General features: G+C 56.2%; 104 protein-coding genes and 1 other RNA gene (1 of these 105 running past the window's edge). 96 read left to right on the top strand and 9 right to left on the bottom strand.

Going from position 1 to position 115,343, the window contains the following annotated elements; all coding sequences use genetic code 11:
- From DFP98_RS25945 to holA, 4 genes are all read left to right on the top strand, one after another.
- Window positions 1-2,508, top strand: partial view of a ComEC/Rec2 family competence protein gene (locus tag DFP98_RS25945; RefSeq protein ID WP_116063531.1) — the 3' portion only. 177 nt of this gene lie to the left of the window's left edge; the window shows 2,508 of its 2,685 coding nt (coding positions 178-2,685); its start codon lies off the left edge, out of view; its stop codon occupies window positions 2,506-2,508.
- A gap of 211 nt (window positions 2,509-2,719) precedes the next feature.
- The gene (locus DFP98_RS25940) at window positions 2,720-3,268 is read left to right on the top strand and encodes an RNA polymerase sigma factor (RefSeq protein WP_116063530.1); all 549 of its coding nucleotides are present in this window, start codon (window positions 2,720-2,722) and stop codon (window positions 3,266-3,268) included.
- Window positions 3,265-4,275 (top strand): anti-sigma factor family protein, encoded by a 1,011-nt coding sequence (locus DFP98_RS25935; RefSeq protein WP_116063529.1) that lies wholly within the window; start codon window positions 3,265-3,267, stop codon window positions 4,273-4,275. The genes DFP98_RS25940 and DFP98_RS25935 overlap by 4 nt, the downstream gene beginning before the upstream one ends.
- A gap of 258 nt (window positions 4,276-4,533) precedes the next feature.
- A complete protein-coding gene (gene holA, locus DFP98_RS25930; RefSeq protein ID WP_116063528.1) occupies window positions 4,534-5,565 on the top strand; it encodes a DNA polymerase III subunit delta in 1,032 nt (343 codons plus the stop codon).
- 165 nt (window positions 5,566-5,730) lie between these two features.
- Here the strand turns inward: holA and rpsT are convergent, their stop codons facing one another.
- Complete coding sequence (gene rpsT / locus DFP98_RS25925) at window positions 5,731-6,003, bottom strand: 30S ribosomal protein S20 (RefSeq protein ID WP_116063527.1); 273 nt, start codon at window positions 6,001-6,003, stop codon at window positions 5,731-5,733.
- A gap of 130 nt (window positions 6,004-6,133) precedes the next feature.
- On the opposite strand from rpsT, the gene gpr reads away from it, so the two are divergent.
- The 6 genes from gpr (at window position 6,134) to hemW (ending at window position 14,709) form a co-directional block, all read left to right on the top strand.
- A complete protein-coding gene (gene gpr / locus DFP98_RS25920; RefSeq protein WP_116063526.1) occupies window positions 6,134-7,138 on the top strand; it encodes a GPR endopeptidase in 1,005 nt (334 codons plus the stop codon).
- 347 nt (window positions 7,139-7,485) lie between these two features.
- On the top strand, window positions 7,486-8,730 hold the full coding sequence (locus DFP98_RS25915) for a stage II sporulation protein P (protein ID WP_116063525.1): 1,245 nt from the start codon (window positions 7,486-7,488) through the stop codon (window positions 8,728-8,730).
- Window positions 8,731-8,745: 15 nt separating this feature from the next.
- Window positions 8,746-9,141: a hypothetical protein gene (locus DFP98_RS25910; RefSeq protein ID WP_116063524.1), complete on the top strand. Its 396-nt coding sequence runs from the start codon at window positions 8,746-8,748 to the stop codon at window positions 9,139-9,141.
- A gap of 417 nt (window positions 9,142-9,558) precedes the next feature.
- The gene (locus DFP98_RS25905; protein WP_116063523.1) at window positions 9,559-11,523 is read left to right on the top strand and encodes an endonuclease MutS2; all 1,965 of its coding nucleotides are present in this window, start codon (window positions 9,559-9,561) and stop codon (window positions 11,521-11,523) included.
- Window positions 11,524-11,650: 127 nt separating this feature from the next.
- Window positions 11,651-13,468, top strand: a complete 1,818-nt coding sequence (gene lepA / locus DFP98_RS25900; RefSeq protein WP_116063522.1) for a translation elongation factor 4 — start codon at window positions 11,651-11,653, stop codon at window positions 13,466-13,468.
- Window positions 13,469-13,524: 56 nt separating this feature from the next.
- A complete protein-coding gene (gene hemW / locus DFP98_RS25895; protein ID WP_246016723.1) occupies window positions 13,525-14,709 on the top strand; it encodes a radical SAM family heme chaperone HemW in 1,185 nt (394 codons plus the stop codon).
- On the opposite strand, the gene DFP98_RS25890 is transcribed toward hemW, so the two are convergent.
- Window positions 14,649-15,260, bottom strand: a complete 612-nt coding sequence (locus tag DFP98_RS25890) for a DUF1572 family protein (protein ID WP_116063521.1) — start codon at window positions 15,258-15,260, stop codon at window positions 14,649-14,651. The genes hemW and DFP98_RS25890 overlap by 61 nt on opposite strands.
- A gap of 159 nt (window positions 15,261-15,419) precedes the next feature.
- Between DFP98_RS25890 and DFP98_RS25885 the strand changes: the two genes are divergently transcribed.
- The 11 genes from DFP98_RS25885 to mtaB all read left to right on the top strand — a co-directional run bounded on the left by DFP98_RS25885 (window position 15,420) and on the right by mtaB (window position 26,189).
- Window positions 15,420-15,926, top strand: a complete 507-nt coding sequence (locus tag DFP98_RS25885; RefSeq protein WP_116063520.1) for an N-acetyltransferase — start codon at window positions 15,420-15,422, stop codon at window positions 15,924-15,926.
- A gap of 133 nt (window positions 15,927-16,059) precedes the next feature.
- Window positions 16,060-17,085: a heat-inducible transcriptional repressor HrcA gene (gene hrcA, locus DFP98_RS25880; protein ID WP_116063519.1), complete on the top strand. Its 1,026-nt coding sequence runs from the start codon at window positions 16,060-16,062 to the stop codon at window positions 17,083-17,085.
- Window positions 17,086-17,137: 52 nt separating this feature from the next.
- On the top strand, window positions 17,138-17,722 hold the full coding sequence (gene grpE, locus DFP98_RS25875; protein WP_246016714.1) for a nucleotide exchange factor GrpE: 585 nt from the start codon (window positions 17,138-17,140) through the stop codon (window positions 17,720-17,722).
- 65 nt (window positions 17,723-17,787) lie between these two features.
- Window positions 17,788-19,635, top strand: a complete 1,848-nt coding sequence (gene dnaK / locus DFP98_RS25870) for a molecular chaperone DnaK (RefSeq protein WP_116063518.1) — start codon at window positions 17,788-17,790, stop codon at window positions 19,633-19,635.
- 91 nt (window positions 19,636-19,726) lie between these two features.
- Window positions 19,727-20,851 (top strand): molecular chaperone DnaJ, encoded by a 1,125-nt coding sequence (gene dnaJ, locus DFP98_RS25865; RefSeq protein ID WP_116063517.1) that lies wholly within the window; start codon window positions 19,727-19,729, stop codon window positions 20,849-20,851.
- Between the two features lie 199 nt (window positions 20,852-21,050).
- Window positions 21,051-21,194, top strand: coding sequence for a YfhD family protein (locus DFP98_RS25860; RefSeq protein WP_116063516.1), 144 nt, complete (start codon window positions 21,051-21,053; stop codon window positions 21,192-21,194).
- Window positions 21,195-21,199: 5 nt separating this feature from the next.
- On the top strand, window positions 21,200-21,481 hold the full coding sequence (locus DFP98_RS25855; protein WP_116063515.1) for a hypothetical protein: 282 nt from the start codon (window positions 21,200-21,202) through the stop codon (window positions 21,479-21,481).
- Between the two features lie 778 nt (window positions 21,482-22,259).
- Window positions 22,260-23,321 (top strand): 50S ribosomal protein L11 methyltransferase, encoded by a 1,062-nt coding sequence (locus tag DFP98_RS25850; RefSeq protein ID WP_116063514.1) that lies wholly within the window; start codon window positions 22,260-22,262, stop codon window positions 23,319-23,321.
- Window positions 23,318-23,980, top strand: coding sequence for a site-2 protease family protein (locus tag DFP98_RS25845; protein ID WP_116063513.1), 663 nt, complete (start codon window positions 23,318-23,320; stop codon window positions 23,978-23,980). Before DFP98_RS25850 ends, DFP98_RS25845 begins: the two co-directional genes overlap by 4 nt.
- Window positions 23,981-24,066: 86 nt before the next feature.
- Window positions 24,067-24,840, top strand: a complete 774-nt coding sequence (locus tag DFP98_RS25840) for a 16S rRNA (uracil(1498)-N(3))-methyltransferase (protein WP_116063512.1) — start codon at window positions 24,067-24,069, stop codon at window positions 24,838-24,840.
- A gap of 2 nt (window positions 24,841-24,842) precedes the next feature.
- Window positions 24,843-26,189 (top strand): tRNA (N(6)-L-threonylcarbamoyladenosine(37)-C(2))-methylthiotransferase MtaB, encoded by a 1,347-nt coding sequence (mtaB, locus tag DFP98_RS25835; protein ID WP_116063511.1) that lies wholly within the window; start codon window positions 24,843-24,845, stop codon window positions 26,187-26,189.
- Between the two features lie 119 nt (window positions 26,190-26,308).
- On the opposite strand, the gene DFP98_RS25830 is transcribed toward mtaB, so the two are convergent.
- A complete protein-coding gene (locus DFP98_RS25830; protein WP_116063510.1) occupies window positions 26,309-27,289 on the bottom strand; it encodes a Na/Pi cotransporter family protein in 981 nt (326 codons plus the stop codon).
- A gap of 69 nt (window positions 27,290-27,358) precedes the next feature.
- Here DFP98_RS25830 and DFP98_RS25825 point away from each other — a divergent pair, with 69 nt between their 5' ends.
- Window positions 27,359-28,756 (top strand): class I SAM-dependent rRNA methyltransferase, encoded by a 1,398-nt coding sequence (locus tag DFP98_RS25825; protein WP_116063509.1) that lies wholly within the window; start codon window positions 27,359-27,361, stop codon window positions 28,754-28,756.
- Between the two features lie 161 nt (window positions 28,757-28,917).
- Window positions 28,918-29,139 (top strand): hypothetical protein, encoded by a 222-nt coding sequence (locus DFP98_RS25820; RefSeq protein ID WP_116063508.1) that lies wholly within the window; start codon window positions 28,918-28,920, stop codon window positions 29,137-29,139.
- A 42-nt stretch (window positions 29,140-29,181) separates the two neighbouring features.
- Here the strand turns inward: DFP98_RS25820 and DFP98_RS25815 are convergent, their stop codons facing one another.
- Window positions 29,182-29,841 carry a universal stress protein gene (locus DFP98_RS25815; protein WP_116063571.1) on the bottom strand — a complete coding sequence of 220 codons (660 nt, stop codon included), beginning with the start codon at window positions 29,839-29,841 and terminating at the stop codon, window positions 29,182-29,184.
- Window positions 29,842-30,118: 277 nt separating this feature from the next.
- On the opposite strand from DFP98_RS25815, the gene DFP98_RS25810 reads away from it, so the two are divergent.
- The 37 genes from DFP98_RS25810 (at window position 30,119) to rnpB (ending at window position 69,347) form a co-directional block, all read left to right on the top strand.
- Window positions 30,119-32,512, top strand: coding sequence for a Na+/H+ antiporter subunit A (locus DFP98_RS25810; protein ID WP_116063507.1), 2,394 nt, complete (start codon window positions 30,119-30,121; stop codon window positions 32,510-32,512).
- On the top strand, window positions 32,509-32,931 hold the full coding sequence (locus DFP98_RS25805) for a Na(+)/H(+) antiporter subunit B (RefSeq protein ID WP_116063506.1): 423 nt from the start codon (window positions 32,509-32,511) through the stop codon (window positions 32,929-32,931). The genes DFP98_RS25810 and DFP98_RS25805 overlap by 4 nt, the downstream gene beginning before the upstream one ends.
- Window position 32,932: 1 nt before the next feature.
- On the top strand, window positions 32,933-33,271 hold the full coding sequence (locus DFP98_RS25800) for a Na(+)/H(+) antiporter subunit C (RefSeq protein WP_116063505.1): 339 nt from the start codon (window positions 32,933-32,935) through the stop codon (window positions 33,269-33,271).
- Complete coding sequence (locus tag DFP98_RS25795) at window positions 33,264-34,739, top strand: Na+/H+ antiporter subunit D (protein WP_116063504.1); 1,476 nt, start codon at window positions 33,264-33,266, stop codon at window positions 34,737-34,739. The genes DFP98_RS25800 and DFP98_RS25795 overlap by 8 nt, the downstream gene beginning before the upstream one ends.
- Window positions 34,736-35,209 carry a Na+/H+ antiporter subunit E gene (locus tag DFP98_RS25790; RefSeq protein ID WP_116063503.1) on the top strand — a complete coding sequence of 158 codons (474 nt, stop codon included), beginning with the start codon at window positions 34,736-34,738 and terminating at the stop codon, window positions 35,207-35,209. Before DFP98_RS25795 ends, DFP98_RS25790 begins: the two co-directional genes overlap by 4 nt.
- Complete coding sequence (locus DFP98_RS25785) at window positions 35,209-35,496, top strand: Na(+)/H(+) antiporter subunit F1 (protein ID WP_116063502.1); 288 nt, start codon at window positions 35,209-35,211, stop codon at window positions 35,494-35,496. The genes DFP98_RS25790 and DFP98_RS25785 overlap by 1 nt, the downstream gene beginning before the upstream one ends.
- Window positions 35,471-35,857 carry a monovalent cation/H(+) antiporter subunit G gene (gene mnhG / locus DFP98_RS25780; protein ID WP_246016712.1) on the top strand — a complete coding sequence of 129 codons (387 nt, stop codon included), beginning with the start codon at window positions 35,471-35,473 and terminating at the stop codon, window positions 35,855-35,857. The genes DFP98_RS25785 and mnhG overlap by 26 nt, the downstream gene beginning before the upstream one ends.
- A gap of 200 nt (window positions 35,858-36,057) precedes the next feature.
- Window positions 36,058-39,597, top strand: a complete 3,540-nt coding sequence (gene addB, locus DFP98_RS25775) for a helicase-exonuclease AddAB subunit AddB (RefSeq protein ID WP_116063501.1) — start codon at window positions 36,058-36,060, stop codon at window positions 39,595-39,597.
- The gene (gene addA / locus DFP98_RS25770) at window positions 39,594-43,508 is read left to right on the top strand and encodes a helicase-exonuclease AddAB subunit AddA (RefSeq protein WP_116063500.1); all 3,915 of its coding nucleotides are present in this window, start codon (window positions 39,594-39,596) and stop codon (window positions 43,506-43,508) included. The genes addB and addA overlap by 4 nt, the downstream gene beginning before the upstream one ends.
- Window positions 43,509-43,580: 72 nt before the next feature.
- Entirely contained in the window at window positions 43,581-44,219 is a 639-nt protein-coding gene (locus tag DFP98_RS25765) for a hypothetical protein (RefSeq protein ID WP_116063499.1), read from the top strand.
- Window positions 44,220-44,309: 90 nt separating this feature from the next.
- On the top strand, window positions 44,310-44,699 hold the full coding sequence (locus DFP98_RS25760; RefSeq protein WP_342772509.1) for a hypothetical protein: 390 nt from the start codon (window positions 44,310-44,312) through the stop codon (window positions 44,697-44,699).
- Window positions 44,700-44,822: 123 nt separating this feature from the next.
- The gene (locus tag DFP98_RS25755; protein ID WP_116063498.1) at window positions 44,823-45,173 is read left to right on the top strand and encodes a histidine triad nucleotide-binding protein; all 351 of its coding nucleotides are present in this window, start codon (window positions 44,823-44,825) and stop codon (window positions 45,171-45,173) included.
- A 154-nt stretch (window positions 45,174-45,327) separates the two neighbouring features.
- A complete protein-coding gene (gene rpsU / locus DFP98_RS25750) occupies window positions 45,328-45,501 on the top strand; it encodes a 30S ribosomal protein S21 (protein ID WP_094041673.1) in 174 nt (57 codons plus the stop codon).
- A 15-nt stretch (window positions 45,502-45,516) separates the two neighbouring features.
- The gene (locus tag DFP98_RS25745; RefSeq protein ID WP_116063497.1) at window positions 45,517-45,960 is read left to right on the top strand and encodes a GatB/YqeY domain-containing protein; all 444 of its coding nucleotides are present in this window, start codon (window positions 45,517-45,519) and stop codon (window positions 45,958-45,960) included.
- A 194-nt stretch (window positions 45,961-46,154) separates the two neighbouring features.
- On the top strand, window positions 46,155-47,573 hold the full coding sequence (locus tag DFP98_RS25740; RefSeq protein ID WP_246016710.1) for an NfeD family protein: 1,419 nt from the start codon (window positions 46,155-46,157) through the stop codon (window positions 47,571-47,573).
- A gap of 76 nt (window positions 47,574-47,649) precedes the next feature.
- On the top strand, window positions 47,650-48,648 hold the full coding sequence (floA, locus tag DFP98_RS25735) for a flotillin-like protein FloA (RefSeq protein ID WP_116063496.1): 999 nt from the start codon (window positions 47,650-47,652) through the stop codon (window positions 48,646-48,648).
- A 33-nt stretch (window positions 48,649-48,681) separates the two neighbouring features.
- Window positions 48,682-49,119, top strand: coding sequence for a hypothetical protein (locus DFP98_RS25730; protein ID WP_116063495.1), 438 nt, complete (start codon window positions 48,682-48,684; stop codon window positions 49,117-49,119).
- A 151-nt stretch (window positions 49,120-49,270) separates the two neighbouring features.
- Window positions 49,271-49,567, top strand: coding sequence for a sporulation protein YqfC (gene yqfC, locus DFP98_RS25725; RefSeq protein WP_116063494.1), 297 nt, complete (start codon window positions 49,271-49,273; stop codon window positions 49,565-49,567).
- Between the two features lie 130 nt (window positions 49,568-49,697).
- Window positions 49,698-50,876, top strand: coding sequence for a sporulation protein YqfD (gene yqfD / locus DFP98_RS25720; RefSeq protein ID WP_116063493.1), 1,179 nt, complete (start codon window positions 49,698-49,700; stop codon window positions 50,874-50,876).
- Between the two features lie 29 nt (window positions 50,877-50,905).
- Entirely contained in the window at window positions 50,906-51,871 is a 966-nt protein-coding gene (locus DFP98_RS25715) for a PhoH family protein (protein WP_181917947.1), read from the top strand.
- 27 nt (window positions 51,872-51,898) lie between these two features.
- Complete coding sequence (locus DFP98_RS25710; protein ID WP_116063492.1) at window positions 51,899-54,178, top strand: HD family phosphohydrolase; 2,280 nt, start codon at window positions 51,899-51,901, stop codon at window positions 54,176-54,178.
- A 3-nt stretch (window positions 54,179-54,181) separates the two neighbouring features.
- Entirely contained in the window at window positions 54,182-54,718 is a 537-nt protein-coding gene (gene ybeY, locus DFP98_RS25705; protein WP_116063491.1) for an rRNA maturation RNase YbeY, read from the top strand.
- A complete protein-coding gene (locus DFP98_RS25700) occupies window positions 54,715-55,092 on the top strand; it encodes a diacylglycerol kinase family protein (protein WP_116063490.1) in 378 nt (125 codons plus the stop codon). The genes ybeY and DFP98_RS25700 overlap by 4 nt, the downstream gene beginning before the upstream one ends.
- Window positions 55,093-55,139: 47 nt before the next feature.
- Window positions 55,140-55,586, top strand: a complete 447-nt coding sequence (locus tag DFP98_RS25695) for a cytidine deaminase (protein WP_116063489.1) — start codon at window positions 55,140-55,142, stop codon at window positions 55,584-55,586.
- 3 nt (window positions 55,587-55,589) lie between these two features.
- The gene (era, locus tag DFP98_RS25690; protein WP_116063488.1) at window positions 55,590-56,492 is read left to right on the top strand and encodes a GTPase Era; all 903 of its coding nucleotides are present in this window, start codon (window positions 55,590-55,592) and stop codon (window positions 56,490-56,492) included.
- Window positions 56,493-56,625: 133 nt separating this feature from the next.
- Window positions 56,626-56,775, top strand: a complete 150-nt coding sequence (locus DFP98_RS25685; protein ID WP_116063487.1) for a YqzL family protein — start codon at window positions 56,626-56,628, stop codon at window positions 56,773-56,775.
- Between the two features lie 6 nt (window positions 56,776-56,781).
- Complete coding sequence (gene recO / locus DFP98_RS25680; RefSeq protein WP_116063486.1) at window positions 56,782-57,630, top strand: DNA repair protein RecO; 849 nt, start codon at window positions 56,782-56,784, stop codon at window positions 57,628-57,630.
- Between the two features lie 365 nt (window positions 57,631-57,995).
- Complete coding sequence (gene glyQ / locus DFP98_RS25675) at window positions 57,996-58,883, top strand: glycine--tRNA ligase subunit alpha (RefSeq protein WP_116063485.1); 888 nt, start codon at window positions 57,996-57,998, stop codon at window positions 58,881-58,883.
- Window positions 58,876-60,957, top strand: a complete 2,082-nt coding sequence (gene glyS, locus DFP98_RS25670; protein ID WP_116063484.1) for a glycine--tRNA ligase subunit beta — start codon at window positions 58,876-58,878, stop codon at window positions 60,955-60,957. The genes glyQ and glyS overlap by 8 nt, the downstream gene beginning before the upstream one ends.
- 7 nt (window positions 60,958-60,964) lie before the next feature.
- Window positions 60,965-61,792, top strand: a complete 828-nt coding sequence (locus DFP98_RS25665) for a pyruvate, water dikinase regulatory protein (RefSeq protein ID WP_116063483.1) — start codon at window positions 60,965-60,967, stop codon at window positions 61,790-61,792.
- Window positions 61,793-62,004: 212 nt separating this feature from the next.
- Complete coding sequence (locus DFP98_RS25660) at window positions 62,005-62,475, top strand: YaiI/YqxD family protein (protein WP_116063482.1); 471 nt, start codon at window positions 62,005-62,007, stop codon at window positions 62,473-62,475.
- Between the two features lie 35 nt (window positions 62,476-62,510).
- On the top strand, window positions 62,511-64,337 hold the full coding sequence (gene dnaG / locus DFP98_RS25655; RefSeq protein ID WP_181917946.1) for a DNA primase: 1,827 nt from the start codon (window positions 62,511-62,513) through the stop codon (window positions 64,335-64,337).
- 33 nt (window positions 64,338-64,370) lie between these two features.
- Window positions 64,371-65,498, top strand: coding sequence for an RNA polymerase sigma factor RpoD (rpoD, locus tag DFP98_RS25650; RefSeq protein ID WP_094041653.1), 1,128 nt, complete (start codon window positions 64,371-64,373; stop codon window positions 65,496-65,498).
- 84 nt (window positions 65,499-65,582) lie between these two features.
- Window positions 65,583-66,416, top strand: a complete 834-nt coding sequence (locus DFP98_RS25645) for a hypothetical protein (RefSeq protein ID WP_116063480.1) — start codon at window positions 65,583-65,585, stop codon at window positions 66,414-66,416.
- Window positions 66,417-66,419: 3 nt separating this feature from the next.
- A complete protein-coding gene (locus tag DFP98_RS25640) occupies window positions 66,420-67,229 on the top strand; it encodes a tRNA (adenine(22)-N(1))-methyltransferase (protein ID WP_116063479.1) in 810 nt (269 codons plus the stop codon).
- The gene (locus DFP98_RS25635) at window positions 67,196-68,311 is read left to right on the top strand and encodes a Nif3-like dinuclear metal center hexameric protein (protein ID WP_116063478.1); all 1,116 of its coding nucleotides are present in this window, start codon (window positions 67,196-67,198) and stop codon (window positions 68,309-68,311) included. Before DFP98_RS25640 ends, DFP98_RS25635 begins: the two co-directional genes overlap by 34 nt.
- A gap of 622 nt (window positions 68,312-68,933) precedes the next feature.
- An RNA gene (gene rnpB / locus DFP98_RS25630) (RNase P RNA component class A) lies at window positions 68,934-69,347 on the top strand.
- Between the two features lie 217 nt (window positions 69,348-69,564).
- Here the strand turns inward: rnpB and DFP98_RS25625 are convergent.
- Window positions 69,565-71,451, bottom strand: coding sequence for a S8 family peptidase (locus DFP98_RS25625; RefSeq protein ID WP_116063477.1), 1,887 nt, complete (start codon window positions 71,449-71,451; stop codon window positions 69,565-69,567).
- 168 nt (window positions 71,452-71,619) lie between these two features.
- Here DFP98_RS25625 and DFP98_RS25620 point away from each other — a divergent pair, with 168 nt between their 5' ends.
- The 5 genes from DFP98_RS25620 (at window position 71,620) to thiI (ending at window position 75,692) form a co-directional block, all read left to right on the top strand.
- On the top strand, window positions 71,620-72,120 hold the full coding sequence (locus tag DFP98_RS25620; RefSeq protein ID WP_116063476.1) for a YpuI family protein: 501 nt from the start codon (window positions 71,620-71,622) through the stop codon (window positions 72,118-72,120).
- 80 nt (window positions 72,121-72,200) lie between these two features.
- On the top strand, window positions 72,201-72,407 hold the full coding sequence (locus tag DFP98_RS25615; RefSeq protein ID WP_116063475.1) for a DUF1540 domain-containing protein: 207 nt from the start codon (window positions 72,201-72,203) through the stop codon (window positions 72,405-72,407).
- A gap of 113 nt (window positions 72,408-72,520) precedes the next feature.
- Window positions 72,521-73,204, top strand: a complete 684-nt coding sequence (locus tag DFP98_RS25610; RefSeq protein WP_425455550.1) for a lytic transglycosylase domain-containing protein — start codon at window positions 72,521-72,523, stop codon at window positions 73,202-73,204.
- 77 nt (window positions 73,205-73,281) lie between these two features.
- Window positions 73,282-74,463 (top strand): cysteine desulfurase family protein, encoded by a 1,182-nt coding sequence (locus DFP98_RS25605; RefSeq protein WP_116063474.1) that lies wholly within the window; start codon window positions 73,282-73,284, stop codon window positions 74,461-74,463.
- On the top strand, window positions 74,460-75,692 hold the full coding sequence (gene thiI / locus DFP98_RS25600) for a tRNA uracil 4-sulfurtransferase ThiI (protein WP_116063473.1): 1,233 nt from the start codon (window positions 74,460-74,462) through the stop codon (window positions 75,690-75,692). The genes DFP98_RS25605 and thiI overlap by 4 nt, the downstream gene beginning before the upstream one ends.
- 27 nt (window positions 75,693-75,719) lie before the next feature.
- Here the strand turns inward: thiI and DFP98_RS25595 are convergent, their stop codons facing one another.
- Entirely contained in the window at window positions 75,720-76,469 is a 750-nt protein-coding gene (locus DFP98_RS25595; RefSeq protein ID WP_181917945.1) for a TerC family protein, read from the bottom strand.
- Between the two features lie 122 nt (window positions 76,470-76,591).
- Between DFP98_RS25595 and DFP98_RS25590 the strand changes: the two genes are divergently transcribed.
- From DFP98_RS25590 to DFP98_RS25565, 6 genes are all read left to right on the top strand, one after another.
- Window positions 76,592-77,266, top strand: coding sequence for a TerC family protein (locus tag DFP98_RS25590; protein ID WP_246016708.1), 675 nt, complete (start codon window positions 76,592-76,594; stop codon window positions 77,264-77,266).
- Window positions 77,267-77,407: 141 nt separating this feature from the next.
- Window positions 77,408-77,890: a hypothetical protein gene (locus DFP98_RS25585; RefSeq protein WP_116063472.1), complete on the top strand. Its 483-nt coding sequence runs from the start codon at window positions 77,408-77,410 to the stop codon at window positions 77,888-77,890.
- Between the two features lie 232 nt (window positions 77,891-78,122).
- Window positions 78,123-79,964 carry a translational GTPase TypA gene (typA, locus tag DFP98_RS25580; RefSeq protein ID WP_116063471.1) on the top strand — a complete coding sequence of 614 codons (1,842 nt, stop codon included), beginning with the start codon at window positions 78,123-78,125 and terminating at the stop codon, window positions 79,962-79,964.
- Window positions 79,965-79,998: 34 nt separating this feature from the next.
- Window positions 79,999-80,301, top strand: a complete 303-nt coding sequence (locus tag DFP98_RS25575; protein WP_116063470.1) for a YlaH-like family protein — start codon at window positions 79,999-80,001, stop codon at window positions 80,299-80,301.
- Between the two features lie 52 nt (window positions 80,302-80,353).
- Complete coding sequence (locus DFP98_RS25570) at window positions 80,354-80,671, top strand: hypothetical protein (protein WP_116063469.1); 318 nt, start codon at window positions 80,354-80,356, stop codon at window positions 80,669-80,671.
- Window position 80,672: 1 nt separating this feature from the next.
- On the top strand, window positions 80,673-81,803 hold the full coding sequence (locus DFP98_RS25565) for an LCP family protein (RefSeq protein WP_116063468.1): 1,131 nt from the start codon (window positions 80,673-80,675) through the stop codon (window positions 81,801-81,803).
- Window positions 81,804-82,009: 206 nt separating this feature from the next.
- Here the strand turns inward: DFP98_RS25565 and DFP98_RS25560 are convergent, their stop codons facing one another.
- Window positions 82,010-82,561, bottom strand: a complete 552-nt coding sequence (locus DFP98_RS25560) for a YhcN/YlaJ family sporulation lipoprotein (protein WP_209076466.1) — start codon at window positions 82,559-82,561, stop codon at window positions 82,010-82,012.
- Window positions 82,562-82,753: 192 nt separating this feature from the next.
- On the opposite strand from DFP98_RS25560, the gene DFP98_RS25555 reads away from it, so the two are divergent.
- A complete protein-coding gene (locus DFP98_RS25555; protein ID WP_116063467.1) occupies window positions 82,754-84,085 on the top strand; it encodes a PhoH family protein in 1,332 nt (443 codons plus the stop codon).
- 170 nt (window positions 84,086-84,255) lie between these two features.
- Window positions 84,256-85,575, top strand: a complete 1,320-nt coding sequence (locus DFP98_RS25550) for an extracellular solute-binding protein (protein ID WP_147310275.1) — start codon at window positions 84,256-84,258, stop codon at window positions 85,573-85,575.
- Window positions 85,576-85,581: 6 nt separating this feature from the next.
- On the opposite strand, the gene DFP98_RS25545 is transcribed toward DFP98_RS25550, so the two are convergent.
- Entirely contained in the window at window positions 85,582-86,667 is a 1,086-nt protein-coding gene (locus tag DFP98_RS25545; RefSeq protein WP_116063465.1) for a coiled-coil domain-containing protein, read from the bottom strand.
- A 78-nt stretch (window positions 86,668-86,745) separates the two neighbouring features.
- Between DFP98_RS25545 and DFP98_RS25540 the strand changes: the two genes are divergently transcribed.
- Window positions 86,746-87,930 (top strand): class I SAM-dependent methyltransferase, encoded by a 1,185-nt coding sequence (locus DFP98_RS25540; protein WP_116063464.1) that lies wholly within the window; start codon window positions 86,746-86,748, stop codon window positions 87,928-87,930.
- 83 nt (window positions 87,931-88,013) lie between these two features.
- Here the strand turns inward: DFP98_RS25540 and DFP98_RS25535 are convergent, their stop codons facing one another.
- The gene (locus tag DFP98_RS25535; RefSeq protein ID WP_116063463.1) at window positions 88,014-88,250 is read right to left on the bottom strand and encodes a DUF2626 family protein; all 237 of its coding nucleotides are present in this window, start codon (window positions 88,248-88,250) and stop codon (window positions 88,014-88,016) included.
- 305 nt (window positions 88,251-88,555) lie between these two features.
- On the opposite strand from DFP98_RS25535, the gene DFP98_RS25530 reads away from it, so the two are divergent.
- The 22 genes from DFP98_RS25530 to ftsZ all read left to right on the top strand — a co-directional run bounded on the left by DFP98_RS25530 (window position 88,556) and on the right by ftsZ (window position 115,218).
- Window positions 88,556-89,197 carry an RsfA family transcriptional regulator gene (locus DFP98_RS25530; RefSeq protein WP_116063462.1) on the top strand — a complete coding sequence of 214 codons (642 nt, stop codon included), beginning with the start codon at window positions 88,556-88,558 and terminating at the stop codon, window positions 89,195-89,197.
- Between the two features lie 116 nt (window positions 89,198-89,313).
- Window positions 89,314-90,231 (top strand): ketopantoate reductase family protein, encoded by a 918-nt coding sequence (locus DFP98_RS25525; protein WP_181917944.1) that lies wholly within the window; start codon window positions 89,314-89,316, stop codon window positions 90,229-90,231.
- 20 nt (window positions 90,232-90,251) lie between these two features.
- Window positions 90,252-90,647, top strand: a complete 396-nt coding sequence (locus DFP98_RS25520) for a DUF3397 domain-containing protein (protein ID WP_116063460.1) — start codon at window positions 90,252-90,254, stop codon at window positions 90,645-90,647.
- Window positions 90,648-90,809: 162 nt separating this feature from the next.
- On the top strand, window positions 90,810-92,450 hold the full coding sequence (bshC, locus tag DFP98_RS25515) for a bacillithiol biosynthesis cysteine-adding enzyme BshC (RefSeq protein ID WP_116063459.1): 1,641 nt from the start codon (window positions 90,810-90,812) through the stop codon (window positions 92,448-92,450).
- Between the two features lie 28 nt (window positions 92,451-92,478).
- On the top strand, window positions 92,479-93,741 hold the full coding sequence (locus DFP98_RS25510; protein ID WP_116063458.1) for an adenosylhomocysteinase: 1,263 nt from the start codon (window positions 92,479-92,481) through the stop codon (window positions 93,739-93,741).
- 299 nt (window positions 93,742-94,040) lie between these two features.
- Window positions 94,041-95,186, top strand: coding sequence for a DUF4349 domain-containing protein (locus DFP98_RS25505; protein WP_116063457.1), 1,146 nt, complete (start codon window positions 94,041-94,043; stop codon window positions 95,184-95,186).
- A gap of 138 nt (window positions 95,187-95,324) precedes the next feature.
- Window positions 95,325-95,762 carry a division/cell wall cluster transcriptional repressor MraZ gene (mraZ, locus tag DFP98_RS25500; protein ID WP_116063456.1) on the top strand — a complete coding sequence of 146 codons (438 nt, stop codon included), beginning with the start codon at window positions 95,325-95,327 and terminating at the stop codon, window positions 95,760-95,762.
- An 81-nt stretch (window positions 95,763-95,843) separates the two neighbouring features.
- Window positions 95,844-96,800 carry a 16S rRNA (cytosine(1402)-N(4))-methyltransferase RsmH gene (gene rsmH, locus DFP98_RS25495; protein WP_116063455.1) on the top strand — a complete coding sequence of 319 codons (957 nt, stop codon included), beginning with the start codon at window positions 95,844-95,846 and terminating at the stop codon, window positions 96,798-96,800.
- 63 nt (window positions 96,801-96,863) lie between these two features.
- On the top strand, window positions 96,864-97,271 hold the full coding sequence (gene ftsL2, locus DFP98_RS25490; protein WP_116063454.1) for a cell division protein FtsL: 408 nt from the start codon (window positions 96,864-96,866) through the stop codon (window positions 97,269-97,271).
- Between the two features lie 22 nt (window positions 97,272-97,293).
- On the top strand, window positions 97,294-99,636 hold the full coding sequence (locus DFP98_RS25485; RefSeq protein WP_246016706.1) for a penicillin-binding transpeptidase domain-containing protein: 2,343 nt from the start codon (window positions 97,294-97,296) through the stop codon (window positions 99,634-99,636).
- Between the two features lie 84 nt (window positions 99,637-99,720).
- Window positions 99,721-101,649 (top strand): stage V sporulation protein D, encoded by a 1,929-nt coding sequence (locus DFP98_RS25480; RefSeq protein WP_116063453.1) that lies wholly within the window; start codon window positions 99,721-99,723, stop codon window positions 101,647-101,649.
- 94 nt (window positions 101,650-101,743) lie between these two features.
- Window positions 101,744-103,231: a UDP-N-acetylmuramoyl-L-alanyl-D-glutamate--2,6-diaminopimelate ligase gene (locus DFP98_RS25475; protein ID WP_116063452.1), complete on the top strand. Its 1,488-nt coding sequence runs from the start codon at window positions 101,744-101,746 to the stop codon at window positions 103,229-103,231.
- Complete coding sequence (locus DFP98_RS25470) at window positions 103,228-104,643, top strand: UDP-N-acetylmuramoyl-tripeptide--D-alanyl-D-alanine ligase (protein ID WP_116063451.1); 1,416 nt, start codon at window positions 103,228-103,230, stop codon at window positions 104,641-104,643. Before DFP98_RS25475 ends, DFP98_RS25470 begins: the two co-directional genes overlap by 4 nt.
- A gap of 4 nt (window positions 104,644-104,647) precedes the next feature.
- Window positions 104,648-105,610, top strand: coding sequence for a phospho-N-acetylmuramoyl-pentapeptide-transferase (gene mraY, locus DFP98_RS25465; protein ID WP_116063450.1), 963 nt, complete (start codon window positions 104,648-104,650; stop codon window positions 105,608-105,610).
- A 16-nt stretch (window positions 105,611-105,626) separates the two neighbouring features.
- Window positions 105,627-107,072, top strand: coding sequence for a UDP-N-acetylmuramoyl-L-alanine--D-glutamate ligase (gene murD / locus DFP98_RS25460; protein WP_116063449.1), 1,446 nt, complete (start codon window positions 105,627-105,629; stop codon window positions 107,070-107,072).
- A gap of 45 nt (window positions 107,073-107,117) precedes the next feature.
- Complete coding sequence (gene spoVE / locus DFP98_RS25455) at window positions 107,118-108,215, top strand: stage V sporulation protein E (protein ID WP_116063448.1); 1,098 nt, start codon at window positions 107,118-107,120, stop codon at window positions 108,213-108,215.
- 5 nt (window positions 108,216-108,220) lie between these two features.
- Window positions 108,221-109,330, top strand: coding sequence for an undecaprenyldiphospho-muramoylpentapeptide beta-N-acetylglucosaminyltransferase (murG, locus tag DFP98_RS25450; protein WP_116063447.1), 1,110 nt, complete (start codon window positions 108,221-108,223; stop codon window positions 109,328-109,330).
- Between the two features lie 145 nt (window positions 109,331-109,475).
- A complete protein-coding gene (gene murB, locus DFP98_RS25445) occupies window positions 109,476-110,381 on the top strand; it encodes a UDP-N-acetylmuramate dehydrogenase (protein ID WP_116063446.1) in 906 nt (301 codons plus the stop codon).
- Window positions 110,382-110,397: 16 nt separating this feature from the next.
- A complete protein-coding gene (gene murA, locus DFP98_RS25440; RefSeq protein ID WP_116063445.1) occupies window positions 110,398-111,672 on the top strand; it encodes a UDP-N-acetylglucosamine 1-carboxyvinyltransferase in 1,275 nt (424 codons plus the stop codon).
- Between the two features lie 123 nt (window positions 111,673-111,795).
- Window positions 111,796-112,536, top strand: a complete 741-nt coding sequence (locus tag DFP98_RS25435) for a cell division protein FtsQ/DivIB (RefSeq protein ID WP_181917943.1) — start codon at window positions 111,796-111,798, stop codon at window positions 112,534-112,536.
- A gap of 234 nt (window positions 112,537-112,770) precedes the next feature.
- Window positions 112,771-114,021 (top strand): cell division protein FtsA, encoded by a 1,251-nt coding sequence (ftsA, locus tag DFP98_RS25430; protein WP_116063443.1) that lies wholly within the window; start codon window positions 112,771-112,773, stop codon window positions 114,019-114,021.
- A 51-nt stretch (window positions 114,022-114,072) separates the two neighbouring features.
- Window positions 114,073-115,218: a cell division protein FtsZ gene (gene ftsZ, locus DFP98_RS25425; RefSeq protein ID WP_116063442.1), complete on the top strand. Its 1,146-nt coding sequence runs from the start codon at window positions 114,073-114,075 to the stop codon at window positions 115,216-115,218.
- The last annotated feature ends 125 nt before the right edge of the window (window positions 115,219-115,343 follow it).

Below are 115,343 nucleotides of genomic sequence, written 5' to 3'. Positions count from 1 at the left end.
TTGGTGCTTGCTTATGGAGAGCGCGCGTGGACGGATCAGAGTTTTCTTCCGGACGTTCGAGTTGATAACGAGGTTGCGAAAAGCGGCGGAGCGGTCGAGCTTGCGGGCAGGCTCGTCTCCGTTGTGGAAGTGGACGGCGATTTGGCGACATTCAGATTAAAAGCTGCAACGATCAAAGGAGACGGGTTTGAGGAGAGACGAGTGAAACTGGAAGTCATCGTCCGAGTAAAGCTGGCCGCACTGTCGGAGCAGCAAACGGCAGCCGCATGGAAGCGGGGGGACAGCGTTCAAGTGTCCGGTATGATGGAGCTTCCCGGTGAGGCCGGCAATTTCGGAGCATTCGATTATCGCCGTTATCTAATGAAACAAGGCGTCTTCTGGCAGCTTTCCGTTAAAGGTGCCGATAGGGTCGAGATCGACAACGGGCCGCCTCCCCTCTGGATAAAGCCGCTGCGTCTGCTGGACGACGTGAGAGAACAGATCGGCAAACTGACTGATCGCCTATTTCCTAACGGGGATGCGGGATATATGAAGGGCCTGGTCGTTGGCATCCGCTCCGATCTTGATCCGATCCAGTTCGATCAATTCGCGCGGCTCGGGCTGACGCATATTCTCGCTATATCAGGGCTGCATGTAGCTGTTATTGTTTATTTGCTGCTGCAAATCGGCAGCTTGTTGAGACTGACTCGCGAACGGTCGCTTGAATTGACCATTGCGATGATGCCGGTTTACATGCTGCTGACAGGAGCGTCGCCGTCTGTCGTACGTGCCTGTCTGATGGCGATGATCGCGCTCACTCTAGCTCGACGCAACGCATTGAAGGACGGTCTTCATCTGCTGTTCGCCGCGGCGATGGTCATGCTGATCTGGAATCCGCTGCTGATCGAAGACGTCAGCTTTCAGCTGTCCTTTATCGTTACGGGGGGATTGATCTTGTTTGTGCCGGCGGTATCCGAGCTAATTTCGATTAATTGGGGCTGGCTGAAGGGAGCGATTTCCGTTACCGTGACGGCGCAAATCGTTTCCTTTCCGGTTTCGGTCTACTATTTCCACTCGATGCATTTGCTGTCTCTTCCGGCTAACTTTGCGTTAGTTCCTTTTATAAGCGTTATCGTAATGCCCTTGGGTATGGCCTCAATCGTATTAGGCGCGATCTGGTATCCGCTCGGAATATGGCCGGCTAAGCTGGCGACGCTGGGCAACGATTTGACGTTTGTGGCCGTGGACTGGCTAAGCGGTTTTTCCGGATGGAGGACGGTATGGCCGCAGCCCTCGCTGGCTTGGGTCGTATGCGCATACGCGCTAATGGGAGTTGCCCTTGCGGGGATGAGGCGCCGTTCTCGTCGACTTCGGGAGCGCGAGTGGTGGAGCGGGCAGGAGAGATTGTCGGAGGGGGAGGCAACTATACCGCTGGATCGTTCTTTGCCTGGCGCGAATCGCGCGGAAAAAGTCCGATCCTTGCTGAGGCGCGCCGGGTTTGGAGCGGCTCTCGCCGCATGGCTCGTATGGGGAGCGCAACCGGCCTGGCTGGACCGCGAAGCTCAAGTGTCTTTCCTTAACGTTGGGCAGGGCGACAGTATTCTTATTCGGACGGGCTACGGCAAGCATATTCTGATCGACGCGGGAGGAACGGTCAGCTTCCGTAAGCCCGGAGAGGAATGGCGGGAACGGAGCGATCCGTATGAGGTCGGAAGGAAACTGCTCGTTCCGCTGCTGCTTCGCAGAGGAGTCGGGCAGCTCGACGCGCTTGTGCTCACTCATATGGATGCGGACCATATCGGAGGCGCGAGTGCAGTGCTTGACAATATTCCAGTACGCGCGCTGCTGTTCAACGGTACGTTGAAAGATTCGCCCGGAGCTTTGGCGCTTATGCAAATGGCGGCAAACAAGAGCATTCCGGTCTACGGCGCTAATAAACCGGGCGAATGGCAGATCGATGCTTCCGCCGTCCTTCGAATTCTTTCCTCTGAGTCTAGGGACGCCGACTCTGACGCTTCGGTAGAGATTAGAGACGAACAGAATGACCGGAGTGTCGTTATTCTGGCAACGCTGTACGGACGTCGATTTCTGCTTCCCGGGGATTTAGAGGCGGGGGGAGAGATGGCGATCGTGGATGCGGAGTACGCTGCCCTAGGCAGTGCGATCGTAGATTCGGAGGGTGCCGACAACGGGAACTCGATCATGGAAGCGGGCCATGCCGCCGGGCAGAAGGCCGTAAACGCTCAAGGCCGTCGTCGTATCGCCATCGACGTGCTCAAAGCCGGTCATCACGGAAGCAAAACCTCGACGACCGGCTTGTGGGTCGATTACTGGAAGCCGAGGGAGACGGTCATTTCCGTCGGACGCAACAATTTTTACGGGCATCCGAGTCCGGCGGTGCTGCAGCGCCTTGAAAGCGCGGGAAGCCTGATCTGGAGAACCGATACCGACGGAGAGGTTCAGTATCGAATCTCTTCGGACGGAGCGATGCGGCGAAGAATGATGGTCTCCTCTGCACCCGAACGCTAGCTATCGAGCCCCGTGGGATCGCCTCCACCCTATTAGACCGATCGATTTGCACGCAAGTTCCATTTATCCAACATAAAACATTGTGACTTTCCACGCATTTTTGCTAGACTTAGAGAGTATGTATCATTATTTGCTGAAAATTTCCATTGAGGGATTGCAACCTTTATTCGGACGCTTGCGTCTGTAGAGGTGCAGGGGAGGAGGATCTTCTGTGGTGGAGCCGGCTCTGATCAAAGCCGCACAAGCGGGCGACCGGGAAGCTCTCGTTACGCTACTCCGCGAAATCGAGAATCAAGTGTATCGCACCGCCTATTATTTGCTGAATAACGAGCAGGATGCGCTTGATGCGTCGCAGGATGCGTTGATTCGAATATATACGAAAATCGGATCCTATGAGGAAAAGGCGCAGTTTCGCACCTGGGTGCAGCGAATCGTTACGAATATCTGCATCGACAAGTTTCGGCGCAAAAAGCCGTCCGTATCCATCGAGGAACACGAGATGGTTTTCCAGGCGGGGGATAACGTGGAGACTGAAGTGCTGTCCGCCTATGCCGCGGAAGAAATCAGAGAAGCCATCGGTAAACTTCCCGAGCACCATCGTACCGTTGTCGTTCTCAGGTATCTTCAAGATTTTTCTTATAACGAAATTGCCGATTCTTTGAATTTGCCGCTTAATACTGTTAAATCCTACTTATTTAGAGCCCGGCAGCAATTGCAAATTTTACTCCATGATTATCAGAAAGGTGGTGTCCGGGGATGAAATGCGAAGAGGTGATGGAACTCATGCAGCGCCACATTGACGGCGATCTGGAGCAGCATGAAATATCGCTCATGATGGATCATGCCGATCGCTGCTCGGACTGCGCCGCCATGCTGTCCAGGCTCCGCAAACTATCCAGCGAGCTTGAGCAGCTGCCACGCGTCGTGCCGAAGTTCAGCATCGTGGATTCGATTCTTCCGGAGCTTGAGCGACTCCATGCGGAGGGCGCGACATCCGGAGCGAACGAAGCTGCAGTTGATCCAGCCGCCGCATCGCCGGCGCCGACGTCTGCCCGTTCGCAACGGCCAAGCCGGAATTTTTATCGCAAAATATCGGGCGTCGTCGCCGCGGGGATTGTCGTAGGCTTTCTTCTATTCAGCTCTCCAGGAGAGTGGCTGAAGTCCGGAGGCAGTCAGGACCAAGCTGCAATGCCGGATTTGGCGTCGGCTCCGGAAGCGCGTCAGGAAGCGGCTTCCGCGCCGGAGGCCGGTTTATATTCCATGTCGGAAACGTCGGGCGGCGCACAGGCACAGGACCAGTACGGCGCCGAGATCCAGCCTAAGAGCATATCGCCCTCGTCCAAGGAAGATGTTCCGCAACCGTCGGCAGAGATGCGTAACAACAACATGTCGAACGATGAGGACGTTACGGGAGGCTCTGGGAATGTGCAAGATAAAGAGCCCGTGGAGGTTGAAGTGACACAGCGGCAAACCTTAACGGGAGAAGAAGATCCCGAGATGGCGGGGCTGGCGGCCATTCCTGCGGAACAGGCCGATTCCCCGGACGCCAAGTGGAAGGCCGTCTCCGTAACGGGAAGCGGGACGTTCGAGGTATACAAAATCGAGAACGGCGAATTGCTATACCACTCGGAGCCCAGAGAAGGCAGCATCGGTCAACTGACCTGGAACGAGGAAGGGACCGTGCTGAGCTTTACGGTGATCGATGCCGACGGCAATGCGACGGAATGGCAGTTCGACACGGAGACGTTAACGGAATCCCAAAAATAACGATCGGCTGCGCGGCTGTCACCCTTTAGGGTACGGCCGCGTATAGTATACGGTAGAAGCCGACGATCGTCTCCGGACTATCGTCACGCTCGTTCGCGCCGGTACCATGGGCCGGCCGGCGGACGTTGATATAGATGTCCGAGAACAAGGGGATCGCGCCTGCATAAGGCACGGTCCCCTTGTCTTGCGACGACGAGGTGTGAACTCCCGCGCCTTTGTAGTACAATGAGAGGAAACAAAGAAGCAAGGAGCGGCAGCATGGACGCCAAGCAAGCTTTTCGCACGATTAATCAGGGCCAGATTTCGTCGGTGTACGTTTGTTACGGAACCGAATCCTATATTATGAACGAATTTATCGAACGTCTGCAGGAGAAGCTCGTACAGCCGGAGCATAGGGAGATGGCGATCGTTCGCTTCGATACCGGGGAGACACCCGTCGATACGGTGATCGACGAGGCCGAGACGCTGCCGTTTCTCGTACCGAGCAAAATCGTGCTCGTACGGGATCAGGTTCTGTTCGCCGCGGGCAAGGAATCCGCCAAGATCGAGCATCGCCCCGAGCGGCTTATCGCTTATATGGAGCAGCCGTTAGAATCGACGGTGCTTGTTTTTACCGTGCCGCTGGAGAAGCTGGACGAACGCAAAAAAACGGTCAAGACGGCCAAGGCGAAAGATTGCGTCGTTCCGTTCGCCGCACTGCAGCCCGAAGAGCTTCTGCGCTGGATTGTCAAGCGGGCGGCTAGTCAAGGGCGCACAATGGAAGCTGACGCCGCAGACGAGCTTCTGCGCCGCGTAGGCACCGATATGCGCGCACTGGCGGCGGAGACGGACAAGCTGTGTCTGCATGCGGGACAGGGAGGGACAGTCTCATCCTCGGCGATCCGGGAGCTCGTGCCGATGGCGACGGAGCAGAATGTGTTTAAGCTGACGGAGCAGCTGGCCGCGCTCCGAACCGCTGAGGCGATCTCGCTGTATCACGAACTGCTGAAGCAGCGGGAGGAGCCGATTAAGCTAATGGCGCTGCTCGTCCGCCAATTCCGCAACATGCTCTACGTGAAGGAGCTGGGTGGCCAAGGCTACTCCTCGCAGCAGATGGCCTCCCAGATCGGCCTGCATCCGTATGCAGCGAAAATTACGGCCGAGCAGGCGCGCAAGTTCAGCATGGAGCGGTTGGCTGCGCTGCTCGGCGAGCTTGCGGATTTGGACTATGCGATGAAGTCGGGCAAAATCGATAAGACGCTGGGCCTCGAACTGTTTCTGCTGCGTACCGGTTCGCGTGGAGCGAGCTGAGTACCTTCCAATCTCTGCCTGATTGCCGTTGTTGCGTTCCACATCCGGACATAACATGAAATCAAACCAAAAAAGCCATCCTATAAGCAGGACAAACCTGCCGAGGATGGCTTCTTCATGGCTGCCGCCGAGGGGCGGCCGGCCGCATATGCGTCAGGCGCAGCCTTAAGCTTGCGCGGACAATGCGTTGAGCTTTTTGGCGAGACGGGACTTTTTGCGAGCGGCTGCATTTTTGTGAATGAGGCCTTTGGTTGCCGCTTTGTCCAGCTTCTTCTGAGCCGCGCCGTATGCTGCTTGAGCAGCGTTCACGTCCGTTCCAATTACCGCTGCGTCGGCTTGTTTAACAGCCGTACGAAGAGCGGATTTAGCCGAAGCATTGCGCAGGCGGCGAGCTTCGTTCGTTTTGGTACGTTTGATTGCGGATTTGATGTTTGGCATTCTTTTCACCTCCAGATCAAACAGAAAGTATTTCTCCACACAACTTGTAACATTCTATCATGCAAGGGGGTAAAAAGCAAGGCTGTTTTCCCACCACAATCCGCAAGCGAAAGGGGCTTCGATACACCCGATGGACAAGGATTTATCGATGTACAGCATACGTACCGATCTGGCGCTGGAAGCGAAGGAAATCGCCGCTCAAGGGCAGGAGACGCCCGATATTCCGGGCCTGTGGTCGGAGGCGGAGAGCAAGGACGGCATCACCGTTACCCGGATGGAAATCAAGGATAATCAAGCCGCGCAACGGATCGGCAAAATGGTTGGACACTACGTCACGCTGGAAGTGCCCGGAATGCGGCAAGGCGACACCGAGCTTCAGGATAAGGTGGCCACCTCGATGGCGAAGGAGTTCGAAGCTTTCCTGCAGCGAATCGGGGTGACCCCCAAGCATAGCGTGCTCGTCGTCGGGTTGGGCAACTGGAACGTTACGCCGGACGCCCTCGGACCGATCGTCGTGGAAAATATGATGGTAACGCGGCACTTTTTCGAGCTGATGCCGGACCAGGTAAGTCCGGGTTATCGGGCGGTCAGCGCCGTGGCGCCGGGGGTGCTGGGCACGACGGGCATCGAATCGAGCGACATCGTGCTGGGTATAGTGGAGAAGGCGAAGCCCGATCTGGTCATCGCCATTGACGCCCTTGCCTCCAAATCCCTTGAGCGGGTCAATACGACGATTCAGATTGCGGATACAGGCATTCACCCCGGCTCGGGCATCGGCAACAAGCGCAAAGGGTTGACCAAGGATATTCTCGGCGTGCCCTGCATCGGAATCGGCGTTCCGACCGTCGTGTACGCGTCGACAATTGTGAACAATACGATGGACATGGTGCTCGAGCATATGAAGCAGCATACGGACAACACCGATCCGATGTTCGGCATTTTCGGCAAGATGGCCGATAATGAACGGCTGCAGCTCGTGCGGGAGGTACTTCATCCGCTTGGTCACGATTTGCTCGTGACGCCCAAGGAGATCGACAAGTTTATCGAAGATATCGCCAATGTCATCGCCAGCGGGCTGAACGCCGCCCTTCACGAAGCTGTCGACACCGACAATGTGGCCGCTTATACGCACTGACAGCCAGAGGCTATCCCATAAGTAAAAAGAGTCGTACAAAAAGATGATCGTTTGAGAATGTTGCCGTGCATGTATCTCCTTCCGTTGCTATACGAGCCCGAAATGGGAATGGGTAAACCCGTTAAGAGGTAATTTCAGGAACGTATGAGGCAGTCTCCAGGAGATGCATGCACTTTTTCTGATCGATCATCTTGTACAACTCTGCTTAGGGGACAGCCTCTTCTCTTATTCTACCAGTCTCTATCAATCTCCCGGTTCTAGCATTCCCGGCTATCTCATAGGATAAGGTACCTGGGAAAAAAGAGAAGGCGTCTTCGCAAGACGAAGGCACCGGGAGGTAGAGCAACATGAAACGGATGAACGCAGCGACGGATTGGTCGCTTCTGCGCGCGAAGTGGCGCAAAATTCTGATCACGGGACGCGCTTTTATTTTGCTGAGTGCAAGCTCAATGGTGTTGTTTATTTTATTGGGACTCGGGGGCATGCTGCAAAACAAGCTCGCCGTCTCGCCGCTGCAATCGATGAAGGGTATGGCGGCTTCGTTGTCTGGACAATTTTTTCAATCGTTGATTGCAATGGAGTTGCCCCATATGGAAACTACGGCGGATTCGCCGTTCGAGAGCGGACGCATGGCCTCGTTCCTGCTGCGATTCATGACCGACATCAATCCCGACAATCCGAAGAGCTTGCTTTCATTGGAGCTTCCGGGCATGGACAGAGATCGCTCCGTGCTGCTTCGACCGGGCTCGGGAGTGCCGGAAGCGCCGGAGGATCACGGCCCGCTCGGAGAGGAAGAGCCGGACGGGGAGCATGGAGAGCCGGCCACCGATCCGCACGATCCCGACAATTTCCCGGAGACGGTTCCCGATCAGGAGCCCACGGCTTCTCCCCAGCCGACCGAGAGTAAGCCGCCGGAGGAAGGAGCGCCAACGACGGATGGGCGCAAAATCGCCTTCATCTACCATTCTCATAACCGCGAATCCTATTACCCGGAGCTTAAGAAAGGGACGAAGGATCCGAACTCGGGGAAAATCAACGTCACTTTGGTCGGCAAACGGCTTACTAGCCAGCTGGAAAAGCGCGGAATCGGAGCGGTTCACTCGCCGAAGGATTATCCGACCTCGATTCAGGGCTATAATTGGAATTATTCGTATAAATATTCTTTGCAGACCGTGCGTCAGGCGATGGCGGATAATGACAGCCTGCAATTTTTCTTCGACATCCACCGCGATTCGCAGAGGCGCTCGAAGACGACGGCGACGATCAAAGGCAAGGATTACGCTCAGGTGTACTTTATTATCGGACACCGCAATTCGAATTGGCGCGAGAACGAAGACTTCGCCAATCGCATTCACGAACGGCTGGAGAAGCAGTACCCGGGCTTGTCCAGAGGGGTGTGGGGCAAGACGGCGGCCAACGGCAACGGCGAATACAACCAATCCGTGTCTCCCGGCAGCGTCCTGATCGAGATTGGCGGCGTAGACAATACGCTTGAGGAGTGCTACCGCACCGCGGATGCGCTGGCGAAAATCATTGCGGAAATGTATTGGAACGACGAGAAGGCAATTAAAGCGGACAAGCCGCAAAAATAAAAGGAGGACGCCTGGATGCGCAGAGATTTTTTCAGATTGCTGATTTTGGCCGGAATTCTCGGATTCGCCGTTCTGTACGGCATGGAGCTGTCGTCCAAAGGGATCGAGAATGTCAAGGGCCCGTGGGAGACGGAGGGCGCGACGGTCGAGCAGCCTGTCGGCGACGAAGACTGGACGCTGCCCGTAAAGGAGCCTCGGCAAGGCGAGAAATCCCGGGAGCAAAGCACCCCGTCTTCGGCGGCCAATGAGGGACAGGCAGAGGGGGAAGACGGAGCACAGTCCGGCATCCCGCGAGCGGATCGCGAGCCGATCGTCGACCGGATGTCGGGCAGAACGGCCGAGGTGCTGCACGACCTGTCCCGCAACGGCATTCGCATGGTCGTTTCCTTGTTCGACAAAGTGCTCGGATAAAGCTTCGGCGCACGGGTTGACTCGGAACGGCCTGTAGACTATGATAAAAGTAATTCCGTTTCAAAGGGGAAATTTTAATGTTGGTATTGGTTCTGAACTGAATTATTCAATAGGTCGCTAACGGTCCAAACAAGAAGCAACGAGCCTTGAATGACGAAGGTTTGTTTGTTGACGGATGGCGCGTGCGACCGGGATAACCAGTGAGGAACCGGACAAGACCGCCCCTTCCGAAGCGAAGCTATCGGGGAGATCTGCCGTGCTCATCAGGGTACGGTTTTTTTGCGCGATTTTTCGGGTTTGCGCCCGTCGGATCGCGCGTCTCTCTTCGAGGCTTTCTCAGGCAGGCTGCGAGCTTGCGCCGTTGGCGCATGTCCTCGCGGCCTGCTTTTTTTATTTTCCTTACAGGAGGTTTAACCAATGAGACAGCATTCCTTGAACAAACTAGAGTATCCTCGCGCGATCGCCTCGCTCATGAATTACGCCGTGACTTATTTGGGGAAAAAGAGAATCGAGCGGTTGCAGCCGATGGCGGATATCGAGATCATACGGCGCAAGCTGGCGGAGACGGAGGAAGCGAGCCGACTGATGGCCAGAGGCGCCCATCCGCCCGTTCCTTCGTTGGAAGGGATGGAGACGCTGACGGCGCTGCTTGGCACGGGATATGTGCTGACCGAGCAGGACTTCGGCCATCTTGTCCAATTCGCGCGAAGCTGCGAGCAGCTTCAACAGTACTTGGCCGCCAAGAGGAGCGAGTTTCCATCGGTGGCCGGCTACGGTATGTCGATGCATAATCTTAAGCCGCTCAGGGAGTCGATCGAAGCTTGCGTCGACCGGGGGCGCATCGTCGATACGGCGAGTCCGGACCTGCATAAGATTCGGAAGAAAATCCGCGCCGCGGAGGAAAAGCTGCAAAAGAGGCTGGAAAGCCTGATGTCCAAGCTGGCGGACTGCTTGCAGGAGAAAATCGTCAGCCGAAGAGACGGTCGATTCGTGCTGCCTGTGAAGCGGGAGCACCGCAAACGCGTGCCGGGCGCGGTGCTGGACGAATCGGCAAGCGGCCAGACGATATTCGTCGAGCCGTCCGAGCTGGCCGGGCCGCAGATGGAGTTGAGCGAGCTGCGTTTTCAGGAGAGCCGCGAGGAGACGTTGGTGCTCGCCCGGTTGACTGGGGAAGCGGAGGCTTATGCGCAAGAGATGGCGGTTAATCTCGACGCTGTCGGATACTGCGATTTTCTGTTTGCGAAGGCGAAGTGGGGGCTGGCAATCGGAGGTGTCGCGCCGGAGGTGAACGGCAGCCGCGTACTGGATCTGAAGGAGGCTCGCCATCCGTTTCTGGCGACGAAGGCGGTGCCGCTTAACATTCGCGTCGGCGACGGCTACCGTGCGCTGTTGATCACGGGACCGAATACCGGCGGTAAAACGGTTGCGCTCAAGACCGCAGGGCTGCTCACGTTGATGGCGCAATCGGGGTTGCTTATCCCTGCGGCTGCAGGGAGCGCAATCGCTGTGTTCCAAGCAGTTGAAGTCGATATCGGAGACGGTCAAAGCCTGGAATCGTCGCTGAGCACGTTTTCCTCCCATCTGCGCAATGTCAACGACATTCTTGCTCATTCGGGGCCTTCGACGCTGGTGCTGCTGGACGAACTGGCGACCGGCACCGATCCGGGAGAAGGAGTCGGCCTTTCGATCGCCGTCCTGGAGGAGCTGTATCGGCGGGGCTGCATCATTATGGCGACGACGCATTTTAACGAGATTAAGGAATACGCGCGCATCGCGGAGGGCTTCCGCAACGCGCGAATGGCGTTTGACGAAGAGACGCTCAGCCCGCTGTACCGACTGGATATGGGGGAGGCCGGCAACAGCTACGCTTTCGTCATCGCCGCCAAACTGGGCATAGCGCCGACCGTGATTGAGAGGGCGCGGGAGATTGCCGAACGGTTGAAGGAGGGACGGAGCGAGACGACCGTTCCTGCAGCTAAGGAGAAGTCGTCAATTGTTCCCCCTTCCGGCAACGGCGCTCGCCACTCCTCGCGACATTCGCACCGGCATGCTAATAACCAGAAGAACTCGGAGCAGAACAAGCAGGAGCTTGCCGAACGCTGGTCCGTCGGAGACCTGGTGTTCATTCCGCATCTGCGCAAACCGGGCGTTATCTATCGATTGCCGGACGAACGCGGCAACCTGATCGTGCAGGTGCAGAAGGAGAAGATCAAGCTTAATCATAAACGGATTCGCAAATATATCGACAAGAAGCATTTGTACCCCGGCGAAGATTACGACCTGAACATCGTGTTCGACTCGGTCGAAAATCGCAAGAAGCGGCATCTGATGGGCAAGCGTCATGTAGACGGACTGACGATCGAGAACCCTTCGGAAGATTAGAGCGATTGCCGGCTTCGCAACCTCTGCGTCCCCGCTCCAGACGACTCATTGATGAGAGCGGCGGACGCTGTTATAATGAAGTGATCGTCATTTGACGTTATGGAACCGGCTGGAGGTACTCATTGGAATGGCAGAACTGTCTATCAAGCAAAGCCACATTCGCAATTTTTGCATTATCGCGCATATCGACCACGGCAAATCGACGCTGGCCGACCGCATTTTGGAATATACGGGCGCACTGACCTCCCGCGAAATGCAGGAGCAGGTGCTGGACTCGATGGATCTGGAGCGGGAGCGCGGCATTACGATTAAGATGACGGCCGTTCGGTTGCTGTATAAGGCCGACGACGGCGAAACCTACTTGCTCCATCTGATCGACACGCCGGGGCATGTCGACTTTACGTACGAGGTGTCGCGCAGCTTGGCTGCGTGCGAGGGCGCAATTCTCGTCGTTGACGCGGCGCAGGGCATCGAAGCCCAGACGCTGGCCAACGTTTACTTGGCGCTCGACAACAACCTGGAGATCGTCCCGGTCATCAATAAGATCGATCTGCCGAGCGCCGAACCGGATCGCGTCAAGCAGGAGATCGAGGACGTTATCGGACTCGATGCCAGCGACGCCGTACTTGCTTCCGCGAAGAACGGGATCGGCATCAGGGAAATTCTGGAGCAGGTCGTCAAGCAGGTTCCGCCTCCGCAAGGAGATCGCGACAAGCCGCTGAAGGCGCTTATTTTCGATTCCCATTATGATGCATATAAAGGTGTCGTCTGCTCCATTCGCGTCATCGACGGCACGATCAAGGCCGGCACGAGAATGAAGTTTATGGCGACGGGAGCGCAGTTCGATGTTGTCGAGGTAGGCACATTCATGCCGCGCCCGACGGCTGTAACCGAGCTTGGACCGGGAGACGTGGGCTTCGTCAGCGCTTCGATCAAGAACGTGAAGGATACGCGGGTCGGGGATACGATCACCGATGCCAAAAATCCGACCCCCGAGCCGCTTGCGGGCTACCGAAGCATTAACCCGATGGTGTTCTGCGGCATGTATCCGATCGATTCGACGGACTACAACGACTTGCGGGATGCGCTGGAGAAGCTGGAGCTGAACGACGCTTCGCTGCGTTACGAGCCGGAGTCCTCTCAGGCGCTCGGATTCGGCTACCGTTGCGGTTTCCTGGGGATGCTGCATATGGAGATCATTCAGGAGAGGATCGAGCGCGAGTTCAATATTCCGCTTATTACGACCGCTCCGAGCGTTATTTACCGGGTGACCTTCACGAACGGGGAAGTGCAGGAAATTTCCAACCCGGCCGACTATCCGGATTCCGCCAAAATCGATTTTGTCGAGGAACCTTACGTCAAGGCGTCGATTATCGTTCCGAACGACTACGTAGGCGCGATTATGGATTTGTGTCAGGGCAAACGCGGCGAGTTTATCGATATGCAGTATCTGGACACGAATCGCGTTACGATTCAATACAACGTACCGCTGGCTGAGATCGTCTACGATTTCTTTGACCAGCTTAAGTCGAGTACGAAGGGCTACGCTTCGTTTGACTACGAACTGATCGGCTATCGGCAGTCTTCCCTCGTCAAGATGGACATTTTGCTTAACGCCGAGAAGGTCGATGCGCTTTCGTTTATCGTGCATAGAGATCGCGCCTACAACCGCGGGCGAGTCATCTGCGAGAAGCTGAAGGATCTGATTCCGCGCCAGATGTTCGAGGTTCCGATCCAGGCCGCTGTCGGGCAGAAGATCGTTTCCCGCGAGACGATCAAGGCGATGCGCAAAAACGTGCTCGCCAAATGTTACGGCGGCGACATCTCGCGTAAGCGCAAGCTGCTCGACAAGCAGAAGGAAGGCAAGAAGCGGATGAAGCAGGTCGGCAACGTCGAAGTTCCGCAGGAAGCCTTCATGGCCGTACTGAAGCTGGACGATGATTAAAACAGGGAAGCGGGCTGCCGGCCCGCTTTTCTCGTTATACGAGGGGAACAACTAACATGACCGATTCCGAGAGGACGACGCCTATGCCGCCGCTGCATCGATGGACGCCGAGGGCGCTGTACATTCATATTCCTTTTTGCACGAACAAGTGTTTTTATTGCGATTTCAACTCTTATGTCGCCGCAGGTCAGCCGATCGACGCTTATTTGGACGCGTTGGAAAATGAAATGCGGCTGACGGTTGAGGCGCTGCCGCCAACGGCTATCGATACGGTATTCGTAGGCGGGGGAACTCCGACCGTGCTGACTCCGCCGCAGATGAGCCGATTTCTGGCGGCGGTGAAGCGGCATTTTCCGCTTGCGGACGATGTGGAGTTTACGATGGAAGCCAATCCGGGTACAACCGATATGGACAAGCTTGCGGCCATGCGCGAAGGCGGCGTGAACCGGATCAGCTTCGGCGCGCAGACATTCGACAACGCCCTCCTGGAGAGGATCGGTAGAATCCACGCCGCTCAGGACGTCGTGCAGAGTATCGCCAACGCCAAAGCGGCCGGGTTTACGAATCTGTCGATCGACCTGATGTTCGGACTGCCGAACCAGACGCTCGCGCAGCTTCAGGACAGCGTGAACAAGGCGCTGGAGCTTGATTTGCCGCACTATTCTCTTTACGGGCTGAAGGTGGAGGAAAATACGCTGTTTTACCGCCTGTACCAGCGGGATGAGCTGCCGCTGCCCGAGGAAGAGGAAGAGGTGGCGATGTACGAGTATTTAATCGAGCGATTAAGCGGGGCTGGCTATCGCCATTACGAGATCAGCAATTTCGCGAGGCCGGGCTTCGAAAGCAGACACAATACGGTGTACTGGCATAACGAGCCGTATTACGGACTCGGCGCAGGCGCTCATGGCTACGCTCTCGGGCAGCGTCATATCAATATTAAGGGTGTGCAGCCGTATATCGATGCGGCGGGGCGCGACTTGCCCCGATTGGAGCGCAGCAGTGTCAGCGCGGAGGAAGCGATGGGCGACTTCATGATGGTAGGCCTGCGGCTAAGAGAAGGCGTGACGCCGGCCGGCTTCGCCAAGCAGTTTGGCGGAGCCGGTCTGGAGGAAGTATTCGGACGAGAGCTGGCAAGGCTGGTCGATCAAGGTTTGCTGGAGCGGTCGGAGCATGATCAAGGCTACCGGCTGACATCGCGGGGCGTGCTGCTTGGCAACGAGGTGTTTGGAGCGTTCGTCTGACGCAGCAACATCTCCTCGTTGAACTTGGCCGATCGGCCTTTGGCGATGCTAAGCGTCTGCCATTCCGTCGATTTGTACGCCTTGGCGACATAGACAAGCTGGCCCACATGGTAGCCGTAATGGGAAATTTGCCGATGGATTGCCTGAAGGACGGTATGAGGCTGGCCGCGGATCGTCACCTCTAGCAGCAGATCCTCCGGCTTTAATCCGTTTAACGCATTGAACAGCACGGCCCATCCCTTCTCCCACACTTCTTGAAGCTGGGCAAGGCTGGAAATATCATCGACGAATTCATCGTCGCGGTTGCGCCCCGGCTTCTCGCCGTCCGCATGCGGGAAGTCGGTCCAACGCGAGACCATGTTGCCGGACATATGTTTGACGATGACGGAGATGCTATTGCTTTCCGGTTCCGGCTGCCAGTTCAAGCCATGCTCGTCAAGCTGGGCGATCGCCCGATCGCCTAGCTTTTTTTGTCCCTCAAAGTCGGATTTCGCTACTGCGAGAACGTGTGCGGCCAGATCCGAAATGAATGTGCCGGATTTGTGTTCCATCGCGGGAGACTTCCTTTCTATGAATAAGTGTAGTTGACCTAATCAGTATTGTAATCCATCGGAAGCCGCCTCGGAGAAAAAACTTGGAGAATTGTCTCTTGAGGGTTCTGTTCAGATGTTGTATATTTATACAATCATATTCAGTGGATGAGAGAAGGAATGGTTATGTCGGTCGTCTGCCGCTCAGCAGTGCCTGAGGACGTAGAGGCACTTTATGAACTTATAGAAGGATATGCCGCCAAAGGCATTATGCTGCCCAGATCAAGGGAGGCGCTTGCCCGTACAATCGACACGTTTATCGTCGCTTCCGACGATGAGCGGCTGATCGGTTGCGGCTCGTTGTGCCGACTCGGCAGCGATCTCGTGGAGATCCGTTCGCTTGGCATTGCGGACGGCTATAAGGGGCAGGGTATCGGAAGCAAGCTAGTGGACGCGTTAATCGCCGAAGCTAAGCTTCAGGGCATTCCTAAAGTTATGGCGCTCACCTATGAATCGGCATTTTTCCAGAAGAACGGCTTTCAGATCGTCGACAAGGAAATTTTCCCCGAGAAAGTATGGACGGATTGCGTCAATTGCCCGAAGCAGCATTGCTGCGACGAAATCGCCGTAGTACGGATCATTGAACCGGCGCAAGAGAACGAGCAGTTAAGTTTTGCCCAAATGTAAGCGAACATGCCAAATCGAGCGGGAACGTCCTTGACATGACGGCCCTCGATTTGGTATTTTTGTAGTAGCCTTTAGCACTCGTCGTAATTGAGTGCTAACGATAACGGAAAGCTACCTTAAGGAGGAGATACGGATGCTGAGTGAACGCCAACGCATGATCCTGAATGCGATTATTGACGATTATATCCGATCTGCGGAGCCGGTCGGTTCCCGCAGCATCTCCAAGCGCGGAGACGTATCCTTCAGCCCTGCGACCATTCGCAACGAGATGGCCGATCTGGAGGAGATGGGATTGCTTGAGCAGCCTCACACATCCGCTGGACGTATTCCTTCTATTAAGGGCTACCGTTATTATGTGGATCATCTCGTCACATTGGGAGCCATTAGAGACCGGGATGCGCGAGTGATCCGTTCCTTTTTCGCCGAGAAAATGACGCATTGGGAAGGCATTGTCGAGCATGCCGCAACGATTCTGTCCCAGATGACGAACTACACCTCGATCGTACTCGGGCCGGAGACGTTTAACACGGCATTGAAGCATTTTCAGATCATTCCGCTGACGGACAATTCCGCTGTCGCGATTATCGTGACGAACACCGGACATGTCGAGCATCGGACGATCTCGATCCCGGAAGGCATTTCGATGGATGATATGACTAAAATCGTCAATTTGCTCAACGACAAACTATCCGGAGTGCCGTTCTACAAAGTCAAGGCGGTTCTGCACAGCGAAGTCGCCAAGGAGCTTAGCCGTTACGTGGAGCGAGTCGAGGAGATTGTTGCGTTGCTTGAACAGACAATCGACGATAAGCAGGAGCCGAAAGTATTTTTGAGCGGCGCGTCCAACATGCTGACTCAACCTGAGTTCAAGGATGTTGACAAAGCGAAATCGATTCTCGGCATGCTGGAGGAAACTCCGCTGGTCATCCAGCTATTCCAATCGAATCCGGGAGGCATCCAGGTGAAGATCGGGACGGAAAATGCTCACGAGGCCATCAATCATTGCAGTCTGATTACCGCGACTTATTCCTTCGACGGACAGTCACTCGGCACGATCGGCATTTTGGGTCCAACCCGAATGGAGTACGCGAAAGTGATCGGCTTGCTCGATTATTTATCCAAGGATATCGCCCAGTTGATGTCCCGTTGGCATAAATAAAAGGTTGCATAGCCCCCGAAAACGGGAGGCACGGTAAGGAGGTGAATCGTACATGAGTACGAATGAAATGAAGGAGTCTGCAAACATGGATGAACGTCAGGAAGAGATTTTGGAACAGGAAGAAGTTATCGAAGCTAACGATTCGGCTGCTTCCGGCGAAGAAACGAAGGAACAGACAACCGGCGAGAGCGTGCGCATCGCCGAACTGGAGCGTTTGGCGGATGAACATCAAAATCGCTATTTGCGCGCACAGGCAGACTTCGATAACTTCCGCAGACGTACGCAAAAGGAGAAGGAAGAGCTGGCGCAGTACGCTTCGATGAAGCTGATTACGCAACTGCTGCCCGTTCTCGACAACTTCAACCGCGCGCTTCAAGCGGGCGAAGGAGCAGGCGGTACGGAATCTTTCGCCAAGGGCGTCGATATGATCTTCCGCCAGCTGTCTCAGGTGCTGGAAGCGGAAGGACTTAAGACGATGGAGGCCGAAGGCCAGCCGTTCGATCCGGAATTGCATCAGGCGATTATGCGGGTGGAGAGCGACGAGCACGAAGAAGGCACGGTCGTCGAAGTCGTTCAAACCGGTTATATGTTAAAAGATAAAGTAATACGCCCTGCGATGGTGAAAGTCAGCGGCTAAGCGCAGCTTTCTTCGGGCAAGAAGGAAGACGAAGCGCACTTATATTAAAGGAGGAACATCCAGTTATGAGCAAAGTTATCGGAATTGACCTCGGTACGACGAACTCGTGCGTCGCGGTCATGGAAGGCGGCGAAGCCGTCGTTATCCCTAACGCCGAAGGCAACCGCACAACGCCTTCCGTTGTCGGCTTCAAGAAAGACGGAGAGCGCGTCGTCGGTGAAACGGCGAAGCGTCAGGCTATTACGAACCCGGATCGCACAGTAAGTTCGATCAAGCGTCATATGGGCTCCACCCATAAAGAAACGATCGAAGACAAAACGTATTCCGCTCCGGAAATTTCCGCGATTATCCTGCAGAAGCTGAAAGCAGACGCAGAAGCATACTTAGGTCAAGCTGTAACGCAAGCGGTTATTACCGTCCCTGCATATTTTAACGATAGCCAGCGTCAAGCGACGAAGGATGCCGGCAACATTGCAGGCCTTGAAGTGCTGCGGATTGTCAACGAGCCTACCGCAGCAGCTCTTGCGTACGGCTTCGAGAAGCAAGAGGATCAAACGATTCTCGTATTCGACCTCGGCGGCGGTACGTTCGACGTCAGTATTTTGGAGCTGGGCGACGGCTTCTTCGAAGTTAAAGCGACGAGCGGAGACAACCATCTCGGCGGCGACGACTTCGACCAAGTGGTCATGGAATGGCTGTCCGGCGAATTCAAGAAAGAGCACGGCATTGATCTGCTGAAGGACAAATCCGCAGTACAGCGTCTGAAAGATGCGGCCGAGAAAGCGAAAAAAGAGCTGTCTGGCGTCGTTTCTACTACAATTTCGCTGCCGTTTATTACGGTAGTGGACGGAGTACCTCAGCACTTGGAGTTGAACCTGAGCCGTTCGAAGTTCGACGAATTGACGGCCAACCTGGTCGAGCGGACGATGGCGCCTACTCGTCAAGCGCTGTCGGATTCCGGATTGACTGCTTCGGATATTGATAAAGTCGTCTTGGTCGGCGGTTCCACGCGTATTCCCGCCGTTCAGGAAGCGATCAAGAAGCTGACGGGCAAAGAGCCGCACAAAGGCGTTAACCCGGACGAAGTCGTTGCTCTCGGCGCTGCCGTTCAAGCAGGCGTATTGACGGGCGAAGTTAAAGATGTCGTTCTTCTCGACGTCACTCCGCTGTCGCTCGGCATCGAAACAGCCGGCGGCGTGCTGACGAAGATGATCGATCGCAACACGACGATCCCTACGAGCAAATCGCAGGTATTCTCGACTTACGCCGACATGCAGACGCAAGTTGAAATCCACGTGCTGCAAGGCGAGCGCGCGATGGCCAAGGACAACAAGACGCTCGGTCGTTTCGCTCTGAGCGAAATCCCGCCAGCACCGCGCGGCGTGCCGCAAATCGAAGTCACCTTCGACATCGATGCCAACGGTATCGTTAACGTATCCGCTCTCGATAAGGGCACGGGTAAAACGCAAAAAATTACGATCACTTCCTCCGGCGGCTTGAGCAAGGAAGACATTGAACGCATGCAGAAGGAAGCTGAGCTGCACGCGGAAGAGGACAAAGCTCGTCGCGAGCTGGTCGAAGCGAAGAACAATGCGGATCAGTTGATCTACAGCGTCGACAAAACGATCAAGGATCTTGGCGACAAAGTCGATGCGGGAGAGATCGAGAAAGCGAATGCCGCGAAAGAGAAGTTGACAACGGCAGTCGCTTCCGATAACCTTGAACAGATCAAGCAAGCGACTGAAGAATTGACAGAGATTGTTCAGCAGCTTTCCGTCAAGCTTTATGAGCAGGCACAGCAAGCTCAGCCGGGTCAAGATGCAGGTGCGGACGCAGGCTCCGCGGGCTCCGGTCCAGCAAGAGAGAACGTTGTCGATGCCGACTATGAAGTCGTCGACGAAGATAAGAAATAATTCGAATTGCGCGCATACACGGAAAGTCAAAGTCGATTCCCCCAGCGATGCGGGATCGCTTTGACTTTCCTTCATGAGGAGGTGGAGAGAAGTGGCGGACAAAAGAGACTATTACGATGTTCTGGAGCTTTCCAAGAACGCCTCCGCGGACGATGTGAAGAAAGCTTATCGCAAGCTTGCTCGGCAGTACCATCCCGACGTTAACAAAGCGCCGGACGCCGAAACGAAGTTCAAGGAAGTGAAGGAAGCTTACGACGTGCTGAGCGACGATCAGGCGCGGGCGCGTTACGACCAGTTCGGCCACCAAGATCCGAACGCCGGATTTGGCGGAGCGGGCGGAGCCGATTTCGGCGGCGGCGGCTTCGGCGATATTTTCGATATGTTTTTCGGCGGTGGCGGAGGTCGGAGAGACCCGAATGCGCCGCAGCGGGGCAACGATCTCCAATATACGATGACAATCGAATTCAAGGAAGCGGTGTTTGGCAAAGAAACGGATATTACGATTCCCCGTACCGAATCGTGCGACACCTGCCACGGCAGCGGCGCCAAACCCGGCACGAAGCCGGAAACGTGTTCCGTCTGTCACGGCTCCGGTCAGCAGGAAGTGGCGCAGAATACCCCGTTCGGCCGCATAATGAACCGTCGGGCGTGCTCCGCTTGTGCGGGAAGAGGCAAAATCATCAAAGATCGCTGCGGCACTTGCTCCGGTAGCGGCCAAGTAAAGAAGCATCGCAAAATTCACGTGAAAATTCCCGCAGGCGTCGACGATGGCGCGCAATTGCGCGTTAGCGGCGAAGGGGAAGGCGGCATGCGCGGCGGCCCTGCGGGAGATCTGTATATCGTTCTTCGCGTCAAATCCCACGATTTCTTCGAACGGGAAGGCGACGACATTTTCTGCGAAATTCCGCTGACTTTCACACAAGCGGCGTTGGGAGACGAAATTGAAATCCCGACCTTGTCCGAGAAGGTCAAGCTGAAGATTCCGCCCGGAACTCAGACCGGAACTTATTTCCGTCTCAAGGGCAAAGGCGTTCCGAGGCTTCGCGGCTACGGTCAAGGAGATCAGCAGGTCAAGGTGACCATTGTCACTCCGACCAGCCTTAGCGAAGATCAGCGGGAGCTGTTGCGTGAATTTGCCTCCAAGAGCGGCGAAGCTACGCACGAGCAAAGCAAAAACATTTTCGAGCGAATGAAACGTGCAATCCTCGGAGAATAGCGGTAACGACGGCCGACCAGCCTTATGCTGGCGGTCGTTTTTTATTGCGTCGGCAGGCGAACCGCTATCAGTAACTACTCACCCAGCAGGCTTGGATGTCGCATTTATTTTGTATAAGAGCGAAGGTCAAGGAGAACCTATTGGAGGAATGTAAAGCGGATTCCTTCCGCGAAGCAACGGACAAGGAGGATGTTAACCTATGATCGAAAAACACGAACGCTTGCCGGTCGCAAGGGCGGAAGACGTCGAATTCTCGGAAGAATCCGCGGACCTGGAAGATAAGACAGCTCAGGAACGGGCGGAGGCGGCTGATAGGCGGGCTGTACAGGAGCGGGGAGAGTGAATTCAATGGACATGGAAACTTTGCAAGCCAGATTCGCGACCCAGGATCAGGCCGAGTCGGTCATCCGCAAGCTTTCCGCTCTTCGCAGCGACCGGTTTCGACTGGAGAGAGCGGACGCGCGAGACGGCGCTTCCTCCAGCGACCAACATTTAAACGCCGAATTTGGATCGGACCTCGGGAGCAGCGCTGTCGACGCCGCAGAGTTCACCCTATCCGCAATAGTTCCTAAAGTTGCCGCCGACCAAGCGCGCACCGTCATCCGCCAAGCGGGCGGCGAAATCTATTAATCGATCGAGCAGGGCGCATTCCGATGAGCGGTGTGCGCCCTTTCCCTTTCCTTTTCGTCGATATCCCCTCCGCTCAGAAATGGTAGTGTTTAAGTATGTCTCTCCCTCTCTACTTTGGCCATTATCCCCACTACTCAGAACAACGCTTGTACGCTTGGTAGGCTGATCTGCATCGCTATGGCCATTATCCCCACTGCTCAGAATGTTGGAACGTTGGTAGGGTGATTGGCAGTCCTATGGCCATTATCCCTTTTACTCAGGTAGTACATAGGAAAGTCGGGAAGCCACTGAACGAAGGGGATATCGGCAAATGGAGCTCGGGGAGAGCGATATCTGATCTGAAGGCAGGGTAAGCTGAGCGAATGGGATAATGGCTATAAGAAGCGGAGACGGTAGAGAGATTAGTGGAGGGCATACCTCAGAGTAGGATCAGAGTAGGAGGCTTGAACATAAAGAGTTCGGGTAGATAGGAAAAAGCAAATGCTGCACAGAGAGTTCTGAACGAAGGGGATACTGGTAAAAGGAGCTCGGAGAGGGCGGTGTCCGATCTGAAGGCAAGCAAGTTCAATGCGCTTGAGGTTAAGTGTAACAGGAAAACATAGCGAACTGAGAGAAAGGGATATTGGCGATAGAGGGCATGGAGAAGGGTTAATAGGGGATACGACTGAGCGAAGGGGATAGTGGAGATAAGGGGCAGGAAGAGGAGTTTGTTTTGCATCAGGTAAAACAGACCGTGTATAATGGGAATCATTGAGCAGTGATAAGGAGAGGAACGGATTTGCGCTGGCATGAATTAACCGTTTTGGCAACGGAATCGTCCCAAGAGATGGTGACGCACTATTTGACAGAGTTAGGGGCGGGAGGCGTATCGGTCGAGGAGGCCTGGTCGCCGGACAAGCCGAGGGATACGAAATACGGAGAGGTGTACGATACGCCGCTGAATGATATAAGACCGGGATATGCGCTGTATAAGGCCTACTTTTCCGAAGATTACGAGATGGAGCCGCTAGCGGCCGAGTTAAAGGCGTTGCTGGAGGGGCTGCCGGAATACGGATATGATGCCGGGGAATTCACGATTCATATCGGTTCGGTTCACGAGGACGATTGGGCGAACGCTTGGAAGCAGTTTTTCAAGCCGGTAGCCGTTACTGAGCGACTGGTCATCAAGCCGACCTGGGAAGAGTACGAGGCGAAGGAGGGCGAGCTCATTATTGAGCTGGACCCCGGAATGGCTTTCGGCACGGGGACGCACCCGACGACTACTCTATGTCTGAAAGCGCTGGAAAGCGCCATCGACGGAGGGGAGCGAATCATCGACGTCGGAACAGGCTCCGGCGTACTTGCCATCGGAGCGATGAAGCTGGGAGCGGCTAAAGTGCTTGCGCTTGATCTGGATCCGGTAGCGGTTAAATGCGCGAAGGAAAATATCGAGCTGAACCGTTACGAGAGAGATGTCGAGGTCAGGCTGAGCGATTTGCTCGGCGTACTGCGCGAAGGCGATGCCGACATCGGCAACACGTACAACGGCAGCACCGACAATGGCAGCACAGACAACGGTAACTCAGATAACGACAGCGTCCAGAGAGCGGCAGACGGAGTAAAGCCCCCCGTCGATCTTGTCGTCGCCAACATTCTCGCCGAAATTATTTTGCTGTTTATTGCCGATGTCATGGACGTGCTTAAACCGGGCGGTCTCTATATCGCGTCGGGTATATTTAAGAATAAGGAAGCGGCCGTCGAAGCCGGCCTGCTCGCTGCAGGCTTCGAAATCGTCGACGTGCTGAGACAGGAAGATTGGGTGGCATTTGTCGCCGGCAAGCCGAAAGGGGCGGTCGAGTGAATTTTTTCTGGTTTCCGCTTGAGCATCTGCCGGTCATTATCGTAATTATGCTGATCGCATTCAGCGTTCACGAATTCGCTCATGCCTGGACGGCGTGGAAGTTCGGAGACGATACGGCCTACCGCGAAGGACGCGTCACCTTGAATCCGCTGTCCCACCTCGATTGGATCGGGATGCTGTTTCTGGTCATCGCCGGCTTCGGCTGGGCGAAACCGGTGCCGGTACGCAGAAGCAGGTTTAAGAAGCCGCGCCAGATGAACATTATGGTCACGGCAGCGGGACCGATCAGCAATTTGCTGCTCGCATTTCTGTTGATGTTTATCTTTTATGCGCTGCTTAATCTTAAAGTATTCAATAATATGTCTCCGGACTTGTTCAACAATTTGCTGACCTTCATGAATTATTGGTTGAACATCAACCTGGCGTTGTTTCTGTTTAACCTGCTTCCGATACCGCCGCTGGACGGCTATCGCATCGTAGAAGAGTTTTTGCCGCTAAAGACGAGAATGATCATTCAGGAGAACAGCCAGTGGATTACGTTCGGCTTTCTGATCATTGTTTTTATTCCGCCGCTGCGCAACGCGACGATCGGACAATTAATGTATTTAAAATCGCCGATTATGGACGGGATGCAACGATTACTGAGCTTTCTCTTCTAATGCCGATATCTGACGGGTAGCGAAAATAGCCCGAAAGCGGTATGATGAAGGTTGGGAGTTTGAAGCGAGCGGGAGGCAAAGGTGAAATGCAGCGTTATTTCGTGCCGGAGGCGCAGATGAATGAGCGATCCGTCACGCTGGAGGGCGACGACGCCCGTCACGCGGCCGCCGTCATGCGGGCGAAGCCGGGAGACCGCTTCATTGCCTGCAACGGCCGCGGACGAGATGTCGTCGCACGGATCGACTCCGTGGATAAGCATACAGTCGCAGCGGATATTGTCGAGGAATTGACCGTATCCGCGGAGATGCGCTGGCGGGTTGACGTCGCCCAGAGTCTGCCTAAGGGAGACAAGCTGGAAACGGTCATTCAAAAAGGGACGGAAGCGGGGGCTTCGGCTTTTCTGCCGTTTCTGTCCCGCCGCACCGTCGTCCAGTACGACGAGCGCAAGGAAGCCAAGCGAATCGATCGCTGGCGCAAAATCGCCAAGGAGGCGGCGGAGCAAAGCCATCGCAGCGTTGTGCCGCGAATCGAAGCGGTCAGCACTTGGAGGTCTTTGCTGCAGCGCATAACCGAATACGATCTTGCGCTGCTCTGCTACGAGGAAGAGGGACGCGCCGGTATCGGATTAAAGGATGAGCTGGCTGCCTTTAAGAGCGGACGGGGGAGCGAAAATGCGGCCCCGAGCGTGCTTATCGTCGTTGGTCCCGAAGGCGGTTTCTCCCCGGAGGAAGCGGAAGCTGCGGTTGCCGCCGGGGCTCGGTTGATCGGCTTGGGCCGAAGAATATTGCGGACGGAGACGGCCGCGCTGTACGCGCTCGCTTGTCTTGCTTACGAGTCCGGAGAGTTAGGAGGAAATTAACGATGCCTAGCGTGGCATTTTATACCCTTGGCTGTAAAGTCAACTTTTACGATACCGAGGCGATCTGGCAGCTGTTCAAGAACGAAGGCTACGAGCAGGTCGACTTCGAGCAGACGGCGGACGTCTACTTAATCAATACGTGTACTGTGACGAACACGGGCGACAAGAAAAGCCGTCAAATTATTCGTCGCGCCGTGCGCCGCAATCCGGACGCCGTGATCGCGGTGACGGGCTGCTACGCCCAAACCTCGCCTGCAGAGATTATGGCGATACCGGGCGTCGATCTTGTCATCGGAACGCAGGATCGCGAGAAACTGATGACGTTTATTACGGACATTCAGAGCGATCGCAAGCCGGTGAACGCCGTGCGCAACATAATGAAGACGCGCGAGTTCGAAGAGCTCGACGTGCCGAACTTTACCGAGAAGACGCGCGCATTCCTGAAAATCCAGGAAGGCTGCAACAACTTCTGCACGTTCTGCATCATTCCTTGGTCGCGCGGACTGTCTCGCAGCCGCAAGCCGGACAGCGTGCTCGAACAGGCACGCCAGCTTGTCGCGGCCGGCTACAAGGAGATCGTACTGACCGGCATTCATACCGGCGGCTACGGCGACGATCTGGAAAACTATCGACTAGCCAATTTGCTTGCCGACCTCGATAAGATCGACGGCCTGGAGCGTATTCGCATCAGTTCGATCGAAGCGAGCCAGATCGACGAGAAAATGATCGCCATTCTGAACAGCTCGCAAAAAATGTGCCGACATCTGCACATTCCGCTGCAAGCGGGCGACGATGAAATATTGAAAAGAATGCGTCGCAAGTATACGACTGCAGAATATGCGGAAAAAATTAGCCTGATTCAGAAGGCTATGCCGGGTGTCGCCATCACGACCGACGTTATCGTCGGGTTTCCGGGGGAGACGCAGGAGCAGTTCGAGAACGGTTTCCGTTTTATGGAACAGATGAAGTTCGCGGAAATGCACGTATTCCCGTATTCGAAGCGTACGGGAACGCCTGCGGCAAGAATGGACGATCAGGTTGACGAGGAAGTGAAGCACGAGCGCGTGCATCAACTGATCGACCTGTCCGAGCGCATGCAGGCCGAATATAGCCGGGATTGGGTCGGACGCGTGCTTTACGTCATTCCGGAACGGGATGCCAAGGGCGAAGGCGACGGTACGGTCTCCGGCTATACGGACAACTATTTGCAGGTTGAGTTCACGGGAGATTCGTCCCTTATCGGCAAGCTGTGCCGCGTCCGGATTACCGAATCCGGCGTGAACGAATGTCGCGGGGAGTTGCTCGAAGTGGTGGATTCCGCATTCAGGCCGATGGCCGTGGAAGCTTGACCGTAGTCGGAATCGAAGATTTCACCGCAAGGCTGGCGCAGGCTCCGTCTTGCGGTGGAATCTTTTTGATGTACATACCCTCCCTTCGGAGTTAGGAACTTGCGAGCCTTGGTGCTTGTCTAGGTGGACGTCGGGTTGGGTGCTCCTTTTCTCCAAACAGGCAAATAAGCGATTGGCAGGGCGATCATGGAGCAGAGGACGTTAAAAATCGTCTGGGCATGGGCGATCTGCGCCGACGGGTCGCCCGGAGCAAGCCATGCGGCAGCGTTGTGAAGCGCGCCGATCAGAGGGAAGAACAGAGCGGCTCCGCCAACGTTCAGCACAAGCTGCGACAGTGCGACGAAGCGACCGCCCGAGCCCCCGCCTAGCGAAGCGACAAGCCCGGTGAAGCAAGTGCCGACATTGGCGCCGAGCACGATGGCGATGCCGGCTTCGGGGGAGATCGCTCCAGCGGCCGCCAGCCCCATGCACATGGCGACGACCGCAGAGCTGGAATGGACGAGCGCCGTGATGACGGCTCCGCCGAGTACGCCCCACATCAGGTTATCGTACGTATGGCGCATCAGCGTTTCGAAGTAGCCGTTTTCCCGCAGGGCGGGCCCGATGCTTTGCAGCAGTTTGAAGCCGACGAGCAGCAGCCCGAATCCCCCTGTCGCAACGGATACGTAGCGTAAACCGTTGATGCGTCGCGGAGCGGACGCAGCGTCGCGCATTTCGTTAAAGGCGAAGGAGACAAGCCAGCCGACGACGCCGAAGGCAAGGAAATAAACGCCGTAAGTATGAAGCTGCAGGCTCATCAGCTCGGTCGTAAAGCAGGTGCCGACGTTCGTTCCGAGGATGATGCCGAGACTTCGAGCCAAGTTGAGCCATCCGGCGTTGACGAACCCGATCGTCAGCACGGTGACGGCGGTGCTGCTCTGAAGCAGCGCGGATGCGGCCGTTCCGACGGCGAAGCCTCTAAGCGGCGTCGAAGTGGACTTGGACACCCAGGAGACGAGCCGATGGCCCGCCCACCGTTCCAAAGACGCTTCCATGACCTTCATACCGGACAGCAGTAGCGCGAACCCGAGCAAGGACGGGACGATGAAATGAGCAAACATGTTATGCACCCCCATTAAACCTATGCGGCAAGAGGACAAGTTTATGATCGGACAAGGAGTTGTTGGGCAGTGAGTAAACAAGCGGCAGTATGGTTAAATAAAAGTAGGAGGCCCCGTCTGGAAGAGGGACATCCGTGGATTTATTCGAACGAGATCGCAAAAACGGAAGGGGAGCCCTCTCCGGGACAACTGGTCGAGGTAAAAGATCATCGCGATCAATTGCTTGGAACCGGCTATTGGAACCCGGTTTCTCAGATTACCGTTCGACTCGTGGAATACGGACCTCTGGAGAAAATGGACGAAGCGTTTTTCCGGGAAAGATTCGAGCGTGCTCTTGCCCATCGTCGGCGTTTTGTCGGAGCGAACGAATCGTGCCGTCTCGTATTCGGAGAGGCGGATTTTCTGCCTGGGCTCGTCGTCGACCGCTTTGGCGGCGTACTGGTCATACAGGTGCTGACCCTTGGAATGGAGGTTGCGAAGGACGCTTGGCTGCCTGCGTTGGTTGAGGTGTTCAAGCCGCAAGGGGTATACGAACGCAGCGATGTGGGCGTACGCACGTTGGAGGGGCTGGAGGAGCGGACTGGCGTTCTATATGGCGAATGTCCGAAGCATGTGGAAATCGAGGAAAACGGGCTTCGCGTGCTCGTGGACATCGAAGATGGACAGAAAACCGGCTATTTCTTTGACCAGCGGGAAAATCGGGCGACTATTAAGCCTCTTATGCTCGGCTGGGGAGCTCGCAGCGGCGTCAAACTGGTGGAGACGGAGTCCGAGAACGGCGTCAAGCGCATGCAGCCGATCAACGAGAAGGGAAACCCCGTCACTTACCCGTACTGGGACGGAGCGACGGTGTTGGAATGTTTCGCGCATACGGGCAGCTTTACGCTGCATGCTTGCGCTTACGGAGCGAAGAAAGTGACCTGTCTCGACATTTCGGAGCATGCATTGGAGACGGCGCGCCATAATGTCGAAATCAACGGATTTTCGGACCGGGTTGAGTTCGTCACGGCCGATGCCTTTGAGTATTTGCGTCAACAGGTCGCTGCGCGGGACGAGCGGCAAGCCAGAGCGAACGTCAAAGTCAAATCCGCCGGGGCGAAGGTGGATACGTCCAAGCCGCTTGCCGTGACCGGACGAACTTGGGACGTGATCATCCTTGATCCTCCTGCTTTCGCGAAGACGAAACGCGCGGTCGATTCCGCTCGTCGCGGCTACAAGGATATTAATCTGCATGCGATGAAGCTGCTGAACGAAGGCGGATACCTGGTCACGGCCAGTTGTTCGTACCACGTTCGCTCTGAATTGTTTCTGGAGACGATTCAAGAGGCGGCCAAAGACGCAGGCAAAACGATCCGCCGCGTCGAATGGCGAGGGGCGGGCAAAGACCATCCTCACCTTGTCGGAGTAGAAGAGGGGCACTATTTGAAATTCGGCATTTTCGAGGTCCGCAGCCGCAAAGAACTGTAAATTCGCGCTTTTAACCGCATTCTTATGCGGCGTGCCGTAATTGTTAAGAAAATGTTAGTGAGATTGTTAGTAAACCTCGGATGAATTTACGTCGTTTCGGGAACATTTTTAACGCCTCCGTTCTATCCTTATGTAAGAAGCAATGAAACGGAGGGTTGAGCATGGTGCACGAAGTGATCCTATTCGGCAAGCGGGCGGTTCCGCTTGAGAACCGGGCTAAGACATCGAGCAGCCGAAATCGGTTTAATACGCGCATGCGGGCGATGGCCGACGATCTGGAATTCCGTCGTCGGTGGAAGCACGTTAGCTATATCGAACTATGGTCGGACGCGGCGATTTTCAAATATGATGACGGCACGAAGTGGTATATGAATATTTCATAATTAAAAAAGCCTTGTTCTCGCGCCGAGAGACAAGGCTTTTTATTATTCTTTCGCTCCTTCGTGCGAAGCGATCCGTTGGTCGAAATCCTTGGCGTAATCGTCCACGACTTGGACTTCCATCATGCAGTTGTTCACCATGAACTTGAAAACGCCGTTATTGAAGTCGGTGCCGACCTCTTTGTAGAAGATGCCCTCGTAGACGTCGCTCTGCGTATGATTAAAGCAGAGTCTATATCCTTCCCGGTCTTGCTTGAGGTAAGCGCGAATGCCTTTCTCAAAGAAACCGTCCTGATTCGCGAGCTCTCTGGAGACGGAAATGATATGGAGATCGACAAAAGGAATCTCGTTCAACAAGACGTTGATCAACGATCCTTTCGTAATCTCTTTCCAACGGCTTTGGGCAGTTTGTCCGATTACAAGCTGCGTAATGTTTTGTTTCCTGGCCACTTCTGCGATGACTTTGGCAACAGGACGGGATTCATTATATTTGACTATGAATTGTTCGGCTCCGTGTTCCTTTGCCAGCTCTTTCCATCTCTCGATAAAATGGATTTTCTCGATATCCAGTTCGTCTTCTGGAAGCGGATCTACGGTCAATACGTAGAGGGGACAGTCCAGCATGTTGGCAAGTTTGCCGCCTCTGCGGATCAATCGCTCTCCATTTGGGCCGTAATAGACGCAAACGAGTATGCTTTCATCCATTCTTCCGTTCTTCAATTTAACGATTCACCTCGTCTGAACTTTTAATGCGGGGTGATATCCGGGTTGTCAAGCCGTACCCGGACATTGAATACAGCGTACATTTTTTGTTTGGTTCTGTCAATGCGTTTAGTGTATACTGTTACTATTACGGTCACTGTTATTGTGACAGCCGTATTTCCGTGAATCAATCATGAGTTTGGGAGGATAATAAGGCAAAGGCTCATACGTTTTTAATGAGTCGTCTGCATACATCATCGTACAAGTGGGAGGTTCCAAGTTGTCGTTGTTGCATTTTGCTGTCCTGCTTCCTTTTCTGTACACCGTCTTCGTGCCGCTGTTTTTTAAGAAAGTGCCGCGCATTCATACGGGATGGTTCGTTCTTATCGTTCCTTTGTTGCTGTTTGTTTATTTTGCCGCTCATTTTCCGCTTCAGTCAGGCTCGACCCCGTTGTTTCAATCCTTTTCATGGATTCCCTCGCTAGGCATACGCTTCGATTTGCACTTAGACGGACTATCGATGTTGTTCGCTCTTATCATAACGGGCATCGGTTTTTTGGTCATTATCTATTCCATCTATTACATGTCCAAAGATCGAGAAGCGTTACATAACTTCTATATTTATTTACTTGTGTTTATGGGCGCGATGCTCGGAATCGTATTGTCCGATAATTTGATGGTGCTGTACGTCTTCTGGGAGGCGACGAGCGTATCGTCTTTCCTGTTGATCGCTTATTGGTACCAGAGAAAAAGATCCCGCTACGGCGCGCAAAAGGCGATGCTGATTACGGTAACGGGCGGATTCGCGATGCTGCTCGGCTTTTTGATGCTGGGCTCGGCGGCGGGAACATTCAGCATTCGCGAGATTATCGGCATGAAGGAAGCGATCGTGAACGATTCGTTGTTCATTCCCGCAATGCTGCTCGTCATGCTCGGCGCGTTCACGAAGTCGGCGCAATTTCCTTTCCATATTTGGCTTCCGGACGCGATGGAAGCACCTACCCCGATCAGCGCGTATTTGCACTCTGCAACGATGGTAAAAGCGGGCGTCTACTTGATCGCGCGCATGACCCCGGTGTTCGGGGGGCATATGAGCTGGTTCTGGATCATTACGATCGTCGGAATCGTCACCTTGTTCTGGGGCGCGTTCATGGCGATTCGTCAGTTCGACTTGAAGGCGCTGCTGGCGTACTCCACGATCAGCCAGCTCGGTTTGATCATGTCGCTACTGGGCATCGGGTCCTTGGCGCTGCACACGAATTATGAAGCGCAGGCGATGCTGTTCTCGGGCGCCATTCTGGCCGCCATCTTCCATCTGTTTAATCACTCCATCTTCAAGGGCTCGCTCTTTATGGTCGTCGGCATATTGGATCATGAGACGGGAACTCGCGATATCCGTAAGCTAGGCGGCCTGCTGAGCTTGATGCCGGTGTCGTTCTCGCTCACCATTATCGGCGGGCTGTCGATGGCCGGGCTTCCGCCGTTCAGCGGCTTCCTGAGCAAGGAGATGTTCTTTACGGGAGTGCTTACAGCCTATCGGCATATCGATCAGTGGGTCATCCTGCTGCCGATCGCCGCTTGGCTGGCCAGCGTGTTTACTTTCGTGTACTGTCTCGTTTTCGTGTTCAAGACGTTCACGGGAACCTACCGTCCGGAGCGCCTGGACAAGAAACCGCACGAAGCCCCATTCGGCATGCTGATCTCGCCGATCGTGCTGGCGACTCTGGTACTCGTCATTTTCTTCTTCCCGAACCTGATCTCTTACTCCTTGCTGGAGCCGGCGATGCGTTCGATCTTGCCGACTCTGCTGCAGCCGGGCGAGGTGTTCGAGGTTCATATCCAAGCGTGGCACGGCTTTAACGCAGAGCTGATCATGACAATCGGCATCGTCGTCATGGGGACGCTGCTGTACAAAACCTATAAGAAATGGTCGGACATCTACTACGAATTGCCGCGCAAATTCGATTTCAACCATTTGTACGACCAGGGATTAACGGGAGCGGAGCGGTGGTCCGGCCGGATTACGAACTCCTACATGAACGGTTATCTCCACAACTATCTCAGCTATATTTTCACGTTCGTGATTGTCGTCGTCGGAGGCTCGTTCGTGCTTCAACAGGCGTTCGCCATCGATCCTTCTACCAACGCGATCATCGAATGGCACGAGTACCTGCTGGCCGCATCCATTGCGGTATCCGCCGGATTCGTTCTGTTCGTCAATTCCAGATTGACGTCGATTATCGGAGTGGGCGCGGTAGGCTATCTGGTATCGCTGCTGTTCGTCATATTCCGGGCTCCGGACCTGGCGCTGACGCAGCTTGTCGTAGAGACGATTACGACCGCGCTGTTCCTGTTATGCTTCTACTTCCTGCCTAAGCTGAAAACCGAGATCGTTCGGGTTCGCGTGAAAATATCCAATCTGCTGATTTCCATCGGCGTCGGCACGGTATTTACTTTGGTCGGGATTTCGGCGCAAAGCACGAATCCGTTTAAGCCGATCTCGCATTTCTTCCTGAATTCGTATGAGCTTTCGGGGGCCCGCAATATGGTCAACTCGATTCTCGTCGACTTCCGCGCTTTCGATACGATGCTGGAAAGCGTCGTCCTGTTTACGGCGGGCATAGGCGTGTATACGCTGATCAAACTCCGCAAGTCAAGGGGGGAAAAGCGTTGAAATTCTCGGATCTGATTTTGCAGACGGCGGCCAAAGTGCTCGTGTTTATCATTATGACCTTTTCGATCTACATTCTTTTTGCAGGGCACCATAACCCCGGAGGGGGATTTATCGGCGGCTTGATCACCGCCTCGGCGCTTATGCTGCTTTATATCGCGTTCGACGCGGAAACGATCCAGGAGATTATTCCGGTGGATTTTAAGATCATCGGAGCGATCGGCGTGCTGATGGCTCTCTTGACCGGTATCAGCGCCGTCGTCGTGGATTCGGCTTTTCTGACCCAGGTGTACAAATACGTCGATCTGCCGCTTCTGGGCAAGACGGGCATCGGCACCGCCCTAGTATTCGATTTAGGCGTCTACTTGGCCGTAGTCGGCACAACGATGACGATTATTAGAAGCATTAGCGAGGACATGTAATATGGAAACTTTAATGACGATTACCGCAGGCGTACTGTTCACCGTCGGTACTTATCTCATGTTAAGCAAGACGCTTCTGCGCATTATTCTCGGAATGTCGTTGTTTACGCACGGCGTCCATATTATGCTCATGGCCATCAACGGACTAAAGCGCGGGGCGGCTCCGCTGCTAGGAGAAGAAGCGGAGAGCTATACCGACCCCGTCCCGCAAGCGCTTATTCTGACATCCATCGTAATCAGCTTTTCGCTTACCGCATTTTCGCTTGTGCTCGCTTACCGAACTTATAAGGAGCATGGCACGGACGATGTGGAGCAGTTAAGGGGACAAGATAATGAATAATCTGGCCGTGTTTCCGATCGTCACGCCATTGCTGTTCGGCGTGCTGATGTTTTTCGTTCGTTACCGCATACGGCTGCAGGTGGGTCTGGCTACCGTCGGGACGCTCGCAACGCTGGTCGTCTCTGCGTTGCTTGTGCGGACCGTATCCCGGGACGGCATTCTAGTGCTGCATGTGGGCGGCTGGGAAGCGCCCTACGGAATTCCGCTAGTCGTAGACATGCTGGCGGCTATCCTGATTACGATTACCTCTATCGTGACATTGGCCTGTCTGCTCTATGCCTATCATTCGCTTGACGACGGGCGCAAGCGTCATTACGCGTTCCCATTGATCATGATTTTGCTTTGCGGGGTTAACGGTTCTTTTCTAACGGGGGATATTTTTAATTTGTTCGTTTTCTTCGAGGTGATGCTGCTGTCCTCCTATGTGCTGCTCAGCTTGGGCGGAGGCAGAATTCAGCTGCGGGAGACGATCAAATATATCGTCATCAATATTGTCGCCTCCAGCCTGTTCGTCATCGCGATCGCTTATTTGTACTCGATTACGGGAACGCTCAATATGGCTCATATCGCGCAACGGGTCGCCGAGCTGGGGCAGGATGGACTGACGACGACGGTATCGCTGTTGTTTCTCACCGTATTCGGATTGAAGTCCGCGCTGTTTCTGTTTTTCTGGCTTCCGGGCTCCTACAGCGCGCCGCCGGCTCCCATCGCCGCTTTATTCGCCGCGCTGCTGACCAAAGTGGGCATTTATTGCATCATCCGTACGTTTACGCTGATTTTCCCCCACCAGCCTCAAATTACGCATGAAATTTTGATGTGGCTTGCAGCCTTAACGATGATTATGGGAGCTATGGGCGTAATCGCTTATTGGCGGATCAAGCAAATTCTCGCTTATAACGTGATCGTGTCAGTCGGCTTTATTTTGTTCGGAGTAGCTGTAGCTTCCGAGGCTGCGTTGAGCGGAGCCGTCTACTATTTGATTCACGATATGATCGCCAAAGCGTTGATCTTCATTCTAGGTGGAGCGATCATCAGCATCGCCGGCACGGATAAGCTGCGCGAAATCAGCGGACTGATCCACTTCCGTCCGGTTCTCGGCTGGCTGTTTTTCCTCTCCGCGCTGGCGCTCGCCGGAGTTCCGCCGCTCAGCGGCTTCGTAGGCAAAGTGATGATTCTTCAGGGCGGCGTTCAAGCGAAAGCGTTCGTGCTGGTCGGTCTTGGCTTGTTGTCGAGCCTGCTGGTGCTGTATTCGGTGATGAAGGTGTTTATCCATAGCTTCTGGGGAGAGACGCTTCTAAGCGAAGGAGAGGAGAAGTCGACAGGCAAGGGGGCGCTGCTCCCGAGCTTTCTTCTAGCCGCACTTGTCGTCGGCTTCGGGCTGGGAGCGGAGGAGATTATGTTCTACGTCCGCCAGGCCGTTGAACCGCTTGTCAATCCGGCCATCTACATCGAGGCGGTGCTATCATGACGATGCAAATTTTGCTCAATCTGCTGATCGCCGTAATATGGATGCTGCTCCACGATGTATGGAACACGCTAACGTTCACCATCGGTTTTATTCTTGGCTTCTTCATTATTTTTTGGTTCAGAAGATTTTTTCCGACCCCCTTCTACGGCAGGAAGCTGTGGGCGATTCTGAAGCTGATGTACTTGTTCGGGATTGATCTGATCCTCTCCAGCATTGTCGTGATTGGCCAGATCATTCGTCCCAGACTGAACATACAACCCGGTATTTTCAAGATGAGGACTAAGCTGAAAACGGATTGGGAGCTGGCCATGCTCGTCAACCTGTTGACGCTTACGCCGGGCTCGGTCGTGATGGAGATTGCCCCGGAGGAAGGCATATTGTACGTCCACGCTATGGATATGAAAATGAGCAACTCCGTTATTAAAACGAAAAACAAGCTGGAGGATGTTATTATCGAGGTGATGCGCTAATGTTCGATACGCTGCTCAAGTTGTCGATGCTTCTGCTTACAATATCTATCGTCATTGCCCTTTATCGCGTCATTAAGGGGCCTTCCTTATCCGATCGCATTCTGGCGCTCGATTCGATAGGCTATAACGTTATCGGGATCGTAGCCGTGTTATCGATTTTGCTCAATTCGCACGCCTATTTGGAGACGATTTTGTTGATCGGCATTTTGGCGTTTTTAAGTACTGTCGCGCTTTGCAAGTTTCTGGAAAGGGGAGTCGCCATTGAGCGCAGCAAAGGAAATCATTGAAACGATCGTGGTCGTCATGGTCATTATCGGAACGCTAATGAACACGCTCAGCTCGCTCGGCTTTATCCGGCTTCCCGACGTCTACAATCGCTCGCATGCCGCGACAAAAAGCATCACGCTGGGCATCCTGTTTATTTTGCTCGGGACGTTTATTCACTTTCTGTTCGTTGACGATTACTTCAGCGTACGGCTGCTGCTCGGCATCGTCTTCGTTTTTCTGACGGCCCCCGTGACCGGGCATTTGATCGTCAGATCCGCCTATCGGTTCGGCGTTAAGCTGTCGGATTCCAGCATCAAGGACGAACTGGCCGAAGACTTGGAGCGGGCGAAGAAGAAGGAAGCTCGGACGGAAGGGACTTAGGCTGGACTGAATTGGGTTGGGAGATTAGAGTAAACGCTGAGGGAGGCCTTGGCGTTTTTTTATTGCATGCCTTTTCGCGTCGGCTCCACACCTACCAATCTTATCCATGGCCTGCCCTATTACTATTCGTTTTCTCAAATATGTTACAATACTCAATAAGTTGAAGGTTAATCGGTTAGAGGAAAACGGAGGGGAAACGTATGACGTTGCGGCTGATTACGGGTCGCTCCGGAAGCGGGAAGACGAGACTGTGTCTGGACGAAATCAGAACCAGGCTGCAGGAGGCTCCGCTCGGAGCGCCGTTGATTCTGCTTGTGCCCGAGCAGGCGACTTTCCAGGCGGAGTATGCGATGGCGACGACGCCGGGGTTAAGCGGGTTTATGAGGATGCAGGTGTTAAGCTTTCGCAGGCTGGCGTTTCGCGTGATGCAGGAGACGGGCGGCTCGGCGGTCGTGCCGATTCACGATAACGGCAAAGCGATGCTCTTACATAAGGTGATGGAGGCAAGAAGAGAAAGTTTAAGATTATTTTGCGGCGGCAAGGGAGAGTCCGGGCTGATCGCCGGTATTACCGAGCTGCTGACGGAGATGAAGCGTTACGGCGTCGACAGCGAGAAGCTGTCCGGATATGCAGAAACCGCGACGCGCGCAACGGGCGGGGCTAAGGAAGGCGTGATGCTTGCGGACAAGCTGCACGACCTGGCGCTGATCTACGGCGATATGGAGCGGGAGCTGTCCGGTCATTGGTTGGACGGAGAAGATATGCTAGGCTGGCTTGCCCGGGGAGCGCATAGCTCCAATTTGCTGTCCGGCGCCGAAATTTGGCTCGACGGCTTTAATGGCTTTACGCCCGGCGAATTCGCGGTAATCGAAGCGCTGCTGGCTAAAGCGGAGCGGGTGAGCGTGGCGCTATGCGTCGACCGTCCTTATGGCGCGGGGGAGAGACCGGATGAGCTGGATCTGTTTCATCCGACGGCGGAGACTTCCGCACAGTTGTGCGAGTTGTCCCAGGCGGCAGGCGTCGCGCTGGAGACTCCGGTGGTGCTGGAGCCTGAAGTCGCCCCCCGTTTCCGCGAAAATGAGATGCTGGCTTTCCTCGAACGGAACTGGGACAACCGGAAACGATGGAGCGGCGATTCGTACCTGTTGCGATCGGAGCATCCGCGCTGCGGCTTGTCTTTGCATGAAGCCGCCAATCGCCGAACGGAAGTCGAGGCGGTCGCGCGCGACATGCTGCGCAGAGTGAGAGAGGAAGGCGCTCGCTGGCGGGAGATGGCCGTTTTCGTGCGCAATCTGAACGATTACGCCGATCTGCTGGAGGCGGCGCTGGACGATTACGGCATACCGCACTTTCTGGACGGCAAAGCGGGCGTCTCGCATCATCCGTTCGTGGAATTTGTGCGCTCGGCGCTTGAATGCGTGACAGGTGGCTGGCGGGCGGAGGCGGTATTCCGCTGCGCGAAAACGGATTTATTGGACACGCCGGAACGCAGGGTGACGCGCGACGAGGTGGACCGGCTGGAAAATTACGCGCTGGCCGCGGGGATCGACGGCTGGCGCTGGCATGCGGAGAAATCGTGGTTTCCGTTGTACGGCGGAGATATCGAGAACGAGTCCGAGCCCGGTTCCGCAGTCGAGCGCGAGATGCAAACGATGCTGGAAGTTCGCGACGCCTTGCTTAAGCCGCTGCTGGCGTTGGAAAAGCGGCTTAAAGCGGCCGGCTCGGTTCGCGAGCTGTGCGAAGCCGTGTATCTGTTTCTGGAAGAGACGGGGGCGGCGGATCGACTTGAAAGCTGGACGAAGGAGGACGAGCTCGCGGGAAGACCGGATCGGATGGCGGTTCATCGTCCGCTCTGGGACGGCGTCGTGTATTTGCTCGATCAACTGGTCGAGTTGATGGGGGAGCGGCCGCCGGAGCTTGAGCTGTTCGCAGGAATGGTCGATTCCGGGCTGGAGGAGCTGAAGCTGGGTGCTGTGCCGCCGTCGTTGGACGGCGTGCTGATCGGCAGTCCGGAGCGCACGAGATCGGATCGCGTCCGTATCGTTTATTTGCTCGGCGCCAGCGACGGCGTTCTGCCGATGCGCATTCCCGAGAACGGCCTGATCGCGGAAGAGGAGCGGGACAGGCTGGCGTCGGCGGGACTCAAGCTTGCGCCGGGTGCGCGCCGCAGGCTGCTCGACGAGGAGTTTCTGGCGTATTTGACGCTGACTACGCCGTCTCATCATCTGTGGATCAGCTATCCGATCGCCAACGAGGAAGGCCAGACGCTGCTTCCGTCGCAATGGATCGGCAAGCTGCGCAAGCGGTTCCCCGGCATTCCGGTGCAAGCCGTCGCAGCCGAGCCGCAGTCGGAGCAGCCGGAGAAGGAACAGCTGGCTTATGCGGCTCACCCGGGAAAAGCGATGACGCACCTGCTGAACCGGCTGCGAGGCTGGCGGCAGGGAGAGGCGATGGCGCCGGGCTGGTGGGCGGTCTATGACTGGCTGCTCAGCCGCGACGAATGGCAACCGCGGCTGCGTTCGCTTATCGGCTCCTTGAGCTACACGAACGAAGAGAAGCCGCTTTCGCCGGAGACGAGTCGTCTGCTGTATGGGGACAGGCTGCTGGCCAGCGTATCGCGGATGGAGCGGTTTATCGCTTGCCCGTTCCAGCATTTTGCCGTGCATGGGCTGCGTCTGCAGGAAAGGCGTCTATACCGGGTCGAATCGCCCGACATCGGGCAGCTGTTCCATGCCGCGCTGCGGCAGACGACCGAGAAGCTGTTTGCCGAAGGGCCGGCTGGAATGGATGCGGCCAAGTGGCAGAGCGAGGCGGCCGTCTCGGTGGACAAGCTGCTGCCGCGCGTTCAGTCGCAAATCTTGCTGTCCTCTCACCGACACCAAGTCATGGCGCGCAAGCTGCGAGACATTGTGACGAAGGCGTCTGCAATGCTGGGAGAGCATGCGACGTTATCTGCTTTTAAGCCGGTGGGGCTGGAGCTGAGCTTCGGACCGGACGGACTTTTGCCCGCGCTTTCGCTGCCGCTGGACGCAACGAGATGGATGGACATCGTCGGGAAGATCGACCGCGTGGATGCGGCCGAATCATCCGCAGGTCTGCTGCTGCGCATCCTGGACTACAAGTCGAGCGAGACGAAGCTGAAGCTGGACGAGGTGGCGCACGGGCTGTCGCTGCAGATGCTGACGTACCTCGACGTCGTCGTGACGCATGCTCCGCACTGGCTCGGTCGTCCCGCGAAGCCGGCGGGCGTGCTTTATTTTCACGTGCAGAATCCGTTGCTTAATTCAGCGAACGGCCTGTCTCCCGAGGAGGCCAAAAACGCCTTGTTTAAGCAGTATCGGATGCAGGGCTTGCTGCTCGCCGACGGCGAGTCGGTCAAGCTGATGGACGAAACATTGAGCGATTCGAGCAAGTCGGCCGTTGTGCCCGTCGAATTCAAGAAGGACGGCACGTTCTCGGCGCGCTCCCAGGTCGCGAGCGAGAACGAATGGGATGTGCTGCGAAGCTCGGTTCGCTCGCAAATTCGCCGCATCGGCAAACGGATCGCGGACGGGGACGTGGCAATTGCGCCTTACCGGATGGACAAGCGCAGCCCCTGCGCCTTCTGCGACTTTCGCCCCGTATGCCACTTCGACAGCCAGGTTGAGGGCAACGGGTACCACACATTAAGCAAGGCGACCGACCGGGAGCAGCTATGGAGACGGTTGGAGCTTGAAGCAAGGAGGGACGATCCGCTGTGAAGCAATGGCAACGATGGCCGGCCAAGCCGGCGGAAAGTCGCTGGACGGACGAACAGTGGGCGGCGATTGCGGCAGAGGGCTCGCATCTGCTCGTAGCTGCGGCGGCCGGATCGGGCAAAACGGCGGTGCTCGTGGAGAGGATCATTTCGCGGATCGCCGACGAGAACCGTCCGCTGGATGTGGACGCAATGCTCGTAGCGACATTCACGAAAGCGGCTGCGGCGGAGATGAAGGAGCGGATTCGACATGCGCTCGAGGACGCTCTCGAGAGCAGCCCGGACTCGAAGCATTTGCGCCGTCAGATCGCGCTGCTGCCCCGGGCTTCGGTGACGACGCTGCATTCGTTCTGCCTGGAGGTGGTGGAGCGTTACGCGCCGCTGATCGATCTTGATCCTGGCTTTCGCATGGCGAACGATACCGAGGCGGGACTGCTGCGAATGGATACGCTCGACGAACTGTTCGAGGAGCGTTATGCGGCCGAGGGAAGCGAAGGCGCGCTCGCTTCTCTCGCGGATCGGTTCGGAGGGGAACGCAACGACGAGCCGCTCCACCGGCTCGTACTTGAGCTGCACGAATTCGCAGGCAGCCATCCGTGGCCGGAGCATTGGCTGCGCGCGACGGCCGCGAGCTTCCGTGCAGCGGAGGCGGAGAAGCTGCTGGGCTCGCTCTGGGTCAAAAGCTTGCGCGACGACGCGATGCTGCTGCTCCACGGCACGCTGCAGCTGCTGAGGACCGCGCTGCGCGTCGCGCACGAGCCGGGCGGGCCGGAGCCTTACATTGAGACGCTGTTCGCCGATATCGACGGGCTGGAGCAAGCTGCTGCGGCGTTCGCGTCCGACTCGTGGGAGGCGTGGCAGGCGGCGGCGACCGGCATCCGGTTCGGACGGCTAAAGGCGTGCAAGGGCGACGATTACGATCCGTCGCTGATCGAGCGGGTAAAATCGCTGCGCGAATCGGCGAAGAAAGCGGTCGGCAAGCTGGCCGAGGAGTGGCTTGTCCGTTCGCTGGAGCAGTACGCCGAGGAGTTGCGCGGACTGGCGCCCGAGATGGAAGGCCTGGCCGAGCTGGCGATCCAGTTCGGCGATCGCTATGAGCAGGCGAAGCGGGCGAAGGGGCTGCTGGATTTCGGCGACCTGGAGCATTACGCGCTGCGCATTCTGCGCGACGCTGCCTCGACGCCCGAGCATAGTTCGCCCTCTCTCGCCGCGCTCGGCTTCCGCGACAGATTCGCGGAGATCTATCTTGACGAATACCAGGATACGAACGAGGTTCAAGAGGCGATCGTCTCCTTGATTGCCAGAAACGATCCAGGCAACGTGTTCATGGTCGGCGACGTCAAGCAGAGCATCTACCGGTTTCGGCTGGCAGAGCCGGGCTTGTTTCTCGAGAAGTATAAAACATACGCGTCTTACAGGCCGGAGATGACGGACGCCGGGTGCTTGGAGGGAGAGCCGGGGCTGCGCATCGATCTGGCGCGCAATTTCCGCAGCCGCAGGGAAATTCTAAACGCGGCGAACCATGTTTTTCGGCTCATTATGCAAGAGCCGGTCGGCGAGATGAATTATGACGAACAGGCCGAGCTGAAATATAGCGACGGCTACCCGGAAGCGGTGGAGGGAGAACGGAATCCGTATGCCGTCGAAATGATTTTGCTGGACAGAGCGGCTCCTTCCGCGGAGATAGTGGAGGAAACGACGCAGCTCGCAGCCGAGGCGGGGGGCTCGCAGGAGGACGCGCAGAATGCGGACGAGAGCGGCTCCGGGGAGCCGGAAGATCTGGAAGCGGCGCAGCTTGAAGCCAGATGCATCGCGGACGAGATTCGCAAGCTGATGGGCACAGGCGGCGAAGAGGGGCAGCGCCCGCCGTTCGCCGTGTACGACGGCAAGGCGAAGCTGCATCGTCCGGTGCAGTATCGGGATATCGTCATTTTGCTGCGGGCTGTCTCCTCGTTGGCCCCAACGATTATCGAGGAGCTGAAGGCGGCGGGCATTCCGGCTTATGCAGACCTGGCGACCGGATATTTCGCGGCGACGGAGGTCGATACGGTGCTGTCGCTGCTTGCCGTTATCGACAATCCGCGTCAGGACATTCCGCTCGCGGGCGTGCTGCGTTCGCCGATCGGCGGCTTAGGGGCCGAAGATTTGGCCCGCATCCGCCTGGCTCGCAGGCGAAGCTCGTTCTGGGAGGCGACGAACGAAGCGGCCCGAGACGGCGGGGGAGCTGCAGCCACGCTGGCTCCGGACGTTCGCAGCGCCTTGGCGGGTTTTCTGACCAAGCTGGGGGAGTGGCGCGATTTCGCCAGACGGGAGCCGCTGGGCGATCTGCTCTGGATGCTGTACAGGGAAACCGGCTACTACGATTTTGTCGGAGGATTGCCGGGCGGCGGCCAACGGCAGGCCAATCTGCGGGCGCTGGTCGATCGCGCGATCCAGTACGAGCGCTCCTCTCGGTTTCGCGGACTGTTCCGGTTCCTGCGGTTTTTGGGCCGGATGCGCGATACAGGCGCGGACCTGGGGGCGGCCCGGGCGCTCGGGGAGAGCGAGAACGTCGTTAGAATCGTCTCGATTCACCGAAGCAAAGGGCTTGAATTTCCCGTTGTGTTCGCAGCCGGGTTAGGCCGCAATTTCAATCGCAGAGACTTGAACGGAGCGTTCCTCAAGCATAAGAAGCTTGGCTTCGGCCCACGGGTGTTCGAGCGCGATAGCCGAATTACGTATCCGACGCTGCCGCAGCTCGCCATTCGCCGGAAGCTGGCGGCGGAGATGCTGGCGGAGGAAATGCGCGTGCTGTACGTGGCGCTCACCCGGCCGAAGGAGAAGCTGTTTCTGATCGGGACGAGCAAGGACGCGTCCAAGATGTGGGAGCAGTGGACGGAAACAGCCGCGATGGCCGAGGGCGGTCTGCCTCCGCATGCGGTTGCCGCAGCCGGCAAATATTTGGATTGGCTTGGGCCTGCGGCGGTGCTCGCCGCCGAGCGTACCGATCCGGCGAGCCGCTGGGTATTCCGAGTCGAGCCGTCCGCCGCTTATACGCTGCGCACGTCCGAGGCGAAGGAAGAGGCGCAGGACGATGGGCGTCTATGGAATGCCGTGGCGAACGCGGACCCGGTCGGTGCAGGCGGCACGGAACTGGCCGAACGGGTCGAACGCGTCCTGAATTGGCGTTATTCGCACGAGACTGCGTCGCAAGTCGCGGCGAAGACGTCGATTACGGCGCTTAAGCTCCGCCGGGAAGGGACTGCTCCGCACTCTGTACCGATACGGGCGGCGGCCGAGGAGGAAGTCGTATCCGAGGCGTGGCGGGAACGACTGGCGGAAGAAGAGGCGCTGTCGGCGACCGCTGCCACTTTCCGACTTCGCCGACCGCGGTTTATGTCCGCCAAGCAGCTGACGCCTGCGGAGCGGGGAACGGCTTACCATCTCGTCATGCAGCATTTGCCGCTCGAAGCAGACGTCTCCGCGGAGCGGATCGAAGCGATGCTGGACAAGCTGACGGAGAGGCGGATTTTGTCGGCGGAGCAGAGAGCGGGCATCGAAGCGGCTGCCGTAGCGGCGTTCTGCGGCACGCCGCTGTACGAAAGGATGCGACAGTCCGACCGCGTATGGCGCGAGGTTCCGTTCACTTGCGGACTTGACGTCGCTGCGGTCTATCCGGAAACGCTGGCGCCCGAAGCGGGAGAAACCGTCATTATTCAGGGGGTTGTCGACTGCCTGTTCGAAGAAGAAGAGGGGCTCGTGCTTGTGGATTACAAGACGGATGCGTTAAAGGGACTTGACGCCGCGGCTGCCGCGGAGAAGCACCGATTCCAGGTCGAACGCTACGCCGAAGCGGTGAGCGCAATCGCCGGCAGGCCGGTCAAGGAAACTTACGTGTACTTTTTCGATGGAGGGCATGTCGTGCGAGTCAGTTAACGTCGCTGTCAAGCAAGCGGATGTGTCGCCAGCGACGAACGAAGATCAAACAAGCTGCAGGAGGATTGCGTTATGCCGGCCGAAGCCGAAAACAAAATAAAGAGCCGCAGATCGCTCGTTATCGGAGCGATGCTGATTGCGATTGTCGTCTTAATGACATTGGTTATTCTAGGTTACTCAAAATATATGCTGGAAGAGCAGTCGCTCAAAACCGACCGAGGGCAGCGTCTAGCCGAGCGGTACGTCTACGCGCAGCTTTTCGCGGATCGCCTTCGCGACGGCTCTGAAGGGTTTCTCGTAGCGAAGACGGAGGCGGAGAAGGTTCGCGCCGCCAAGGAAATCGCCGAGGCAAGACTGGCGGGGGCGGAGGCGCTGGGCCTGTTTATAGAGGCCGAAAGCTCGGCGTCGGGGCTATCCCGCACTGAGGTATCCGAGGCGATTATGCTTGCGGCCAACGCGGTGATCGGAGGGGAAAGTCCTCTGGCGGCAATCGGCGAGAGCGGCGCCCCGCTGACGGACGCGGAAATTTCCTTTTTGACGAACGTTCGAGACGGAGCGGCAGTTATCGCGGATGCGTTGAACAAATTCCGCTCGCCTTCGGGCGAGGTGGGCTTCCGACAGATGGTGTCGCTGGGAGAGTGGAAGCCGCACGCTCTTGAAGCGTCCGCCAAACTGCGCGAGCTTGCATCCGCTTTGAACGGCCAAAACTGACGTCCAAGCCCATTTTGCTTATATTTATGAGCCATTCGCCTATGCGTGCATATGATGTTGGGGAAATAGGCGCCCAAGGAGAGAATGCTCATGGAAAAAACGAAACCGACGCCCCAGCCGACCCCGCAGCCTGCGCCGAAGCCGACGCAGGAGCATGCGGCGAAAGGACAGTACGCGGTCCATATGATGCCTCAGCCGACGGCTAAAAAAGTAACGAAACAGATGTGCCACTCCCACATGCATCGTTACGTCGAGGTGCAGGCCGTTGACGGCTGCTGCTACGACGGCATCGTGGAGCATGTCGACGACGAGTGGCTGTGCCTGGCCGTCCCGGGCTCCGTGGAGCCCATGCGCGGATTTTTCCCCTTCTATCCGCCATTCGGGGGAGGCTTTTATCCGTATCGTCCGCGCAGGTTTAATCGGCTGATTTTGCCGCTTGCGGGCTTGGCGGCGATCTCCCTGCTGCCGTACTATTGGTAAAGGGCAAGTCCGAGCGGCAAGGGGCCTGCGGCGATCGCCGCAGGCCCCTGCCTATTGGACGGCGAGGGGGCGTATGCGGTATGATGGGAGGCATATGCCAACTCGTTAAAGGGGTGCGTCCATTTGTCAGATTGCTTGTTTTGCAAAATCGTCGAAGGAACGATTCCTTCGCGCAAAGTGTACGAAGACGATCTTGTCTGCGCTTTTCACGATATTCAGCCGCAGGCGCCGGTCCATCTGCTTGTCATCCCCAAGAAGCACATCGCCACAATGAATGATTGCGAGCCTGAGGATCAGGCGCTGCTCGGCCATCTGCTATTATCCGCCAAGAAGATCGCCCAAGAGGCGGGACTCGAGGAGTCCGGCTACCGTCTGGTGAACAATTGCGGCCGCGATTCCGGGCAACTGGTATTCCATATTCATTGGCATATTCTCGGCGGCGAGACGCTCGGACCGTTGAACGTGCAGCAATAGCACCACGCTTATTAGGTTCGTTTTGAGCAAAGGAGAAACTTAACGTCGATCGATTCATATTTATTGCTCGGCTCAAGTTGACACTCCCTTTCCTCATCACATATAATATAGTTTGATAACCGTGTTGGGTCTGTTGCGGAGGGAGGGAAAACAGGTGGCCGAAACAAAAGTACGTAAAAATGAAACAATCGACGCTGCACTCCGCCGCTTCAAGCGTTCCATTGCCAAAGATGGCGTTCTCGCGGAAGTGAAGAAACGTAAGCACTACGAAAAGCCAAGCGTGAAGCGGAAGCTGAAATCCGAAGCTGCGCGCAAACGGAAGTACTAGGAGGAATCCGCACTCATGAATCTTGCGGAACGTTTGAACGATGACATGAAGCAGGCGATGAAGAGCGGGGACAAGTTTCGTCTCCAGACGATTCGCATGATTCGCGCATCGATCAAAAATCAAGAAATCGAGCTGCGCCGGCCGCTTGACGATAACGAGACGCTTAATATATTGAGCCGTGAACTCAAGCAACGACGCGATTCCCAGCTGGACTTTGAAAAAGGCGGCAGGGAAGATCTCGTAAGCAATGTCAGGGCAGAAATTGAGATCATCTCCGAATATCTACCGCGACAGCTTACAGAAGAAGAAATCAAAGCAATCGTTGTACAGACCATGCAAGAAACCGGTGCTTCTTCTAAAGCCGACCTCGGGAAATTGATGGGCGCGCTTATGCCCAAGGTGAAAGGCGTTGCGGACGGCAAAGTCGTTAACGCAATCGTCCAGCAATCTCTGCAATAATCCAGACATGACAGACAGGCACTCCCGCTATGGGGGTGCTTTTTGCGTTACTCTCGGTTAAGCTAAATGTATAAGTCCTTTTCGAAAAGGCACATGCGTAAACGATTTGATTTGGGCAGGAATGAAACGTAACGGTTGTCGAATCGTAATAAAGAGCATGTCGGAGTTGTTGCACAGAGGAGGAGGATGGTGAGATGGGCATGACGACATTACGGGATGCTTACAAGCGTTGGACGGCGCGAATCGGACGGTCTGCGCTGGCGCTGCTTGCCCTTATTCCGCTGCTGGGAGTCGCAACCGGTTTGGCCGGCGCTACAAGCGCGGAGCAATCGCCGTCGGCGGGCGCCGTATATGTGATTCCAGTCCAGCAGACCGTACAGAGCGGCTTGGCCGCATTTCTGGATCGAGCGCTTAATGAAGCGGAGGAAGCGAAAGCGTCGCTTGTCGTGCTCGACGTCGATACGCCCGGCGGCCGTCTGGATACGGCCGAGGAGATCGGCAAGCGCATTCGCGAAGCGTCCGTTCCGACGGTCGCGTTCGTTACGGGCAAGGCGGCTTCCGCCGGCGCTTACCTGAGCTTGAACGCCGGAGATATTGCGATGGCTCCGGGCTCGATGATCGGCGCCGCTATGATTGTGGATGGGGCCGGCAATGCGGTAGAAAATCCGAAATATATCTCGGCGTGGAGCGAGGAGATGCGTGCGGCGGCCGAAATTAACGGACGCAATCCGGACATCGCCATCGGGATGGTCGATCCGAATCGGGTCGTCGAAATGAAGGAAATCGGAGAGACGAGCAGGCAAGGACAAATTATTTCGCTAAGCGCGGAAAACGCGCTTAAGGTCGGTTACGCCGACAAGCTGGCAAACACGGTCGAGGAAGTGATCGCATGGAAAGGGCTGTCCGATCGCACCGTCGTCGAGATTAAGCCTTCGCTTGCGGAGAGGGTGTCGGAGTTTCTGACATCGCCTGGCATCAGTTTGCTGCTGCTTATTATCGGGCTTGCGGGCATCGTTATCGAACTGCTCGTGCCGGGATTCGGGGCACCCGGCATTACCGGCTTGGTCGCATTCGGGCTATATTTCTTCGGACAATCGATTGCAGGCTTCGCCGGAATGGAATCGCTGGTCGTGTTCCTGCTGGGTATCGGGCTGCTCGTGCTCGAGGTTTTCGTCCCGAGCTTCGGAATTTTGGGCATACTCGGTATTATATCGGTCATTGCCGGCATTACGATGGGCGCTTACGATACCGGCAACGCGCTGCGAAGCCTCGGAATCGCGGCTCTAGTGGCGGTGTTCGTCGTCGGTGTTGTCGTGTACATTTTCCGCAAGCGCGGCGTTTGGAACCGATTCATTCTGAAGGAGGAATTGACTTCCGATAGAGGCTTCGTATCCCAGCAACCGCGCGAACACTGGATCGGACAGACCGGAACGACCGTCTCACTGCTGCGGCCGTCGGGAATTGCGGAAATCGGCGGCCAGAGGGTGGATGTCATTACTTCCGGCGAATTTGTCGATCAGGGCAAGGCCGTTCAAGTGACATCGGTGGACGGGACTCGGATCGTCGTAAAGGAAATTCCGGGAAATGCGGCGAATTTAAATAAGGACGTCTGACGGAAGTCTCTATGCCGAGTTCAATATGACCGGTTTTCAGCTGTATGCTTTACAAATAAAAAGTCGGAGGTATGTTATGAGCGGCACGGATATTCAGCTTTTTGTCATTATTGCTCTTGTTGTGATCGGGGTATCGGTCTTTATGAGCTTTTTCCCGTTTATGCTGTGGATTTCAGCGCTTGCCGCCGGAGTTCGCATCAGCATCATTACGCTCGTGGCCATGCGGCTGCGGCGCGTCGTACCGAGCCGGATCGTCAATCCGCTGATCAAAGCATCGAAGGCCGGACTCGGTCTGCATATCAATCAATTGGAAAGTCACTACCTGGCGGGGGGCAACGTCGACCGCGTCGTCAACGCGCTGATCGCGGCTCAACGCGCCAATATTCCGCTTGTGTTCGAACGGGCAGCGGCGATCGACCTGGCCGGACGGGACGTGCTGCAAGCGGTGCAGATGAGCGTTAACCCGAAAGTTATTGAAACTCCTGTCGTATCCGCCGTAGCCAAAAACGGGATCGAAGTCAAAGTCCGCGCCAGAGTTACGGTGAGGGCGAATATTGATCGTCTCGTCGGCGGCGCCGGGGAAGAGACTGTGCTTGCTCGTGTTGCGGAGGGGATCGTCAGTACGAACGGCGCGTCGGAATCCCATAAAGACGTGCTTGAACACCCCGACCTGATCTCGAAGACGGTTCTGAGCAAAGGCTTGGATGCGGGAACGGCATTCGAAATTTTGTCCATCGACATCTCCGACGTGGACGTCGGCAAAAATATCGGCGCTCACCTGCAGACCGAGCAGGCCGAAGCCGACAAGCGCATCGCTCAGGCGAAGGCCGAGGAACGCCGCGCAATGGCCGTCGCCCATGAGCAGGAGATGAAGGCTCGCGTCGTCGAGATGCAGGCGAAGGTCGTCGAGGCGGAATCCGAGGTCCCGCTGGCGATGGCGGCTGCGCTGAAGTCCGGCAATCTCGGCGTCATGGATTACATGAACCTGAAAAACATCGAAGCGGATACGCAGATGAGAGGCTCTATCGGCGGTCAGAGCGATTTGCTTGGCGGAGACGGACCGAAGAAGTCGTAATAAGTCCGCGCCAAGCGGGAAGGAGGGAGCGCCTTGGAGCAGCTCGTAACGTTCCTGACCTCTAATATTCAGTTTGTGATCGTCATCGTCGGGATCCTTTACTTTTTGTTTTTCCGCAAGTCATCGCTTGAGAAGCGCGCGCCTAACCGGATGCCGGAATTCAGGGGAGAGGTCCACGGGCAGCCTGAGCGGCCGTCTCGTCCTCGTCCGCTGCCGGCGGAGGTTAGGCCGGATTTGGCTGCCGAACGGCCTCACAACGTCTCCTACGCGCCTCAGGAGTCCTATTCGGAGCCTGCCGGCGACGAACCGCAGGAATTCGTGAGCCCGCCCCTTCGTACAGCTGTGTCGAGGCGAGCGGAAGTCCAAGGAGCAGGCAAGGAAGGCGACTTGAGCAACCGGGATTTGGCCCGTGCGGTGCTCTGGTCGGAAATATTGGGCCGCCCGCGGGCCCGCAAGCCTTATCGGCGTTAACGGCGAAGTCGGCCAAAGGTCGATGCGCAGTCAGGAAGCTACGTGCTTCCGGCGTGCGCATCGGCCTTTTTTTGCGCTTGCGATTTTTGAACGACTTCATAAAGAGGGGCGTTAGCGCATATGTTTATCGTATAGGAGGGAGGACCGCCCAATGATGCGTGTAAGTCGAAAGCTGCGCAAATGGACCGCGACGATTCTCGATCTGCCGCAGGATGTCGCGCTGGACTTGCCGCGCATCACGATGATCGGGGGCCTTCAATTGACGGTGGAAAATCACCGGGGCATCCTTCACTTCTCTCCGGATACGCTCAGACTTGCAATGGACGGCGGGGAAATGGAGATAACGGGCCAAGATTTGGTCATCCGCAATATCAGGGCGGAGGAAGTGTTCGTGGAAGGAAGGATACTGGGCGTTCAACTGCATGTAAAAGGGAAACCGTCAGGCTGAACGTCGGAGAGACAGGCGTTTTGCCGTCTTGCGGCCCGGCCGGAGCGATCGGAACGCTCTCCGCCGCGGCGCGCGGGGCGGCGTCCGGTCGCTCGAAACTGGACAAGCTCTATGCGGGGAGGGAGCAATTATGAAGGGGAACTGGGTCGCGTATGCGCGCGGTTACGTATGGGTCAAGCTGATCGGAGAAGGGGCGGAACGATTCGTCAATGCGGCGGCGCAGGAGCGGATCGACCTGTGGAATATTTCGTTTTCGCCTGCCGGAGAGCTGACATGCGGGGTATCGATCCCCGATTTTTTTCGGATGCGTCCGCTGCTTAAGAAGAGCGGCTGCCGCACTCGAATTGTATCCAGGCACGGTCTGCCGTTCAAAATGGCCAGACTGTCGCGTCGTAAGACGTTCGCGGGAGGAATGCTCGCGTTTGTGCTTGCGCTGTTTGTGCTGTCCACATTAATCTGGGACGTGAAGGTGGAAGGAAATTCGGCGATCCCCGAGGAGCAAATTCGTCAGGCGGCGAGAGCGGAGGGCATTTACGGCTATCAATGGTCGTTCAGGCTCGCTAACGCAGCCTCCCTGTCGCAGCGTCTTGCTCTTCGCCTGCCCGAGGCGGCCTGGGTCGGCGTGGACAAGCGCGGAACGTCCATTACGATTACGGTCGTCGAATCGACGAAGCCGGAGGCCAAGGCGCTGGAAGGGCCGCGTCATCTCGTCGCCAAGACGGATGCGGTTATCACCCGCATCGTGGCGGAGAACGGCAGGCCGCAGGTGGAACGCAATGACAGGGTGCGCAAGGGCGACATTCTTATCTCCGGCGTGTTGGGCAACGAGACAAACAGCAAACACGTCGTGTCCAAGGGCAAGGTGATGGGGCTTGTCTGGCACGAATACCGGATTTCCTCCCCGCTGCAGTCGGCGACGAGAAATTTGACCGGCGAATCCACGGAGCGGAGCTACCTGATAATCGGAAACCGCGCTTTGCAGATTTCAGGATATGGCGCGCCTGCCTTCGAGCAATCGCAAATTCGTACAACGATCAAAAAAGCTCAGCTCTGGAACAAGATTTTGCCGTTCGGAACGATGAAGGAGCTTGAGCAGGAAGTCGTCGAAATCGGCAAGAAGCTTACTCCCGTCGAGGCGAAAGAGGTCGGATTGGCGCAAGCGAGAGCGGAATTGCTGGCGAAGGCGGGCAAAGATGCGACAATTAAAGCGGAAAACATTTTGCATGAACAAACCGAGAATGGTAAAGTGATGTTAACCGTTCTTTTTGAGGTGGAACAATCTATCGAGGTCGAACGTCCAATCTCGTAGCGGATAGAGTTTAGGGGGAATGAGTTTTTTTGACTGAACTGAAGCATTCGACGACAATCCCGCTCCAGAACGCGGCGGAGGGGCTGGCTCTGTTCGGCCCGCAGGACAAGTTTTTGCGCTTGATCGAGAAGGAGACCGTGTCGCTGATCCGATCCCGAGACGCGGAGATTTATATTGAAGGTCCCGAGGAAGAGGTCCGTTCCTTGCAGCAGCTGTTCGAGACGCTGATCCAACTCGTACAGAGCGGGCTGCAGCTTAGCGAACGCGACGTTCGCTACGCGCTCGAGCTGTCGCGCGAGATGAAAGCGGACGAGCTGCTCTCGTTGTTCAAGGGTGAGATTACGCATACTTTCCGCGGCAAGCCGATTGTTCCGAAGACGCTGGGACAGCGCCACTATGTGACGACGATCCGCAAGAAGGATATCGTGTTCGGCATCGGTCCCGCCGGTACGGGCAAGACTTATCTCGCCGTTATGTGCGCCATCGCGGCTTTGAAGGAAGGCCGGGTTAAGCGCATACTGCTCACTCGTCCGGCCGTCGAAGCAGGGGAAAATCTCGGATTTCTGCCCGGAGACCTGCAGGAGAAGGTAGACCCGTATCTAAGACCGCTGTACGACGCCCTTAACGACGCGCTTGGCGTCGAAGGAGTGGCCAAGGCGATGGAACGCGGCCAAATCGAAATCGCCCCGCTCGCCTACATGAGAGGGCGCACGCTGGACGATTCGTTCGTCATTTTGGACGAAGCGCAGAACACGACGCCCGAGCAGATGAAGATGTTTCTGACAAGGCTGGGCTTCGGCTCCCGGATGGTAATTACCGGCGACGTGACCCAGATCGATTTGCCGAAAGGCAAAAAGTCCGGGCTGATGGAGGCGGAGCGGATTCTTCGCGCCATCGAGGAGATCGGCATCGTGTATTTCACCGACCAGGACGTCGTCAGGCATGCGCTCGTGCAGAAAATCATATTGGCCTACAACGCGGACAGCGAACAATAAATAACCCTTAAGGGAGGGGAGTGCCGGATGAGTCGAAACAATAGCGGCCAGCCTAGCAATCCGCTTACCTTGTCCGGGGCAGCGGCAGGATGGAAGAACAGCGCGGCGATGCGCTGGCTCCTGCTTCTGCTTTTTGTGTTTTTGTTTTACTTCAGTCTGGCTCCGCGGATCGTTCCGGAGACGTACGACATTACGCTTAATGCCAAGGCGGATAAGGATATCCGCGCGCCGCGCCAAGAGGTTGACGAGAAGGCGACCTTGCAGGCGCAGGAGGATGCGGCGAACGGTGTGCCCGACATGTATTCGATCGTGCAGCTCAAGAACGAGGTGCTCGTGAACGAACTGTTCGCCAGAATCGAAGAACTGAACATGGACGACCAAATTACCGAAGCGGACCGTGTCGACATCTTCCGCCGGGTCATTCCGGAGCGGGTCGACCAGTACGTAGCCAGCTTCGTCATCTCCAGCCGCAATTCGGAGGCGTATTCGGCGGAACTGCTGGCCGAGATGCAGCGGGTCGTCGCCGCGCAGAAATACGCCATTCCAGAGGAAACCTATTACAAGATCCCGCGCATGTCGCCCGAACAGCTCCAAGAGATGCGCGGGGTAGCCCGCGACGTCGTGCGGAGGCTGACGATCGAGTCGCTCGCGAATGCAGAAACCGGCCGTACGAAGGTAGCCGAGCTCGTGAACGCCAGCTCCCTGTCGCTTAAGACGGAGCGGGAGATCGTACAGGAGCTGGCGCGGCTGGCGATTACGCCGAACAAGTTCTATGACAAGAAGGAAACCGAGACCGCGAGGATGAAAGCGAAGGAGAATACGCCTCAGGTCGTGATCAAGCAAGGAGATATCGTCGTCAAAAAAGGGCAGGTCATTTCGGAGGCGCTCTACGAGAAACTCGACGGAATGGGGCTGCTGCAGGAGCGCAAAAACTATTGGCCGCAGCTTGGCACGCTGCTGCTGTCCGTCATCCTGACGCTGGCATTGTACGTTTACGGCGAGTTAACGTCGGCGTCGACGATTCTGAGGAAGACGAACGCGCACTGGGTTATGCTGCTGCTGATCTTCGCTCTGAATCTTCTGTTCATGCACTTGGTCGCGCTGACGTACAGCGCGGATTGGCCGTTCGTCGGCTACCTGGCGCCGATCGCCATGGGCGGCATGCTCGTCACGCTGCTGCTGGACATGCATCTCGGCTTGGTCAGCTCGCTCCTGTTTACGCTGCTGGCCAGCGTTATTCTCAACGTTGAACAGAAGTTTATGTTTGATTTCCATTATGGTTTCGTAGCCGCCGTCGTTTCCTTTACGGCCGTGCTTGCGATCCATAAGGCGAGTCAGCGCTCGTCGATTCTGAAGGCGGGAATTATGGTCAGCCTGTTCGGCTCGGTCGCGGTGCTGGCGCTTATGCTGGTCAATCCGGAGCCAAGCCGTTCGGACTTGCTGCAATCCGTTATCTTTATGCTCGCGAGCGGACTGCTGACGGCGGTACTGGTAATCGGGCTGATGCCGTTCTTCGAAGTGACGTTCGGCATTTTGTCCGCACTGAAGCTGGTCGAGCTGTCCAATCCGAACCACCCGCTGCTGCGCAAGCTGCTGACCGAAACCCCGGGAACCTACCATCACAGCTTGATGGTCGGCAATTTGTCGGAGACGGCCGCCGAGGCGGTCGGAGCGAACGGATTGCTATGCCGCGTCGGCTCGTTCTACCACGATGTCGGCAAGACGAAGCGACCGCTTTATTTTATCGAAAACCAGAACGCTTCCGGCAATCCGCATGATAAGCTAGACCCGAAGGTGAGCGCCTCGATTATCGTCGCGCATGCCAGGGATGGGGCGGACATGCTGAAGGCCCACAAGCTGCCCAAGCCGATTCGCGACATTGCCGAGCAGCACCACGGCTCTACTTTCTTGAAATATTTTTACTATAAGGCGGTTAAACAAGCGCAGGAGCAGGGGAAGGAAATCGACTTTACCGAGGACGATTACCGCTATCCCGGACCTAAAGCGCAATCGAAGGAGGCGGCGATCGTCGGCATCGCCGACTGCGTGGAAGCCGCCGTTCGTTCGCTCAACCATCCGAAGGTGGAACAAATCGAAGAGATGATCGCCAAAATTATTAAAGATCGGCTGGACGATCATCAATTCAACGAATGCGATCTGACGATGAAAGAGCTCGACAAGATCGCTCAGACGCTTAAGGAAGCGGTCATCGGCATGTTCCATTCCCGGATCGAATATCCGGACGACAAACAGTTGAAGCAGGCGAAGGAAGCTACGGACGACGCCAGAGAAGCAAAGGAGAACTAGAGGATGACTTTAAGTCTGGAATGGCTCGACGAACGCGAAGACGGGGGCGGAGAGCGCGAAGAGAAATGGATCGATCTGCTGGAGAAGCTGCTGGTCATTGCCGGTCGCAAGGAGGAAGTCGAGCGGGGAATCGTCACGTTGACGCTGACGGACGACGAAGGCATTCGCGAGTTGAATCGCCAATACCGCGGATTGGACAAGCCGACGGACGTGCTCAGCTTCTCGCTGATCGAGGGCGAGCAGGCAGAGATTCGCTACGAGGATGAATACGAGTCCTCCGAGGAAGGGGAAGACGGCTGGGAGGACGAGGAGAAGGCGGGAGATCCGTTCTCGGATCTGCTCGGCGACATCGTCATCTCCGTTCCGCGAGCGGAAGCGCAGGCCGAAGAGTACGGACACAGCTTCGAGCGCGAACTGGGCTTCCTGTTCGTGCACGGGTTTCTGCATTTGCTCGGTTATGATCACGGCGACGAAGCCGAAGAGAAAGCGATGTTCTCCAAGCAGGAAGAGGTATTGCGGGAAGCGGGCCTCTTGCGATGAGCGGCTGGCGTTCGCGCGAAGCCCGAGCGTTTCGCAGCGCGTGGGCGGGCCTGATCGGGGCATTGCGGGACGAACGTCATATGCGATTTCATGCGGTTGCCGCTACAGTCGTCATTCTGTTGGGGCTCTGGCTGGAAGTCTCGCGTACGGATTGGCTGTGGCTGCTGCTTGCAATAGCCGGCGTCTGGTCGGCGGAGCTGTTCAACACCGCCATTGAACGGACGGTGGATCGAATCTCTACCGAGACGCATTCGCTGGCGCGGGCGGCCAAAGATTCGGCCGCGGGAGCGGTGCTCGTTATGGCCATATTCGCCCTTGCGGTGGGGCTGATCGTGCTTGGACCTCCTATGTGGCGAATGATTGTTCATGCCTAGCAAATCGCTAGAGGCAATAGCGCGGAAAATAATCGGAGGCTGGACATATGGAACTGGAAAGTGTAGGCGTTACCAAAGAAAGGCTTGTCGAAGAGGCTTCCAAAGCTCGCAGTAAAGCGTATGTGCCGTATTCGCGGTTCGCGGTCGGCGCCGTCGTCGTCGATGCGGACGGCAACCTGCATCACGGCTGCAATGTGGAGAATGCCGCTTACGGGCCGACGAACTGCGCGGAGCGAACCGCTCTGTTCCGGGCGATCGCGGACGGGCGGCAGGCCGGCGAATTCCGGGCCATCGCCGTCATCGGCGACACCGAGCAGCCGATCGCTCCCTGCGGCGTTTGCCGGCAGGTGCTGCTCGAGCTGTGCGAGCCGGATATGCCGGTATTGCTGGCCAACGTGCGCGGAGATACGAGGGTAACGACGGTAGCGGAATTGCTGCCGGGAGCGTTCTCGCCGCGCGATCTGAACAACCGAGAGGCTGTCGAAGGAGAGTAAGAGATGCAGAAGAAAGGCTTCAAATCGGGCTTCGTCGCCATCGTCGGACGTCCGAACGTCGGCAAGTCGACGCTGATGAACCAAGCGATCGGCCAGAAAATCGCGATCATGTCGGATAAGCCGCAGACGACGCGCAACAAAATCCACGGCGTCTATACGACGGACGACACGCAGATTGTTTTCCTTGATACGCCCGGCATCCATAAGCCGAACTCCAAGCTCGGCAACTATATGGTCAAGGCGGCGGAGGGCGCGCTGAACGAAGTGGATGCGATTTTGTTTCTGACCGACGTAACCGAACCGATCGGCGGCGGCGATCGCTACATTATGGAACAACTCAAGAAGGTCACAGATACGCCGGTGTTTCTCGTATTAAACAAAATCGATAAAATTCATCCGGAAGCGATGCTGCCGGTAATCGAAAAATTTCGCAAACAGATGGATTTTACGGAAATCGTACCGGTATCCGCCCTGCAGGGCAACAATGTGAATGCGCTGCTTGAGCAGGTTTCCAAGTATTTGAAGGAAGGCCCGATGTACTATCCGGCCGACCAGATTACCGACCACCCCGAGCAATTTGTCTGCGCCGAGCTCATTCGCGAGAAGTTGCTGCAGCTGACAAGGGAAGAGATTCCGCACTCGATCGCGGTAGAGATCGAAAGCATGAGCGTTGCGGACAACGGACTTGTAAACATTGGGGCCGTCATTTACGTCGAACGGGATTCGCAGAAGGGGATCATTATCGGCAAAAACGGCGGGCTGTTGAAAGAGGTAGGCAAGCTGGCCCGTCTCGATATGGAACGATTGCTCGGATCGAAAATTTTTCTCGAGCTGTGGGTTAAGGTCAATAAAGACTGGCGCAACCGCGAGTCGATATTGAAGACGCTTGGCTACAGAGAAGATTAAAGCGAGAGTAGAATAACCGCTATAAGGGTTTCGGAGCCACATGCATAAATGTGTCAGGCATACGACGGGGGCTCCCGTGACATCCTAATCCTCGAAGGTGCAGGTCATTTTCGCCCGGAGAGGATGAGGCGCGGTGCGGGATTTCACGTGGCACGTGTTTACGCAAACCGGCGATATCGAAGCTTATCTGCTTTATAAAGAAGTGCACAATCTCGGAGCTTCAGAACCCGGCGCGGGCGCCGGGCTCGAGGAAGGCGAGATCGACGTCGCGAACGAGGAATGAGAGCCGATGCTGTATCGGGCGGAAGGGATAGTCATTCGCAGCACCGATTACGGGGAAGGGAATAAAATCGTCACCCTGCTTACGCCGACTTTCGGCAAGCAGGGCATTGTCGTGCGCGGGGCGAAAAAATTAAAGAGTCGTTACGGCGCGTTGGCGCAGCTATTTACATACGGAGATTATTCGTATTATAAGAACGGTACGCTTGGCACATTGAATAGCGGGGAAATCATCGAATCGTTTCAGGAGCTGAGACAGGGGCTGGAAGGACCTGCCTACGCGGCTTATGCAGCGGAGTTGACCGATCGCGCCATCAACGACGACGAAGCCGCCGCCTACTTGTTCCACCAGTTGAAAGCCTGCCAGACGGCTTTGGTTGAAGGGAAAGATCCGCAAATTGTCGTCAAAGCCTACGAGATGAAGGTGTTTGCCGCGGCGGGCTACGCGCCGATGCTCGACGAATGCGTCAGCTGCGGCAGAACGGACGCGCCGTTTTATTTCAGCGCAGCCGGGGGCGGCGCGCTATGCCGGGCGTGCAAATCGCGAGATCCGGGCGCGCTTGAGCTGCAGGACGGCGTATGGAAGCTGATGCGCGTGTTTCTTGCGCTGGACATGCGCAGATTGGGGAGCATCGCGGTTAAGGAAAGCACCAAACAGCAGTTGCAGCTTGCGCTGCGCAGATGGATGGACACCCATCTGAACTTGAATCTGAAATCGCGAGGGTTTCTCGATCAGTTGGAGAAATACGGCGATCTGCTGGGCATGGCTCCAAACCCGGCACCGGTCGAGAGAAGAGCGGTGCCCCCTTCGGAAGAGGAATCCAAAGAGGCGGGAACGCGGGAGGACGGAGCCGTTTGACAGGTCGCTCCACAGTAGTTTAGAATGTTGTCATAGTTTATATTCTCTGCGAAGGAGAGAGTAGCCGAACTTTTTGCGGTCAATGCAGCGAGCCGGGGACGGTGCAAGCCCGGAGACGCAAGTCGGCGAAAGGCACTCTGGAGAGATCGGATTGCAAGAGGAGGGTTTTCCGGCACGATGCGCCACAAGGGCTTTTGGCCCCCAGCGTCGACAGGAAACCAAGTAGGGTGGAACCGCGGGAATGTTCAGCTCCCGTCCCTATGTCTGCCGTGGCGGACGTGGGACCGGAGTTTTTTTGCGCTTTTCGCGCCGGGATCCCAGTTCGGCTCGTTCTTGAACAGATCTGTCAAAAGGAGAGAACAAGGATGAATTTTCAGCAAATGACGCTAACGCTGCAGCAATTCTGGGGCGAACAAAACTGTATCGTCGTGCAGCCTTACGACACGGAGAAGGGCGCGGGGACGATGAACCCGATGACGTTCCTGCGGTCGATCGGCCCGGAGCCTTGGAACGTCGCGTACGTCGAGCCGTCCAGGCGTCCTGCCGACGGCCGCTATGGCGAGAACCCTAACCGGCTGTATCAGCATCATCAATTCCAGGTCATTATGAAGCCGTCTCCGGACAACATTCAAGAGCTGTATTTGGAGAGCCTGAAGCGGCTCGGCATAGATCCTCTGCACCACGACATTCGCTTCGTTGAGGATAACTGGGAGGCTCCGACGCTCGGCGCTTGGGGACTAGGCTGGGAAGTGTGGCTGGACGGAATGGAAGTGACCCAGTTTACTTACTTCCAGCAAGTAGGCGGCATCGATTGCCACCCGGTAGCGGTCGAAATCACGTACGGAATGGAACGGCTTGCTTCTTATATTCAAGATAAAGAAAACGTGTTCGATTTAGAGTGGGTCAACGGCGTGGCTTACGGCGACGTATTTAAGCAGCCCGAGTACGAGCATTCCAAATATACGTTCGAAGTGTCCGACGCTGCGATGCTGTTTCAGCTGTTCTCAACCTACGAGGCCGAAGCGAAGCGCGCGATGGCCGAGAATCTTGTTTTTCCGGCCTATGATTACGTGCTGAAGTGTTCGCATGCGTTTAACCTGTTGGACGCTCGCGGAGCGATCAGCGTTACCGAGCGAACCGGCTACATTACGAGAGTGCGGAATTTGGCCCGTCAGGTCGCGGCCACGTATTTGCAAGAGCGGGAGCGGCTTGAATTCCCGTTGCTGAAGAAAGGAGCGGCGAACAATGGCTAAGGACTTACTGCTGGAGATCGGAATGGAAGAAGTGCCTGCCCGCTTCGTGCGCGCGGCGATGGAGCAATTGCAGGACAAAACGGTCAAATGGCTGACCGACAGCCGGCTTGCCTACAGCGAAGTGAAAGCTTATGCGACGCCTCGTCGCCTGGCTGTGCTCGTAACGGGTTTGGCTGATAAGCAAGAGGATGTCACCGAAGACGTGAAGGGACCGTCCCGCAAAATCGCCTACGACGAGAACGGAGCGTGGAGCAAGCCGGCGCTTGGATTCGCGAGAAGCCAGGGGGCCGATCCTGACTCGCTGTTTATTCGCGAAGTTGCCGGAGTAGAGTACGTCTTCGCCACTAAGAGCAGTCTAGGTGTCGAGACGGCTTCGCTGTTGCCCGAAGCGCTGCCGTCGCTCGTAACTTCGCTCACCTTCCCGAAAAATATGAGATGGGGCGATCACGAGCTGCGCTACGTGCGTCCGATCCGCTGGCTCGTCGCGCTTCACGGCGACCGGGTCGTGCCGTTCGAAATCGCCGGAGTCGCTTCCGGCAATGTAACGCGTGGCCATCGCTTCCTTGGCAAGGAAGCCGTCGTTGCGGAGCCGTCCTCCTATGTCGAAGTTCTGCGTGCGGAACACGTCATTGTTGACGTCGGGGAGCGCCGTAAAGCAATCCTGACGGGGATCGAAAGCCTGGCGGAAGAACGGGGCTGGACGATCGGCATCAAGGACGACTTGCTCGAAGAGGTGTTGTTCCTCGTCGAGACGCCGTCCGCGCTAGCGGGTTCGTTCGATCCGAGCTTCCTGGACATTCCTCAGGAAGTGCTCATTACGTCAATGCGCGAACATCAGCGCTATTTCCCGGTATTCGACGGAGAAGGACGGCTGCTTCCGCATTTCGTAACGGTGCGTAACGGCGATCGAACATCGATCGACGTCGTGGCCAAAGGCAACGAGAAGGTGCTTAGAGCCCGTTTGTCCGATGCCAAGTTTTTCTATGAGGAAGACAAGAGGCTGGTCATCGCGGATGCGCTGGCCAAGCTTGAAAATATCGTATACCACGAAGAACTCGGCACGGTTGCGGACAAAGTTCGCCGCGTGCGCGCCGTTGCCGATCGCATCGCCGCTCAGCTGCGTCTTGAGCCTTCCGCAGCCGAGGATATCGCTCGGACGGCCGATATTTGCAAATTCGATCTCGTGTCTCAGATGGTGTACGAGTTCCCGGAGCTGCAAGGCATTATGGGCGAAGATTACGCCCGTCTTGCCGGAGAGCGCGAGACCGTCGCTCGGGCGATCAACGAACATTACTCGCCGCGCAACGCGGGCGACAAGCCGGCTGCTTCGCTCGTCGGCGCGGTCGTCGGCATCGCCGACAAGCTGGATACGATTGCCGGCTGCTTCTCCATCGGCATCATTCCGACCGGCTCTCAGGATCCTTACGCACTGCGCCGCCAGGCGGCCGGCATCGTCAATACGCTGCTGGCGCACGAGCTGGAAATTACGCTCGACGAGCTGTTCCGCATCGCCCTTAGCGTACTCGCAGAGAGAGGGCTGAAGCGCGAAGCTTCCGAGGTCACCAAGGATATGCAAGAGTTTTTCGTGCTCCGCGTGAAAAACGTGCTCTCTGAGCAAGCGATCCGCTACGACGTCGTCGATGCGGTGCTGGGGGCGGGAGCGGGCGACGTACGCCGCACAGTGCTGCGCGCCAGCGCCCTGCAGGCGGTGACAACCGACGAAGCGAAGGCGGATTTCCGGCCGGCTGTCGAAGCGTTCAACCGCGTTTGCAATTTGGCGGCCAAAGCCGATTCCAAACAAGTGGACGCCAACCTGTTCGCCGACGAGGCGGAAGGCAAGCTGTACGAGGCTTGGCAGGAGGCCCACGGCCAATTGGTAAAGGCGACGGTGGAGGCCGATTTGGAGGGAGCGCTGTCTGCGCTGTCTGAACTGAGCGGGCCGATTACGACCTTCTTCGATGCGGTTATGGTCATGGCGGAAGACGAAGCGCTACGCCGCAACCGGCTGGCCATATTGTCTCTTGTCGCCGACGATGTGAAACAATTCGCCGATTTCTCCAAATTGGCGGGATAGCCATTAAATGAAGAAGGGGGCTGATCTCGTGTTCCAGAGAAGCGTTACCGCTCACGTCGTGTCCGACTCGGCGGGAGATACGGGCGAATTGGCCGTGAGAGCGGCCGCGGCGCAATTTCACCCGTTGTCCGTCAACATTCGCCGCTCGGCGTTTATCCAGTCGCGGGAAAGCATCGATTCGGTGCTTGCAGCCGCCCAAGCGGATAAAGGCATTGTGCTGTACACGCTAGTCATCCCTTATCTTAGAGATCATATGGTCGAACAGGCCGCCCGCATGAAAATTGCAGCGATCGACCTGCTCGGACCGCTGATCGATCATCTGGAACGAGCGCTCGGACACGAGTCCAGACATGAGCCCGGACTCAACCATGTGCTCGACGAAGACTACTTCCGCAAAGTGGAGGCGGTGGAATTCGCGGTTCGTTACGACGATGCGCGCGACGTGTCCGGCATTCTCAAAGCGGACGTGGTGCTCGTGGGCGTGTCCCGAACCTCGAAGACGCCGTTGTCGATGGTGTTGGCGCACAAAATGTTCAAGGTGGCTAACGTTCCGCTTATTCCGGAGCTCGTCCCGCCGAAGGAGCTGTATTTGGCTTCGCCGAAGAAGGTGATCGGACTGACGATCAATCCGGATTCGTTGAACGCGATCCGCAAGGAGCGGCTAAAGGCGATCGGCTTGCCGGATTCCGCGCCGTATGCAACGTCCGAGCGCATCATGAAGGAGCTGGAACATGCCCGTCAGGTGATGAACAAGATCGGGTGCATCGTTATCGACGTCTCCAACAAAGCGGTCGAAGAAACGGCGAGCATTATCCTCGAGCATTTTCAACGGTAACGCCCGACGCCGAATGGCGGGCATTCGCAGCGAAGAGAACCGCGAGGTTCTCTTTTGCCGATTAAGTCGAATTTTAGAAATGATGTCGAATGTGAAGTTTCTTCGCGCGTATTTGGGAAAGCATAAAAAATACCGGGGCTTTGCAGGATTTTGATTCCCGTTAGCGTATATAATACTACGGCAAACTTTGGCTGAAACGCGTGGTGATGTCGATGATTGTCCCGCCCCGTCGGGTTGTGGTGGACGGCGACGCTTGTCCCGTCAAAGCCGAGATCGCCGTAGCCGTCAGGCAATGCGGCGCGACTGCGCTGCTCGTATCCAGTCATGCGCACGTTCTGAATCCCGAGCCCTCCGTCGAAGTCGTGACGGTTGACGCCGGAAACCAGTCGGCGGATCTGTATATTGCCAATGCGCTAAGGCGCGGAGATATTCTCGTTACCGCCGATTACGGTTTGGCCGCCTTGGGATTGGCCAGAGGCGCCTCCGTATTGACGCCGAGAGGCAAGATGATCCGGGAGTCCGATATCGAAGGACTGTTGGAGCAACGTCATTTCTCTGCTCGTTTGCGCCGTGGAGGCGTGCGCACGAAAGGCCCGAGTCCGTTTACGGCCGAGGATCGCGACCGCTTTCAACAAAAACTGACAGTTCTGCTGAAGGGGATGCAGGAGATTCCCGATATATAGCGAATTGTATTATGTGCTAGAAATCAGGTGGTATCATGAGTTACGGAATGATCCCTCAAGAGGTTATTGACGAAGTGCTGCGCCGTCATGAAATCTCGGAGACGGTGGGCAAGTACGTTCATCTAACCAAGAACGGCAAGTATTTGAAGGGGCTGTGCCCCTTTCATTCCGAGAAGACGCCTTCCTTTACGGTGACGCCGGAGAAGCAAATTTTCCATTGTTACGGCTGCGGGAAAGGCGGCAACGTGATCAAGTTCGTCATGGAGATGGAGGGAGAGTCGTTTCCCGAGGCTGTCAAGCTGCTGGCCGAAGAAGCCGGCATTCCCGTCACCTGGACAAGCTATTCTGCCGAAGACGCCTCTCCGGTGCAGAAGGAGAAGCGGATTCTGCAGGAAGCCCACGACTACAGCGCGAAGCTGTACCATTATCTTCTGCAGAACTTGGAGGTGGCGAAGCCTGCCAAAGCCTACTTGCAGTCGCGCGGCTTGGACGACGCCTTGATCGAGCAATTCGGAATCGGTTACGCTCCGCCGAGATGGGATACGTTGACCCAGGCGCTGGAACGCAAACAATTTCCGGCGAGCGAGATGGAGGCCGGGGGCTTGCTGTCCAAGCGTCAGGACGCCGAGGGGTATGTGGATCGGTTCCGCGATCGGATCATGTTTCCCATTCACGATGTTAGAGGGCAGACGATCGCGTTCGGGGGGCGACTGTTGTCGGACGGGCAGCCGAAGTACTTGAACTCGCCGGAGACGGCGCTGTTCAGCAAGAGCCGCACGCTGTATCGGCTGCACGAAGCGCGGTCAGCCATTCGCAAATCCGGACAGGTCGTTCTGCTGGAAGGATACATGGACGTGATCAAAGCCTGGTCCGCCGGCGTTCGCAACGGCGTGGCCACGATGGGAACCGCTCTGACCGCCGAGCATGCGGCTGTGCTGCGAAGATTCGCGGAGGAAGCGGTCATCTGCTACGACGGCGACGATGCCGGGCAAGCCGCGGCCCGCAAGAGCATTCCGCTGCTGGAAGAAGCCGGATTCCGGGTGCGGGTGTCCCTGCTTCCGAATCGGATGGATCCCGACGAATACGTGACGTCCTACGGGGCGGAAGCGTTCGTCAGAGAGATCATCGAAGGCGCTGTTTCAGCAGTCAAATTTCAGCTTATATATTTGAGGAAATCCCATATACTCCTAGAAGAAGATGGAAGGATTCGGTATTTGCGCGATGCGGTTCGGATCGTAGCCGTCCGGAACTCTCCGATGGAGCGCGAGCTTCTGCTCAAGGAGTTGGCTCAGGAGTTCGGGGTTGCCCTCGATACGCTGAAACAGGAATGCCTGGAGTACAGACAGCGGGAGAAATTGGAAAGCGCAAGGGATATTCCGGCCGGATCGTGGAATAATGTATGGAATGGAAACAACTTCGCATCCAAAACTCCGCCGTTAGGAGCCGCGCACGTGAACGCGGAACGCCAACTGCTCTCCTGGATGATGCAGGACAGAGATGCGGCTCATCTCGTCGAGCAGAAGCTGGGAGATCGTTTTCACGTGGAGGATCATGCGGCCTTGGCAGCTTATTTATATGCTTATTACGCTCAGAACAATGATCCTGACGTTGGCCGATTCGTAACGACGCTGCAGGACGACCGTCTGGAACGAATGGCCAGCGTAATCGCAATGATAGACGTTCCGTACGGCGAACGGGAGCTGGAAGATTGCATTCGAACGATCGGTCGAGCTTCGCAAGACCGGGAGTACGAGCGTTTGACCGAAGAGTTGAAGCGTGCGTCGCGGGAAGGCGATCAAGCGCGGGTACTACAATTGGGTATAGAGATTATCGCCCTGGAAAAGCAGCGCAAGATGTCGTAGCAGCGCGGTTTCCCGGGGAGGAGGGAGTCGGTAATGGCAAACGATCAACACACCGGACTGGAAACGGAATCGACACTGGAGCAGGTCAAAGCCCAGCTTATCGAACAAGGCAAGAAAAAATCTTCCTTGACCTATAAAGACATCATGGAGAAGCTGTCTCCATTCGATCAGGACCCCGAGCAAATCGACGAGTTCTTCGAGCAATTGGCCGATATCGGCATCGAGGTATCCAATGATCATGACGATATGGGACGTCACGGAGGCGACGAGGACGAGCGCGACGAATTTAATTTCGACGACGATCTGAGCTTGCCGCCCGGTATTAAGATCAACGATCCCGTTCGGATGTACTTGAAGGAAATCGGGCGCGTACCGCTGTTAGGAGCGGATGACGAAGTTGAACTCGCCAAGAAAATCGAGATCGGTGGTCCGGACGGAGAAGAAGCGAAGAAGCGGCTGGCTGAGGCCAATCTTCGTCTTGTCGTCAGCATCGCGAAGCGTTATGTCGGGCGGGGAATGCTGTTCCTGGATTTGATTCAAGAGGGAAATATGGGGCTGCTTAAAGCTGTAGAGAAATTCGACTACGATAAAGGCTTTAAGTTCAGTACCTATGCGACCTGGTGGATTCGGCAGGCGATTACCCGGGCGATCGCGGATCAGGCGAGAACGATCCGGATTCCGGTTCACATGGTGGAAACGATCAACAAGCTGATCCGAGTATCCCGTCAACTGCTTCAGGAGCTGGGCCGCGAGCCGACGCCGGAAGAAATTGCCGAGCAGATGGAGCTTAGCGTAGATAAAGTGCGGGAAATTATGAAAATCGCGCAAGAGCCGGTATCTCTGGAAACGCCGATCGGCGAAGAGGACGACTCTCACCTGGGTGATTTCATCGAAGATCAGGAGGCGCTTGCCCCAGCTGACGCCGCCGCTTACGAGCTCCTTAAGGAGCAGTTGGAGGACGTGCTGGATACGTTGACCGAGAGAGAAGAGAACGTGCTGCGTCTGCGCTTCGGATTGGACGACGGACGTACCCGTACGCTGGAAGAGGTCGGCAAGGTGTTCGGCGTTACGCGCGAACGGATTCGCCAGATCGAAGCCAAGGCGCTGCGCAAACTGCGTCATCCAAGCCGTAGTAAGAGATTGAAGGATTTTCTAGAATAAAGACACAATAAAATTTTTTGCAGAGACCTTGGCCGTTATGGTTGAAGGTCTTTTTGTTCAAACGGTACGAGGAGGCTTGCCGTCATGGCTGCTAATGAGGAAGAGAAACGCAACCTCATCGTGAAGGAAATCGAATCATGGCGCCGAGGCAAGCTGCTGCCGGAGCAGTACTGCGATTTTCTGCTAAATTTGTATTTGGAAGATTTGGACGATCGTCCGCGCGGCATAACCGGCGCTGTTATGAAGAAGATCGGGCAGGCATCGGGTAAAATGTGGTTTCTTTCTTTTGGAATTTTTGCCTTGATTTGCTTCGTCGTACTTCATTTTAGCGTGTTTCCTTTGCTATTGCAAATAGCGATTGCGCTTCTCGCGACGGCAGGATTTGTCTACGCGGGATTAAGGCAGCGTGAAAGCAGACCGGCGCGAGGCTACGCATGTCTCGGAGCGGCAATGGCATTCCTGCTCGGAAGCGGGCTGGCGATCGTTGGCCTGCAGTGGGGCTGGGCAAGCTCCGGTCTGCAATGGTTGCTCGGTCTGCTGGCCGTTATCTGGATCGGGGGCGGCATACGGCTGAGATTGGCTTTGCCGCAGTGGCTGGGATGGATGTCCGCTATCGCTTTATACGCTTTGCTCTTGGCCGAGCATGCGCCTGCTTCATCGGTATTCGAAGTGCAAATTTTCTGGATCCCCGCAGCGCTGCTGTTCTGTTGGTTAAGCTGGTTTTTGCATGTTCGACTGGCCTCGGCCGGCACGGCGATGTTTGCCGCGTCTCTCGTACTGTGGTTTATGCCGGAAATCTACTCGGCTCTGTACGGAGTTCGCCCGGAATGGATTCAAATCGAAATTTTGATTAAAATTTTAATCGCGGGTATTGGGATGTTCCGCCTGCGCAAACAATGGATGGAATGGGTTGCATAGAGAATGACGGAGATTAAAGATACAGGGGCGGAGCTAAAGCTGTCCCGCCGCCTGACTGCATTAGCGCAGCGGGTGCCACAGGGTGCTCGCTTCGCCGATATCGGGACGGATCACGCGCTGCTCCCGGTTTATTTGGCATTGGAAGGCCGTATCGGGTTTGCCGTAGCCGGCGATATCAACGCAGGGCCCGTGAATGCGGCTAAGCGGCAGGTGGCGGAAGCGGGGCTGGAGGAAGTCGTTTCCGTTCGCTTGGGCGACGGAATGGCCGTGCTTCGTCCCGGAGAAGTGGATACGGTAGCGATTGCCGGCATGGGCGGCAGTTTGATGGCCCGCATTTTGGAGCAGGCAGGAGAGAGCTTGCAGGGCGTGGAGACGCTGGTGCTCTCTCCTCACGTTGCCGAGGACGCGGTCAGACGCTGGTTGACCGCAAACCGGTTTGCGCTGGACGATGAAGCGCTGCTGGAAGAAGACGGAGTCATCTATACGCTGATGCGGGCAAAGCGCGTTTCCTCGCAAGAAGAAGCTCAATCAATCGAGGCTCGGTTGTATGACGAACGTTTGCTAGCGCCGTCGCTTGAGCGAATTTCGATGACGTTGCTGTACGAGATGGGGCCTCTTCTGCTGCGCAGCCCAGGCGAAGACTTTTTCCGCAAGTGGGAACAGGAAATCTCCAAGCGGGAGAGAGTCATTTTACAGCTTAACCATGCGGTTGCTCCCGAAGCTGCCGAGAAGGCGCGGGAATGGGAAGAGGATGTCAGGGAGATCAAGGAGGTGCTTGCATGTTTGCGCGCGGAGAAACGATCGTCCAACTGATGGAGCGGCTGGCTCCCAAGCATTATGCCGTTCCCGACGACAAAATTGGTTTACAGGTCGGCACGGTCGCGAAGGAAGTCAAGCGCGTGCTTGTGACGCTGGACATAACGCCTGAGGTGGTACGGGAGGCAGCGGAGCTCGGCGCCGAACTCATTATCGCGCACCATGCCGTCATCTACCGTCCGCTTGCGCATCTCCGCACGGATACGCCAGCGGGTGCGCTTGCAGCCAGCCTGCTGCGCAGCGATATTGCGGTCTACATTTCGCATACGAATCTCGATACGACGGAAGGCGGCATTAACGACTGGATGGCCGAAGCTTTGGAGCTTAACGGGCGCGACGTGCTGGAGGAGGTGCATACCGATCAGCTTTACAAGCTGGTCGTGTTTGTGCCGGAAACCCATCATGAGCAAGTGCGCAATGCGATTTTCGCGGCGGGCGGCGGATGGATCGGCAACTACAGTCATTGCAGCTTCAACATTGAAGGGACCGGCACGTTCCTTGCCCGCGAAGGAACCGATCCTTTTGTCGGCAAGCACGGACAGCTGACGGAAGCGAAGGAAATCCGGCTTGAAACGATCGTGCCGATGAGCGTGCGCAAAAAAGTCGTAGCGTCGATGTTGAAGGCTCATCCTTACGAGGAGGTTGCCTACGACCTGTACAGCAGCGATCTGAAGGGCCGCTCGTTTGGCCTCGGCAGAGTCGGCAAGCTGTCGGAGGCGGAGCCGCTGGATCAGTTCGCCGAGCGCGTGAAGCGGGCGCTGGACGTACCGTTCGTTCGCGTCGTCGGCGACGGGGCGAAGCCGATTCGCAAGGTGGCCGTGCTCGGCGGCTCGGGAGCGAGGTATATTCGCCATGCGATTTTTGCCGGCGCCGATGCGCTCGTAACCGGGGATATCGATTTCCATTCCGCGCAGGACGCGCTGGCGGCGGGGATTGCTATCGTCGATCCCGGCCATCATGCGGAGAAGATCATGAAGCCTAATGTGGCGGCATGGCTGTCCGAGCGACTGAAAGAGGCGGGCTATACTACCGAAGTGTTCGCGTCTCAAGTGGATACGGAGCCTTTCCGGCTCAAATAGATCGTTCTCTCGCATGGCTGAATGGAGAACGGCTAGCTGTGTTCGTGCAACGCTCGAAAACGTACAGTTTGCCGTTCTCTGCATGTTCGAAGCGGGGGCAGTCCACTTGATTCCACGTTTTTTCTATAAAGCGGTTTTTCCGCTTTATTTCCAGCTGCGGGGCCAAATCGGGGCAAATAAAGCGGATCTCCCGCTTTAAATTCGAAAATTTAGCTTTTCCCGAATTTTAAGACGGGGAATCCGCTCTATTTTTTTCAAAATGACCATTTTCCTGAATTTAAGGCGGCTTTTCCACTTTATCGCTTTTCGTCCAACTGGCGCATTTCGATGAAATATGGCGGGCCTCGACGCTCACAACTTTGGGAAAATTATTACAAGGTCGTTAGGGAATATTCGTTGTTGAAGGGTTTATATGGCATGGCGTCATTCGGAAGAGCTTAGCTAAGGTGACAGCTGGCATAATTCAGGACGTTATCATGATCCGCTGGTGCCATTCATTCTCTTAATCTCGGCAGATTGTTGGGCGATGTCCCTCCAAATAATTTTTTGGTGGACCAACGCAAGCCAATCATTTCCCTTGCGACAGCGGCCGATTCGCGTTATACTCTAGGTTACATGCCGGAAAGGTTGACAGACAATCGCTGGCGGCTTCGCGCCGCGAGAGGAAAGTCCGGGCTCCACAGGGCAGGATGCTGGATAACGTCCAGTCAGCGCGAGCTGAAGGATAGTGCCACAGAAATGGACCGCCGATGGCTGCTTAGGCAGATCAGGCAAGGATGGAACCGTGGTGTAAGAGACCACGAGGGACACTGGCGACTTTGTCCCTGGTAAACCCCATCTGGAGCAAGACCGAGGAGAACGCGGGGGCTTAGCGCCCCAGCCCTTGCCCGGGGTGCGTTCGGGTTGGTCGCTTGAGCCGTACAGCAATGTGCGGCCTAGAAAGATGATTGTCGCTTCAATCCGTGGGAGGATCGCCTTTGCGCGATCCGTTCTGACCACGAGAAGTACAGAACCCGGCTTACGGCAAGCTTTCCGGCTGCAAATAAGCCAAATAAAAGGCGATACAGGGCTATTTGAAGTCCTGCACCGCCTTTTTTTGTTTCACACATTATGTTTCAAAATTCCGCATCGGCAGCCCCGACTGACCGCGAAGTTTCACCAATAGTACCGTCACGCGCGCTTATCGGTTGCGCCCACTCCCGTGCCAAAAATTTGACTCGAGCGGTACAGAATTATGGCAAGTCCGTCTTGCTTCACTTCAATCCGTTTAATCGCTCCAGTTTTTCGCGAACTCGCGAAGGGAAGAGCTGCAGCGAGCCCTCGAAGCCCTGCGCGGATTGCAGGGCGGCCACAACGTCGATCTGACCGAAACCAAATTCGATGTCCCTGCCTGCCGGCCCCAAATCCTTGGCCGTTTTGCGAATCAACTCCATCACTTCTTCATTGCTCATGTCGGGATTGGCCGAACGGACGAGCGAGACGAGCGCGGCCACATGAGGGGACGCCATCGATGTGCCGGACAGAGCTGCGTAGCGGCTTCCGGGATAGGTGCTCGGAATGGAGGAGCCGGGAGCCGCAACATCGATGTAGTCGCCATAATTGGAATATTCGGCCCGGCTTTCGTCGGGATCGGTTGCGGCTACGGCGAGTACTTCGGGATAGGCCGCAGGGAAGCCGGGCCGATCCGTATTATCGTTGCCGCTAGCGGCCACCAGCACGACGCCTTTGTCGTGGGCATACTTAATCGCGTCATGCAGAAATTCTGCCTGGGCGTAGTTGCCCAAGCTCATATTGATGACATGCGCTCCGTTGTCCGTTGCCCATATGATTCCTTCCGCGACGGAATACGTGGAGCCAGCGCCGGTATCGTCCAGCACTTTGACTGGCATGATTTTCGTATACCAGGTCATCCCGGCTACACCTTCGTTATTGTTGACCTCAGCCGCGATAATGCCCGCTACGTGTGTGCCATGCCCGACATCATCGTTGGGATCGGCGGAAGGGTCGACGATATTGACGCCTTTTACTATTCGCCCCTTCAAGTCGGGATGGTCGGCCTGGACCCCGGTATCCAGCACCGCAACGACGATATCCGGATTGCCCTTGGCTAGTTTCCAGCCCGCCTCCGTGGCGATTTCGGGCAAATTCCATTGGTATTCCGAGTACAGCGTATCGTTGGGGATCAACGCCTCTTCCCCGGCATTGTCCTCCGCAGCCTTGACAGTCGTTTCCCTCGCATGAACCTCGTTGGTCAAATACAAATAATGCGGCTCGACAAATACAGGATTCCATTCGCGCTTGAAATAAGCTTTCAGTTCGCCGGTGTCATGCTTTTTGGAACGGAATACATAGATGCTCCTTGTCTGCTTAACGACAGTCAGATCGAGCTCCTTGCGCAGCTGCAGCAACTGCTTCTCCGTCAGCGGCTTACGGAATTTGACGACGACTTCGTCTATGGAGAAATGGCTGGCGTTCCCGTTGTCTTCTCCGTTGCGTACAGTTGTCTCCGCATTCGTACCTGGGACGACCGATTCGATACGATAGCGTCCTTCCGGAGGATACGGGATAAGCCGAAGGTTGCGGCGTTGATGCCGCTCGACCGCTTGGATTACTTCCGCCGAGACGACGGCTACGATGCTGTTTTTCTCCGAATGCTCGCCTATCGCGAAATAGCTTTTTTCCTTGGCCTGAAAAACCGGCGAAGAGAAGCTTCTCGATTTGCGAACGGCCGCCCGTGCTTGGGCCAAATAGGAGGAAGCTTCTTTGATCTCGCCGGCCTTCAGCTTGCCCGCCTTCGCCGCGCCGCCGCGATGTTTCCATTCGGCATATACGATTTCGGGATGTTTTTGCAGAAAGGCGCTCAACTCGCTCTGGTTGTTCGAAGGCGACCCCAGGCGGGACTGCGTCAGAAAAACGCGGAAATCTTTGGCGACCTGCGCTCGCGCAAGCCGTTCGGTCGCTTGCATGTCGTTTTTCATCGTCTGCAGTTTATAGGATGCTTCCGCCCGAGCGGGAGGAAGCGCGCTCGGAGGCGGCGCGGAATCGCGGCTTCCGCGATGAGTGAAGGACGGCAACAGCGGGATCGCGAGCAGAACTGCGGCGATGCCGAACGCGATGCCGGCCCAAGCATAACGGCGCATGGCGCACCTCTCCTTTAGGCTCCAAACGAAGGAGCCGGTTATGCTTGTTAGGATGAAGGGATAGCGCCAAAAATATACGGCTCATTTTGCCTTCTGCCAGTACCTTTCGCTGCGGATTTATGGTACGATAATGAAGGTTTTTCGCTCAAATGGAAAGGGGATCTATCCATGCCATCCACCAATCTTAAAGCGCTTGCCGAGTCCAGTCGGGAAAAGCTCAAAGAAGCCATCGATCCGATCGAGCAGTTTTTGAATCATCATGCGCTCGACCAGCTTGCCCAGAAGGACGATCCGGACAGCGTTGCTTTTTATTCCGGCATGTTATCGGATTTGCGTCACCTGCTCGTCTTCTCCGAAGTCGCATACGAGAAGCTTGGAGCCGTGCTGAGAAGACCCAACCTCGACAACGATTTGGCCGAACGGGCTTTGTACGAGGTTTATCATAACGGCGTTAATTCGTTTTTTTATCCGAAAAACGAATGCTATTCCGAAGACGGCCGTTACGCTTATACGGGACAGGATGCGATTCGCTTTCGGACGAAGCCGGTTCGCGCCGCGCGAGACATCATTTTGTCGATCTCCCGGGTTTACGAGGAGCTTCGCGACGATCTGTCTTATTACGAAAGCGATTATTTGACGAATCGCCGGATGCAAGGACAATTGAAATAACAATTTTGGCTGCAACCCCCGCCCCCTTGTCTGTATACCCCGCCTCCGCGGGCGAACAATAGACTTGGGGGTGATTATTTATGCCGAAAGACGTAGCCTGCAGCGTTAGCAATTGTTCATTCTGGAAAGAAGGCAACGCCTGCGGAGCCAGCGAAATTAAGATCGAGGTGGACGCACATTCCGATCGCCGCTGGAACGAGGAGTTTGCCGACGAATTCGAGGGCCATCGCGATCAAGCGGAGGATTCATCTGTCACCTGCTGTCTGACGTTCAAACCGAAGTCGTAAAATAGGTCTTGAGCAGCATGGGCCTCCGTCGGACAGGGACTGGTCGTACACCCGGGATTGTTGTACAATATCAACATCTGAATACAAAAATTGACTACCGGGAGCTAACCGACTTGAACATAACGACGGATCCTCGCCTGCTCAAGCAAATGCTGCTGACGCAATGGACTACGGAAATCAATCCGTTTGTCGGCAAATCCGCCAAGGGCGATACGGAACAAAGCCCGGGCGTATTCGATCTGCTGCTCAATCAATATTCGGCAAGCTCGTTGCAGAGCGACCCTTCCGATTCTTCGATCCTCAATCGACTTGATTCTTCATCCGCTTTATCGGCTTACCCGGTATATTGGGGCGGTGTGCTCGCGAACGTTGAAGGCTCGACTTCTGCATTCGACGAGTTGATCGTCGCCGCCGGACAGAAATATGGCGTGAGTCCGGCTTTGATTAAAGGAGTGATCCAATCGGAATCTTCTTTTAATCCGAGCGCCGTATCGTCGGCCGGAGCCAAAGGGCTCATGCAATTAATGGACGATACGGCAAGAGGGCTTGGCGTAACCGATTCGTTCGATCCGGCACAAAATGTGGACGGTGGAACGAGGTTCCTGTCCTACCTGCTGCGGAAATACGACGGCAATGTCGCTACGGCGCTGGCCGCGTATAACGCGGGGCCGGGGCGCGTAGACAGACTGGGTCTGGAGAACGATCGGGATGTCGAAGCGAATCTGCATTTGCTGCCTGAGGAGACGCAGGGCTATATCCGCAAGGTGTTGAACGCAACCGCCCAGTGGAGTGTCTAGAACGGCGGCTTGATGGAGCGAGACGGGACGGCTGCGGCCGTTGCCCGTCTTTTTAACTTTCCGAATGGAGAATACTTATGAATACTTATTACTTCGATCACTGCGCTTCCTCTCCCATGCCGCAGATGGTGATTGACACGATGAGCGAGCTAATGAAGCTGCATTACGCGAATCCGTCCTCCCTGCATCAATCGGGCGTGGACGCGATGAAGCTAGTGGATAGAGCGCGAGCGGGCGTGGCTGATAAAATGGGGGCAAAGCCGTCGGAGGTGCTGTTTACTTCGGGCGGAACGGAAAGCAACAATTTGGCGATTAAAGGGCTGCTGGGCAGAACGGCCAGATCGGCTAAGCATATCATCGTCTCCTCGATTGAACACGCTTCGGTATACGAGTGCGCCAAGCAACTGGAAGTCGAAGGCGCGGTCGAATTGACGGTGCTTCCCGTCGACTCCTCCGGTCAAGTCGATCCCAGGGATATCGTCGCGGCTATCCGGAAAGAGACCGCGATCGTTAGCGTCATGCATGTGAATAACGAAACGGGGACGATTCAACCGGTCGAAGAAATCGGCCGTCTTCTGCGCGACTATCCGCACATCCGGTTTCATGTGGACGGCGTGCAGGCGATCGGCAAATTGCCGTTCCGTTGGGAAGGCTCAGGCGTTGATCTGTATACGGGCTCGGCTCACAAGTTCGGCGGCCCCAAAGGCATAGGGTTCTTGCTGGTTCGAGAGGGGATCGAACTCGCTCCTTTGCTGAGCGGAGGCCATCAGGAACGCGGCATGCGCTCGGGAACGCTCAACGTACCGGCAATCGTCGCGATGTCCCAGGCGTTGCGGTTGACGATGGAAAAGCTGGAAATGCGGCGCGCGACGATGTACGGGTTGCGAAGAAGGCTGCTGGACATCGTCTCCGATATCCCCGAGCTTCATGTGAACGGGGTGTCCGAGCTCAACTCGGCTGCGGAGGCCAGGACAGCTCCGCATGTAGTGAATTTGTCTTATCCGGGGATGCGACCGGAGGTGGTCATCCATATGCTTGAACGCGAAGGGGTGTACGTCTCGACTCAATCGGCATGCTCCTCCAAGAGCTTGAAGCCGAGCCGCGTGCTGCTGGCGTTGGGACACGATGCGGGCCGCGCGTCGGGGAGCATAAGGATCAGCTTCGGGGACGAGCATACGATAAAAGATATCGAAGTACTTGGCGCAAAGCTGAAATCGGTCGTGGCCGGTTTGAAGTCGCTGGAGAGGATAGGAAAATGAACTACGAACTGGTGTTGGTGCGATTCGGGGAAATTGTCATTAAGGGACGCAATCGCAATCGATTCGAGACGATGCTGCTGACGCAAATCAGAATGGCGCTAAAGTCGTTCGACAAGCTCGAATTCGTCAGAAGCTACGCAAGGGTCTATATTCATTTGAACGGAGAGAGCTACGAGCGGGTTGCGGAACGACTGAAGGATATTTTCGGCATCATGAGCTTTAGTCCGGTTATCGGATCCGGGCTCGATCTGGGAGAGATTCGCGACAACTCGCTGCAATTGATCCGCCATTTAAGCGTTTCTCCGCAAACGTTCAAAGTATCGGTCAATCGAGGCTGGAAGCAATATCCTCACAATTCCATCGAAATGAACCACCTTGTGGGCTCCCATGTATTGCGCAATACGCCGGGGTTAAAAGTCGACGTCCGCCGCCCCGAGATCGAACTGAAGGTCGATATCCAGAAGGACATGGCTTACATTTACTGCGAAGTTGTGAAAGGGGCGGGCGGTTTCCCGCTCGGTATGAACGGCAAAGCGATGCTGCTGCTGTCCGGAGGCATCGACAGCCCCGTGGCCGGCTGGATGGCGATGCGCAAGGGACTCAAAATCGAGGCGGTCCATTTCCACAGCTATCCGTTCACGAGCGAGCAGGCCAAGGACAAGGTGGTGACGTTGGCCCAAAGATTGGCGTATTACGGCGGGAAAATCAAGCTGCATCTTGTGCCGTTCACCGAGGTTCAGACCAAGTTGGCGAAATCCGGCCACGATAGTCTGATCATTACCTTGATGCGCCGAAGCATGCTGCGGATCGCCGAACGACTTGCGGAGCAGAACGATGCGCTGGCCATCGTCACGGGCGACAGTCTCGGGCAAGTAGCTAGTCAAACGCTCGGCAGCATGAACGTCATTGGGCGGGCTTGCTCGCTGCCGCTGCTGCGGCCGCTCGTGATGATGGACAAGCAGGACATTATCGAGCATGCCGCGCAAATCGACACCTTCGAAACGTCGATTCTGCCTTTTGAAGACTGCTGCACGCTATTCGTGCCAAAATCTCCCGCGATCAATCCGAATCTGAATATCGTCGAGAAAGTCGAAGCGATGATGGGCAGCGAGCTCGAGCGACTGATCGACGAAGCCGTCCAGGGCACGGAGGTCGTCATTTTGAAAAATGGAGCGGACACCGAGGCCTCCGCCCAGGCGCAGGAGCGCAAAGAGGATGCCTGGTTTTAAAGATGTTCAAAAAGCCGAGAATCGCGATTAATGCGATTCCCGGCTTTTTTTGGCAACGAATACGGGCTTGCGTTTGTCGTCTCGCCGTTCGTTCCGGCGGGCTTTAACCGAATTCGTCCACCAGCCGGCGCATAGAACGAGCGCGATCAATACGGAAACGAATGCCCAGTAGATCACAGGATTGCGTTCGAAAAAGACCGCAAAGCGAGTCTCGTGCGCAATCATCTTGGACGCCGTATAAGCGAGCACGCCGGAGCCCAGATAGATAATCCAGGGGAATTTGTCGATCAGCTTAATGAACAGCGTGCTTCCCCACACGACGATCGGGATGCTGATCAGCAGCCCGAGCACGACGAGGAGAAAGTCACCATGCGCCGCGCCGGCGACGGCGATGACGTTGTCCAGTCCCATCGCCGCATCCGCGATCACAATCGTGCGTACCGCCGCCCACAGCGTCGTTCCGGCTTTGACCTCCTGATGCGAATCTTCCTGCACAAGCAGTTTATAAGCGATCCATAGCAGCAGTGCGCCGCCTGCGGCGAGGAGATACGGGATTTTCAACAGACTTACGACAAGCAAGGTGGCTGCGATACGAATCAATACGGCTCCGAGCATTCCCCAGACGACGGCCAGCTTCTGCTTATCCTTCGGCAGGCTTCTGGCCGCTAATCCGATCACGATGGCGTTGTCTCCGGCAAGCAGCAGATCGATGAATACGATCGTCAGCAGGAGAGACCAGAACTCCAGGCTCAGTACATCCCATCCGAAAATGACCATGATCGACTCCCTCCCTTGCGATTTCAAGCAGTTATACGAAGCTTCGGCGACATCGATTCAAAAAAATTACAATTCTAACCCTCTCGGCTTGTACATAAATTGGGCAAGAGGGGGTATACCGGATGAATATGATGGAATCCGCGCTCGTATTTCTAGAAATTGTGATGATCAATCTGCTGCTGAGCGGCGATAACGCCATTGTCATCGCCATGGCGGGGCGCAGGCTGCCGCCCGAGCAGAGACGTCGCGCCGTATGGTGGGGAGCCGCTGCCGCAATTTTTCTGCGCTGCGTGTTGACTCTTGGCGCCATTGCGCTGCTCAATGTCCCGTTTCTGCGGACGGTCGGGGCTGCGCTGCTGCTTATGATCGCCTATCAATTGCTCATGGACAATAAAGAAAAATCCGCTCATACGCAGGTCGCCAACTCGCTTGCGGGAGCCGTATGGACGATCGTGGTGGCCGATTTTGTCATGAGCTTGGACAACGTGCTGGCCGTCGCCGCCGTCGCCGACGGAGACACAGCGCTGCTCATTATCGGCATCGTGATGAGTATCCCGATTATTATCTGGGGCAGCTCGTTTATTATGCGTTTGTTGGACAAACTGCCCGGCTTGGTTTATTTGGGAGGCGGGCTGCTCGGCTACACTGCGGCGGAGATGGCAATGGGGGATCCGGGGTGGCAACCTTATCGCCATTTGCTTCCTGCCGATTCGGATAAGCTAATACCGCTAATGGCGGTTGCTTCGCTGCTCATTCTTGCCCTGTTCATGCGAAAGCGGGCGCAGCAGACGAGCTAGCGGCGGATGTACCGAATCTTTAGGGAAAATTTTGCTTTCATAAACTAGTTTTTTTCCCCGACTTCCATTAAACTAAAAGAAAAAGCCGTCATCTCCGTAATCCGGAATGCGAGCTGCAGAGAATGAAGTGGGGGAGCTACCGTGAACAGACAGTCCGCAGCAGTCGGAATCGGAGTCGTGGCTGTTGGGTTAATCATTTTGCTGGGAAAATTAGGTGTGTTCGCGTTTATCGGCTCTGTATTCTGGCCGTTGTTCGTGCTGATTCCGGGCGTATTGCTTCACGTTCTCTATTTCGGCCGGATCGTGCCTTCGATCGCGCTAATCCCGGCGGGCATTCTTACCGTCGTATCCATCGCGTTTATGATCGGCAACTGGTTTGGATGGTGGCGGATGAAATATTTATGGCCGATGTTTCCGCTGGCGATCGCAGTAGGGCTGTATGAATATTACATTTTCGGCTACGATCGTTCCAAGCAGCTATGGCTTGCTTCCATCGGACTGGCCGGCTTGTCGTTGCTGTTCTTCGTGATGTCATTGCTTTGGACATGGGGAATTTATCTCATTGCACTCGCTTTGATCGGCGTTGGAGCGTGGCTCGTCGTGCGTCGTCCCAAAATGTGGTGACGAAAGGCTTTTATTTGTGAGGCTGCAAGAAATAGTTTGGCTTTTTGGTGAACGTAGCGTATAATATAAGGGATGAGGACCAGTGGGCTTCTAGCCGACACTGCGTCAATCGTACCGGAATGGTTATTGACGTCGGCCATGTGTCGACGTTTTGTTTGTGATAAGGAGTACCTCGGAAGCCAAGCCCTCTGGGGACTTGAAGAGTCAAACAGAGACAACAAGGAGTGGAACTATGCATTCAAGAGACAAAATTCGCAACATCGCCATTATCGCCCACGTCGATCATGGCAAAACAACGCTGGTAGACCAATTGCTGCGTCAATCCGGCACTTTCCGCGAGAACGAGCAGCTTCAAGAGCGCGCGATGGATTCCAACGATATCGAGCGCGAACGCGGAATTACGATTTTGGCCAAAAACACGGCGGTTAACTATAAAGACACGTTGATCAATATCGTGGATACGCCTGGACACGCCGATTTTGGCGGCGAAGTCGAACGAATTATGAAGATGGTTGACGGCGTATTGCTTGTCGTCGACGCGTTCGAAGGCTGCATGCCGCAGACGAAGTTTGTTCTGCGCAAAGCGCTGCAGCAAGGTTTGACCCCTGTCGTCGTACTGAATAAGATCGACCGTCCGGCCGCTCGGCCTTCGGAGGTTATCGATGAAGTGCTGGAGCTGTTTATCGAACTGGAAGCTTCCGACGAGCAATTGGACTTCCCTGTCGTGTACGCGTCGGGCTTGAACGGCATCGCCGGCAATACGCCGGACAGCCTGCAGCAGACGATGGAGCCTCTTTACGAGATGATATTGGATCACATTCCGTCTCCGAAAGAAAATCCGGATGAGCCGCTGCAATTTCTCGTGACGCTGCTCGATTACAACGAATATTTGGGTCGGATCGCTATCGGGCGGGTTAACCGCGGACTCATTCGCCAAGGCCAAGTCGTAGCGGTCATCGATCGCGAAGGCGCGGTTAAGCAGGCCCGTATCGAGAAGTTGTTCGGCTTCCAAGGTCTCAAGCGGATCGAAGTGGAAGAGGCGGCAGCGGGCGACATCGTCGCTATCGCCGGTCTGAAAGAGATCAATATCGGCGAGACGATCGCCGATCCTAGCCAGCCCGAGGCGCTGCCTGTGCTTGCTATCGACGAGCCTACGCTGCAGATGACGTTCCTCGTCAACAACAGCCCATTCGTCGGACGCGAAGGCAAGTGGGTGACTTCCCGGAAGCTGCGCGAGCGTCTGTTTAAGGAAATCGAGACGGACGTCAGCTTAAAAGTCGACGAGACGGACAGTCCGGACTCGTTTGTCGTCAGCGGACGCGGCGAGTTGCATCTCGGCATTCTGATCGAGAACATGCGCCGCGAAGGCTTCGAGCTGCAAGTGTCCAAGCCGGAAGTTATTTTGAAGATGATCGACGGCGTGAAGAGCGAGCCGATCGAGCGGTTGCTTATCGACGTTCCCGAAGAAAGCATGGGAGCGGTTATGGAAAGTCTCGGAACGCGCAAAGCGGAAATGGTCAACATGATCAACAACGGCAACGGCCAAGTGCGTCTGGAGTTCCTCATCCCTGCGCGCGGATTGATCGGCTACCGCACGAACTTCCTGACGCTGACTCGCGGCTACGGTGTGATGAACCATGCGTTCGACAGCTACGGTCCGATGGTCGGCGGCCAAGTCGGCGGCAGACATCAAGGCGTGCTGATCGCCAGCGAGACGGGCAAATCGACCATGTACGGTATGTTATCCGTCGAAGACCGCGGCATTCTGTTCCTGGAGCCGGGCGAGGATGTATACGAGGGCATGATCGTAGGCGAGCATACCCGCGATAACGATATTATCGTCAACATCTGTAAGGAGAAGGCGGTCAACAATATCCGCACGGCCAACAAGGAAGATACGGTTAAGCTGAAATCGCCACGCCTGATGTCTCTTGAAGAAGCGCTGGAATATTTGAACGACGACGAGCTGTGCGAGATTACGCCGAAGAGCATTCGTCTCCGCAAGAAGGTTCTGAACAAGAGCGAGCGGGACAGAGCCGAGAAGCATCGTCGCATGGCCGAGGCAGGCGTGTAATCGCCGCAAACGCAACGCAAGGGGGATGTTATCCATGCAAACGTGGTTTCACGATCACCCGATTATTTCTTACTTTCTTATCGTCGCCTGTACGATCTATATTTTCAATACCGTCTTCAGAGTCGGGAAGCTCCCGATTCTGAAGGAAATCCTCGTTCATATCGTGCTGGCGATCGGTTGTCTGGTGCTGCTTCTGCTTCAGTTGGACAAGCTGCCGATCATTCAGTGCATGGCCGTCGCGGTCGGCATGATGATGCTGCTGCGACTGCGCCAGATGTACGACAAGCGTAAAAATTACCGCAAGAACAAGAATGGAGAGGCGCCGCGGGCAGGCTAGTCCGCGGCTGTCTGTTTATCCGGGGTAGCTGCACAGGAGAGGGGAAACCGCCGTGTCTTTGATGGACGCTTTATTTTATTGGCTGCAAATGAAGTGGATTGTCTCGGAACGCCCCGAGGACGATGCCGCCAAGGATACGCTTACTTTTTTTGCGCAAATTTTGTCGGAGGATCACCGGTTGACGTCGTTCGATGTCAGCTCGATCGACGAAGGCAAAGTGTACATAACCTATACCGGAGGAGCGGATAACGAGTCCTCTCGTACGGTCTGGTTCGACCGAGAATCCGTGGAACAATTGAACCGGGACATGTTCGGAGGAGCCTCGAGCTGCGGAGCGGATTCCAACCTAGAGGACGACGAGGAGGATTAGCTTGAGCCAGAACACATCTTTGCCTTCGCGTTCGAGCAGGCGCACTCCCGCCCCTAAAGCACCGAAGAAGAAGTCCGGAGGCGGCTTCCGCTGGGGCAGATTTATTTTTATTGTACTGAGTCTCGTAATTGTGCTGCTTGCGGGTTATGCCGCTTTTTTATATTTTGGGTCTTATAAGCCGAATTTGGCCAAAATCGCCAAACAGGAAGAGGACGGAAAGCCGGTCGTGTCGATTCCGAAGGAGGAAAGGGCGCAGGTTAAGCCGATCTCCCTCGTACTGCTAGGACTCGATACGCGCAGCGAGACAGGCAGCATGAACACCGACGTTATGATGGTTGCGACATTTAATCCGCTGACGAAGACGGCGACCGTCGTCTCGATTCCGCGGGACAGCGATTTGAACGTAGACGGATACAAGCGGCACAAGGCAAACGGTTATTATGCGGCGTTCTATATGTACGGCAAAAATACCGAGAAGCTGGAAAAGGAAAAGCTGTCGGCTTATGCGAAGGACGAGACCAAGCTGCTGCTGTCGAGATTTTTCGATATTCCGGTCGATTACACGGCGGTTATCGATTTTCAAGGCTTCGTCGACGTTGTGGATGCGCTCGGAGGCATTACGGTAAACGTCGATCAGAACATGCGCTATGTCGATTCGGTGGACAAAACGGACATCAACTTGACGAAGGGCGAGCAGAAGCTTGACGGGGAGCAGGCGTTAGGTTTCGTTCGTTATCGGCAGTCGAATACGAACAAGGGCTTTAAGCCGACCGCGCAGTCCAGCGACTTCCAGCGCAACGAACGGCAAAATCAGGTGCTGGGCGCGATCGCCGATCGCATGAAGTCGCTCGGGGGCCTCACGAAGGCCGACGATTTGCTGGATGCCGTCGGCAACAATTTGCGAACCGATATTCCCGCGGCGCAGATCGAGAACATCATCGCCACCTATTTCGGCATCAGTCGTTCGAACATTCGTTTTATTCCGCTGACCGGCACTTGGAGAAGCCCCTACGTTTATTTGGACGAGAGCAGACTTGCGGAAGCGAAGCGGGCATTGATGGAAGAGCTGGACCAAGGCGGTCGGGCGGGATTCACGAAAGCTTCCGAGTCGCCGGGAAAAGCGGAGGAATAGACGTCGCCCTGACGAAATCCCATTGGAAATGCGCGGATTTATGATATAATGGAGGCAGCACAACCGTTTGGGGGGCTGCGGGTGATCTATGCGAGACCTACTTCCTTAACCGATCGGATCGTTCAACAACACCTTGCGAGCGCACGGCTAGCCCGTGCGTTAGCAGCTATGAAGAAAAGCCCAGTGACGTTCACTGGGCTTTTTTGTCATCGTTGAAGATTCTCGGCCGGGTGAGTCCCGTAATTTTCAGGCTCTCTTGGAGGAACGATGTTGCGCGGAATTTGCGGAACGAGCCTTCCGACGATATCGGCAAGCTCATCCGTGAATCCGGAAATCGGCCGGCCGTTGCGAATGTCCGCACGAATTTCTCGCAATCGCTGTCCCATGTCGATGTCGGCCGTGACAAGCGCGTCAATGCCGTAAGGATCTTTGCGGAAAGCTTCGGCTACCGCATACTTGATCGTTCCGACCTGCGTGCGTTCCATTTTCTCGTCGACATCGATCCCGACGATGGCGTATTTGCCGAAGACGACGCAGTTGGCGTTCTGAACGCCTTCGATGCCGCGGGCGAGCGATTCAAGATGGGCCGCAACTTGCTGCGGATTGCGCGATAATTCGTTGGCCGTCTCGTTAAGCGCCTGAGCGCGGGGTGCGGCTTCCGGACGCGCCGACTTGGTTCCGCAGCCTGCTGAGCCGAGCGTAAGCAAGGCCGCCAGCAGCGCCGCAATCGCCCAAACGATTGATCTATTCCATTTCAAAGCTGTTCACCGCCCTATTTGGAGGATTTGGAGGGATGCCCGGATCGGTCAAGCGGCCGATCGCAGGAAAATGCTTGCTCGTCGTATTGTTCCCTGTCGTTCGATTGCTATGTAAGGAAACCGTTTAAGAAAAAGAAATCTATATAAATTGGATAGGAAATAATAATAAGCGCGAATCGGGAGGGGACGCCCATGAGAAAAATTTATGTGTTGGATACGAACGTGCTGCTGCATGATCCGCTCTCTCTATATGCTTTTGACGATAATGAAGTCATTATTCCCTCCGTCGTTCTTGAAGAGATTGATTCGAAGAAAAGGCTGGCGGACGAAATCGGGCGCAACGCCCGAAATATTTCGCGGGAGCTTGACGCCATGAGAGCGCAAGGACCGCTGCACGCAGGGGTTCGGCTGCCGGGCGGCGGCCTGCTGAAAGTGGAAATGAATCATCGCCGGTTCGTGAAGGTTCAGGAATTGTTCGGCGAGATGACGAACGATAACCGGATTCTCGCGGTGGCGTTGAATTATCATATGGAGGAGCAGGAGGAGGAAGAGCCGCGTCCCGTCATTCTAGTCAGCAAAGACGTGCTCGTGCGAGTCAAGGCGGATGTGCTGGGAATCGTCGCGCAGGATTATTTGTCAGACCGGATCGCCGTAGATTCAGACCAGTATACGGGCCATCTTACGCTTGAAGTGCACCCGTCGGTCATCGATGATTTTTATTCAACGCGCTCCTTAAGCATTAAACCGCTGGGACTTAAGACAAAGCTGAACCCGAACGAATTTGTCATTTTACGCGATGAATTCGGAACATCGAAATCGGCGCTGCTGAAGGTGACCTCGGATGGCTTGCGGTTGGAGCCGCTTCATATGAGCAACGATCCGATCTGGGGCATCACGGCCCGCAACGCGCAGCAGCGGATGGCTCTGGAGCTGCTGCTCAGCGACGACATTCCGCTCGTTACGCTGACGGGCCGCGCGGGGACGGGGAAGACGCTGCTAACGCTGGCGGCGGGGCTGTTGAAGGTGGAAGACGAGCACAAGTTCAAGAAGCTGCTGATCGCGCGTCCGGTCGTGCCAATGGGCAAGGATATCGGCTATTTGCCGGGAGAGAAGGAGGAGAAGCTGCGACCCTGGATGCAGCCGATCTACGACAATCTCGAGTTTTTGTTCGACACGAAGAAGGCGGGAGATCTCGATAAAATTCTGATGGGCATGGGGAGCATTCAAGTCGAGGCGCTCACGTACATCCGGGGCCGCTCGATCCCCGGGCAATTCATTATTATCGACGAGGCGCAAAACCTGAGCAAGCACGAAGTCAAAACGATCGTATCTCGCGTCGGAGAAAACAGCAAAATCGTGCTGCTCGGCGATCCGGAGCAGATCGATCATCCCTATTTGGATTCGCAGAGCAACGGATTGACGTATCTCGTAGAGCGCTTCAAGGAGGAAGGAATCAGCGGACACGTCACGCTGGAGAAGGGGGAGCGTTCCCGGCTCGCTCAACTGGCTGCCGAAAAGCTGTGAAAATCGAAGAGACTGTTCCCGGCGTATGCTCGGGAGCAGTCTTTTTACGCTTTTTGAATGACCTCTTAAAGCGCTTTCCAAAAAAGGGAGACAGGTCGGATATGTCCTGTTATCATTAAAGCAGCGATGTTAAAACCGATGTTAACGATACGACGAAATAAGGTGAGACTGTGGCGCGTTGGAGGCTTGCTCTTGTATTCCTGGTGCTTGGCACTATGGTCGTATTGCTATCGCCGTGGGCGGACGCTCCTTCGCCGTCCTCGGTTCCGGCAGTCGTTCAGCCAAGCGAAGTAAAGGTAGTCCAGGAGCCGGAGGAAGCGAAAGAGGCTTCAAAGCTGACGATTGAAGTTGCTCTGGAGGAACAGGAGTTTCGCGCTTTAACCAATCTGAACGACGATTTTACGTTCAGGCATCCTGATATTGAGGTCGAATTGCGCCGAATCCCCCCCGAGAGGGCTTACGAGGCTTACTGGCGATCCTCCGAGCTGGAGGAGGCCGCGGACGTTATGCTGTTTCTTAACGAATGGGTCGCAGAGTTCGCTTCGTCCGGCTATCTGCTTCCCGTTGATGCCAAGGCGTTGGGGGAACAGTTCGAGGCGCTGTCCGGTTCGCTTAGATGGAACGAGTATTTGTGGGGCGTACCGCGAGATATGGACCCTTACGTGCTCGTCTGGAACCTGGATCTTCTCCATGCCTGGCTTGGAGCCGAAGCCGACTTTCCCTTGTCGGAGGAACAGTGGGCGGCGGCGGCGGAAGCGAGCGCGGCAGCGGGACAGAGAGAAGAAGAGCAGGAAAACGCGGCTTACGCTTACTGGCTGGCGATCGACGGAGAGGATCCGCTGGCGCTGCTCGCGTGGCTGGAAAGCTATGCGCAGTTAAGGAGCGACGAGCTATGGGAGCAGGGAGCCGGAGCGTGGACGGGAACTGTGCGCGGAGAAGCGATGGGATTGCTGGAAGAGAGAAGAGAGAACGTCCGGTTCGGACGGGATTTCCGCGAATCGATTGCGGCGCTTCGCGACGGAAATACGCTGGCGGCCGTCATGCCGTATTCGGAGGCGAAGGAGTTCGTTGCTCGACACGATTCGAACGGAGCGGACGGGAAGTTTCGTGCGGCGATCGATCACCACTTCTGGAATTTGCCCTACGTGTGGCCTCGCGGCAGCAGCTTTGTGATTTCGTCGCGGACGGAGGCGGAAGCAGCGGCCAACGTCTGGATCGCGGATATGACGGGGGAGCAGTCTCAAATGCTGCGTATGGAGGAGCTGGACAAGCTGCCCGTGATCAGATCGCTTTACGACGCTGACAGGAGACTGTCCGATCTGCTTCCGGGACGCAAGGGACAGGCCTTCCCGAACAAAGCTCCGCTATTGTACGGTCCGGAAACGGTCGAGACGCTGGAGCGGTTCGGAGATCTGTGGAGCAGATTCTCCGGAGGCGAATTGAGTTTGGAAGGCTGGTTGGAAGAGTGGAGAAGGGAGACGGAAGGCTGAGCGAAGTCAGCCTCCTATTCCGAGCTCTACGGTTAGTAGCCCGTCTTCCATCTCTACGCTGCGGGCTTTGACGTATTTGACGAGCTTCTGCGGATAGAAGCCGAGATCGAATTCTCTTTCCAGCTCGGCTCTTGTCGTGTCGGGGAGAGCCAGTCCGTTGAAAATGAGCGAATCGACATGGAAACGGATCGCGTTCTCCGGTTCCTCCTCTATCGTATAGCGGCCTTGAATGGTTACTTGAAGACGACCATTGTCGCCTTCCATCGTCAGTAGGCCGTTGTCGAAGCGGAACGCAAAGTCGTCGAAGCGGCTGTCCTGCGAGCGTAGAAATTCGTTCAGCTGCTGGTCGGACAAAGTCAGCTTCGCCTTCAGACCGCTCGTCTGAAGGATGCCGGGCGTGTCCTTGACGTAATCGGGAAGCTGGGTCATCGCGCTCGCGAGCGCTTTGAAATGCTGCTTAACCTCGTATAGCCCAACGTTTTTCCAATAGGCCTGAAGCTCTTCCATCAGTCGTCGAATCAATTGCTCGTCTCCGCTGGACGCCAGTTCGCGATCGAGATCGCCGCGCAGCGATTGAATGCGATCTCGCTGAGCGATCAATTGCGACTCGACGGAGACCAAGTCGTCCTTGTTCTTCTGCAGACGTTCGTATCCGACTTTGAGCTCGCGATATTGTTCCGAATAGGCTTTCATCGTCCGATGGTCCGATTGCATAATAAGGTCCATCGTATCCCAGACGCGGATCAGCTTCGGAAGAGAGTTGGCGTTGAGCAGCGCGGACAGCCAGAAATCCTTGTAGCCCACATAGTAGGAGCGCAGAACCCGCCCGGCCTTCTCGCGCTGGACGGCGATGGCGATTTCACGTTCGGCGAGCTGGCGCTCGCTTTGTTCGATGTCGGACTGCGTCTGACTCTTCAATCCGGAGATTCTCTCGATCTCGCGGTTCAGCTCGACGACCGACAAGCTTTTTTCCAGCAGTTTTCTCGTTTCCTCGGGGTAAGGCTCGGCGTTAACGGGGAGCAGGGCTCCTCCTCTGGAGACGCTCAGCAGAAACATCGAAAGCGCGAGAGCTAACGTCAACATTCGGCGCATCGGGTCACTCCTTTCCTGCGGCGTCCGATTCTATGCTATTATAAACTTTCAATACCACTTGGAAAAGGTGCGGATAGAATGGATATGGCCCAAGCTCGGCATCCTTCCTTGCAGGCCGCGATCGCAGAGAGCGTCGCAGCGGGAGGCAAGAGGGGAATCGGTGCCGACGGAGCGGAGTTGTCCGCCATTCCCTTTCACCATTATATGTCGCTTTGTCTCTATCATCCCGATTTTGGCTATTATCGCTCCGGTTCCTCGAAAGTGGGAAGGGAAGGAGATTTCTATACGAGCGCCTATATCGGAGACGCGATGGGGGACAGTCTGGCTCGCTGGCTGCGGGAAGTCGCCTTTGCCCATTTCGGAACGGGGGAGACGGTAGAGGTGCTCGATTGGGGAGGCGGCACAGGCCGGCTTAGCCGACAGCTTATGGATACGTGGACGACTGCGGAAACCGACTCCTCCTCGGTATTGGAACAAGCGCTGTCGTTCTCGGTGACCGTTATCGATGGGAATCCGTCGCATCGGAGCGAGGCTGGGCGGGAGCTGGAGTCTTATATCCGCGAAGGACGTGCGCGCGTAACGGACGAATCGGAGTGGCAGCGGTTCGTGCCGTCCGACAGACCGGTCATCGTCGTCGCCAACGAATTGCTCGATGCTTTTCCCGTCCATCGGCTCGTCATGAAGGACGGAGAGCTGCGCGAATGGGCAGTTGCATGCGCCGAGGATGGCCGATTTATTCCTTGCCTCATGGAGCCTACCGATACTCGGTTGATCGAATGGCTTCGCGAGGAAGGCGTCGGGCTGCGCGAGAATCAGACTATCGAGATTAATCTCGACGGCGCCGACTGGGCGACTGCGGTTGCAGCACGGTTCAAACGAGCTCTGTTTGTTTTTATCGACTACGGCGATGAAACGACGGAGTTGACCGGAACGCACCGGATGGACGGAACGCTGCTCTGCTATCGGGAGCATAGGGCGCATAACGATCCGTATGCTTGGCCGGGACAGCAGGATATCACCGCGCATGTGAATTTCAGTCATATTCGCCGTAGCATGGAACGACATGGGGCGAAGGAAATTTGGTACGGCACGCAAAAGCGGTTTCTCGTCGAGGCGGGCATTATGGAGCGTTTGATCGCGCACAGCTATTCCGATCCGTTTCATCCGATTGTACGCCGTAACCGCGCGATTCGACAGCTGCTGCTGTCGGATGGGATGAGCGAGCTTTTCAAGGTGCAAATATTCGCAACGCCATCCAAATGACGGAAAAACGCCTTCAGCATCTTGGACGCTGAAGGCGTTTTACTGTTGTCACTCGATGTTCGGTATGTATCCGGCTTCGCAGCTTACACGGGAATGCCCATCTCGAAGACGGACCAATAGGTGAATCCGAGAAAAGCCAGAACCATGTAGCCCCAGAATACGAGAAGATACGTCCGCTCGGTAAAGTTCAAATAGCCGATCAGAAAGAAGACGGCCGTTTGGATAAAGAACAGCAGGGCGAACTCATACATGTCTCCCGCAAACGCCATCAGGGCAATCGCCAGCGTCCAGAAACCGAGGACCCTAAACATTCGTGCCATTGTGAATACCCCTCTCATACGCGCAAAGACGATTTCTAAAGCATATTATAACGGCTTCGCATAGGCGTGTAAACCCAACAAGTCGTGACGAATCGGCAAACTTTTCAGCGTTCCCTTAACGTTCCCCGGTTTAACTAAGGTTATGCGCAGCTTCGCAACGGCTCTCTTTTGCGTTTTTGCAAGGTATAGTGACAGAAAAAGTGGATATAAATAGGAGTATCCGATAGATTCTATGAATTCTACTACGGGCATAGAAATGAAGAAAGCAGCAAAATATATGCGATGCTTAAGGAGGGAAGGGCAACATGACGGCTGCGAGACAAGACGCATGGAGTCCCGATGACGACCTGATATTGGCGGAGGTTACGCTGCGCCATATTCGCGAGGGCAGTACGCAACTGTCCGCTTTCGAGGAAGTGGGGCAACGAATCGCCCGTACTTCCGCGGCTTGCGGGTTTCGTTGGAACAGCTGCGTGCGCAAAAGATACAACGAAGCGATCGGACTAGCCAAGCAACAGCGCCAGAAACGGAATTATCTCAAAAAGCAGGGGATTTCGCTTTCCGGATCTGAAAGGCTTAACGTGGAGGAAGGTGAAAGCGGCAAGCAAGAGCTGCTATCGGCGGAATCGCTGTCGCTTGAATCGATCATTCGTTATTTGCGCCAATGGAAGAATACCGTTCAGGAGATGAGCAAGCAAATTCGCCATCTCGAGAAGGAGCTCAAAGAGAAGGAAGAAAGAATCGCCGGCTTGAGCGAGACGAACGAACGGCTATCGAAGGAAGTCAGCGAGGTGCAAACGGACTATCAGGTCGTCAACGACGATTACAAAGCGCTGATCCGCATTATGGACAGGGCGCGCAAGCTGGCCTTTCTGACAGAAGAGGCCGAAGAGGAACGGGCAAAGTTCAAGATGGACGCCAACGGAAATCTCGAACGAATCGAATAGGCAGTATGCGATCGAACCCGCAGGGCTATCCCTGCGGGTTTTGCTTTGGTATCTTTAAGAGAATATATTCATTTGGTTATAGGGACGCGCGGGACAAGCGGGGACGGAGCGAGAAGATGGACGAAAAAACGGTTGTGCTGGGCGGAGGTTCGCTAGGGCTGCTGCTTGCCGGAAAACTGTATGCTGCGGGGCGCGAATGCGTCGTATGGACGAGAACGCGGGAACAGGCGGAGCGGCTGAATGCTGAGGGCTTGGCGCTAGAAGAGGCGGGCGGCGGGGAAAGGTTGCTGCCTGCCTTCGCGTGCGCTTGGGAGAACGCCGAGCCGATGGACGGCATCGTGCTTTTGGCGGTCAAGCAGACGGCTCTTACGGAGAGGTTTTTGGCGCGTCTATTCGAGCTTGTAGCGCCTGGCGGTACGGTCGTTGCGTTTCAGAACGGGATCGGTCACATCGAAGCGTTGCGGGACGCGCTGCCGGACAGGGAAATCGTCGCGGCGGTGACGACCGAAGGCGCTCTGAGATTAAACGGAGCGCGCGTAAGGCATACCGGAAGCGGAGATATCCGTCTGGGCGACGACGGGCATACTCGACGGGAGCGGCTGCAAGCTGTCGAACGAATGCTGACGGAGGGAGGATTTTCCGTTTTTCTGTCGAAACAGTTGAATAACGAAATGATGCGCAAGCTGCTGATCAATGCGGTCATCAATCCGCTTACGGCGATTCTGCGCATCCCGAACGGCGAAATTGCGAATTCGCCGGATCGGCTTGAACTGGCGCGGGCTTTGTTTCGGGAGACGCACGATGTGCTCGGCGCTTACGGCCTCGAAGGGGAGGCCGCCGATCTGTGGAACGCGATTTTGCGAGTTGGCGAAGCGACGGCCGGCAATCGCTCTTCCATGCTCCAGGACGTTGAGGCGGGCAGGGAAACCGAGGTTGAAGCGATCAACGGGATGATCGTGCGCATGGCGATCGGGAAAGGTTTGGACGCGCCATGGAATCGTATGGCGACGGCGCTTGTCAAAGCGCTGAAATGAACTACGATACGAGGTGACGTATGGGCTCCATCTGGAACGCACTTGTCCAATCATATGCTTTTTTGGCTACGGTGCCGATTATTCCGTTTATACTCGTTTACGTCATCATGACGATCAGGGGCAACGACAAGAAGAGCGCGATCCAATTGTCGATGGACGTTACGACGGCGTTTCTGTTCGGTTGCGTCGCGTCTCTGCTGAACGATCGGCTGGGGACGAGCTTCGGACCGTTTTTTCTGCTTCTCGTCATGTTGGTCGGCGGCGGTTTGATCGGCAACGCGCAGAACAGGGCCCGGGGCAAGGTCGATCCGCGGAAGCTGCTGCGGGCGGTCTGGAGACTGAGCTTTTTCGGCCTGTCCGTGCTTTATATCATCTTGATGCTGCTAGCGATTGTTTTTCCGATCGCGTCGGATTGAGGCACGGCTGTGCATCAGCCCGAACGCGAGAAGGATGCAGGACGTATATATGATCTAGCGCGAACGTCGCCTTCGTTTGGCGCAAATCTTTTGACGATCCGACTGCTGTTGTGTACAATCGATTTTGGATAGCACAACGACAGATCGGGGGGAAAGTTCCCTTTGAATATTACATCTTATACGGATTCTAATCGTTCGTCATTGGCAGAGCGTTATAGATTGGGAGATTTGCAAGTGTTGGAGCTGCTCGGCAGCCATCCTGCGGAGGAGCGTTCGTGGGAGAGCCGGGCGGCCTACCTGGACGATACGACCGACAAGCGGGCCGAGCTTCGGCGAGTGGCCGAAGCGATTCAAGCTTATCATCGTCAGCTTCCGAGCTGCGCGGAGACGGAGAAGTCGCTGGGTAAGCTGCGCGAAGGCGCGCTGGTCGTTGTCGGAGGCCAGCAGGCAGGCCTGTTCGGCGGCTCGCTCCTGATTTATTACAAGGCGCTGTCCGTCATTCAAGCGGCGCGGGATGCGGAGCGCAGATTGTCGCGGCCGGTCGTGCCGGTGTTCTGGATCGCCGGAGAGGATCACGATTTCGACGAGGCGAACCATGTGAACGTGCAGTCGCCAGGCGGAGAGGCAAGACGCATTCGTATCGAGCGTCCGGAGGGACCGCGACTTGCGGTCAGCCGGACGCCTTTGTCGGCGGAGATGTGGTCCGCGGCGCTTCAAGAGCTGGCCGCCCAGCTGCCGGACTCGGAGTTTAAGCCCCAAGTGTTGGAGCGGCTGCAGAGCCATGTGTCGGACGCCCCGTCGCTAAGCCTCGCTTTTGCGCGGCTGCTGGCGGACTGGTTCGGCAAGCAGGGACTGCTGCTGCTGGATGCCGACGATCCGAATCTTCGCGCGCTTGAAGGACCGATGTTCCGCGAACTGATCGCTCGCAGCGACGATCTCGAGACGGCGCTTAAGGCCGGAGAGGGGCGGGTGCTGGAGCAAGGCTTTAAGCTGCAGGCGGAGACCGCTCCGGGCAGCGCGAACTTATTTCTTCATCATGAGCAGGGCAGGCTGCTGCTTCATAAAGACGAAGGCCGTTTCATCGATCGCCGAGGAATTGTCTCCCATTCTCGCGAAGAGATGTTGGAGCTTACCGATCGACGCCCCGATCTGCTGAGCACGAACGCGCTCACCCGCCCGCTTATGCAGGATTATTTGCTCCCGGTGCTGGCGACTGTGCTGGGACCGGCGGAAATCGCCTACTGGGCCATTCTGGGGCCCTCGTTCCGAGAATTCGGCATGAAGATGCCGATCGTGCTGCCCCGTCAATCGTTTACCTATATCGAGCCGACGGTGGCGGGCTTATTGGACAAATATTCGCTTACCGTCAAGCAAGCGATCGAGGACTGGGAGACGCTGCGCGCCGAATGGCTGGGCAAGCAGGACGAATGGAAGCTGGATGAACAGTTCCGCCAGGTCAAGGAGCAGTTTCTTGTCCTGTACGAGCCGATTATGAAGACGGTATCCGGGCTGCAGCCGGGACTTACTCGGCTTGCGGACGGCAATCGGGACCGCATTCTGGAGCAGATCTCGTATCTGGAAGCAAGATCCGCCGACGCCATCGCCAAGCGGCACGATTCGTCGCTGCGGCAATGGGACCGGATCAGGCAATCGCTCTCCCCGCTCGCGAAACCGCAGGAGAGGGTGTACGGGACGGTTCATTTCTGGAACCGCTACGGTCCAAGCTGGCTTTCCCTATGGCACGACGTTCCCTTCGAAGCGATCGGCGGCCACCGTCTCGTAGACGGTTTGCAAAACGTATAATTAACAGAACGATGGAGGAATTTGGCCTATGAAAACCGCTTTGAAAAGCATTGTGCGCGATCCTTCGCTCGCGCCGGAAGGCAAGCTTAAGATCGACTGGGTGCAGGCGCATATGCCGGTATTAAACCGGATTCGCGAGGAGTTCGAGCGCGATCAGCCGTTTAAGGGGCTGCGCGTCGCGATCTCCCTTCATCTTGAAGCGAAGACGGCTTATCTCGCTAAAGTCGTGCAAGCGGGAGGCGCGGAAGTCGTGATTACCGGCAGCAATCCGCTGTCTACGCAGGACGACGTATGCGCGGCGCTCGTCGAGGACGGTATCGCGGTATATGCCAAATACAATCCCGATCCGCAGGAATATAAAGATTTGATGGTCAAGACGCTGGAGACGAAGCCAGACCTCATTATCGACGACGGCGGCGATCTCGTATCGATCCTTCATTCGGAGCGTCAGGACCTGCTTGCGCAAGTTCGCGGCGGGGCGGAGGAGACGACGACCGGCATTTTGCGCCTGAAGGCGATGGAAAAGGACGGCTCGCTTAAGTTCCCGATGGTCGCCGTCAACGACGCATATTGCAAATATTTGTTCGATAACCGTTACGGCACGGGACAGTCGGTATGGGACGGCATCAACCGGACGACCAACCTGGTCGTCGCCGGCAAGACGGTCGTCGTCAACGGCTACGGCTGGTGCGGCAAAGGCGTGGCGATGCGGGCGAAAGGTCTCGGAGCGAACGTAGTCGTTACCGAGGTCGATGCGATTCGCGCGGTTGAAGCTTACATGGACGGCTTTGCGGTCATGTCGATGGCCGACGCGGCCAAGGTCGGCGATTTCTTCGTAACGGTGACGGGCAACAAGGACGTCATTCGCGGCGATCATATCGCGAACATGAAGGATGGCGCGATTTTGTCCAATGCGGGCCACTTTGACATTGAAGTTAATTTGGTGGAGCTGGCCGAGCTGTCGGTATCCAAACGCATCGTGCGCCGCAACATCGAGGAGTACACGCTTAAGGACGGACGCAAAATTTACGTGCTTGCCGAAGGACGCTTAGTCAATCTGGCGGCAGGCGACGGACATCCTGCGGAAATTATGGATATGACGTTCGCGCTGCAGGCGATGGCTCTGCGCTATGTGAACGAGAATTACGAGAATATCGGCAGTCAGGTCATCAACGTACCGTACGAGCTGGACGAACGAGTCGCTCGCACGAAGCTGGAATCGCTCGGCATCGGCATCGACACGCTGTCCGAAGAGCAAAAGGCATATTTGGAGAGCTGGACCGCTCACTAATTCGAGGTCGAAGAGGCTGCTCCATAAGTAAAAAAGTCGTACAAAAAGATAATCGATAGAGAATGCTATCGTGCATAACTCTCCTTCCGATGCTATACGATCCTGAAACCCGTTAAGGGGTGATTTCAGGACCGTATGAGGTATTCTCCAGGAGAGATATGCACTTTTTTCTTGATCGATTATCTTGTACGACCTTACTTATGGGACAGCCTCTTTTTAATTTTGCGGGTTTCGCGGCAACATTTTCCTTTTTGTTCACGTCTATCCATTATCCAGACAAACAAAAAGGGGAGATTTGAATGAAGGGGAATCGGATTGGCGTGTGGAGCAAAGGATTACTGCTGGTCATGGCTGCGCTGCTGCTGGCAGCGGGACTTGCCGCGTGCAGCAGCTCGTCGAAGGACTCGGTGAGCAAGTCTAAGATGTCTACCGCGGATCAATCCGCAGCCGCGCCTGAAATGGAATCGCTGACCATGTCGAAAGAGGCTGCCCCCGCAGCCGCGCCTTCGGCTGCCGTTCAGACAACTTCAGCATCGCAGGCCGGAAGCGGGGGGGCTTCGTCTTACTCCGGGGGAGGCATCGGTCCGATTGCGGACGCCAATGCGGGCTATGATCGCAAAGTCATCTATCGTGCGGACTTGGTCATGAAGGTAAAGGAGTTTCGAGCGGCAGAGGAACAACTGATGAATCAAATTCATCTGAGCGGCGCGTATGTGCTGCAATTTTCCGATAGTCGCAATGCGAACGAGGTTGGAGCGAGTTTTGTGATCAAGGTGCCTTCAACGGGTTTTTCTTCATTTCTGGAGAAGATGCAGCAGATCGACAATTTGAAGTTCGAGCGCGAAGTGCAGGGCAGCGACGTAACTGAGGAGTTCGTCGATCTCGAAGCCAGGCTGAAGACGCAGCAGACGCTGGAAGCTCGTTATCTCGAGTTCATGAATAAGGCGACGAAAACCGATGACCTGGTCAAGTTTGCGAACCAGTTGGCGCAGGTGCAAGAGACGATCGAGCAGATCAAGGGGCGGATGCGCTATCTCGATCAGAACGTCGCCTTCTCGACGGTGAACCTGCGGTTGTATCAGTCGGATACGGAGGAGATCCGGAAGGAAGAGAAGAAGGAGAAGGAGAAGGACTTCGGGGATCGGATTTCGGATGCGCTAAGCGGCAGCGCAAACGTGCTTAGGCAGTTCGGCGAAGGGCTGCTAGTCGTGCTGGCGGCGATGCTGCCTGTGCTCATCGTTGTTGCCGTTCTAGGGATTCCGACGTATTATATTGTCCGCAAGCGCGGCGCGGCGCGACGCAAAGCCTCCCTGGAGAAACGCAAGGCCTGGAATAGAGAGCGCCAGGAGAGCGGCGAAGCTATGGAGTCTGACGAGGAGGCCGCTTCAGAGAACGGAACCGCGACGGAAACGAATGATGCAAGCTCGCAAGACGAGAATCGTTAATCTCGTAAAATATTTTTTATTAAAATCCTGCCTTCAAGGCAGGATTTTTATTTTGAGACGCGAATAATCATTCAGAGTGGTTTAAAGTGGTGGAAAGTAGCACAAAGTGGTGGAGAATGGGGGAGGTGTGGAGAGCTTATGTTTTTAGGGGAATTTCAGCATACGATTGACGACAAGGGAAGAATCATTATCCCGGCGAAATTCCGCGAAGCTCTCGGCACCGACTTTATCGTTACCCGCGGACTGGACAACTGTCTGTTCGTCTACCCCCGCGAAGAATGGACGCAGCTTGAAGAGAAAATCAAGACTCTGCCTTCTATGGCGGCCAATGCGCGTGCGTTTTCCCGTCTGCTGTTCTCAGGCGCTTCGGAATGCGAATTGGACAAACAGGGCAGGGTAAACGTACCGAATCATTTGCGAGAATATGCCAAGCTGGATAAGGATTGCACCGTAATTGGCGTATCCAGTCGCGTGGAAATTTGGGACAAGGCGGCGTGGGAGGAATATTCCCGCCAATCCTCCGAATCGTTTAACGAGATTGCGGAGAAGCTGGTCGATTTCGATTTTAACTTTTAGACTTCCTTTCGTTTACAACCTCTTTAACCATACATAAACAAGAAAGACGGTTCCCATGCAGGGCGCCGGGAGGCAGCAGCTATGTTTCACCATGTAACCGTATTGAAGGAACAATCCGTCGAGGCGCTGAAGGTGCGTCCGGACGGCATCTATGTCGATTGTACGCTCGGCGGCGCCGGGCATAGCGGGCTGATCGCTTCGCAGCTCGGTCTGCAAGGCCGACTGATCGCGTTCGACCAGGACGAAGCCGCCCTGGCTAACGCGCGGTTAAAGCTGGCCTCATACGGAGAAGTCGTGACATTGGTGAAGAGCAACTTCCGGCACCTGAAGACGGAGCTGAAGCGCGCCGGAGTTCCCGAACGGGACGGCGTGCCGCAGGTCGACGGCATCTTGTTCGATCTGGGCGTATCCAGCCCGCAGCTCGACGAAGCCGATCGCGGCTTCAGCTACAATCATGACGCTGAACTGGACATGCGCATGGATCGGGAACAGCCGTTAACGGCCAGAGAGATCGTTAACGAGTGGGACGAACGCGAAATTGCCGAAATTCTCAGAGATTACGGAGAAGAGAAGTTCGCCCGCAAAATTGCGACCAACCTCGTTAAGCTCAGGGAGAAGTCGCCGATTGAGACGACGGGCCAGCTCGCGGAGATTGTCAAGAATTCGATTCCCGCAGCGACGCGTCGTACGGGACCTCATCCTGCCAAACGCTCGTTTCAGGCGCTGCGCATCGCGGTGAACGACGAGTTGGGCGCTTTCGAGGAGGCGTTGGCGCAATCGATCGATTGCCTCGCTCCCGGAGGACGCATCGCGGTCATCACCTTCCACTCGCTTGAGGACCGTATCTGCAAGTTGGCATTCACCAAGGAAGTCGCCAGCTGCAGTTGCCCGCCCGATTTTCCGATATGCGTCTGCGGAGGAGGCGACGGGCGGCTCAGACTGACGCCGCGCAAGCCGATCCTGCCTTCGCCGGAAGAGCTCGAAGCGAATCCGCGAGCCCGTTCTTCCAAACTAAGAGTCGCTGAAAAGCTCGGATAACCGGGCTTAATATATACATCATTTATTTTTTAGAGATTATTCTGAGAGGGGCACCGAAACCATATGGCTTACTACGGCAACTTGGCGCTTCGTCCGGAGCGCGTAGAAGAACAGAAGGTTAAGCAAAGTCCACGCACCCAGATTCCTCCCGGAAGATCTCCCCGTCGCCGCCAATTGCCGATCAGAGAGAAGCTGCTCTATCTGTTTACGGTTGCGGCGGTCGCATTCGTCGCGGGATGGATCATTTTCCGTTATGCGCAAATCTATCAAATCAACGGTCAACTGCAAACGACGACTAAAGCGTATAACGTGGCAACGGAGCAGACGAAGGAGCTGCAGAGGGAAGTGGAGCGACTGAGCGATCCCGGCGCGATCCGGAAGAGAGCTTCGGAACTGGGTTACGTTCCCGTGACGGGAGAGAGTATCGAAGCTTCCAAAGTCGATCGAAACAATGTCGCGATCAAGCCTTAAGCGGACCGCGGAGGACAAAAATATGACAATGGCTAAAAGAATCAAGCTAAGAACGTTGCTGGCGGGAGGGGTATTCACCCTCCTTTTTGTCGGTTTGATTGGAAAAGTATATTGGGTTCAAGTCGTTAAGGCCGATTTCTGGGCAGGAGAGGCGATGAAGGCGTGGAATGCGAGCGAGACGCTTAAGCAGGAGCGCGGGAGGATTCTCGATCGCGATGGCAGGGTGTTGGCCGCCGATGCGGCAGCCTACACGATTGCGGTGAATCCGAAGCTGATCGCCAAGTTCGAGCAGGAGCATCCGCAATGGCGGATGGCGGATCGCATCGTCTCGAAGCTGCATAACGTGCTCGGCGCGCCCGAGGACGAATTGAGGAAGGCGATCACTTCCCAGAAGGACAACGGAGAGTATCGCGACCAGCGGGAAATTCGTCCGTATGGCTGGAAGGTCGACAAGAAGCTCAAAGATCGGCTCGACGCGTTTCGCGAAGAGCTGCGCAATATAACGGGCATCAAGACGGATGTCGGGCTCTATTTTATGGAAGAGAAGAAGCGCTATTATCCGAAAGACGAGTTGGCCTCGCATATTCTCGGCTACGAGGACAAGGAAGGCGTGGCGGTTCTCGGATTGGAGAAGAAGCTGAACGAGGAGCTCAGCGGCTCCGAAGGCTATATCAAGTATCAGAAAGACGGCGCGAGAATGCAGCTGCCGAACGGGAAGGTTGATTACAAGCAGCCGCTCGACGGCAAGGACGTGACGCTGACGATCGACGAGGATATCCAGTTCTATATTGAAGAAGCGATGAGGACGGCCTACGACAAATATAAGCCCATCAGTATGACGGCGATTGCCGCGGACCCGAATACGATGGAAATTCTCGGGATGGCGAGCTTGCCCGATTTTAATCCGAATTCGTACTGGGATAAGGCGGAGGATTTGTCTGCTTTCCGCAATAACGCGATTCAATCGCTGTATGAGCCCGGCTCGACCTTTAAGATCGTCACGCTGGCCGGAGCGGTCGAGGAAGGGCTGTTTGATCCGAACGCTTACTATAAATCGGGTTCGATCAAATACAGCGAGAAGGACAAGCCGATCAAAGACCACAACAACGGAAGAGGCTGGGGCGAGAATCAAATGATCACTTACTTGGAGGGGCTGAAGCACTCCAGTAACGTCGCTTTCGTCAAACTGGGCTATCAGATGCTGGGTAAGGAACGGCTAGTCAAATACATTAACGATTTTGGTTTCGGACAGAAGACGGGCATCGAGCTGCCGAACGAGGTGTCGAGGCCCTTCAGTCTCGACTGGCCTTCCGAGGTTGCCACGGCGACTTTCGGGCAGGGCAAAGTATTGGTTACGCCGATTCAGCAGGTGGCTGCGGTTGCGGCTGTCGCTAACGGGGGCAGATTGCTGCAGCCGCATCTCGTGAAATCGATCAGCGATCCGAATACGGGCGAGAAAGTCGTAACGGAGCCCAAGCTCGTGCGTCAAGTCATCTCTCCGGAAACCTCGAGTCAGGTAGGGTTGTATTTGGAACAGGTCGTCAGCGACTTGGAGGACGGGACGGGGCGGATCGTCTATACGCCGGGCTACCGGATCGCCGGCAAAACGGGGACGGCGCAGAAGGTTTCGCGAGGCGAAGCGGGCGGCTACGCCAAAAATAAATATGTCGTATCGTTTATCGGCTATGCGCCAGTTGAGAATCCGAAGGTTGTGCTGTACGTTCTCGTCGACGAGCCGCAGATCGACAATGCCGGCGGCGGTTCGGTTGCGGGTCCGATATTCAAAGAAATTATGATCAAATCGCTGCAGAAGCTTGGAATTGAGCCTAAGCTGAACGAGCAGGACCGGGAAAATGCCGAGGCCGCCGGAGCCGGCGTGTCGTCTACAAATGGGGGTAAGAAGACGGTGTTGACGGCAACCGTTCCGGACGTGACGGAGATGACGGTCGCTCAGGCGCGCGATAGGCTGGGACAGAGCAAATTTCCGTACGGCGTGCTCGGCAAGGGGACCAAGGTACTGCAGCAGCTGCCGAAGGGCGGCAGCGTTCTGCCGGCTACCCAACGCATCTACTTGTTGACGGATACGAAGCCGGGCAACGTTCCCGATCTGACCGGCCTGTCGTTGCGCGACGCGCTGGAAATGTGCACGCTGCTCCAGGTGACCGCCAAAGTCGAAGGGGAAGGTTACGTCGTCTCGCAGAAGGCGGAGAAGGAGGGCGACCGCTGGACGCTGCGTTTGACGCTTGCCGCCCAGGATCAGCCCGCTCCGTCCGACGCGAATAAAGCCGAAGGGGAGAATACGGAGGCGGGCGACAAAGCCTCGTCCGCTGCGGATTCGCAAACGGAGGAAGCCGGCGCCGAATGACGGGGCTTGTTCTAACCCTCTTGTCCGCGGAATAGTCTGGAACAAGGCGAAAGCCTTGCAGACGTTCCCGGGTAAGGGGGTTTTATCGTGAAAAAGATATCGCAGGTGACAGTCCGCAAACGACTGTATATTGCGCTTGTGTTCGCCGTGTTCGCTTTTGCCGCGCTTGTCATCAGACTCGGCTACGTGCAGCTGTGGGCCGGCGGCGAGATTGCGAAGAAGGCCGAGGAATCCTGGCGGCGGAACATTCCGTTCGAGGCGAAGCGCGGCGAGATCGTGGACCGCAACGGAGTCCGGCTTGCCTATAACGTCAGCTCCCCGACGATCTACGCCGTCCCGGTGCAGATCAAGGACAAGCGTACGACGGCTAGATTGTTGGCCGGGCCGTTGGGCATGACCGAAGATCAACTGTTCGAGAAATTGTCCAAACGGGCCTCGAGCGTCGAGCTGAAGCCGGGAGGGCGGAAAATGACGACGGAGAAGGCGCAGGAAATTCGCAATCTCGGTCTGCCCGGCATCGTGGTGACGGAAGACAACAAGCGTTATTATCCATACGCCAGCTTGGCCTCCCATGTGCTTGGTTTTACGGGCAGCTATAATCAGGGATTGACCGGCCTTGAACTGAAATACGACCAGCGCCTGACGGGGCTAAGAGGGAGCGTCTCCTATTTATCGGACGCCGCCGGGCGCAAGATGCCGCAGTCTTCGGATCAATACGTGCCGCCGCAGGACGGGCTTACGCTGCAGCTGACGATCGATCAGACGATCCAGTCGGTCGTGGAGCGAGAGCTGGATCAGGCGGTGCTGCAGTATCAACCGGACGGCGTCATCGCCATCGCGATGAATCCGAATACGGGCGAAGTATACGCGATGGGCAGCCGGCCCACGTTCGAGCCCGCCAACTACCAGGAGGTTCCGGCGGAGGTCTACAACCGGAATTTGCCGATCTGGATGACGTACGAGCCGGGCTCTACCTTCAAAATCATTACGCTCTCCGCCGCGCTTGAGGAGAAGAAGGTGAATCTGGAGCACGAGCGCTTTTACGATCCGGGCTACATCGAAGTGGCCGGTGCGAAGCTGAGATGCTGGAAGCCTGGCGGCCACGGCAGCCAGACGTTTCTCGAGGTCGTGGAAAACTCCTGCAACCCCGGCTTTGTTACGCTGGGCAACCGCCTGGGCAAGGAGAAGCTGTTTTCGTATATTAAAGATTTCGGCTTCGGAGCAAAGACGGGCATCGATCTGCAAGGGGAAGCGACCGGCATTTTGTTTATGCTTAAGCAGGTCGGGCCGGTCGAGCTCGCGACGACTTCGTTCGGCCAAGGCGTGTCGGTGACGCCGATTCAGCAGATCGCCGCCGTGTCGGCGGCGATTAACGGAGGCAAGCTGTATAAGCCGTTCGTTTCCAAGTCGTGGATCCAGCCGGAGACCGGCATTCTTCTCGAGGAGACGAAGCCGGAGCTCGTTCGTCAGGTCGTCTCGGAGGAAACGTCCAAGAAGGTGCGCGAGGCGCTGGAGAAGGTGGTTGCGCAAGGGACGGGGGGGAAAGCCTTCCTGAACGGCTACCGGGTCGGAGGCAAAACGGGAACGGCGCAGAAGGTGGTGGGCGGTCGCTATTCCAAGAACGAGCACATCGTATCGTTCATCGGCTTCGCACCCGCCGACGATCCGCAGTTGATCGTCTACGTCGCCGTAGACAATCCGCAGGGCATTCAGTTCGGCGGCGTCGTTGCGGCGCCGATCGTTCGCAATATTATGGCGGACGCCTTGCCTTATCTGGGGGTCGAGCCGCGCAGCAATCAAGTAGAGAAGGAATACAAGTATGGCGAGCCGCGCACCGTAACCGTGCCGAATCTCGTCGGCAAGACGGTGTCCGACATTTACGAGGATATGAATTCGAACTTCCAGCTGTCGGCTTCGGGTAGCGGATCGACGGTCGTGCGACAAGCTCCCGCTGCCGGAGCAAGGGTGGAGCAAGGGTCGGTTATCCGAATTTATCTCGGTGCGGCGGATTAAACTTTGCTCATCCTCTTGAATGAAGACCGCTCGTTGGACCATAATGATTGTACGCTATATCGGCCCTATCAGGCCGTCAGGAGGCCTATTTCCAATGAAACTGCTCGAACTCTCTCAACAATTGCTGCTTGCCCGGATCGTCGGCGACGATTCCGTCGACATTCGAAGCCTGGAGGCCGACTCTCGCAAGGCGGGGCCGGGCTGCCTCTTCTTCTGTCTTCCCGGCCATACGGTGGACGGACACGATTACGCCGAACTGGCGCTGGCGCAGGGAGCGGCGGCGCTTGTCGTCTCGCGCGAGCTGCCGGTCGCCGCGCCGCAGCTTATCGTGCCGGATACCCGGCGCGCCCTGGCTCAAATCTCCGACTATTATTACGGTCGTCCTTCCCATAAGCTGAAGCCTGTAGGCGTGACGGGCACGAACGGCAAGACGACGACGACATATTTGATCGAGCGCATATGGGCGGACGCGGGCGTCTCTGCCGGCGTGATCGGTACGATCGAGACCCGCTACGCGGGCCGGAGCTTCCCGATGTCGGGAACGACGCCCGACGTGCTGGAATTGCAGAAGATATTGCATGGCATGGTTGAAGCCGGCACGCAGCGCTGCGTTATGGAAGTGTCCTCGCACGCGCTTCACCAGGGTCGTGTGCGAGGCTGCGATTTCCGGACGGCGATCTTCACCAACCTGACACAGGACCATCTCGATTACCACGGCACGATGGAGGCGTACGAAGCGGCCAAGGGGCTGTTTTTCTCGCGGCTCGGCAATGTGTACTCCGACGATGCCGGCGAACGCAAATTTGCGGTGCTGAACGCCGACGACAGTGCATCGGCCCGCTTCGCCCAGTTGACCTCCGCAGAGGTGCTGACGTACGGTATTGAGAACGAGGCCGACCTGCGCGCTTCCCATGTCGCGATAACCGCTGCGGGCACGTCCTTCCGTCTCGATTCTCCTTTCGGCAGTCGGCCGGTGAATCTGAAGCTCGTCGGCAAGTTTAATGTATATAACGCGCTTGCGGCGCTGGCAGCAGCTCTGTGCGAAGGAATCGGCTTGGATGCGGCCGTCAACAGCCTGGAGAGCATTGCGGGCGTTCCCGGACGCGTGGAGCCGGTTGACGCCGGACAACAGTACGCCGTCATCGTCGATTATGCGCATACGCCCGACGGACTCGAAAATGTGCTGAACACGGTGAAGGAGCTTGCGACGGGAAAGATCATCTGCGTCTTCGGCTGCGGCGGCGACCGCGACGCCAAGAAGCGCCCGATCATGGGACGAATTGCGGCAGAGCTGGCCGACGACATTATCGTGACGAGCGATAACCCCCGTACGGAGGACCCGAATCTCATTCTGCGAGACATCGAAGCGGGGCTAAAGGAAGCGGGCGTTGCGGCTGCGAGCTATGAGCTAGAGCCCAATCGGCGCGCGGCGATCGAAAAAGCGGTTGATCGGGCAAGCCCCGGCGATGTAGTATTGATTGCGGGGAAAGGCCATGAGACTTACCAGATCATCGGTCGGGAAACGCACGATTTCGACGATCGCCTTGTGGCGAAAGAAGCGATAAGGAGTCGGATGCGGTGATGCAGGCAACAGTTCGGCAAATGGCCGATTGGGTCGGCGCGTTGGAGATTGTCGGCGATACGGCCGTTGGCGAGGAGCGGCTCCTGTCCGGCGTATCGACCGATACGCGCAGCATTCGTCCGGGTCAGTTGTTCGTTCCTTTGAGGGGAGAACGGTTCGACGGACATGATTATATCATTACGGCAAGCGAGGCGGGGGCGGCAGCCGCGCTGTGGGACGCTGCGGTTCCGCAGCCGGAAGGCTTGGATCTTCCGCTCATTCTCGTGCCGGACACGCTGGAGGCGCTGCAGCGGCTGGCTTCGGCTTATTTAAGCGAGCGGCTTACTGCCGCGAAAGTGGTGGCGATCACCGGCAGCAACGGCAAGACAACGACCAAGGACCTGATTGCGTCCGTATTGGCGACATCGTTTCTTGTACATAAAACCGAAGGCAATTACAATAATCATATCGGGCTTCCGCTTACGATTCTAAGTGCGCCGGCGAATACCGAAGCGCTTGTACTGGAGATGGGGATGAGCGGCTTTGGGGAAATATCCTTGCTCACCCGGCTGGCCCGCCCGGACATCGCGGTGATTACGAATATCGGCGAGTCGCACTTACTTCAGCTCGGCTCGCGGCGAGGGATCGCCCAGGCGAAGCTGGAAATCGCCGAAGGGCTGAAGCCGGGCGGCGCGCTTGTTTATTGCGGCGACGAGCCGCTGCTTGCGGAAGCGCTGGCGGAGCGGCCTGTAACCGAGGGGACGAAGCTGATCACGTTCGGCGAGAACGCCGGCAGCGACTGGGTCGCGCGCTACGTACGCGTGACGGCGGAGGGAACGCGGTTTACGGCGACGGGCGAGCTGGAGACGGCATTCGAGCTGCCGATCCCCGGGCGGCATAATGCGGTAAACGCGCTGGCCGCGGTAGCCGTGGGCCGCTTGCTGGGCCTGTCCGCGGAAGCGATCGGCGAAGGGCTTAAGATGACCAAGCTGACGGGGATGCGCATCGAGCGGAGCGCCGCCTGGAACGGGGCGGTCATTCTCAACGACGCCTACAACGCCAGCCCGACGTCGGTCAGGGCGGCAATCGATCTGGTGGCGGAGCTGTCCGGCTATCGCCGCAAATGGGTCGTGCTTGGCGATATGCTGGAGCTCGGCGACGGCGAACTGGAGCTGCACGACGACATTGGGCGCTACCTGGATCGCTCCAAGGTGGATCGGGCGCTGCTGTACGGACCGCGATCCAAGCAAATTTACGAGGAAGCGCGCACAAAATTTGAAGATCAAGACGTTCTCTATTTCGACGACAAGAAAGTTCTTGGCGAGTATCTGCTCGCCGAGCTTTCTCCGGACGATCTAGTGCTCGTCAAAGCATCGAGGGGCATGAAAATGGAAGAAATCGTAACGACGCTGCAAAGAGGGGGCGGACAGTGACGGCATGGACTACACATCGGTATTATGGACGTTAGGCGTATCCTTTGTGCTGGCGGTGCTGATCGGACCTCTGTTCATTCCGCTTTTGCGCAGACTGAAATTCGGACAGCAGGTTCGCACCGACGGACCCGAGTCCCACTTGAAAAAATCGGGAACGCCGACGATGGGCGGCATTATTATTCTAGTTGCGCTCACGATCGCGTTCCTTCGCTTTGCCGATCGCGGCCCTCAGTATTGGGCGCTGATCGTCGCTTGCTTAGGCTTTGGCCTGATCGGTTTTCTCGACGATTACATCAAAATCGCGCTTAAAAGGTCGCTGGGTTTAACCGCGAAACAAAAGCTGCTTGGCCAATTGCTGTTTTCCGCCATCTTCTGTTGGATCTTGATCGATATGGGCCACAGCACCGTCGTGAGCGTTCCCGGCACGGATTGGTCTTTGGACTTCGGCTGGGCATACTATTTATTGGTAGTCGTCATGTTCCTCGGCGCGACCAATGCCGTCAATTTCACGGACGGCTTGGACGGACTGCTGGCCGGGACAAGCGCCCTCGCATTCGGGGCGTTCGCCATCGTTGCCGTGGAGGCGGCTCAGCCTCAATCGGCTGTGTTCAGCGCCGCGGTTGTCGGAGCGGTGCTCGGCTTCCTCGTCTACAACGCGCATCCCGCCAAAATTTTTATGGGAGACACGGGATCGTTAGGCTTGGGCGGAGGCATTGCGGGAATCGCGATTTTGACGAAGACGGAGCTGCTGCTCGTCGTCATCGGCGGCGTGTTCGTGCTTGAGATGCTGTCCGTCATTATTCAAGTCACTTCGTTTAAGACGAGAGGCAAGCGGGTATTTAAAATGAGCCCGATTCATCACCATTTCGAACTGTCGGGCTGGTCCGAATGGCGCGTCGTGACAACCTTCTGGTTTGTCGGACTGCTGTTGGCGGGCGCCGGACTGTTGTTGTTCAAAGCGAGCTAAAGGAGTTTTAACGCGAATGATGCAGCTGACTAATTACCGCGGACGGCAAGTCGTCGTCCTCGGTCTGGCGAGAAGCGGCGTAGCCGCCGCCAAACTGTTCCACGACGTCGGCGCGAACGTCGTCGTGAACGATAAGAAGGAGCGGGATCAATGCCCCGAAGCCGACGAATTGACGGCTTTGGGCATTTCTGTTGTGTGCGGGCATCATCCGGACGGGCTCGTAACGGAGTCAACGGCGCTGCTTGTCAAAAATCCGGGCATTCCGTACACTGCGCCGCCGATTGTCGAAGCGCTCCGGCTTGGCGTGGAGGTGGTAAGCGAGGTGGAGGTGGCGGGGCAACTGTCGCCTGCGCCGATTGTAGGTATTACCGGCTCCAATGGCAAGACGACAACGACGACGCTGACCGGCGTGCTGCTCGAAGAGGCGGGCCTTAAGCCGCTCATAGCCGGCAACATCGGACGCCCGCTTAGCGAGGCGTCGCTGGAGGTCGAGCCGGACGGCTGGCTGGTTGCCGAGCTAAGCAGCTTTCAACTGAAAGGCACAACCGATTTTCGGCCTCGTATCGCCTGCCTGCTGAACGTGGCTGAGACGCATCTGGACTATCACGGCTCGATGGAAGACTATGTCGACTCCAAGGCGAAATTGTTCGAAAATCAAACCGCTGACGATATTTCCGTCTACAACGAGGATGACGAGACCTGTCGGCGTCTGGCGGCTTCCTTCAAGGGCCGCGCCTTCCCGTTCTCCGTTACGAGAACGCTCAAGGCAGGCGTGATGATCGATCCGCCGTATGCGGCCATTCGTCCGGCGGAGGATGAAGCCGAAGACGAAGAGGATGCCGAGCGTTGGATCGTCAGTCGGGACGGCAACGGCACGGAACGGCGTATCCTGCGCGTTGCCGAGCTGGGCATTCCGGGACGGCATAACGCGGCTAACGCGTTGGCGGCGATTGCTATCGCACTGGCGGCCGGCGCCGAGCCGGAGCGGCTCGTGGAGCCGCTGCGCGCTTTCCGCGGCGTGGAGCATCGTCTCGAATACGTCGGCACGTTCGGCGGCGTAAAGTATTATAACGACTCGAAGGCGACGAACCCGATGGCGACGACGATGTCGATTCTGTCTCTGTCGTCGCCGCTTATTCTGATCGCGGGCGGTCTGGATCGCGGCTCCGACTACATGGAGCTGCTGCCGATTTTCCGCGATCGGGTGAAGGGATTGGCGACGCTTGGCGAGACAAGGGAGAAGCTTGCGCGCGTTGCCGGGCTGGCCGGTTTAACGGATGTGAAAATCGTCGAACCTGTAGAGGACGCCGAGCAAACGCTCCGAAGAGCCGTACAGGAAGCTGCAGCCATGGCCGAGCCGGGAGACATTGTGCTCCTGTCGCCGGCATGCGCAAGCTGGGACATGTTTTCTTCCTACGAGGATCGGGGCCGCATTTTTAAGCAATCGGCGCATACGCTGTAAGAGGGGGCTCGTCCCCACTCTTGCAAATCGCGAGGTGTCCGGTTCATGGCCAAGTCCCGCTCCGTTCCAGATGTATGGATGATCGCCGCAACGTTAGGCATACTGGCCATCGGTGTCGTGATGGTGTATAGCGCCAGCGCTGTGGCGGCTTTTCATGACTACGGGGATTCGTATTACTATGTAAAAAGGCAGCTGCTCTTTGCCGTGCTCGGCATAGCTTCCATGTTCGTAACGATGAATGTAGAATATACGTTCTGGCGCAAATGGGCGGCGCCCGCGCTGCTGATCTGCTTTGGTCTGCTTATCATCGTACTCGTGCCGGGAGTCGGTGTTGTGCGCGGGGGCGCGCGAAGCTGGCTCGGCATCGGCTCGTTCGGCATCCAGCCGTCCGAATTTATGAAGCTTGCGATGATTTTGTTTATTGCCAAGCTGCTGTCCGAGAGGCAAAATCAAATTACCGATTTTACGAAAGGGCTGCTGCCGCCTCTCGGCATTCTGGGGGCGGCGTTCGCGCTCATTATGCTGCAGCCCGATCTCGGAACGGGCACCGTCATGATCGGGGCCGCGTTGCTGGCCATCTATGTCGCCGGGGCGAGATTGTCCCATCTGGCGGGCCTCGCCATGATCGGCGTGGCCGGCCTGGTGGGGCTGATCTTGGCCGCTCCCTACCGGCTGCAGCGGATTACCGCTTTTCTCGATCCGTGGCAGGATCCGCAAGGAGCGGGCTATCAATCGATTCAATCGCTGTACGCGATCGGGCCGGGCGGCCTGGTCGGGCTCGGGCTCGGGATGAGCCGCCAGAAATATAACTATTTGCCCGAACCGCAGACGGATTTTATATTTTCGATTTTGGCCGAAGAGCTCGGTTTTATCGGAGGCTCGCTGCTTATTTTATTGTTCCTGCTGCTCATCTGGCGGGGGATGAGAACGGCCATTACGCTGACCGACCCGTTCGGAAGCTTGCTGGCTACGGGCATCGTCGGCATTTTCGCGGTGCAGGTGCTCATTAACATCGGCGTCGTCATCGGCTTGCTGCCGATTACCGGCGTTACGCTGCCGCTCGTCAGCTACGGAGGCTCGTCGCTTACGCTGCTGCTGACGGCGCTCGGAATTTTACTTAATTTATCCCGTTATTCGAGGTGAAAGAAATGCGCGTCGTGTTGACCGGAGGAGGCACCGGAGGGCATATTTACCCTGCGCTGGCGATCGGCCGGGAAATTTCGGAGAGAGAGCCGGGTTCGTCGTTGCTCTATATCGGCACGAGCCGCGGTCTGGAAGGCCGAATCGTGCCGGAGCAGGGAATCGCGTTTGAAAATATAACGATTACAGGTTTTCGCAGGTCGCTGTCGCTGGAGAACGTGAAAACGGTCATGCGTTTTCTCAAGGGCGTGTCCCGCTCCAAGGAGCTGCTCAGGAAGTTCAAGCCGGACGTCGTCATCGGAACCGGAGGTTATGTATGCGGCCCGGTCGTGTACGCCGCGTCTCGACTCGGCATTCCGACGCTCATCCACGAGCAGAACGTGCTGCCGGGCTTGACCAACAAATTTTTGAGCCGTTACGTCGACGGCGTCGCGGTAAGCTTTAAGGAATCGGAGCCGCATTTTTCGAAATGCCGGAACGTCGTCTACGCGGGCAATCCGTGCGCGACTCGCGTGCTGAAGGCGGATCGCCGCTCGGGCTTCTCTTCGCTAGGATTCGCTCCGGATACGCCGTTCGTGCTGATCGTAGGCGGAAGCGGGGGAGCTCGCGCGCTGAACGAGGCGTTTGTTCGTATGCTGCCGTTGATCGGGAAGCTGCCGGACGTGCACTTTGTGTTCGTGACCGGCGAGAGATTTTACCGGGAAACCGAAAGCGCCGTATCCGCCGCTTTCCAAGGGAATTCCAGCCGAGTGAAGGTGCTTCCGTATATCGCGGGCATGCCTGACGTGCTGGCCGCGTCTTCGCTCTACGTCGGCCGCGCCGGGGCGTCTTTCCTTGCCGAGGTAACGTCGCTGGGGCTGCCGTCGCTGATCGTCCCGTCTCCGAACGTGACGAACAATCATCAAGAAGCGAATGCGAGAAGCTTGATGAACGCCGGAGCTGCGGACATGATTCTCGAACGGAATCTTAGCGGAGAAACGCTGTTCGGAGGCATTGCCGCCATCATGGGCGATTGGAAGCGTCAGCAGGCGATGGCCTCCGCGTCCCGAAGCCTGGGAATGCCGGAATCGGCGTCTATCATTTACAATCAAATCGTGGGCTTACAACGAAAAAAATAAGAGAATGTCCTTCGAAGGGGCCGGCAATTGGGCGTTTGTCACCACCCCCGCCCAGCCGTCATAAGATACAGCGTGATCGTGAATGTCTGACCGGCAGGCAAGGCAGCGGCGCGAGTTCCCGAAGGACTTGGAAGGAGGATGGACCATGCAGCAGTGGATTGCTGAGCTGAAACAGGCGGGAGTCGTTCAGATTCTGGAGAACGAACCGCTGTCCAAACATACGACCTGGAAAATCGGCGGACCTGCGGACGCGCTGATCGTTCCCGCAAACGAAGAGGAGCTCGAGGCAGTACTGCGGCTATGCGCGGTTCACGGAGTTCCGTGGTGCGTGCTAGGCCGCGGATCCAATACGCTGGTATCCGACAAAGGAGTCCGAGGGGCGGTCATCAAGCTTGGCGGCGGTTTCGATGAGCTGCGATTCGACGGCGAGACGGTGGTCGCGGGAGCATCGTACTCGTTCATCAAGCTGTCGGTGATGGCCGGCAAAGAAGGGCTTACCGGCCTGGAATACGCGGGAGGTATTCCAGGATCGGTAGGAGGCGCCGTCTATATGAATGCCGGAGCGCACGGATCGGACATTTCACGTATCTTACAGTCGGCCAGCATCGTGTGGGAAGACGGAAGCAGAGAAGTGCTAGGGAATGCGGAGATGAAGTTCTCCTATCGCCATTCCATTTTGCAGGAGCGCCGAGGCATCGTTACTCGGGCGGAGTTTCGCCTGGCGCAAGGAGACCGCAAGGAAATTGCGGCAGCTTTGGCGACGTACAAGGATCGCAGGCGTCGCACCCAGCCTCTGCAGATGGCATGCGCGGGCAGCGTCTTCCGCAATCCGCCTAACGATCATGCCGCACGGCTGATCGAGGCGGCCGGGCTGAAGGGGCTGCGCGAAGGAGCGGCCGAAGTGTCCCAGATGCACGCCAACTTTATCGTTAACCACGGAGGCGCTAAGGCCGAGGACGTCCTCACCCTCATCGGGAAGGTGCAGCAAATCGTCAAACAAACCTATGGAATAACACTTGTAACAGAGGTTCTCATGATGGGTGAGCGGTAACCCGGAGGTGAATCCCTTGGACAATTTGGTGATTGAAGGCGGGAACCCGCTTTCGGGCACCATCCGTATCCATGGAGCCAAAAATGCCGCTTTGCCGATTTTGGCTGCCAGCTTGCTCGCGGAAGGAGAAGTGACGATCCGCAACGTTCCCAGACTGCTCGATATCGAGGTCATGCTGGATATTTTGCGGGATCTCGGGTGCAAGGCCCGGCATCAGGATACGGTGGTGACAGTCGAAACGACAGTCGCGACATCCTCGCACATTCCGGAGACGCTGATGCGCAAAATGCGTTCCTCGGTGTTTTTGATGGGGCCGCTTCTTGCAAGATTCGGAGAAGTCGAGCTCTATCAGCCAGGGGGATGCGCGATCGGTGAGAGAAAGATCGATTTGCATTTGCGCGGCTTGGCCGCGCTTGGCGCGAGAATCGAAGAAAAGGGCAGCAGAATCGTATGCTCGTCCCGTCGGCTGCAGGGCGCGGAGATCAGCCTGGATTTTCCCAGCGTCGGCGCAACAGAAAATATTATGATGGCGGCTGTTCTGGCGCGCGGCCGGACAACGATCATCGGCGCGGCCAGAGAGCCGGAAATCCAGGATTTGCAGCATTTTCTTAATCGAATGGGCGCGCAAGTTAGCGGAGCCGGAACGGACATGATTACGATCGACGGGGTTGACCGTGTATACGGCTGCGACTTCGAGGTGATCCCCGACCGGATCGTTACCGGAACTGTCATGGTAGCCGCTGCGGCTACCCGAGGAGAAGTAACGCTAGAGAATACGAATCCGAGCCATTTGACCTCTCTTGTTCACGTTCTCCGCCGCGCCGGTGTTCAAATCGAGGTAGGCAATGATATAATGAGAATCGGCGCCTTCAAACGGCCGACAGCGGTAGACCGGATCGTCACCTCGCCTTACCCGGCATTCCCGACCGATATGCAGGCACAGGTAATGACGTTGCTGGCGTTGGCCGACGGGGTGAGCGTGCTGAAGGAGACGGTGTTCGAGGGGCGCTTTAAGCATGTGGACGAATTGTGCCGCATGGGAGCGGACATCCGAGTCGATCTGAACAACGCCTTTATTCGCGGAGTGCCGCAGTTGTACGGCACGACCGTCGAAGCGACCGATCTACGAGCCGGAGCCGCGCTTGTCGTCGCCGGGCTGGTGGCGCAAGGCACAACGGTCGTTGAACAGATTCATCACATCGATCGGGGTTATGACCGAATCGAAGAGATGTTCCAGCGCATCGGCGGCAATATTAAGCGCGAAGTTCACCGGAGCAAAGTGTTCAGCTAACGAACCACAGGAATAGGTCCCGCTGCAGAAGCTTACTTCCGCTGCGGGGCTTCTTAATGAGTTTTATAAAATTGCGTCGTTAGTCATGGGTCTAAAGACACGTCAAAACAAGGGGGAACAATCGTGAGCGAAAAAATTCCCGCGCTGAAGAAGGAGACGGCACAGCCGCGCTCCCGGCGCGGTCAAAGGCTGATTCGGCTGTTAATCGCATTGGCGGCCATCCTCCTAATCGTGCTCTTCTTCCGTTCCCCTTTGTCGAAAATAGGAGAAATTCAAGTGACGGGAAACGAGTTCGTCAGCCGGGAGGAGATTGTCGGAGCGTTGGACATTGCTCCCGGCGACTCATTTTTCTTCCCTGGTATCAGTAAATTGAGACAGCGCGCGAATGAGCTGAAGCCGATAGAAACCGTACTGATCGTCAAAAACTTCCCGGGAGTCGTCAGCGTTGAAGTGAAGGAATATCCGCAGGTGGCCGTTAGACTTTCTACGGATGGAAGCATCTCTGCTATTCTATCGAATGGACTTATGCTGCCTATGCCGAAAGGAAAGCTGCCGGACAAGCCGATATTGTCCGGATGGAAAGCGGACGACGCGAATATGGCGGAACTGTGCAAGGCGCTCGGCGATTTGCCCGGATATTTGTTATCGGATTTGTCCGAGATTCAACCGGATCCGTCGGTCTCCTATCCGAAACGGATCAAGATGTTCACGCGTTCGCGATTCGAAGTGACGACATCAATCGAGCTGTTAAAGGATAAAATCGCTTATTTGAGCGATATCGTGCAAAACCGCGAGCCTGGAAAGATAACGATGTTGGATGTGGACTATTATTCTCCGTATTCCACGGAAATTGTTGCCGAGTAGGCTGCGAAAGCCGATAAACTTAAGGAAAAGGACTCTACTCAATCCTCGAAAAGAATGATAAAATTTCATTTATGGGCAAAAGCGGAGAGTCGCTGAGAAGGCCGAATTACGGCCTTGCCATATAAACTAAAAAAATTGTTGAAAAAAGAGGGAAAACCCTGCGGACGTGGAATATGTAGAGGAAGCATCCCTTGTTCGCGGCCATTTTCATCGATTTACAGGAGGTGCCACCGGTTGAGCAACAATGACCTCATCGTCAGCCTGGATATCGGAACTTCGAAAATCCGGGTGATTATCGGGGAGATCAGCAACGGGGCCATTAACATCATTGGCGTCGGTTCCGCAGATTCGGACGGAATCCGTAAAGGCGCCATTGTCGATATTGACCAAACCGTTCAATCCATCCGTAACGCCGTCGATCATGCAGAACGCATGGTTGGAATAGGAATCAGCGAAGTTTACGTAGGGATTACCGGCAATCACATCGCTTTGCAGAGCAATCACGGAGTCGTAGCCGTTTCCAATGAAGACAGGGAGATTGGCGAAGAAGATATCGAGCGTGTTTTGCAAGCGGCTAAAGTGGTTGCCCTGCCGCCCGAGCGGGAAATTATCGGACTCGTTCCGAAGCAGTTTCTAGTTGACGGACTTGCGGGCATTCAAGATCCGCGAGGCATGATTGGCGTTCGTCTTGAAGTGGAATGCACGATCATTACGGGAACGAAAGCGGCCATACATAACCTGATGAGATGCGTCGAGAAGGCGGGTCTGAAAATATCCGGTTTAATTTTGATGTCGCTGGCTTCGGGAATGATGGCTTTAACGAAAGACGAGAAGCAAATGGGCACCGTTCTTGCGGATATTGGCGCGGGTTCGACGACTTTGGCGATTTTCGAAGGCGGCAGCCTTTCAGCCGTGTCCACGTTGCCGATCGGCGGAGATTACGTGACCAGCGATATTTGCTACGGACTTAAGACCCAGACGGAACACGCGGAGAAAATCAAGCTGAAGTACGGGTGCGCCCGTATAGACGATGCCGCCGAGGATCAGAAGTTCAAGGTAATGAGAGTCGGAAGCAACATGGAGAAGGAATTCTCCCAATTCGACCTTGCGAACATTATCGAGCCTCGCATGCAGGAAATTTTCCAGATGATTCGTCAGGAAGTGAAACGTCTAGGCTATCATGACAAAATCAACGGTTACGTACTGACAGGCGGTTCAGTTTCTTTGCCAAGCGTTCTTCCGCTAGCCCAAATTGAACTGGAATCGAATGTCAGAATCGCAGTGCCGGATTACATCGGCGTTAGGGATCCTTCCTTCAGCAGCGGTGTCGGCATGATTCAGTATGTGACCAAATACGTCAGAACGCGCGGCGCAACCGGACCGAAGCGTACTCCGAAAGCCAAAGCGGCAGCCGGAGGCGCTACAGCGGAACCCAAGCCTGGCATTGTTGAATGGTTCAAAAACATGTTCAAGGAATTTATTTAAGCCGCCGCTTATGAGGAACCATTCATGCGAAGCAAGGAGGAGTTTACTAATATGTTGGAGTTTGATTTTGAGATGGAACCACTTGCAAAAATTAAGGTCATTGGGGTCGGCGGCGGCGGCAGCAACGCTGTAAACCGGATGATCGAGAACGGCGTCAAAGGCGTCGAGTTTGTTACGGTAAACACAGACGCTCAGGCGCTGAACCTTACGAAGTCCGAGCAGAAGCTGCAGATCGGGGACAAGCTGACGCGCGGCCTTGGCGCGGGGGCGAATCCGGAGGTTGGCAAAAAGGCAGCCGAAGAATCCCGAGAGTTTATTACCAATTCGCTGCGCTCTGCCGACATGGTGTTCGTAACGGCGGGGATGGGCGGAGGAACCGGTACAGGGGCTGCTCCGGTCATTGCTGAGCTGGCTAAAGAAAGCGGCGCATTGACAGTCGGGGTCGTTACCCGCCCGTTTACATTCGAAGGCCGCAAGCGTTCGATGCAAGCCGAGATGGGCATCGAAGCGCTGAAAGAGAAAGTCGATACGCTGATCGTTATTCCTAACGACCGGCTGCTCGAAATCGTGGACAAGAAGACGCCGATGCTGGAAGCTTTCCGCGAAGCGGATAACGTCCTTCGTCAAGCGGTTCAGGGCATTTCCGATTTGATTGCCGTTCCCGGTCTGATTAACTTGGACTTCGCGGACGTAAAGACGATCATGTCCGAGCGCGGTTCGGCGCTGATGGGCATAGGGCAAGCCACCGGCGAGAATCGCGCGATGGAGGCTGCTCGGAAAGCGATTATGAGCCCGCTGCTCGAGACGTCGATCGAAGGCGCGCGCGGCGTGATCATGAACATTACAGGCGGATCTAACCTCAGCCTGTACGAAGTGAACGAAGCGGCTGAAATCGTAATTGCCGCATCCGATCCGGAAGTCAACATGATTTTCGGCGCGATGATCGACGACAGCTTGAAGGAAGAAATCAAAGTTACCGTCATCGCGACCGGCTTTGAGCATAAAGGCCCAACTCGCCGTCCGGTAAATCCTTCGGCCGCAGCGACTCAGACGCAGGCTCAGCCCGATCTGACCGGCGGGCATAGCAACGAAAATCGCCAGTCAAACAATTTACGTCCTTTCGGCAACCAAAATGTATCAAGCGACCAATTGGATATTCCCGCATTTTTGAGAAATCGTCCTCGCGGCGACCGCTGACGAATTCTTAAATCATGCAAATAAAGAGGCTGTCTCAAAAGTAAGTTCTAGCTCACTTTTAGAACAGCTCGCTTGAAAAAAAGGTGCCTAATTGAAAAATGACGGCGTTAAGGGTGCTAACCCTG

The organism is Cohnella phaseoli, from assembly GCF_003386235.1.
Taxonomy (GTDB): domain Bacteria; phylum Bacillota; class Bacilli; order Paenibacillales; family Paenibacillaceae; genus Cohnella; species Cohnella phaseoli.
Note: the sequence above shows the minus strand (reverse complement) of the source record. Positions and strands in the feature narration are given on the sequence as shown.

What these genes read in the sequence shown, in the direction of transcription:
- mraY (WP_116063450.1), top strand. Translation starts at nt 104,648, where the DNA reads ATGGACTACACATCGGTATTATGGACGTTAGGCGTATCCTTTGTGCTG.
- typA (WP_116063471.1), top strand. Translation starts at nt 78,123, where the DNA reads ATGCATTCAAGAGACAAAATTCGCAACATCGCCATTATCGCCCACGTC.
- DFP98_RS25860 (WP_116063516.1), top strand. Translation starts at nt 21,051, where the DNA reads ATGATCGAAAAACACGAACGCTTGCCGGTCGCAAGGGCGGAAGACGTC.
- dnaG (WP_181917946.1), top strand. Translation starts at nt 62,511, where the DNA reads ATGAGTTACGGAATGATCCCTCAAGAGGTTATTGACGAAGTGCTGCGC.
- DFP98_RS25915 (WP_116063525.1), top strand. Translation starts at nt 7,486, where the DNA reads ATGAAACGGATGAACGCAGCGACGGATTGGTCGCTTCTGCGCGCGAAG.
- DFP98_RS25855 (WP_116063515.1), top strand. Translation starts at nt 21,200, where the DNA reads ATGGACATGGAAACTTTGCAAGCCAGATTCGCGACCCAGGATCAGGCC.
- DFP98_RS25815 (WP_116063571.1), bottom strand. Translation starts at nt 29,841, where the DNA reads ATGGATGAAAGCATACTCGTTTGCGTCTATTACGGCCCAAATGGAGAG.
- DFP98_RS25535 (WP_116063463.1), bottom strand. Translation starts at nt 88,250, where the DNA reads ATGGCACGAATGTTTAGGGTCCTCGGTTTCTGGACGCTGGCGATTGCC.
- DFP98_RS25485 (WP_246016706.1), top strand. Translation starts at nt 97,294, where the DNA reads ATGACAATGGCTAAAAGAATCAAGCTAAGAACGTTGCTGGCGGGAGGG.
- DFP98_RS25820 (WP_116063508.1), top strand. Translation starts at nt 28,918, where the DNA reads ATGGTGCACGAAGTGATCCTATTCGGCAAGCGGGCGGTTCCGCTTGAG.
- mtaB (WP_116063511.1), top strand. Translation starts at nt 24,843, where the DNA reads ATGCCTAGCGTGGCATTTTATACCCTTGGCTGTAAAGTCAACTTTTAC.
- ftsL2 (WP_116063454.1), top strand. Translation starts at nt 96,864, where the DNA reads ATGGCTTACTACGGCAACTTGGCGCTTCGTCCGGAGCGCGTAGAAGAA.
- DFP98_RS25525 (WP_181917944.1), top strand. Translation starts at nt 89,314, where the DNA reads ATGGACGAAAAAACGGTTGTGCTGGGCGGAGGTTCGCTAGGGCTGCTG.
- holA (WP_116063528.1), top strand. Translation starts at nt 4,534, where the DNA reads ATGGACGCCAAGCAAGCTTTTCGCACGATTAATCAGGGCCAGATTTCG.
- DFP98_RS25530 (WP_116063462.1), top strand. Translation starts at nt 88,556, where the DNA reads ATGACGGCTGCGAGACAAGACGCATGGAGTCCCGATGACGACCTGATA.
- DFP98_RS25745 (WP_116063497.1), top strand. Translation starts at nt 45,517, where the DNA reads ATGAATCTTGCGGAACGTTTGAACGATGACATGAAGCAGGCGATGAAG.
- DFP98_RS25695 (WP_116063489.1), top strand. Translation starts at nt 55,140, where the DNA reads ATGGAACTGGAAAGTGTAGGCGTTACCAAAGAAAGGCTTGTCGAAGAG.
- mraZ (WP_116063456.1), top strand. Translation starts at nt 95,325, where the DNA reads ATGTTTTTAGGGGAATTTCAGCATACGATTGACGACAAGGGAAGAATC.
- DFP98_RS25615 (WP_116063475.1), top strand. Translation starts at nt 72,201, where the DNA reads ATGCCGAAAGACGTAGCCTGCAGCGTTAGCAATTGTTCATTCTGGAAA.
- murD (WP_116063449.1), top strand. Translation starts at nt 105,627, where the DNA reads ATGATGCAGCTGACTAATTACCGCGGACGGCAAGTCGTCGTCCTCGGT.
- thiI (WP_116063473.1), top strand. Translation starts at nt 74,460, where the DNA reads ATGAACTACGAACTGGTGTTGGTGCGATTCGGGGAAATTGTCATTAAG.
- DFP98_RS25890 (WP_116063521.1), bottom strand. Translation starts at nt 15,260, where the DNA reads ATGGAACACAAATCCGGCACATTCATTTCGGATCTGGCCGCACACGTT.
- murG (WP_116063447.1), top strand. Translation starts at nt 108,221, where the DNA reads ATGCGCGTCGTGTTGACCGGAGGAGGCACCGGAGGGCATATTTACCCT.
- DFP98_RS25540 (WP_116063464.1), top strand. Translation starts at nt 86,746, where the DNA reads ATGGATATGGCCCAAGCTCGGCATCCTTCCTTGCAGGCCGCGATCGCA.
- DFP98_RS25800 (WP_116063505.1), top strand. Translation starts at nt 32,933, where the DNA reads ATGGAAACTTTAATGACGATTACCGCAGGCGTACTGTTCACCGTCGGT.
- ftsZ (WP_116063442.1), top strand. Translation starts at nt 114,073, where the DNA reads ATGTTGGAGTTTGATTTTGAGATGGAACCACTTGCAAAAATTAAGGTC.
- DFP98_RS25605 (WP_116063474.1), top strand. Translation starts at nt 73,282, where the DNA reads ATGAATACTTATTACTTCGATCACTGCGCTTCCTCTCCCATGCCGCAG.
- hrcA (WP_116063519.1), top strand. Translation starts at nt 16,060, where the DNA reads ATGCTGAGTGAACGCCAACGCATGATCCTGAATGCGATTATTGACGAT.
- rsmH (WP_116063455.1), top strand. Translation starts at nt 95,844, where the DNA reads ATGTTTCACCATGTAACCGTATTGAAGGAACAATCCGTCGAGGCGCTG.
- DFP98_RS25545 (WP_116063465.1), bottom strand. Translation starts at nt 86,667, where the DNA reads ATGCGCCGAATGTTGACGTTAGCTCTCGCGCTTTCGATGTTTCTGCTG.
- DFP98_RS25660 (WP_116063482.1), top strand. Translation starts at nt 62,005, where the DNA reads ATGATTGTCCCGCCCCGTCGGGTTGTGGTGGACGGCGACGCTTGTCCC.
- murB (WP_116063446.1), top strand. Translation starts at nt 109,476, where the DNA reads ATGCAGCAGTGGATTGCTGAGCTGAAACAGGCGGGAGTCGTTCAGATT.
- floA (WP_116063496.1), top strand. Translation starts at nt 47,650, where the DNA reads ATGAGCGGCACGGATATTCAGCTTTTTGTCATTATTGCTCTTGTTGTG.
- DFP98_RS25590 (WP_246016708.1), top strand. Translation starts at nt 76,592, where the DNA reads ATGAATATGATGGAATCCGCGCTCGTATTTCTAGAAATTGTGATGATC.
- dnaK (WP_116063518.1), top strand. Translation starts at nt 17,788, where the DNA reads ATGAGCAAAGTTATCGGAATTGACCTCGGTACGACGAACTCGTGCGTC.
- ybeY (WP_116063491.1), top strand. Translation starts at nt 54,182, where the DNA reads ATGACTTTAAGTCTGGAATGGCTCGACGAACGCGAAGACGGGGGCGGA.
- recO (WP_116063486.1), top strand. Translation starts at nt 56,782, where the DNA reads ATGCTGTATCGGGCGGAAGGGATAGTCATTCGCAGCACCGATTACGGG.
- DFP98_RS25910 (WP_116063524.1), top strand. Translation starts at nt 8,746, where the DNA reads ATGCGCAGAGATTTTTTCAGATTGCTGATTTTGGCCGGAATTCTCGGA.
- glyS (WP_116063484.1), top strand. Translation starts at nt 58,876, where the DNA reads ATGGCTAAGGACTTACTGCTGGAGATCGGAATGGAAGAAGTGCCTGCC.
- DFP98_RS25885 (WP_116063520.1), top strand. Translation starts at nt 15,420, where the DNA reads ATGGTTATGTCGGTCGTCTGCCGCTCAGCAGTGCCTGAGGACGTAGAG.
- DFP98_RS25760 (WP_342772509.1), top strand. Translation starts at nt 44,310, where the DNA reads ATGGAAAAAACGAAACCGACGCCCCAGCCGACCCCGCAGCCTGCGCCG.
- DFP98_RS25740 (WP_246016710.1), top strand. Translation starts at nt 46,155, where the DNA reads ATGGGCATGACGACATTACGGGATGCTTACAAGCGTTGGACGGCGCGA.
- spoVE (WP_116063448.1), top strand. Translation starts at nt 107,118, where the DNA reads ATGGCCAAGTCCCGCTCCGTTCCAGATGTATGGATGATCGCCGCAACG.
- DFP98_RS25555 (WP_116063467.1), top strand. Translation starts at nt 82,754, where the DNA reads ATGAGAAAAATTTATGTGTTGGATACGAACGTGCTGCTGCATGATCCG.
- grpE (WP_246016714.1), top strand. Translation starts at nt 17,138, where the DNA reads ATGAGTACGAATGAAATGAAGGAGTCTGCAAACATGGATGAACGTCAG.
- gpr (WP_116063526.1), top strand. Translation starts at nt 6,134, where the DNA reads ATGGACAAGGATTTATCGATGTACAGCATACGTACCGATCTGGCGCTG.
- DFP98_RS25640 (WP_116063479.1), top strand. Translation starts at nt 66,420, where the DNA reads ATGACGGAGATTAAAGATACAGGGGCGGAGCTAAAGCTGTCCCGCCGC.
- DFP98_RS25785 (WP_116063502.1), top strand. Translation starts at nt 35,209, where the DNA reads ATGTTCGATACGCTGCTCAAGTTGTCGATGCTTCTGCTTACAATATCT.
- yqfD (WP_116063493.1), top strand. Translation starts at nt 49,698, where the DNA reads ATGAAGGGGAACTGGGTCGCGTATGCGCGCGGTTACGTATGGGTCAAG.
- lepA (WP_116063522.1), top strand. Translation starts at nt 11,651, where the DNA reads ATGGCAGAACTGTCTATCAAGCAAAGCCACATTCGCAATTTTTGCATT.
- DFP98_RS25520 (WP_116063460.1), top strand. Translation starts at nt 90,252, where the DNA reads ATGGGCTCCATCTGGAACGCACTTGTCCAATCATATGCTTTTTTGGCT.
- DFP98_RS25935 (WP_116063529.1), top strand. Translation starts at nt 3,265, where the DNA reads ATGAAATGCGAAGAGGTGATGGAACTCATGCAGCGCCACATTGACGGC.
- rpoD (WP_094041653.1), top strand. Translation starts at nt 64,371, where the DNA reads ATGGCAAACGATCAACACACCGGACTGGAAACGGAATCGACACTGGAG.
- DFP98_RS25595 (WP_181917945.1), bottom strand. Translation starts at nt 76,469, where the DNA reads ATGGTCATTTTCGGATGGGATGTACTGAGCCTGGAGTTCTGGTCTCTC.
- DFP98_RS25665 (WP_116063483.1), top strand. Translation starts at nt 60,965, where the DNA reads ATGAAGAAGGGGGCTGATCTCGTGTTCCAGAGAAGCGTTACCGCTCAC.
- DFP98_RS25620 (WP_116063476.1), top strand. Translation starts at nt 71,620, where the DNA reads ATGCCATCCACCAATCTTAAAGCGCTTGCCGAGTCCAGTCGGGAAAAG.
- hemW (WP_246016723.1), top strand. Translation starts at nt 13,525, where the DNA reads ATGACCGATTCCGAGAGGACGACGCCTATGCCGCCGCTGCATCGATGG.
- DFP98_RS25795 (WP_116063504.1), top strand. Translation starts at nt 33,264, where the DNA reads ATGAATAATCTGGCCGTGTTTCCGATCGTCACGCCATTGCTGTTCGGC.
- DFP98_RS25505 (WP_116063457.1), top strand. Translation starts at nt 94,041, where the DNA reads ATGAAGGGGAATCGGATTGGCGTGTGGAGCAAAGGATTACTGCTGGTC.
- rpsT (WP_116063527.1), bottom strand. Translation starts at nt 6,003, where the DNA reads ATGCCAAACATCAAATCCGCAATCAAACGTACCAAAACGAACGAAGCT.
- DFP98_RS25830 (WP_116063510.1), bottom strand. Translation starts at nt 27,289, where the DNA reads ATGTTTGCTCATTTCATCGTCCCGTCCTTGCTCGGGTTCGCGCTACTG.
- DFP98_RS25765 (WP_116063499.1), top strand. Translation starts at nt 43,581, where the DNA reads ATGCCGGCCGAAGCCGAAAACAAAATAAAGAGCCGCAGATCGCTCGTT.
- DFP98_RS25575 (WP_116063470.1), top strand. Translation starts at nt 79,999, where the DNA reads ATGCAAACGTGGTTTCACGATCACCCGATTATTTCTTACTTTCTTATC.
- era (WP_116063488.1), top strand. Translation starts at nt 55,590, where the DNA reads ATGCAGAAGAAAGGCTTCAAATCGGGCTTCGTCGCCATCGTCGGACGT.
- DFP98_RS25700 (WP_116063490.1), top strand. Translation starts at nt 54,715, where the DNA reads ATGAGCGGCTGGCGTTCGCGCGAAGCCCGAGCGTTTCGCAGCGCGTGG.
- addB (WP_116063501.1), top strand. Translation starts at nt 36,058, where the DNA reads ATGACGTTGCGGCTGATTACGGGTCGCTCCGGAAGCGGGAAGACGAGA.
- DFP98_RS25475 (WP_116063452.1), top strand. Translation starts at nt 101,744, where the DNA reads ATGAAACTGCTCGAACTCTCTCAACAATTGCTGCTTGCCCGGATCGTC.
- DFP98_RS25790 (WP_116063503.1), top strand. Translation starts at nt 34,736, where the DNA reads ATGACGATGCAAATTTTGCTCAATCTGCTGATCGCCGTAATATGGATG.
- DFP98_RS25625 (WP_116063477.1), bottom strand. Translation starts at nt 71,451, where the DNA reads ATGCGCCGTTATGCTTGGGCCGGCATCGCGTTCGGCATCGCCGCAGTT.
- DFP98_RS25510 (WP_116063458.1), top strand. Translation starts at nt 92,479, where the DNA reads ATGAAAACCGCTTTGAAAAGCATTGTGCGCGATCCTTCGCTCGCGCCG.
- DFP98_RS25710 (WP_116063492.1), top strand. Translation starts at nt 51,899, where the DNA reads ATGAGTCGAAACAATAGCGGCCAGCCTAGCAATCCGCTTACCTTGTCC.
- DFP98_RS25635 (WP_116063478.1), top strand. Translation starts at nt 67,196, where the DNA reads ATGTTTGCGCGCGGAGAAACGATCGTCCAACTGATGGAGCGGCTGGCT.
- DFP98_RS25840 (WP_116063512.1), top strand. Translation starts at nt 24,067, where the DNA reads ATGCAGCGTTATTTCGTGCCGGAGGCGCAGATGAATGAGCGATCCGTC.
- yqfC (WP_116063494.1), top strand. Translation starts at nt 49,271, where the DNA reads ATGATGCGTGTAAGTCGAAAGCTGCGCAAATGGACCGCGACGATTCTC.
- DFP98_RS25645 (WP_116063480.1), top strand. Translation starts at nt 65,583, where the DNA reads ATGGCTGCTAATGAGGAAGAGAAACGCAACCTCATCGTGAAGGAAATC.
- DFP98_RS25905 (WP_116063523.1), top strand. Translation starts at nt 9,559, where the DNA reads ATGAGACAGCATTCCTTGAACAAACTAGAGTATCCTCGCGCGATCGCC.
- glyQ (WP_116063485.1), top strand. Translation starts at nt 57,996, where the DNA reads ATGAATTTTCAGCAAATGACGCTAACGCTGCAGCAATTCTGGGGCGAA.